Source organism: Serratia ureilytica, from assembly GCF_013375155.1.
In the GTDB taxonomy this organism is placed as follows: Bacteria; Pseudomonadota; Gammaproteobacteria; order Enterobacterales; family Enterobacteriaceae; genus Serratia; species Serratia ureilytica.
In genome coordinates, this window is record NZ_JABXOF010000004.1 from 57,672 (window position 1) to 172,041 (window position 114,370).

The window sequence follows — 114,370 nt, forward strand, 5'->3', positions numbered from 1 at the left end:
CAGCCAACTGCGTAAGGTGTGGCACGCGGCCTGCAGGCAGGCGGGGCTGGTCGCGTTGGCCTTCGGCCTGGCGTATGCCGTTACCGGCCAGCAGATCGTGGCGGCGTTGACCTCCCTACCGGAGCTGCGCGCGTTGGCCGCCCACTATTTACCGTGGCAGGTCATTTTGCCGCTGGTCGGGGTGTGGTGCTATTTGCTGGATGGCATGTTTATCGGCGCCACGCGCGGCGCTGAGATGCGTAACAGCATGGCGGTGGCCGCGGCAGGGTACGGTCTGACGCTGTTCAGTGTGCCGCTGCTTGGCAATCACGGGCTCTGGCTGGCGCTGGCGGTGTTTCTGACGTTGCGTGGCGTGGCATTGGGCTGGATTTGGCACCGTCACCAGGTGCGCGGCAGCTGGTTTACTGCACATTAAACCGGACGTTTTGTTGGGTTAATGGTTAGTTTTTCTTATGATTTTGGTCATGTTTGCTTACATGTTTTCAGCCTTGATCTGTTCGCGTTAGTTCGTTGTTTGTTAGCGTTTTTTGTTTTTATTTTGTTTGTTAATGGTTTTTTATTCTGTGTTTTGGCTTTTTTATTTCCATGTTTAACTAGAATGAATCATGTGGCTGGTAAATGAAGGGGAGCGGTGCTTCTTAAGGTGAAGGAAGCATCGGCCAGAAAAATTTCTGGTTAACCCCGACCGGCAACAGGGATCACTGATTCACCACAGGTTAACGGAGAGACTATGAATAAAGATCAAGCCGACGGTAACTGGAAGCAGCTGAAAGGCAAAGTGAAAGAGAAATGGGGCAAGCTGACCGATGACGATCTGACGGTCATCGAAGGGAAACGCGAACAGCTGGTCGGCAAAATTCAGGAGCGCTACGGTTACCAGAAAGAGGCGGCCGAAAAAGAGGTGAAGGCCTGGGAAGAGCACACCAAACACCGCTGGTAACACGCAGGGCCGCCACTGACGGCGGCCGGCAACAGCGCAGGCCGGCGTCGCTCCATCCTCTGGCGCCCCGGCCGCAGGTACAGGGAAGTACCTGACTTCGTCTTACTTCTTCTTGATGGCGATGCTGTGATCGTGTTCGGCGCAGTCATGCTTGCTGTCACAAGCTTCAACTTCAACGCAACCGGCGCACAGACCGTGCGCTTCCACCACGCTGTGCCGCAGTGCAAATCCGGCTTCCTGTGCCAGTTTCTGCAGCGTTTCCTCCACGCCTTCGGTGGTGCGTTCGGTCACCTGGCCGCAGCGGTCGCAGATAAACAGCGCGGACGTATGCATCGGCTGTTCGAAATGGTGGCACAGCACGTAGCTGTTGGCCGATTCCACTCTATGGATAAACCCTTGCTCCAGCAGAAAATCCAGCGCGCGGTATACCGTCGGCGGCTTGGCCTGCGGTTCGGCGACGCGCAGCAGATCGAGCAGGTCATATGCGCTGATTGCACCGGGTTGCTGAGTCATCAGACGCAGCACTTCCAGCCGTTGCGGCGTCAATCGCACATTGCGTTGCTGGCAGAGGCGTTCAGCCTGCGCCAGCAGCTTTTCCTGGGTGGTTGAGTTCATCGCAAATATCCCGGTACGTAAAAAAGCCGATTTTACCATGATTACGGCGAATCGCCGAGAGTTGCCCCCTTTTCCCCTGATGATAGCGCAGGGAAAGGCGCGTCGATCGCGCTAAAAGAGAGATGCGTCACAACTTTTCCCCGCCGTCGGGCGGCAAATCAACGTTGCCGGTTTTAGCGCTGGAGAGCGGGGGGCGAGCGCGGTATAACGCCTTTTACCCGCGTGATGAGCAGGAGCCCTGTGTGATGACGGAAAGAGAGAAGCTGTTAAGCGGCCTGGAGTACAACAGCCGCGATGAAGAACTGATCGGGATGTACCATCGGGCGAGGGCGTTGATCAAAAGCTTGGGGGCGCTGGACTCGCATCAGGCGGACGAGAAAAACCGCCTGCTCGGCGAGCTGTTCGGCGCCTGGGGGGAAGCGAGCTGGATTGAAACGCCATTCTGGTGTGACTACGGGCAGCATGTCCGCATCGGTAAAAACTGCTTTATCAACGTCAACGCGGTGTTCCTCGACTGCAATACCATCACCATCGGCGACAACACGCTGATCGGCCCCAACGTGCAAATCTATACGCCGAGCCACCCGCTGAAGGCCGCAGAGCGCTTCACCGGCGATCCGGATTTCCCTTTCCGCACCTCGGCGCAGCCGGTGTCCATCGGCAACAACGTCTGGATCGGCGGCAACGTAGTGATCCTGCCGGGAGTGACTATCGGCGACGGCACCACCATCGGCGCGGGCAGCATCGTCACCGGCGACATCCCGGCCAACGTGCTGGCGCTGGGGCAGCCATGCCGGGTTATCCGCTCGTTGGAATAGGGCGTTATCGACGATCAGGAGGCAAGGGGGCGGGATGACGCTCTTTGCGGTGCGGGCCGTCGTTTGCCAACGGGCGGTCATCGGCCAATGCCAGACGTGCGGCCGCCAAACGGCTCATGACGGTGCCGATCGGCACCGCCAGCACTTTTGCGGCCTCCCGGTAAGACAGCCCTTCGACATACACCAGAAACAGCGCGTTGCGCTGGGCCGTCGGCAGCCGGCTGACGCGCCGCATCACTTCATGGAGCCAGACCGGCTGTTCGCCGTTGTCCGCATCGCCCAGCTCTTCCGCCGCCATGCAGCCTTGCCCCTGGCGAAGATGTTGGGCGCGAATTTCATTGAGCCAAATAGAGTGCAAGATGGAAAACAGCCAGCGATCCAGGTGTGAACCGGGGGTGAATTGCGCGGCGTGCTCCAGCGCACGCAGGCAGGTGGCCTGCACCAGATCGTCGGCGACATCCCGCCGGTGCGAGAGCACCAGCGCATAGCGCCACAGGCGGGAGAGATAGTGGCCGAGTTCATCGCGTATCGCATCGCCGCTGATAGTCACCTCCGCAGGCGCGTCAGATCACGATTCCGGGTGGCGGTCGATGGCCGCCGCCAAATCGCGGTACTCCTCGCACCCGGTGCCGCACAGCGACTGGATCACCTGCAGCTGTTGGCGAGCCAGATCGGGTCGGCCTTTCAGCATATAGGCTTCCCCCAGGTACTCGCGCACTTTGGGGTATTTCGGATCGAGGGCTACTGATTTTAAATAATAGCCGATCCCTTCATCGGTGCGGCCAAGCTTGCGCGTGGCGTAGCCACGATAGTTCAGCGCAACGGCGGTGTTGGGATTTTTCAACGTATTGAGCATATCGAGCGCTTCCTGATAACGGCCGCTTTTCGCCAGTGCATAGGCGTAGTTAGTGCGGTCGGCGTCGTCGACCTTGCCGCTTTTATCTACCATGCAAGTCTGAGTTTTGCTGTCGTAGACCTGGCCTTTCGGACAGGTTGGCGGGGTTTGACCGCTGCCGTCGCCGCCCATCGCCAGCGCCGCGCCGGACAACAGCAGGCAGCCGGCAATGGCCGATGCCAGCAGGCGTTTAATGAAGCTGTTCATGGTTATGTCCTCAAGGCAGAGGCGCCGTGCGCGCCCGTAATGAGATAACACCTGAACGAGCGGGTTTATTCGCCTTGTCTCCGCTTATTTTTGCCGGCGGCAAGCGGGTTTTCCCAACGGCGCCGATTGTCGTTATAATAGCCGTTTGCGGCCGCGTGCCGTTCGTTGAACCCAGACAGACTCAGGTAGCCAGTAACTCAGCATGACGAAAGACAACCACGCCCCAACCTACGCCGCCAATCGTTTCTCCATCGCGCCGATGCTCGACTGGACCGATCGTCATTGCCGTTACTTCCACCGCCTGCTGACCAAGGAAACGCTGCTGTACACCGAGATGGTGACCACCGGCGCGATCATCCACGGCAAGGGCGACTATCTGGCCTACAGCGAAGAAGAGCATCCGGTGGCGCTGCAGCTGGGCGGTAGCGATCCGGCCGCGCTGGCGCATTGCGCCAAGCTGGCGGAGCAGCGCGGTTACGATGAGATTAACCTCAACGTCGGCTGCCCGTCCGATCGGGTGCAAAACGGCATGTTCGGCGCCTGTCTGATGGGCCAGGCGGCGCTGGTCGCCGATTGCATCAAGGCGATGCGCGACGTGGTGTCGATCCCGGTGACGGTGAAGACCCGCATCGGCATCGACGATCAGGACAGCTACGCCTTCCTGTGTGACTTTATCGAGACCGTCGCCGGGCGCGGCGAGTGCGACATGTTCACCATCCACGCGCGCAAGGCCTGGCTCTCCGGCCTCAGCCCGAAAGAAAACCGCGAAGTGCCGCCGCTGGACTATCCGCGCGTCTATCAGTTGAAGCGGGATTTCCCGGCGTTGACCATCGCCATTAACGGCGGGGTGAAAACGCTGGAAGAGGCGCGGCAGCACCTGCAGCACTTGGACGGCGTGATGATGGGGCGCGAGGCGTATCAGAATCCGGGTATCCTGGCGCGGGTCGACAGCGAACTGTTCGGCGCGCAGACTGCGGTGCCGGACAGCGTGGCGATCGTCGAAGCGCTGTATCCGTATATCGAGCGCGAGCTGTCTAACGGCACCTATCTTGGCCACATTACTCGCCATATTCTCGGTCTGTTCCAGGGCGTGCCGGGCGCGCGCCAGTGGCGTCGCCATCTGAGCGAGAACGCCCACAAGCCGGGCGCCGATGCGCGGGTGGTGGAGCAGGCGCTGGCGCTGGTGCGTCAGCCGCGCGTCGAAATGGCGTAATCCACAAAAAATTTGACCAACAGTTAGTGTTTTTCGCCAGGCGTTCGGTGCGTTACCGGATGCCTGTCCTCTATTTTCAATGGGTTAGCCCATCCGCCGTTCTGGCACGCTTCTTGTAATCCACTCTGCAGATACGTTGTATTGCAAAGGAGCAATCATGTTGGAAATCTTCTTTCTCATTGGTTTTGTGGTGATGCTGATGGTGACCGGCATCTCGCTGCTGGGGATCTTCGCTGCGCTGTTGGTGGCGGCGGCATTCATGCTGTTGGGCGGGCTGTTCGCGGTGGTCATTAAGCTGCTGCCGTGGCTGATTTTGGCGGTGGTTGGGGTATGGATTTACCGTTCAATGCAGAAACCCCAGATCCGGCGTTACTGATTTTTTGCTGAATAATCAGACAGTCACACTGAAACTTGCACAATTTCCCGCACCGCGAATGCGGCAGCGATCACAGCTTGGCAGTTTTCCCCGGCGATGTGGCACATAAAGCGTGTTTTTTGCCGGACGGGGCTGTTAGGATGTGGGTCGATGCAGTGATGCGACCGATTTCATCACCGTGAGAGACACCTAAAATTCGTGTTGCTAAAGCAACCCCTGTCTCTGGCGGACTCTGCTCTACCCCTACAAAACGCAGTAACAGAAAGGGCTCCGCAAGGAGCCCTTTTCTTTGGCCGCGATCAGGGGATCAGCAGGCTGGAACCGCTGGTGCTGCGGCTTTCCAGCACCTGGTGCGCACGCTGGGCGTCGGCCAGCGCGAATTTCTGCTCGTCTCTCACCTCCACCCGAATGGCGCCGCTGCCGATCAGCGAGAACAGCTCGTTGCTGGCGTACTGCAGCTCGGCGCGGTTGGTGATGTAGCCGTTGAGGGAAGGGCGGGTGACGTACAGCGAGCCCTTCTGATTCAGCAGCGCCAGATCGACGCCGGTCACCGGGCCGGACGCGTTGCCGAAGCTGACCATCAGGCCGCGCCGCTTCAGGCTGTTGAGCGAGGCCTGCCAGGTGCTTTGCCCCACCGAATCGTATACCACGCCGACCTTCTCGCCGTGCGTCAGCTCGGCCACCCGCTGGGCGATATCCTCTTTATGGTAGTTGATGGTGGCCCAGGCGCCGGCCTGCTTCGCCAGCGCCGCCTTCTCGTCGGAGCCGACGCTGCCGATCAGGCGCGCGCCCAGCGCTTTGGCCCACTGACAGGCGATCAGCCCGACGCCGCCGGCGGCTGCATGGAACAAAAATACTTCACCCGGCTGCACTTCGTGGGTCTGGCGCAGCAGATAGTGCACCGTCAGCCCTTTCAGAAAAGAAGCGGCGCCTTGCTCAAAGCTCAGGTTGTGCGGCAGCAGCGCCACTTTCTCTTCCGGCACGTTGTGGATCTCGCTGTAGGCGCCGAGCGACGACTGCGCATACACCACCCGGTCGCCCGGTTTGATCGCGCTGACCCCGGCGCCGACCTTGACCACCACGCCGGCCGCTTCGGTGCCGAGGCCGCTCGGCAGGCTGGCCGGCGCGTACAGCCCGCTGCGCACATAGGTGTCGATGTAGTTGATGCCGATCGCCTTGTTCTCGATCTGCACTTCACCGGCAGCCGGATCGAGCGGTGTAAAATCAACGTATTGCAAGACTTCCGGTCCGCCGACGGCGGAGAATTGAATGCGCTTGGCCATAGGGTTACCTCGTTGGAGTGTCTGATTTCACCCTATTCTTTTTATTATCGGAGATCCAGTTCGCCCGTGCGGGGGTCAATACCTTTTTTGCATCGGTTATGACGCAAAAATCACGTATACTCTCGCGTCAGGATCCTTCATTCGCAACCGGATAAAGACTACGTTTCATGGCAGGAAAAAAACCAACCAACAAAACAAACGCGGACGAAACCAGAGAGCGTTCCAGAGATCGTCAGATGGAAGGGCTGAAGATGCCGCCGCACTCGCTGGAGGCCGAGCAGTCGGTGTTGGGCGGTTTGATGCTGGATAACGAGCGTTGGGACAACGTGGCGGAACGCGTGGTCGCCAACGACTTCTTCAGCCGCCCGCATCGCCTGATCTTTACCGAGATGCAGCGTCTGCTGGAGATGAGCAAGCCTATCGACCTCATCACCCTGTCCGAATCGCTCGAACAGAAGGGCGAACTGGACTCGGTGGGGGGCTTCGCCTACCTGGCCGAGCTGTCGAAAAACACCCCGAGCGCCGCCAACATCGGTGCCTACGCCGACATCGTACGCGAGCGCGCGGTGGTGCGCGAAATGATCTCGGTGGCTAACGAAATCGCCGACGCCGGCTACGATCCGCAGGGGCGCAGCAGCGAAGACCTGCTCGATCTGGCGGAATCCCGCGTATTCCAAATCGCCGAGAACCGCGCCAGCAAAGACGAGGGCCCGAAGGGCATCGAACGCATCCTGGAAGACACCGTCTCGCGCATCGAACAGCTGTATCAGCAGCCGCATGACGGCGTGACCGGGGTCGATACCGGCTATCAGGACCTCAACAAGAAAACCGCGGGCATGCAAAAGTCCGATCTGATCATCGTCGCCGCCCGTCCATCGATGGGGAAAACCACCTTCGCCATGAACCTGTGCGAAAACGCCGCGATGACCCAGGAGAAACCGGTGCTGATCTTCAGCCTGGAGATGCCCGGCGAGCAGATCATGATGCGTATGCTGGCGTCACTGTCGCGCGTGGATCAGACGCGCATCCGTACCGGCCAGCTCGACGACGAGGACTGGGCGCGCATTTCCAGCACCATGGGCATCCTGCTGGAGAAGCGCAACATGTACATCGACGACTCCTCCGGCCTGACGCCGACCGAGGTGCGCTCGCGCGCGCGGCGCATTTTCCGTGAGCACGACGGGCTTAGCCTGATCATGATCGACTACCTGCAGCTGATGCGCGTGCCGGCCTTGTCCGACAACCGTACGCTGGAGATCGCCGAGATTTCGCGCTCGCTGAAGGCGCTGGCGAAAGAGTTGCAGGTGCCGGTGGTGGCGCTGTCGCAGCTGAACCGAAGCCTGGAGCAGCGCGCCGACAAACGCCCGGTCAACTCCGACCTGCGTGAATCCGGCTCCATCGAGCAGGACGCCGACCTGATTATGTTCATCTATCGTGATGAGGTGTATCACGAGAACAGCGATCTGAAAGGGATCGCGGAAATTATTATCGGTAAGCAGCGTAACGGCCCAATCGGCACCGTGCGCCTTACCTTTAACGGCCAGTGGTCGCGTTTCGATAACTACGCGGGGCCACAATACGATGACGAATAATCAGCTAAGGAACTGAAATGAAAGCGGCAACCGCTGTAATCGACCGCCGCGCTCTGCGACATAATCTGCAACAGGTGCGCCGCCAGGCGCCGCAAAGCCGCCTGATTGCCGTTGTGAAAGCAAACGCTTATGGACATGGCCTGCTGGAAACAGCACACACCCTGCAAGACGCCGACTGCTACGGCGTAGCGCGCATCGGCGAGGCGCTGATGCTGCGCTCCGGCGGCATCGTCAAGCCGATCCTGCTGCTGGAAGGCTTCTTCAGCGCCGAAGACCTGCCGGTGCTGGTGGCGAACAACATCGAAACCGCGGTGCACAGCATCGAACAGCTCGAGGCGCTGGAACAGGCCGAGCTGGCGCGCCCGGTGCCGGTGTGGATGAAGCTCGATACCGGCATGCATCGGCTGGGGGTGCGTCCCGAACAGGCGGAGGCGTTTTATCAGCGCCTGTGCGCTTGCCGCAACGTGGCGCAGCCGGTCAATATCATGAGCCACTTCAGCCGCGCCGACGAGCCGGAGTCCGACACCACGTTGAAACAGATCGCCTGCTTCGAGCAGTTCGCGCGCGGCAAACCGGGCCAGCGCTCGGTCGCCGCTTCCGGCGGCACGCTGCTGTGGCCGGACGCCCACAACGAGTGGGTGCGCCCCGGCATCATTCTGTACGGCGTGTCGCCGTTGGATAGCGGCAGCGGCGCCGAGCATGGTCTGCAGCCGGCGATGACGCTGAAATCCAGCCTGATCGCGGTGCGCGAGCACAAGGCTGGTGAAGCGGTGGGCTATGGTGGCACCTGGATCAGCCCGCGCGATACTCGCCTTGGCGTGGTGGCGATGGGGTACGGCGACGGCTACCCGCGCAGCGCGCCGACCGGCACGCCGATCCTGATCAACGGCCGCGAAGTGCCGATCGTCGGCCGGGTGTCGATGGACATGATTTCGGTCGATCTCGGGCCGGACGCCGCCGATAAGGTGGGGGATGAAGCGGTGCTGTGGGGGCCGGCGTTGCCGGTCGAGCGCATCGCCGCCTGTACCGGCATCAGCGCTTATGAACTGATCACCAAGCTCACGCAGCGCGTGGCGATGGAATACATTGGCGACTGATACGCCGCAGGGGCCGACGCGCGTCGGCCCCGTTTCTCAGCGGGTTACTTCTTTACCGCCAACCACTTGTCGATAACCTTCTGATACTCGCCGGTCGCCTTGGCCAGGTGCAGCCACTGATCCACATACAGTTTCCAGCTCAGATCGTCGCGCGGCAGCATGTAAGCCTTTTCGCCGTACTGCATCGGTTTGGTCGGATTCACCGCGCACAGCTTCGGATAGCGCTTCTGCTGGTACAGCGCCTCGGAGGCGTCGGTGATCATCACGTCCGCCTTGCGATCCACCAGCTGCTGGAAAATGCTCATGTTGTCGTGCGTCAGCGTCAGCTTGGCTTTTGGCAGATAGGCGTGCACGAAGGCTTCGTTGGTGCCGCCCGCCGGTTCCAGCAGACGCACCGACGGTTTGTTGATCTGTTCTATCGTGCGGTATTTCTTCACGTCGGTGCAGCGCACCAGCGGAATTTTGCCGTCGGTATCCAGCTTGTCGGCGAAGAACACCTGTTTTTGGCGCTCCAGCGTGACGGAGATGCCGCCCATGGCGATGTCGCACTTGCCGGAGGCGAAGTCCGGCGTCAGGGTTTTCCAGCTGGTTTTCACCCACTTCACCTTGGCGCCGAGGCTCTTCGCCAGCGATTCCGCCATGTCGATATCGATGCCTTCATAGCTGCCATCTTCCTTGAGGAAGGTGTAGGGCTTGTAGTCGCCGGTGGTGCAGACCTCCAGGGTCTTTTGCTGCAGCACTTTGTCCAGGTGGGATTGCGCGCCGGCGCTGCCGGCGGCGAGCAGCAGCGCGAGAGGGAGTAACTTTTTCATCTGGCGTCCTTTTTATACATTCGTGGTTTTATGCGTTACTTCGCCGTTAATTGTCGTTTGCCTGCATGAGTTAGCCGTTTTTTATGCCGCTTACCGGCGAAAACGCCGGGCGTTGCTGCTGTACGCGATTTAAGCGCCAGGGTGTGACGTCGGCAACGGTAAAAAAACTGGTAGGCTGTAACGTCAACATTTATTAACACAGTTTACAGGTGGCTATGTACAACATTGACGATTTTGATATGAAAATCCTGACGCTGTTACAGGCCAACGGCCGTTTGACCAATCAGGAGCTGAGCGAACTGGTGGGGCTTTCCGCTTCCCAGTGTTCACGGCGGCGCATCAGCCTGGAGCAGGCGCAGCTGATCCGCGGCTACCACGCGCGGCTGGCGCCGGAGGCGGTCGGCCTGGGGCTGGTGGGGCTGATTGAAGTCAGCCTGATCACGCACGCTCAGGAGCAGATCGACAGCTTTCATCAGATGCTGGAGGACGTGGACGCGATCCTGGACGCTTACAAGACCACCGGCGACGCCGATTACCTGCTGAAAGTGGCGGTGGCGGACCTGCCGGCGCTGAGCGAGTTCATCAGCCAGACGCTGTCGCCGCACAAAAGCGTGGCGCATATCAAAACGGCGGTGGTGCTCAATCGCATCAAGGAAAACGGTTTGTTGCCGGTGACGCGAGAAAGCTGAAACCGAATACGCTTTTCCGTCTATATTAGGAACGTAACGCTGTGCCCAAACCACAATAAATAAACCAGGAGAAAAAAACGTGTTCCAGAACGTTGACGCCTATGCCGGCGATCCCATTCTGTCGCTGATGGAAAAATTCAAACAAGACCCGCGCGCGCACAAGGTGAACCTGAGCATTGGCCTGTACTACGATGCGCAGGGCGTTATTCCGCAGATGCGCGCGGTCGCCGCGGCGCAAGCGCAGTTGAACAGCGTCGAGCACGGCGCCTCGGTATACCTGCCGATGGAAGGGCTGCAATCCTACCGCACCGCCATCCAGCATTTGCTGTTCGGCGAGCAGCACCCGATGCTGCAGCAGGGGCGCATCGCCACCATTCAGACCGTCGGCGGTTCCGGCGCGCTGAAAGTGGGCGCGGACTTCCTGAAAAGCTACTTCCCGAATTCGCAGGTGTGGGTCAGCGATCCCACCTGGGAAAACCACGTCGCCATCTTCAGCGGCGCCGGTTTCAAGGTGAATACCTATCCGTATTTTGACGGCGAAAGCCTGGGCGTGAAGTTCGACGCCATGCTGGCTGCGCTGAAACAGCTGCCGAAGCACAGCATCGCGCTGCTGCATCCGTGCTGTCACAACCCGACCGGCTCAGACCTGACCCCCGCCCAGTGGGACGAAGTGATCAAGGTGATCGCCGATCGTGAGATCATTCCGTTCCTCGACATCGCCTATCAGGGCTTCGGCGGCGGTATGGAGCAGGACGTCTACGCCATTCGCGCCATTGCGGCGGCCGGCTTGCCGTGCCTGGTGAGCAACTCGTTCTCGAAGATCTTCTCACTGTACGGCGAGCGCGTCGGCGGCCTGTCGGTGGTGTGCGAAAGCGAAGAAGCGGCCGGGCGCGTGCTAGGCCAGCTGAAGGCGACCGTGCGCCGCAACTACTCGAGCCCGCCGAACTTCGGCGCGCAGCTGGTAGCTAAAGTGCTGAACGACGCTGAGCTGAAAACTCAGTGGCTCAATGAAGTGGAAAGCATGCGCACCCGCATTCTCGAAATGCGCCACGCGTTGGTGGACACCCTGAAGAGCGCGCTGCCGCAGCGCAACTTCGATTACCTGCTGGCGCAGCGCGGCATGTTCAGCTACACCGGCTTCAGCGCGGCGCAGGTCGATCGCCTGCGCGAAGAGTTCGGCGTCTACCTGATCCACAGCGGCCGCATGTGCGTGGCCGGCCTGAACCACGACAACGTGCGTCAGGTAGCCGAGGCGTTTGCTGCGGTGCAGTAACGCCTGTTAGTCTGAACGGACGTTCATCGGGAGCGATAGCGATATCGCTCCTTTTTTATTGCCGGCGCGCCGCCGAAGTTGCCGCAAACCGGAGAGAGAATATACTGATTGAGGGGCGCTCACTCATGTGGCATCAGCAAACGCTAATCCTCAGCGCAAAAGCGCGTGGCTTTCATCTGGTTACCGACGAGATCACCAACCAGTTAACCCACTTACACCGCCTGCAAACCGGCCTGCTGCATCTGTTGCTGCAGCATACCTCGGCCTCGCTGACGCTCAACGAGAACTGCGATCCCACGGTGCGAGCCGATATGGAGCAGCATTTCCTGCGTCAGGTGCCGGAAAACGCCCCCTATCAACATGACTACGAAGGGCCGGACGACATGCCGGCGCACATCAAATCCTCGCTGCTGGGCGCTTCCTTGACGCTGCCCGTCAGGCACGGGCGGCTGATGTTGGGCACATGGCAGGGCATCTGGCTGGGGGAGCACCGCATCCACGGCGGAGCACGCCGTATTGTGGCCACATTACAGGGGGAATAACCCAATGAATAACAGCGCATTGCTGGAGTACTGCATGGCGAAGCCGGGCGCGGAGCAAAGCGACCAGAACCAGTGGCAGGCCAGCCAGATCAAGGTGGGCGACGTGATGTTCGCCATGGTGTGCGAAGTGGAAGGGCGGCCGGCGTTGGCGGTCAAGTCCAGCCCGGAGCTGGCGGAAAGCCTGCGCGAACACCACCCTGAGATCGTCGCCTGCAATGGCCTGAACAAGGCGCACTGGAATACGGTATTTCTCGACGGCAACCTGCCGAACTCGCAGTTTTATGCGTTGATCGACAGCTCCTATCAGCTGGTGGTGGAAGGCCTGCCCGAACACGTGCGCCAGGAACTGCGCGCCTGATTGCCGGGCGGCGGCGCCGCCCGTTTTCTCCTGCTTTCTCGCGTTAAACCGTGATCAGGGCTTTAAATTGGGAACGTTCCCTTTTTATTGCCGGGCTAAAGCGGCTACGCTTGGGCATTCAAGAAACGCGGATGAAGGAGGCCGACATGGCCATGAGCGAAGAAAAGCGCAAGATGATCGCCGGGGAACTGTACGACGCCGGCGATGAACTGCTGCGCAGCGAGCGTCGGCGCGCGCGCCAGATAACGCATCGCTACAACCACTCATCGCCGGAAGAGGGCGAGCTGCGCAAACAGTGGCTGGACGAGCTGCTGGGCGGCTATCAAGGCGGCGCCATCGAGCCGACGTTCCGCTGCGACTACGGCTATAACATCTATCTCGGCAAGAACTTCTACGCCAATTTCGACTGCGTGATCCTCGACGTGTGCGAGGTGCATATCGGCGACAACTGCCTGCTGGCGCCGGGCGTGCATATCTACACCGCCACCCATCCGCTGGACGCCGAGACCCGCGCCGGCGGCGCGGAGTTCGGCAAGCCGGTCAAGATTGGCAACAACGTGTGGATCGGCGGGCGCGCGGTGATCAATCCGGGCGTGACCATCGGCGATAATGCGGTTGTGGCCTCCGGCGCGGTGGTGACCAAAGACGTGCCGGCCAACTGCGTGGTGGGCGGCAACCCCGCGCGGGTGCTGAAAACGCTGTAGGCCCGGCGGGGCGGATTAAAACATGCTGCCGTGGCGCTCGAAGCCGTGCATCTCAATGTCTTTGAGCGCCTTGAAGCGTTTGACCATCACCGCATGATCCGACAGCAGGTTGCTGATGCGGACAAACAGCTCCTTGTTCTCTTCTTCGCACTGTTCCAGCCAGGCCTGCGGGTTCACGCCGTGCTGCATCCAGGGGCCGACGGCCAGCAGCCGCACCGTGTCGGCGTAATTCGGGCAGACGGCGAGCGCCACGCGGTCTGCGGAATACTCCTGTGCGCGAGTGGTCGCCAGGCCGGGCAGCACCAGCGACTGCGGCACAACGCCGATCGCCAGACGCCACAGCGACACGTGCCGCAGCTTGTGATGGGCCAATTCATGGGCCAGCACGAACTCCACGATCTCCGGCGCGGTGGGCATCAGCATGGCGATTTCAGCATGGATCACCACGTAGCGCTGGCGGCGGTTGCATTCCAGCGCGAAGGCGTTGACCACGCCGTTGCCGTTGGTCAGATAAAGCTTGGGCAGCGTCTTGAGTTCCAGCCGACGGCCGATATCCTGATACAGCGCGAACAGTTCCGGAAATTGCGCCGGCCCGATGCGCAAGGCGTTGGATTTCGCCTGTGCGGCGAGATAGAAACGGTAAATATAGAAAGCGATCGGGATCAGCGGTAATAACGCGAGCAGGCTGAGGGTATCCAATGTTTCCTTGGCGTCGTCTCCCAACCCAAGTGCAGTTCCATCCGTATTTACCACGACGGCGGCGATGCCAAATAAAAAACCGAACAAGGTAATTATCGCAGATAGCCAGATCATGGGCATTTCCCAGCGGTGGCGAAATGCGGTGAAATTACGACATTCCGTCGCATGATGTTGACACATAAAATATCCTTAATAAGGGAAAGCCACGCCTGACATTGTCAGGTAAATAATGAATGTTTAATTATCCATCCGTTTACCTGACACTCAGCTAAACTGTAGTTCGTTTTTTAATCATGGCGTTTATCCCTTCCTGCACAGACTTAGGCAAAAACGTCAAAAACTGTAGCTGGCGCTGGTGAAGGCCATGCCCGAGGTGGTTTTCTCAACGATGGGGCTGTCGGCCGCGTCGCCCAGCAGGCGCGTTACGCCGACCCCGGCCTGGAAGGCCACGTTCGGTCGCCATTGGTAGTTGAGCGCGGCGGTGAGCGTCGCGTCCTTGAAGCCGCTGCCCGGCCGATACGCGCTGAAGGCGCTGTGCTGCGCCTGCTGCGACGTTACGCCGAAATAGCCGCGCTGATAGCCGCTGTTGGCCCAGGTGGTGGAGAGATTGCCGATAAGCGTCAGCTGTTCGCTGAGCGGATATTGCCCGGTCAGTCCGCTTTCCACATAGGCGGTGTGGCCCAGTTCTTCCCCGCCGTAGCTGCGTTTGCGCGTCGCCTGCATCCCTTTGACATAGGCGCGGAAGGGGTCGAGTTGGTAGCTCAGCTCAGCGCCGGCTTCCAGCGCGCCGCCCAGTTTGCCCATGCCTTTGAGCCGGGTGTTGCGCCCGCGCAAGGTTTTGATTTCCTCGTCACGGCCGGCGTCATAGTTGAGCAATAACGCGATGCCGACGGGCCCGGCGATGGGGAATTGCCAGCGCGCCCCTTCGCTGCCCGCGCTGAATTCTCCCCAACTGGCGTTTTGATAGCCGGCATTCACCTGATACAGCGGTTCAATGCTGTAAAAAGACGAGCCTTCATAGGCGGGAGCGACGGCGAGGCCGCCGGCGAGCGTTAAAGACGCTTCGCCGTCCTGCGCCTGACCGGCGAGGGGAAAAAGAAAGAGCAGGGCGGCGGCAGAGGTACCCAGTTTATTATCCACGTTAAACACCTTTATATCATCCCATTGAATAAACGGCCCGCAGGCCCACGTTTAAATGACGGCTTATTGATAAACGCCATGTTTATATTGATTAATCGACAGGCGACGGCGCGCCATTGGCGTTATTTCACCGCAATAGTGAAACGCATGGGGAATAAACAAAAGCCAAACAAATGGCATGATGGGGCGAGTTTATTATTGGCTGGGTTCAAAGCGCCTGTTTTTAAAGGAATGATGCAGCGAAGGGTATTTAATGTTTCTCGCAGAGGGATAGGTTGATTGCTCAACGAGGCGGAATAGGGCGCCTCGTTGAGCGTATCATCCGCCGTTATTTTTCCAACAGCGGTTTCAGGAAGCGCGCGGTGTGCGATTTTTCACACTCGGCGACCGTTTCCGGCGTGCCGGCGACCAGGATCTCGCCGCCGCCGCTGCCGCCTTCCGGCCCCAGATCGACGATCCAGTCGGCGGTTTTGATCACGTCCAGGTTATGCTCGATGACCACGATGGTATTGCCCTGATCGCGCAGCTGATGCAGTACCGCCAACAGCTGTTGGATATCGGCGAAGTGCAGACCGGTGGTCGGCTCGTCGAGAATATACAGCGTCTGGCCGGTGCCGCGTTTCGACAGCTCGCGCGCCAGCTTGACGCGCTGCGCCTCACCGCCGGAGAGCGTGGTGGCCGACTGGCCGAGGCGGATGTAGGACAGGCCGACATCCATCAGGGTTTGCAGCTTGCGCGCCAGCGCCGGCACCGCGTCGAAGAAATCGCGCGCTTCTTCGATGGTCATCTCCAGCACTTCGTGGATGCTCTTGCCTTTGTACTTCACTTCCAGCGTTTCGCGGTTATAGCGTTTGCCTTTGCACTGGTCGCACGGGACGTAGATGTCCGGCAGGAAGTGCATCTCGACCTTGATCACCCCGTCGCCCTGGCAGGCTTCACAGCGCCCGCCCTTGACGTTGAAGCTGAAGCGGCCCGGCGTATAGCCGCGGCTGCGCGACTCCGGCACGCCGGCGAACAGCTCGCGCACCGGGGTGAAGATGCCGGTGTAAGTGGCCGGGTTGGAGCGCGGCGTGCGGCCGATCGGGCTCTGATCGATATCGATCACCTTGTCGAAATGTTCCAGGCCGGTCACTTCGCGGAACGGCGCAGGCTCGGCGATGGTAGCGCCGTTAAGCTGGCGCTGGGCGATCGGGAACAGCGTATCGTTGATCAGCGTCGACTTGCCGGAGCCGGACACGCCGGTGATGCAGGTAAACAGACCGACCGGCAGCGTTAGCGTCACGTCCTTCAGGTTGTTGCCGCGCGCGCCGCTCAGCTTCAGCACCTTGGTCGGATCGGCCTGCACGCGCTGCGCCGGGATGGCGATCTCGCGTTTGCCGCTGAGGAACTGGCCGGTCAGCGATTCCGGCTGCGCCATGATGTCATCGACGGTGCCTTCCGCCACCACCTGGCCGCCGTGCACGCCGGCGCCGGGGCCGATGTCGATCACGTGGTCGGCGGCGCGGATGGCGTCTTCGTCATGCTCCACCACGATCACCGTGTTGCCGAGGTTGCGCAGGTGGATCAGCGTTTCCAGCAGGCGCTCGTTGTCGCGCTGGTGCAGGCCGATCGACGGCTCATCCAGCACGTACATCACGCCCACCAAACCGGCGCCGATCTGGCTGGCCAAGCGGATACGCTGCGCTTCGCCGCCGGAGAGCGTTTCCGCCGAACGGGACAGCGACAGGTAGTTCAGGCCGACGTTCACCAGGAACTTCAGGCGATCGCCGATCTCTTTCAGCACTTTCTCGGCGATCTTGGCGCGCTGGCCGCTGAGCTTCATGTTCTGGAAGAACGTCATCGCATGGCCGATGCTCAGATCGGAGATCTCCGGCAGCGTGGTGTCTTCGACGAACACGTTGCGCGCCTCTTCACGCAGGCGGGTGCCGTGGCACGAGGCGCAAGGGCGGTTGCTGATGAACTTCGCCAGCTCTTCGCGCACCGCGCTGGATTCGGTCTCTTTATAGCGGCGCTCCATGTTGTGCAGCACGCCTTCGAACGGGTGGCGGCGCACGGTGGTGTCACCGCGATCGTTGATGTATTTGAATTCGATCGACTCTTTGCCGGAGCCGCTCAGCACCGCCTTCTGCACGTTGGCGCTCAGGGTGTTGAACGGGGCTTCGACGTCGAACTCATAGTGCTCCGCCAGCGAGCGCAGCATCTGGAAGTAATAGAAGTTGCGGCGATCCCAGCCGCGGATCGCGCCGCCGGCCAGCGACAGCTCGGGGTTTTGCACCACGCGATCCGGATCGAAGAACTGTTGCACGCCCAGGCCGTCGCAGGTCGGGCAGGCGCCGGCCGGGTTGTTGAAGGAAAACAGGCGCGGTTCCAGTTCGCGCATGCTGTAGCCGCAGATCGGGCAGGCGAAGTTGGCGGAGAACAGCAGCTCGTCCGCTTTTTCGTCGTCCATGTCCGCCACCACCGCGGTGCCGCCCGAGAGCTCCAGCGCGGTTTCGAACGATTCGGCCAGGCGCTGCGCCATGTCGTCGCGCACCTTGAAACGGTCGACCACCACTTCGATGGTGTGTTTTTTCTGCAGCTCCAGCTTCGGCGGATCGGACAGATCGCACACTTCACCGTCGATGCGCGCGCGGATATAGCCCTGAGCGGCCAGGTTTTCCAGCGTTTTGGTGTGTTCGCCCTTGCGATCTTTCACCACCGGCGCCAGCAGCATCAGGCGATTGCCTTCCGGCTGGCTCAGCACGTTGTCGACCATCTGGCTGACGGTTTGCGCCGCCAGCGGCACATGGTGATCCGGGCAGCGCGGCTCGCCGACGCGGGCGAACAGCAGGCGCAGGTAGTCGTGGATCTCGGTGATGGTGCCGACCGTGGATCGCGGGTTGTGCGAGGTGGATTTCTGCTCGATGGAGATCGCCGGCGACAGACCTTCAATATGGTCGACGTCCGGTTTTTCCATCAGCGACAGGAACTGGCGCGCATAGGCGGAGAGTGATTCGACATAGCGCCGCTGCCCTTCGGCATACAGCGTATCGAAAGCCAGCGAAGACTTGCCGGAACCGGACAGGCCGGTGACGACGATCAGTTTGTCACGCGGGATGATCAGGTTGATGTTTTTCAGATTATGGGTTCGAGCACCACGAACTTCGATATTGTCCATTTACACTTCCCGTCTTGATGATACACCGCGCCTGTCGCGATTTTTGCGGGGGATTTTGTGATGGATCTCGCAAAAAACCGGCACAGCCAGGTCGAAACGCATAATTATGACACAAAAAAACCTGAATGGATATCCAGTATGCGAATGCAATAAGGTCGATTGGAAAGACAATTCTGGAATGCAATTCGCACTTATCAACACGGGTGTGGTTTCGTACTCAGCGTGGTAAACTGACGCGTTTATACTGTGTAGAAATCAATCATCGGGAGAAGTGCTCATGGCCAGCAGAGGCGTAAACAAAGTAATTCTGGTCGGGAATCTGGGTCAGGATCCAGAAGTCCGTTACATGCCGAACGGCGGCGCAGTGGCCAACATTACCCTGGCGACCTCCGAAAGCTGGCGTGACAAAGCGACCGGCGAACAGAAAGAGAAGACCGAGTGGCACCGCGTTGTGCTGTTCGGCAAACTGGCTGAAGTGGCGGGCGAATACCTGCGCAAAGGCTCTCAGGTCTATATCGAAGGCTCCCTGCAGACCCGTAAATGGCAGGATCAGAGCGGCCAGGATCGCTACACCACCGAGATCGTGGTTAACGTCGGCGGCACCATGCAGATGTTGGGCGGCCGTCAGGGCGGCGGCGCACCGGCCGGTCAATCTGCCGGCGGCCAGGGCGGTTGGGGCCAGCCTCAACAGCCACAGGGCGGCAACCAGTTCAGCGGCGGCCAGCAGCAGTCTCGTCCGGCGCAGAACAGCGCTCCGGCGACCAGCAACGAACCGCCAATGGATTTCGACGACGATATTCCGTTCTAAGCCTGGCAACAGCGCTAAAAAAACCCCGCTCAGGCGGGGTTTTTTGTGGGCGCTCACTGCCGATTTTCTACGGCGGTGTCGCCAATCAGTAAATTGCTACCGGGTTGATGTTGACCTGGGTTGAGCCGACATACAGCGGTTGCCCCAGTACGAACAGGAATTCCCAGGTTTTCGTGCGCACCAGTGGGCGGCTGTCGATCAGTTCCAGGTTATAGACGCCGCGTTTGGCCAGCAGGTATTGGTTGACCGGGAACTCTTCGTCATTTTTCGGGTTAGGATATACTTCGGAAGCCCAGGTATCACCGCCAAAGGCCACGATGCCTTGGTCAGCCAACCACTTCGCCGCTTCCATGCCAATACCCGGCTCGACCTCCAGGAATTTTTTATTGTCCTTACCAATCAGCTCCAGCCAACCGGTATTAAATAAAACAACGTCGCCTTTCTTTAAGCTAATGCCCTGCTTCTTAAGCACCGCTTGAATATCCGCAACGGAAAATTCGGTGCCGCCCGGAATGATGTCTTTATGATAATAAGCCGTCATATCGAGTACGACGCCGCGTGTGACCATGGGCGGCACTTTTTCCACGCCCAATTTTTTCACGCCATCTACGGTGACGAAATCCGCCGCCTTATTGCCGTTATAATAAACATTGTCGATGCCGATATGGCCAATGCCATTCAACTGAGTGCCGACGCCGGTCCAGGCATTCACCAATTCATCATTAAAGGTGAATTTATTTGGGCCAAGCGTTTTACCGTCCTGCTGACCAGGCTGAATATTATATAAGCGGAAGCTGCGGTGGCGGAACGCCGGGAAATCTTTATCGACGGGCACCGCCAATGACAATGTCTTGCCTTGTTTTACCAACTGCACGGACTGTAATACCCCTTCTGGCGTGAGCAGGTTGGCCGCGCCGATTTCGTCTTTTGCACCGTAAACGGAAGGATACCAGTCTGACGGCTGAGCGGCGGACTCTGCGGCGTGTGCAGGCACTGTGGCAAGCAAAGGCAGCAAGAGGGAGAGGCGATACAATGATTTCATCAGTGACTCATCCTTATAACAACGTATTGCAGGGTGAATGAAAATGAGCCGTCCGGACATGGCGACATCAGGCCGCCGAATAATAACCGGTGGAGAAAGAAGCTCATTTTTGGGTGCGCGGGGTGTATTAGCGTAATGCCTTATAACAAGGCGAGGTGAATAACCACCCGACGATGACTTCCTTATGCGGAAATAAATAACGCCGGGCGAGCGGCGTCATTGATATTATTTTTTCAGCTCCGCACTCATGGTGACGAAATTACCCATATAGGCGCTGGTGATTTTGTAGCCGCTTGCGCCGGCCTCTTGCGCTTTTTTAGCGATGAGGGCTTCGGTGGAATCCAGCGTGCTGCCGGTTGCGGTAACGCTCTCTGCTGCAGCGTTAAACGACAGCGTGGAAAACAGAGCGAGTGAAATAACGGTGGTCATGGTTTTCATATCTTTATCCTGTGTTCGATGATTCGAAAAATAAGGGTGTCCGGTACGACACGATGGAGCGAAGGATAAAGGGGGCAGTGAGGTGAATAAATAACAGAATCGTCAATAAACTATTCCGTTTTTGTACATAAACTGATTCGATTGTTGTATTTCACGCGGGATTGGCGGCGTAAAGCGTGGGCAGGGGAAACAAGCGTGCATCGACGTCGTCAGGCTTGCATACTGCGGCAAGCCAATAAAAAGCCCCTCGCGGGGCTTGGATGTTACGCCGAGAAGCCGCCGTCGATGCTCAGGCTGGCGCCGGTGATATAACCCGCCTGCGGGCCGGCCAGGTAAGCGACAAAACCGGCGATCTCTTCATCTTTACCGTAGCGGCCGATCGCCATCAGCTGCTTGAGCTGATCGGCGAACTCGCCGGCGTCCGGGTTCATTTCGGTGTCCACCGGGCCGGGCTGCACGTTATTGACGGTGATGCCGCGCGGGCCGAGATCGCGCGCCATGCCTTTGGTCAGGCCGACCAGCGCCGATTTGCTCATCGCATACACCGCCGCGCCGCCGAACGGCACGCGTTCGGCGTTGGTGCTGCCGATGTGGATGATACGGCCGCCGTCATTCATGTGGCGCGCCGCCTCTTGGCTGGCGACGAATACGCTGCGCACGTTGACCGCCAGCATGCGATCCAGATCGTCCAGCGCCAGCGCTTCGGTGCTGCCCAATGTAAACACCCCGGCGTTGTTCACCAGAATATCCAGGTTGCCGAAGTGGCTCACCGCCTGGCGAACCGCCTGCTGCAGCGCCGCAGCATCGGCGCTGTCGGCCTTGATGGCGAGGGCTTTGCCGCCGGCGGCGGTCACGGCGCTCGCCACCGCTTCGGCGCGATCGGCCGAGGCGGCGTAGGTAAAGGCGACGGCGGCGCCTTCGTTCGCCAACCGTTTCACGATGGCGGCGCCGATGCCGCGGGAGCCGCCCTGAACGAATGCGACTTTGCCTTGCAGAGGTTGTGCTGTCGTCATGCTATTTCTCCAAAGTGGGTGAGGGGATTGCGCTGTCATTCAGTATGGGTGAAATGAATGGCGATCACTGTCCACAAAGAGCTCTGGCCGCCTGAAACGAGAAAAGCCCCTTGCGGGGCTTCTTTCTTCCGTCGATTGGCTGTCCGACGATCAGTTGAAGATTTCTGCGGTGCCGTACAGTTTGTTTTGGCCGCCGGCGGCGACGATGCGGTAGGAACTGGCGCCCGACGCGGCGGCTTTGCTGGCCAGTTCGCTTTCCAGCGCGCTCAGGTTGGCGGCGCCGCTCACGGTGACTACGCCGATTTTCTGCGCGTCTGCGGCTGGCTGGCTGGTTGGCAGCTCAGCGGCGAAGGTAGCGAAAGAAGCGGTAGCCAGCAGTGCAGCGGTAGCAAAAATTTTGACGTTTTTCATGATGTGTTCCTCAGAGTATTTATTAGGTGAGAGCGTGTTGTCTCTCGATGTGTTAAATACTAGTGCACCGGGTGTGAATAAAAAACCGGAGAGTTTTGAGTATCTCTGTCAAATAAATTGACGGTTTTTCAGCCGTTGGCGTGCGGCAAAAATTGCCACTACCCTTTACAGACGATCCTTAACCGGAGAAGCGTCATGACGGTAAACGCGTTTATCGGCAACTGGGCGTTGGTGTCGTCGGCGTTCAAAAACCAGAACGGTGAGCTGAATTACCCGTTGGGCGAGCAGGTGTTGGGGCGCATCCACTATGAGGCCAACGGCACGATGGCGGCGCAGCTATACAGCGCCGTGCGGCCGCGTTTCGTCGCCGACGATTTGGCGCAGGGATCCGAGCGGGAGATCCATGCCGCCTTCATCAATATGATTTGCTATTTCGGCCGTTATCAGGTGGAAGAAAGCGAGCAACGGGTGGTGCATCAGGTTGAAGGCTGTTCGTTCCCCAATTGGATAGGCAGCCGTCAGGTGCGCTTTTACGCCTTTAACGCCGATCGGCTGACGTTGCGCACGGTGCCGCTGCAGCTCGGCAACGGCGTGCAGATCGGCGAACTGGTGTGGCAGCGGACAGGAGCGTCATCATGATCATTGTTCATCATCTCAATCACTCGCGGTCGCAGCGCATTCTGTGGTTTTTGGAAGAGCTGGGCGTGCCCTATCAGGTGCAACGCTACGAGCGCGATCCGCACACTCTGCTGGCGCCGCCGGCGCTGAAAAAGATCCACCCGCTGGGCAAATCGCCGGTGATCGTCGATGGCGATCTGACGCTGGCGGAATCCGGCGCCATTATCGAATACTTGCAGGAAGCCTACGACGCACAGGGCATGTTTATGCCGACGGACTTCCACGCGCGCCAGCAATACCGCTACTGGTTGCACTACGCTGAGGGATCGCTGATGCCGCTGTTGGTGATGAAGCTGGTGTTCAGCCGTCTCGGCCAGCCGCCGATCCCCTGGCTGCTGCGGCCGGTGGCGGGCGCGATCGGCAAGGGCGTACAGCGCGAATACCTCGACAAACAGATCGCGCCGCACTGCGAGTATCTCGAACAGTACCTGAACAAGGGCAGCTGGTTCGTCGGCAACGATTTCAGCGCGGCGGACATACAGATGAGCTTCCCGCTCGAGGCGATGGCGGCGCGCGGCGCGTTGGACAATTGCCCGAAACTGCGCGGCTTCCTGCAGCGCATCCACGCCCGGCCCGCTTACCAGCGGGCACTGGAACAGGGCGGCCCTTACGACCTGCTGAGTTAAGCGGATGGGCTATACTCGATGGGGTCATTCTTCATCGGAGGTAGCCCATGGCTACGCAAATCTTCGTAAATCTGCCCGTACGCGATCTGCCCGCCTCAATGGCGTTTTTCACCCAGCTTGGCTTCAGCTTCAACCCGCAATTTACCGACGATACCGCCGCCTGCATGGTGGTCAGCGACACGATTTACGTGATGCTGCTGACCCACGACAAATTCAGGATGTTTACCCCCAACCCGATCGGCGACGCCAAACAGGCCACCGAAGTGTTGGTGTGCCTGTCGCAACCCAGCCGAGCGGCGGTGGACGAACTGGTGCGCAAGGCGATCGCCGGCGGCGGCAATACCTATCATCCGCCGCGGGACTATGGCGTGATGTACGGTCACGGATTTCAGGACCTGGACGGCCATATCTGGGAATTGATGTATATGGATCCCGCAGCGGTGCAGGCGCAATAAGATCGCCGTGAAACAGGCTGGCAGGGGCGCCGGATCGCCCCGTCATTTCGCGCAGAAGCCCTTCCCGCCGCTTTCTGCATAAATTGTCGCGATCTTTAGTTGATTAGACGCTATGGAAGGCAGGATAATCGTTTGCCTTGAATAAACCACCATAAATTACCCGTACCGCGCGCTGCGAGTTAAACGTTTGCCTTGGTGCGCATTGCCGTTGGCGATGCGACGGAAGGGCAAGGAAGCGGAACGTGACGTAAACGATTACGTGGCGATCGGGCGCGGGCGAGATGACAGGCCTGCTGTGACGGGCCGATTAATGAAACACAGGGGAAGTAACCTATGTCGAACTCTCAAGCGAACCACGCCGCAAAACCAACCGGCGGGCTTGATGGCTATTTTAAAATTTCCGCGCGCGGCAGCAGCGTGCGACAGGAAGTGGTGGCGGGGCTGACCACCTTCCTGGCGATGGTGTACTCGGTGATCGTGGTGCCGAGCATGCTGGGCAAAGCGGGTTTCCCGCCGGCGGCGGTGTTCGTCTCCACCTGCCTGGTGGCCGGGCTGGGCTCGCTGCTGATGGGGCTGTGGGCTAACCTGCCGATGGCCATCGGCTGTGCGATCTCGTTGACCGCCTTCACCGCTTTCAGCCTGGTGCTCGGCCAGCACATCAGCATTCCGGTGGCGCTGGGCGCGGTGTTCGTGATGGGCGTGCTGTTTACCGTCATCTCGGTCACCGGTATCCGTGCCTGGATCCTGCGCAATCTGCCGATGGGCGTGGCGCACGGCACCGGCATCGGCATCGGTCTGTTCCTGCTGCTGATCGCCGCCAACGGCGTCGGCCTGGTGGTGAAGAACCCGCTGGATGGCTTACCGGTGGCGCTCGGCGCCTTCACCTCTTTCCCGGTGGTGATGACGCTGGTCGGTCTGGCGGTGATCTTCGGCCTGGAGAAACTGCGCGTGCCCGGCGGCATTCTGCTGGTGATCATCGCCATTTCCATCATCGGCCTGCTCGTCGATCCGGCGGTGAAATACCAGGGGCTGTTCGCCATGCCTAGCCTGGCGGACGCTGACGGCAAATCGTTGATCTTCAGTCTGGATATCATGGGTGCGTTGCAGCCGGTGGTGTTGCCGAGCGTGCTGGCGCTGGTGATGACTGCGGTGTTCGACGCCACCGGCACCATCCGCGCGGTGGCCGGGCAGGCCAACCTGCTGGATAAAGACGGACAGATCATCAACGGCGGCAAGGCGCTGACCTCGGATTCCCTGAGCAGCATCTTCTCCGGGCTGGTGGGCGCCGCGCCCGCCGCGGTCTACATCGAGTCCGCCGCCGGCACCGCAGCGGGCGGCAAGACCGGCCTGACCGCCACCGTGGTCGGCGTTCTGTTCCTGCTGATCCTGTTCCTGTCGCCGCTGGCCTATCTGGTGCCGGTCTACGCCACCGCGCCGGCGCTGATGTACGTCGGCCTGTTGATGCTGAGCAACGTCACCAAGCTGGACTTCAACGACTTCGTCGACGCGATGGCCGGCCTGCTGTGCGCCGTGTTCATCGTGCTGACCTGCAACATCGTCACCGGCATCATGCTGGGCTTCAGCTCGCTGGTCATCGGCCGCATCTTCTCCGGCGAATGGCGCAAGCTGAACATCGGCACCGTGCTGATCGCCGTGGCGCTGGTGGCGTTCTACGCCGGCGGCTGGGCGATTTAAGCCTCTTGGGTTTCCCTCGCCCATCGGGCGGGGGAGCCTGTGACGGCAATTCCCTTCTTAAGATAAGTCTTCTTCTGCTCTGCACCGCGTTTTGAAAGGCACAACAAGCTTTAACGGCTGTAAAAAAAGTGATCTACTATCGGGACCAACGCAGGCCCTGAGCCGATGTCGTCTGAATCGTAGAGTCTAAGGAAAGCATGGAAATCTTTTTTACAATCCTCATTTTGATCCTGGTGGTCTCCCTGTCCGGGGTGGTGACGCGCATGTTGCCGTTCCAGGTGCCGCTGCCGCTGATGCAAATCGCCATCGGGGCCCTATTGGCCTGGCCGCATTTCGGGCTGCACGTCGATTTTGATCCCGAACTGTTCCTGGTGCTGTTCATCCCGCCGTTGCTGTTCGCCGACGGCTGGAAAACGCCGACGCGCGAGTTCCTGCATCACGGGCGTGAAATTCTCGGCCTGGCGCTGGTGCTGGTGCTGATCACCGTGGTCGGCGTCGGTTATCTGATCTACGCCATGGTGCCGGGCATTCCGCTGGTGGCGGCCTTCGCGCTGGCGGCGGTGCTGTCGCCGACTGATGCCGTGGCGCTGTCCGGCATCGTCGGCAAAGGGCGGATTCCCAAGCCGATCATGGGCGTGCTCGAGGGCGAGGCGCTGATGAATGACGCGTCTGGCCTGGTGTCGCTCAAGTTCGCCATCGCGGTGGCGATGGGCACGATGGTGTTCACCGTGGGCGGCGCGACCCTTGAATTCCTCAAAGTGGCGATCGGCGGCCTGTTGGCCGGCGTGGCGGTCACCTGGACTTACAGTAAATCGCTGCGGGTGATGAGCCGCTGGAGCGGCGACGATCCGGCGACCCAGATCGTGTTCCTGCTGCTGCTGCCGTTCGCGTCCTACCTGATCGCCGAACATATCGGCGTTTCCGGCATCCTGGCGGCGGTGGCGGCGGGGATGACCATCAGCCAATCCGGCGTGATCCGCAACGCGCCGCTGGCGATGCGCCTGCGCGCCAACAGCGTGTGGGCGATGCTGGAATTCGTGTTCAACGGCATGGTGTTCATCATGCTGGGCCTGCAGCTGCCGGGCATTCTTGAAACCTCCATCCTGCAGGCGGAGCTGGATCCGACCATCCAGACCTGGTATCTGTTCGCCGACGTGGCCACCATCTACGCCGCGCTGCTGGTGCTGCGTTTCACCTGGCTGTGGGTGATGAAGAAGGCCAGCAACCGCTTTATGAAAAAGCGTCCGCTGCAGTTCGGCGATTACAGCACGCGTGAGCTGTGGGTGGCGTCGTTCGCCGGGGTGCGCGGGGCGATTACCCTGGCCGGCGTGCTGTCGATACCGCTGTTGTTGAGCGACGGCACCGCCTTCCCGGCGCGTTATCAGCTGGTGTTTATCGCCGCCGGGGTGATCCTGCTGTCGTTGATTGTCGGCGTGCTGGCGTTACCGCTGCTGTTGCGCGGCGTGCAGGTGACCGACAAGAGCGCCAGCAAGCAGGAAGAGCGCATGGCGATCGCTATGGCAGCCGAGGTGGCGATCGAGAGCGTGAATAAAATGGAAGAGCGCCTGGTCGCCGATACCGAAGAGAATCTCGATCCGCAGGTGTTGAAAGAGGTCAGCTCGCGGGTGACGGGCATGCTGCGGCGGCGTATCGCGTCGAAAGACGATATCGAGAATGCGCTGGCGATGGAAAACCTCGAGCGGCGTTTCCGCCTGACGGCGCTGCGCGCCGAGCGCGGCGAGCTGTACCACCTGCGCGCCACGCAGAAAATCAGCAACGAGACGCTGCAAAAACTGCTGCACGATCTCGATTTGCTCGAAGCGCTGTTGATCGAGCGCGAGGGGTAAACGCAGAGGGAGGAATAAACGTTTTTCCTCGTTATCCCCATCCTGAAGGGCCGCCTGTGCGGCCCTTGTTTTTTGGCTACTTGAGCGGCGGCCAGTAGTCGCGGCAGCAGGCGATCCAGGCCTGTGCGCTGTGCGACAAATAGCTGCCCTGGCGCCAGATCAGGCCGATTTTCCATTCCATGCGCGGTTCCAGCGGCAGCCAGACCAGGTTTTCCTTATCCAGCCAGCGGCAAACCGGCTCCGGCAGCATGGCGATGCCCACGCCGGCCTGCACCATCGAGGCGAGGAAGTCCCATTGGCCGCTGCGCACCGCGATTTGCGGTTCAAAACCGGCCAGGCGAAACGCCTTCATCAGCATCTTGTACAGCGCAAAGTCTTCGTTATAAATCAGGATCGGGCTGTCGGCCAATTCGGCGATATTGATGCTGGTGCGGTTGAGCCACTGCGGCGTGCGCGGCGCCACCACGCACATCGGGTGGCCCAGCAGCGGCAGAAAGGTCAGCGGCTGCTCCGAGTCGAAGGGCAACACCGTCATCGCCAGATCCAGTTCGCCGGACATCACCGCCTGTTCGACCGACAGCCCGCCCAGCTCGGAAATCTTCAATTCGATGCCGGGGTAGGTCTGACGAAAGCGGCGGATCAGATCGGCGATCTGCCTGCCGACCATCGGCGGAATGCCCAGCCGCAACACGCCCTTTTTCACCGAGCTGATGTCTTCCAGCTCCGCCTCCAACTGGCGGAATTCGTCGAGGATCGTCAGGCCGCGCTGATACACCGCCTGGCCGCTGTCGGTCAGGCGCAGCTTGCGGCCTTCGCGGATCAGCAGCGTGCATTCCAGCTCCTCCTCCAGATGCCGCAGCATTTTGCTGATGGTGGGCTGGGTGACGAACAGTTTTTCCGCCGCGCGGGTGAAGCTTTGCTGGCGCACCACTTCAACGAAGTAGCGCAGGGTGCGGACATCCACGTTAGGGTTCTCCTTGGGGACGCTACCGGCGGGAAACTATTCCCGGACGGCATGATGTCGATAATTTTAATTCATTTCAGGCGTGGTTTCCCGGCTGCGTATACTGTAGGCCGTCAATTATTGTTTGAGGTCATCTTTCATGTCTCTGGCGTTACGCCGCGTTGCCCCCTCCCTGCTGACCCGTTTGCAGGTGCCGATTCAGGTGGCGTTGTATGCGGCGCTGTTCCTGATCGCCGATCGCCTGGTGCAACAATTCCACCTGCCGCTCCCCGCCAATATCGTCGGCATGCTGATGCTGCTGGCGCTGATCCTGCTGCGCATTCTGCCGCTCAGCTGGGTCAAGGCCGGCTCCCGCTGGCTGCTGGCGGAAATGCTGCTGTTTTTCGTGCCGGCGGTGGTGGCGGTGGTCAACTATGCCCAGCTGCTGATGGTCGAGGGCTGGAAGATCTTTCTGGTGATCGCAGTCAGCACCATGCTGACGCTGGGCGCCACCGGGCTGGTGGTGGACAGGGTATATCGGCTGGAGATTTGGCTGCAGCGGCGGAAGCAGCGCCATGAATGATTTTATCCTTAGCCTGGCCTGTTTTCTGGCGACGCTGGCGCTGTATTTCGCCAACAAGAAACTCTATCGCCGCCGCCGCACGTTGCTGCTGATGCCGCTGGTGCTGACGCCGATGATTCTGGTGTTGCTGCTGGTGGTCACCCATATCTCCTATCAGGACTACATCGGTGAAACCCACTGGCTGCTGTGGCTGCTGGGGCCGGCGACCATCGCCTTCGCGGTGCCGGTGTACGAGAATCTGCATATCATCCGTCGCCACTGGCTGTCGCTGACCGCCGGGGTAACGACCGCGGTGCTGGTGGCGGTGTACAGCTCGGTGTGGCTGGCGCGCCTGTTGACGCTGCCGGAAGAGGTGCAGCGCAGCCTGGCGGTGCGGTCGATCACCACGCCGTTCGCGCTGGAGGCCGCCAAACAGATGGGCGGGCAGCCGGATCTGGTGGCGCTGTTCGTGGTGATCACCGGGGTGTTCGGCATGGCGGTGGGGGATATTTTGTTTTTGCGGCTGGCGGTGCGCAGCCGTCTGGCGAAGGGCGCCGGATTTGGCGCCTCGTCGCACGGCGCCGGCACTGCCCGCGCCTATGAGCTGGGGCCGCAGGAGGGCGTGGTGTCGAGTTTGGTGATGATGCTGGCCGGCATCATCACGGTCGTGGCCGCGCCATTGATCGGCCGGCTGATGTGGTAAGACCTCTTGGGGCGGGCTCTGCCGCCCCATTGACATTGTCTGCGGTTGGGAACGGTGCCGTTGATTTGCGCACGAAAAAACGCAAAATTTTTTCAGCATAATTTTTCCCATTGTTATAACAAAAAGCGATAGAGCCGCTGCCGATAAAACCGGGCATAAATTTCGATGACAATGAATTAATTAAATTATTAATTATTGTTTTTCAAACAATAAAGTATAACTTATTGATATGGAGAGGCTCTTATCGTAAGAATTGCTGCATATTAACCTCGATGAATAATACAAAAAAATATTAATTATTCTCTAATCATCTCAGGTTAATACAAGTTCAATACCCTCGTCATCCCTGAGTAATATCGGGGAAATAAAATGGTCATTTATTCCCTTTCGCACGTTTCGCCAAAAAAAATATCCTCTCCTATACTTCACAGCTCAGCAAATTGAGGCGCAGGGGGGACCTCTGGATTAGCCATTCTATCCTTTCTTAGTTGGGGGAGACCCAGCTTTTCTACGGTTTTTTTATTCTGACTTGAACTGTCGGGCGGCCAGTCTTTGCCTAAATCCTGACGGTCTATTTCATTAACGTAATGAAAACGTGCTAGAGAATATTATGAACAAACAAACTGATGTGAAGAGTGGGGAATTCCGTGCAGGGTCTCAGGCCGCAACGGAGAAAGTTGAGCTGCATGAAATAACAACCGCCCAGCGTGAACTCTGGCTGGGGGAAAACATCTCCAAAGATTTGTCGTTCAATATCTGGGGCTACGGACAGGTCGACGGGCCGCTCAACGTTAAACTGCTGCGGCAAGCCATCGACGCCATCGTCGAAGAAACGCCGGCTCTGCAAGCGCATTTTGTGGAAAAAGACGGTGAGCTTTATCAATACCGCGCGCCACGTACACATGAGCCGCTGTTCACGCTCGATCTCAGCAAGGAGCCCGATCCTCTGCAGGCGGCCAGACGTTGGATGGTGGCGGATTCGGCGCTGCCGCGCCGCGCTACGGGAGAAGAACCTTTTAGTTTTTATGTCATTACGCTCGCACCACAGCGCTACATCCTCTATCGCCGTTTCCACCATATGATCACCGACGGCCGCAGCGCTGAGGAAGTGATGCGGCGCATCGCGGCTTACTATAACGCGCTGGCGTCCGGCGGCGTCATCCCTGAATTCGCCAACTGCAATTTCTCTCTGCTGTATGAAAACGACATCAAGTACCGCGACTCTTCGCGCTTTTCTTCCGATCAGGCGTTTTGGCGGGAATACACCGCCGCCGCGCCGCAGAGCTTGTCACGCAGGGCCGTATTGACGCCAGACGCTGCGATGCACCACAACACGCAGCTGCTGGAAAAAGACGCCCTGGATCGGCTGCAGCGGCAGGCCGACAATATCGGCGTACACCGTGCGCATATATTGGCCGCCGCCGTAGCATTATGTTTCTACAGCTTAACCGGCAGCGAATATCTTAATTTCAGCATGCCGGTGACCGGGACAAGGGAACGAAACAGTATTGGTATGACCTCTAACGTTGTCCCTTTGATTATTAAGGTTGAACCTCAACTAAGTCTGGCTGAATTTATCCAGAAAGTGGCGGCTGAAATAGCGAAAGTGGTTCGCCATCAATTATATCGCGGGGAGGATATTCGGCGTGATAATGGCGCGACGGATTCCGCCTGGTTTGGCCCTTCAATTAACATCGTTTCTTTCGACCACGGCGATCCTTTCTGGGGATGCCGCACCCGTTGGTATTACGGTGGCAATATTCCGTCCGGCGATCTACAGATTATGCTGTATGAAGACCAGCAGGCGAATGAACTGGACGTCACTTTTTCTGACGCCGCCTATGCAAATTCATTAGACGATCTGGATGTTTTGCAGCGTCGTTTCCAGTTCATTTTACGCGCGCTGAACGCTTCAACGACGGGAACGATCGAAGCGTTGGATCGGCAAGTGGCGACGTTGGCGGATGCCGAGGCCGGCGGCAGCTTTTACGCCAACCGGCGGCAACCGCCTGCCGGCGGCATCATCCGTTGGGATCGCCCGGCTCAGGCGCTGCAGCGCCTGGTGAGCTCGCTGAGCCATGGCGCGGGATGCGCGACGAAGATACTGTTGGCGGAGCGCGTGCTGGGCGTGACGACGCTGCTGGCGGTGAGCGATGAACGCCAGGCCGAACCCGGCACCCTGCTGCGCATCGAGACCGACGGCTGGGAGATCGCCGCGCATCCCGGCGTGGTGCGCGTCGGGCCGTTCTTGCGCGCCGACGACTCGATTCAGCCGGGTGATGCGCTGGCGCAGGCCTGCGGCCTGTTTGTCGGCTCGGTCTTGCCGACGCTTAGCGATGCTGAAGCTTCGCTGTTAGGCGCGGCGTATGGCGCCAGCGCTGACAGCGCCGCTTTCTGGCAACCGCGTCTGACACGCTTTTATCCGGCGCCGTTCCCGCCAGGGCCTGACCGCCGGGCGGACCTTCCCGCACGCTGGCAGGCCACGGCCTGGCAGCGCCTGGAAAAGATTGCCGGCGAGCAGGTGCTGGCGGCAGCAACCCTCTATCTGGCGCGCATGTGTAATGAAACCGATTTTCAGCTGGGTTGGATTACGTCGAACGATCGGGATTGGGGACGTTGGGCTCACCTGAGCGCGCGCGTGCTGCCGCTGCAGGTCTCAGTTGATCACTCCTACAATTTCCAGCAGGCATTGGCCGCGCTGGAACAAGAATACGGCCGGTTGCGCGCTCATGCTGATTATCATCCCGCGTTGCTGACGGGCGATGCGGATCTGCGGGCGCCCCAAGCTTGGCCGACGGCGGTATCGATCGTCAGCCGGCGTTCAGAGACAGGGTTGCAGCCTGAAGACGAGGGCGTGGCTGCCATCATGGCTTCCGGCTCGCGCGCGGTATTGCAAATCTGCAAGGCTGACGGCGCCTTCCGTTGGGTATACGACGCCGCCTCAGTGGCTGACGAACAGATGTTGCGTGCGACGCAACATCTGCTGATGCTGCTCAACGACGCGGTGAGAGCGGGCTCTCATCGTCGCACCATCGGCGAACTCAATCTGGTTTCCGAAGAAGAACGCACGCAGTTGCTGCAGAGCCTCAATCACACCGTTGCTTCGCACTCGCCGGCGGCGTGTCTGCATCGGCTGTTCGAAGCGCAGGTCAAACGCACGCCAGATGCGACGGCGATGACATACGGCGACGACAGCCTGACTTACGCTGAATTGAATACCTGGGCGAACCGATGGGCCCATCGGCTGGTAGAGCTTGGCGTACAACCGGACAGTCTGGTGGCGCTGTGCGCCGGACGCGGTCTGCCGATGCTGGCCGGGTTGCTGGGGATCCTCAAAGCCGGCGGCGCCTATGTGCCGTTGGATCCCGCCTATAGCGGAGAGCGGCTACAGTACATCCTGGCGGACTCCGCGCCGGTGCTGCTGTTGGCGGATGAACTTGGCAGGCAAGCGCTGGGCGGCTGCGAGGTGCCGGTATTGGCGCTGGAACAGCCGTTGACGGGGAAAAGCGACGATCTGCAGGACGTCGAGGTGCGGCCATCACACCTGGCGTATGTGATTTACACCTCCGGTTCGACCGGCAAACCGAAAGGGGTCATGGTGGAGCATCGCCAGGTCGCGCGCTTGTTCAGCGCCACCAACGCCTGGTTTAACTTCAGCGCCGCCGACAAGTGGTGCCTGTTCCACTCATTCGCCTTCGACTTTTCGGTTTGGGAGATCTGGGGCGCCTGGTTGTATGGCGGCCAGCTGTTCATCGTACCGCAGGAGATCGCCCGTTCGGCGCCGGACTTTTATCATTTCGTCTGCCGCAGCGGCATCACGGTACTGAATCAGACGCCGAGCGCCTTCAAAGCCTTTATCCAGGCTCAGGCACACAGCGAAGCGCGCCATCAGCTGCGCGAGATCGTGTTCGGTGGTGAAATGCTGAAGCCTTCCGATCTCGCGCCGTGGTTTGCTCGTCCAGAGAACCGGCAGACGCGATTGGTCAACATGTACGGCATCACCGAAACCACGGTGCACGTGACGTACCGGCCGCTGTCGGCGCAGGATACGGCGATCGTCGCCAGCCCGATCGGCTGCCGTATTCCGGATTTGCGGCTGTATCTGCTTGGCGGCGATGGCGAACCGGTGCCGATGGGGGCGATCGGCGAACTGTACGTCGGCGGTGAAGGGGTGGCGCGAGGGTACCTGAACCGGCCCGAATTGACGGCGGAACGTTTTCTCGAAGACCCTTTCAACCGGGCGCCGGGTGCGCGCATGTATCGCACCGGCGATCTGGCGCGCTATCTGCCGGGGGGGGATATCGAATACCTGGGGCGCAACGACCAGCAGGTGAAAATCCGCGGCTTCCGCATCGAGTGCGGTGAGGTGGAAGCGCAGCTGAGCGCCGATCCGCGCGTGCGCAGCGTAGCCGTGGACGCTATCGACGATGGCGACGGGAATAAGCGACTGGTGGCGTGGGTGGTTCCGGCGCCGGAGACGGAACGCGCTACGCTGGCGACCGAATTGCGCCGGCATCTGCAGGCGCGGTTGCCGGACTATATGGTGCCGGCGGCTTACGTTTGGCTGGAGGCGTTGCCGCTGACCGGCAACGGCAAATTGGACAAGCGCGCCCTGCCGGTGCCGCAGGTCGACGCCTGTGCGCGCGAGGCCTATGCGCCGCCGCAGGGCGAGGCAGAAAATCTGTTGGCGGCTATCTGGCATGAGCTGTTGGGCGTAGAACGGATTGGCCGTTACGACCACTTCTTCGAACTGGGCGGGCATTCGCTGATGGCGGTGCGCCTGGCGAACCGCGTGCAACAGGCCGGATGGCAGCTGCCGTTGCAGGCGCTGTTCGCCAGTCCGGTGTTGCACGTGTTGGCCCAGGCGCTGCAGGTTGCGCCGACGCAGGAATCGATCCCGATGCTGCCGGTGGCGCGCGATGGGGAATTGCCGCTGTCGTTTGCTCAGCAGCGTCTGTGGTTCCTGACCCAGTTGGAGGGGATGAGCGAAACCTACCATATCCCGCTGGCGTTGCGGCTGCGCGGTCGGTTGGACCGGCAGGCGTTGCAACAGGGGCTGGACGCGCTCTATGCGCGCCACGAATCGCTGCGCAGCCGGTTCATCACCCGGGAAGATCGGCCACAGGTACAGATTTTGCCGGCAAACGGGTTACCGCTTGCGTTCCACGATCTGCGACGTCACCCCGCGCAGGCTGAAACGCTGTGTCGTCAGGCGGCCACTCAATCGTTCGATTTGACGCAGGGGCCGCTGGTGCGCGCCGCGCTGCTCCGCCTGGCGGATGAGGAGCATCTGTTCCTGCTCACCTGCCATCACATCGTCTCCGACGGCTGGTCTACCGGCATACTGCTGCGCGAATTGGGCGCGCTGTACGGCGCTTTCCGTCGAGGCGAGGCCGATCCGCTGCCGCCGCTGACCTTGCAATACCCGGATTACGCCGCCTGGCAGCGTCGCTACCTGACGCCGGAACGGCTGGCGGCGCAGGCGCAATACTGGCGTGAAACGCTGAGCGATGCGCCGGCGCTGCTGACGTTGCCGACCGACCGGCCGCGTCCGACGGTACAGTCTTTCAGCGGCGCAGAAGTGCCGATCGCGATCGACGCCGAGTTGACGCAGGCGCTGCGTCAATTCAGCCGACAGCATGGCGGCACGCTGTTTATGACGGTGCTGGCGGCCTGGAGCCTGGTGCTGGCGCGCATGGCCGGACAGCAGGAGCTGGTGATCGGCACGCCGGAGGCCAACCGCGGCCGGCTGGAAACCGAATCGCTGGTCGGTTTCTTCGTCAGCACGCTGGCGCTGCGCATCGATCTTCGCGACGATCCGGATCTGCCGACGCTGCTCGAACGGGTCCGCCACACGGTGCTGGCGGCGCAGGAAAACCGCGATCTGCCGTTCGAGCAGGTGGTGGAGCTGGTCAACCCGCCGCGCCATCTGGGCTATACCCCGCTGTTCCAGGTGATGCTGGCCTGGCAGGACGGCTCGGTGCGCGATATTCCGCTGCCTGGGCTGCAGGCCGAATTGGCCGGGCTGGAATACAGCGCGGCGAAGTTCGATCTGACGCTCGATCTGGCCGATACCGGCGAAGGCATCAGCGGCACGCTGAATTTCGCCACGGCGTTGTTCGATCGCGCCACCGCCGAGCGTTACGGCGTTTACCTGGTACAGGCGCTGCGGGCGATGACGCTGAATAACCCGCGATCGGTATCCCATATCGATTTGCTGCCGCTCGCCGAACGGGAGCATCTGCTGCATGGCTGGAACCGCACCGAGCGTGATTACCCGCTGGATCAGACGCTGGCGGCGCTGTTCGAGCGGCAGGTGCGCCGCACGCCGGATGCCATCGCGCTGGTGAGCGGCGCGGAAAGCCTGAGCTACGCCCGGTTGAACGCCCGCGCCAACCGGCTGGCGCACGCGCTGATTGCGCGCGGCGTGGGCCCGGACAGCCGGGTGGCGGTGTGCGCCGAACGCGGCCTGAACATGGTGACGGCGCTGTTCGGCATCCTCAAGGCCGGCGGCGCCTATGTGCCGTTGGATCCGGCCTATCCGGGCGAGCGCCTGCAGTACATCCTGCAGGATGCCGACCCGGTGCTGCTGCTGGCGGACGCCGCCGGCCGGGCGGCGCTGGGCGAACCCGCGACGCCGCAGCTGGCGCTGGAGGCCGCGTTGCCGGAGACGCTGAGTGCCGAGAACCCGGCGCCGCGCGCGCAGGCGTCGCACCTGGCGTACGTGATTTACACCTCGGGTTCGACCGGTAAACCGAAGGGCGCGATGAACGAACACCGCGGGGTGGTCAACCGGCTGGTGTGGATGCAGGAGGCCTACGGCCTGACGGCGGCGGACACGGTGCTGCAAAAAACGCCGTTCGGCTTCGACGTCTCGGTGTGGGAGTTCTTCTGGCCGCTGATGGTCGGCGCGCGCCTGGTGATGGCGAAGCCGGAAGGGCACAAGGATCCGGACTACCTGAGCCGCGCTATCGAACAGTACGGCGTCACCACGCTGCACTTCGTGCCGTCGATGTTGCAAAGCTTCCTGGCAGATGAGCAGGCGGCGACGCGCTGTGGCAACGTGGTGCGGGTGATGTGCAGCGGGGAAGCGCTGCCGGCGGCGCTGGTGGCGGAGTTTTACCGCCGGCTGCCGCAGGCGGAGTTGCATAACCTGTATGGGCCGACGGAGGCGGCGGTGGACGTCACCGCCTGGCACTGTTCGCGGGAGGCGGACCGGGTGTCGGTGCCGATCGGTCGGCCGATCGCCAACACGCGCATCTATCTGCTGGACGAGCACGGGCAGCCGGTGCCGCTGGGGGCGGTGGGCGAGCTGTATATCGGCGGGGTGCAGGTGGCGCGGGGCTACCTGAATCGGCCCGACTTGACGGCGGAGCGTTTCCTGAGCGATCCGTTCGCGCCGGGCGGGCGCATGTACCGCACCGGCGACGTAGCGCGCTATCTGGCGAACGGTGACATCGAGTACCTGGGGCGCAATGACCAGCAGGTGAAAATCCGCGGCTTCCGCATCGAATGCGGCGAGATAGAAGCGACGCTGGCGACGCACCCGGCGGTGCGGGAAGCGGTGGTGGATGCGCGCGCGGTGGGCGACGACAAACGGCTGGTGGCGTGGGTGGTGCCGGCGGCGGACGTGGCGGAAGAGACGCTGGCGGGCGCGCTGCGGCAGCATGTGAGCGCGGCGCTGCCGGACTACATGGTGCCGTCGGCCTGGGTGGTGGTGGCGGCGTTGCCGCTGTCGCCGAACGGCAAGTTGGACCGGCGGGCGCTGCCGGAGCCGCAGGGGATGCAGAGCCAGGCGGCGTACGAAGCGCCGCAGGGTGAGCGCGAAACGCTGCTGGCGGAGATCTGGCGCGAGTTGCTGAACGTGGAGCAGGTTGGCCGCCACGACAACTTCTTCGAACTGGGCGGCCACTCGCTGCTGGCGGTGAAGTTGATGGCTCAACTGCGGCGTGCCGGTTTGGCGGCGAACGTGCAGACGCTGTTCTCAACGCCGACGCTGGCGGCGCTGGCGCAGGCGGTGAGCGCGCAAGGGGAAATCGACATACCGGAAAACCGCATCTTGCCGGGTTGCGCCGCCATTACGCCGGAGATGTTGCCGCTGGCGACGCTGAGCCAGCCGGAGATCGACGCGGTGGTGGCGCAGGTGCCGGGCGGCGTGGCTAACGTACAGGACATCTACGCTTTGTCGCCGCTGCAGGAGGGGATTTTGTTCCACCATCTGCTGGCGGAGCAGGGCGATCCGTACCAGCTGTCCGCGGTGTTGCGTTTCGACAGCCGCGCGCGCCTGGATGCCTGGCTGGCGGCGATGCAGCAGGTGATCGATCGCCATGACATTCTGCGCACCGCGTTCATCACGCAGGGCGTGTCTTCGCCGGTGCAGGTGGTGTGGCGCAAGGCCGAACTGGCACTGAGCGAGCGGCGTTTCGATCTGGCCGACGGCCCGGTTTGGCAACAGTTGGCGGCCGGTTTTGATCCGCTGCATCAGCGACAGGATCTGACCCGTGCGCCGCTGCTCAACTTTACCGTCGCGCAAGAGGAGGATGGCCGGTGGTGCGCCTTGCAGCAGTGGCATCATCTGATTGGCGATCACTCCACGCTGGCCTTTATGGAGCAAGAGGTCAGCGAAATCCTCGCCGGTCGCGGCGCACGGCTTGGCGCCGCCCAGCCGTTCCGCAATGCGGTGGCGCAGGCGCGCCTGACGCTCAGCGAAGCAGAGCATGAACGTTTCTTCCGCGACATGTTGGCGGATATCAGCGAGCCGGTCCTGCCGTTCGGCTTGAGTGATGTGCATGGCGAGGGACGGCAGATCGTCAGCCGCTACCAGGCGCTCTCTTCGGCGCTGAATCTGCGATTGCGACGTCAGGCGCGGCGGCTGGGCGTCAGCCTGGCCAGCCTGTGCCATCTGGCCTGGGCGCAGGTGCTGGCGCGCGTCAGCGGGCGAGACGCGGTCGTGTTCGGCACCGTATTGCTGGGTCGCCTGCAGGGCGGCGAAGGCGCGGAACGGGCATTGGGGTTGTTTATCAACACATTGCCACTGCGCCTGGACATCGATCGGCGAGGCGCGGAGGCGGCGGCAAGAGAGGCACACGTGCGGCTGAGCGGGCTGCTGGCGCATGAACATGCGCCGCTGGCATTGGCGCAGCGCTGCAGCGGCGTCAGCCCTGGGGCGCCGCTGTTCAGTGCCTTGCTCAACTATCGCCATAACAACGGCGAGGCAGTGTCGCTGCCCGAAGGCGTCAGCCTGCTGAGCGCCGAAGAGCGCACCAACTATCCGTTCGTCTTGTCGGTGGAGGACGGCGGCGATTCGCTGGGCATTACGGCGCAGGTAACCGAGGCGATCGATGCGCAGCGCGTATGTGACTATATGGTGCAGGCGCTGGACTCACTGGCGCAAGCACTGGAGCAGGCGCCGGATACGCCGGTGTGTTCACTGGCGGTGGTGCCGGAAGCGGAACGCGAGCTGCTGCTGCATGGCTGGAACCGCACCGAGCGTGACTACCCGCTGGATCAGACGCTGGCGGCGCTGTTCGAGCGGCAGGTGCGCCGCACACCGGATGCCATCGCGCTGGTGAGCGGGGCGGAAAGCCTGAGCTACGCCCGGTTGAACGCCCGCGCCAACCGGCTGGCGCACGCGCTGATAGCGCGCGGCGTCGGCCCGGACAGCCGGGTGGCGGTGTGCGCCGAACGCGGCCTGAACATGGTGACGGCGCTGTTCGGCATCCTCAAGGCCGGCGGCGCCTATGTGCCGTTGGATCCGGCCTATCCGGGCGAGCGCCTGCAGTACATCCTGCAGGACGCCGACCCGGTGCTGCTGCTGGCGGACGCCGCCGGCCGGGCGGCGCTGGGCGAACCCGCGACGCCGCAGCTGGCGCTGGAGGCCGCGTTGCCGGAGACGCTGAGTGCCGAGAACCCGGCGCCGCGCGCGCAGGCGTCGCACCTGGCGTACGTGATTTACACCTCGGGCTCGACCGGTAAACCGAAGGGCGCGATGAACGAACACTGCGGGGTGGTCAACCGGCTGGTGTGGATGCAGGAGGCCTACGGCCTGACGGCGGCGGACACGGTGCTGCAAAAAACGCCGTTCGGCTTCGACGTCTCGGTGTGGGAGTTCTTCTGGCCGCTGATGGTCGGCGCGCGCCTGGTGATGGCGAAGCCGGAAGGGCACAAGGATCCGGACTACCTGAGCCGCGCTATCGAAGAGTACGGCGTCACCACGCTGCACTTCGTGCCGTCGATGCTGCAAAGCTTCCTGGCAGATGAGCAGGCGGCGACGCGCTGCGGCAACGTGGTGCGGGTGATGTGCAGCGGGGAAGCGCTGCCGGCGGCGCTGGTGGCGGAGTTTTACCGCCGGCTGCCGCAGGCGGAGTTGCATAACCTGTATGGGCCGACGGAGGCGGCGGTGGACGTCACCGCCTGGCACTGTTCGCGGGAGGCGGACCGGGTGTCGGTGCCGATCGGTCGGCCGATCGCCAACACGCGCATCTATCTGCTGGACGAGCACGGGCAGCCGGTGCCGCTCGGGGCGGTGGGCGAGCTGTATATCGGCGGGGTGCAGGTGGCGCGGGGCTACCTGAATCGGCCCGACTTGACGGCGGAGCGTTTCCTGAGCGATCCGTTCGCGCCGGGCGGGCGCATGTACCGCACCGGCGACGTAGCGCGCTATCTGGCGAACGGCGACATCGAGTACCTGGGGCGCAATGACCAGCAGGTGAAAATCCGCGGCTTCCGCATCGAATGCGGCGAGATAGAAGCGACGCTGGCGACGCACCCGGCGGTGCGGGAAGCGGTGGTGGATGCGCGCGCGGTGGGCGACGACAAACGGCTGGTGGCGTGGGTGGTGCCGGCGGCGGACGTGGCGGAAGAGACGCTGGCGGGCGCGCTGCGGCAGCATGTGAGCGCGGTGCTGCCGGACTACATGGTGCCGTCGGCCTGGGTGGTGGTGGCGGCGTTGCCGCTGTCGCCGAACGGCAAGTTGGACCGGCGGGCGCTGCCGGAGCCGCAGGGGATACAGAGCCAGGCGGCGTACGAAGCGCCGCAGGGTGAGCGCGAAACGCTGCTGGCGGAGATCTGGCGCGAGTTGCTGAACGTGGAGCAGGTTGGCCGCCACGACAACTTCTTCGAACTGGGCGGCCACTCGCTGATGGCGGTACGTCTGACCAACCGTCTGCAACAGATGGAATGGCAGCTGCCGTTGCAGACCCTGTTCGCCAATCCGACGCTGCACGTAGTGGCGCAGCAACTGCAAAGGACGAGTGAAGCGCTGCCGCCGATCGAAGCTCTGCCGCGCGACGCCGCATTGCCGCTGTCGTTTGCTCAGCAGCGCTTGTGGTTCCTGACCCAGTTGGAGGGAATGAGTGAAACTTACCATATCCCGCTGGCGCTGAGCCTGCGCGGCGAGCTGGATCTGCCTGCCTGGCGGCAGAGTCTGGATGCGCTCTATGCCCGTCACGAAGCGTTGCGCAGCCGGTTTATCACCGTCGAGGGGCAGCCGCAGACGCACATTCTGCCGGCAGACGCGCTGCCGTTGACGGTTCACGATCTGCGTGGGCAGCAGGATACCCAAAGCCGAGCGCGGCAACTGGCGCAGCACCTGGCGGAGGCGCCTTTCGAGCTGAGTTCCGGTCCGCTGGTGCGCGCCGCGCTGCTCCGCCTGGCGGATGAGGAGCATCTGTTCCTGCTCACCTGCCATCACATCGTCTCCGACGGCTGGTCGACCGGCATACTGCTGCGCGAATTGGGCGTGCTGTACGGCGCTTTCCGTCGCGGCGAGGCCGATCCGCTGCCGCCGCCGACCTTGCAATACCCGGATTACGCCGCCTGGCAGCGTCGCTACCTGACGCCGGAACGGCTGGCGGCGCAGGCGCAATACTGGCGTGAAACGCTGAGCGATGCGCCGGCGCTGCTGACGTTGCCGACCGACCGGCCGCGCCCGACGGTGCAGTCTTTCAGCGGCGCAGAAGTGCCGATCGCGATCGACGCCGAGTTGACGCAGGCGCTGCGTCAATTCAGCCGACAGCATGGCGGCACGCTGTTTATGACGGTGCTGGCGGCCTGGAGTCTGGTGCTGGCGCGCATGGCCGGACAGCAGGAGCTGGTGATCGGCACGCCGGAGGCCAACCGCAGCCGGCTGGAAACCGAATCGCTGGTCGGTTTCTTCGTCAGCACGCTGGCGCTGCGCATCGATCTTCGCGACGATCCGGATCTGCCGACGCTGCTCGAACGGATCCGCCACACAGTGCTGGCGGCGCAGGAAAACCGCGATCTGCCGTTCGAGCAGGTGGTGGAGCTGGTTAACCCGCCGCGCCATCTGGGCTATACCCCCCTGTTCCAGGTGATGCTGGCCTGGCAGGACGGCTCGGTGCGCAATATTCCGCTGCCTGGACTGCAGGCCGAGAGCGCCGAGTTGGGCTACCGGATCGCCAAGTATGATTTGACGCTCGATCTGGCCGATAACGGCGAAGGCATCAGCGGCACGCTGAACTTCGCCACGGCGTTGTTCGATCGCGCCACCGCCGAGCGTTACGGCGCCTATCTGGTGCAGGTGCTGCGGGCGATGGCGACAAACGCTTCGCAGTCTGCTTCGCATATCGACCTGCTGCCGGCCGCTGAGCGCGAACTGCTGTTGTATGGCTGGAACCGAACCGCGGAAGCTTATCCGGCGCAGAACCCTGTTCACGTCCAGTTTGAACAGTGGGCGCGGCGTACGCCGGATGCCATCGCGTTGGTAAACGAGGCGGACAGCCTTAGCTACGCGCAATTGAACGCCCGCGCTAACCAACTGGCACACCAACTTATCGGACAGGGTGTACGCCCCGGCGACCGCGTGGCCACGTCGCTCGAACGCAGTTTCTCTCTGGTCATTGCCCAGTTGGCGATCCTCAAGGCGGGCGCCGCTTATGTGCCGCTCGATCCGCACCTGCCTGTTGCGCGGCAGGCGTGGATCATCGGCGACAGCGGAACGACGTTGATCCTGTGCGATCGCGATCTCGATCGCGAGATAGCCGGCGAGATCGAATGTCTGCGTATCGATCGTCTGCGGCAGGATCCGACCCACGATCCGGCGGTGGCTCGCGCCGGCGACGCACCGGCTTACATCATGTATACCTCGGGCTCGACCGGCACGCCTAAAGGCGTGATGGTGACGCATCAAGGCATCCTCCGACTGGCGATTAACAATCGGTTTGCGGCGTTCGAACGCGGCGATCGCTTTGCTTTCGCCGCTAATCCGGCATTCGACGCCAGCACGTTGGAAATGTGGGGCGCGTTGCTCAATGGCGCCAGTCTGGCGATCATTGCGCCGGAGGTGTTGACGGATGCCGATGCGTTGGCGGCAGCGCTGGTGCGGCAAGAGATTAACGTCTTGTTCCTGACCACGTCGTTGTTTAACCAATATGTCCATAGCATCGCCGCGACGTTGGCGCAGCTGAAATATCTGATCAGCGGCGGTGAAGCCGCGGATCCGCACGCCTTTGCTCGTATGCTGAAAGAGGCGGGGCCGGTGCGTCTGGTCAATGCTTATGGGCCGACGGAAGGCACCGTTATCGCCACTGCGGCGATAGTTGAACAAGTGGGGCCATGGCAACGCCTGCCGATCGGCCGGCCGATCGGCAATACGCACATCTATCTGCTGGATGAGCATTTGCAGCCGGTGCCGCTCGGGGCCACCGGTGAGCTCTATATCGGCGGTGCCGGCGTGGCATTGGGTTATCTCAATCGCGCCGAACTGACGGCAGAACGGTTCCTGGCGGATCCCTTCAATCCCGGAGACCGGATCTATCGTACCGGCGACCTGGCGCGCTACCTGCCGGACGGCAATATCGACTACCAAGGCCGTAACGATCGGCAGGTGAAAATTCGAGGCTTCCGCATCGAATGCGGTGAAATCGAGGCGCGAGTGGCTGGTCATCCGGCGGTGCGCGAAGCGGTGGTGGATGTCCTCGGCGAAGCGAACAATAAACGGCTGGTGGCGTGGGTGGTGCCGGAGGCTGAAGCGGACCGTCAGACGTTGGCGGTGACGCTGCGGCAGTATCTGGCGGGCATGTTGCCGGAGTTTATGCTGCCGACGGCCTGGGTTGCGCTGGATACGCTGCCGCTGACGCCGAACGGCAAGTTGGATCGGCGCGCGCTGCCTGAGCCGCAAGAGGACGCCTACGTGCGTGAGGTTTACGCCGAACCGGAAGGCGAGCTGGAAACGCTGCTGGCGGGGATCTGGCGCGAGTTGCTGGGCATTGAGCGTGTAGGACGTCACGATAACTTCTTCGAACTGGGTGGCCATTCGTTGCTGGCGGTCAAACTGATGGCGCAGCTGCGCCGTGTGGGGTTGAGCGCCGGGGTACAAACGCTGTTCACCGCGCCGACGCTGTCGACGTTGGCGCAGACATTGGTCACGCAGCAAGAGGTGAGCGTGCCGGCCAACGGTATCCAACCGGGTTGCGCTTCCATTACGCCGGAGATGTTGCCGCTGGCGGCGCTGAGCCAGCCGGAGATCGACGCGGTGGTGGCGCAGGTGCCGGGCGGTGTGGCCAACGTACAGGACATCTACGCTTTGTCGCCGCTGCAGGAGGGGATTTTGTTCCACCATCTGCTGGCGGAGCAGGGCGATCCGTACCAGCTGTCCGCGGTGCTGCGTTTCGACAGCCGTGCGCGTCTGGATGCCTGGCTGGCGGCGATGCAGCAGGTGATCGACCGCCATGACATTCTGCGCACCGCGTTCATCACCCAGGGCGTGTCTTCGCCGGTGCAGGTGGTGTGGCGCAAGGCCGAGTTGTCGCTGCAAGAACTGCGGCTCGATCCGGCGCAGGGCGATATCGGTTCGCGGCTGACGGCGTTGTTTGATCCGCGCCGCGTACGGCCAGACCTGACGCGCGCGCCGTTACTGAGCTTTGTCGCTGCACGGGAAGAGGAGGGCAGTTGGTGTGTGCTCCAGCAGTGGCATCACCTGATCGGCGACCACTCGACCCTGGCGGTGATGCAGGAGGAAATCAATCTGATCCTGGCCGGACGCGGAGACGAATTGGCCAAGGCGCCGCCGTTCCGCAACGCGGTGGCGCAGGCGCGGCTCGGCGTCAGCAACGCTGAACACGAGCAGTTCTTCCGCACTCTGCTGGCGGATATCGATGAACCGTCGCTGCCGTTCGGCCTGAGCGATGTGCATGGCGAAGGGCGAGATATCTCGACGGCGCACCTGGCATTGCCGCATGCGCTCAATCAGCAGCTGCGGCGGCAGGCGCGACGGATGGGCGTCAGCCTGGCCAGTCTGTGCCATCTGGCCTGGGCGCAGGTGCTGGCGCGCGCCACCGGCCGCGATGAGGTGGTGTTCGGCACCGTGTTGCTGGGCCGCATGCAGGCCGGAGACGGGGCGGAACGGGCGCTCGGACTGTTTATCAACACCTTGCCGCTGCGGCTAGATGTCAATGAGGTTGGCGCAGAATCGGCGGCGTTGCAGGCGCATATCCGGCTGAGCGGACTGCTGGCCCATGAGCATGCGCCGCTGGCCTTGGCGCAGCGCTGCAGCGGCGTCGCCGCGGGCACGCCGCTGTTCAGCGCCCTACTGAACTATCGGCATAACAGCGGCGAGGAGACTGCCTTGCCGGCCGGCGTGACGCTGTTGGATAGCCAGGAACGCACCAACTATCCGTTCGTGTTGTCGGTCGAGGACGGCGGCGATTCGTTGGGCCTGACGGCACAGGTCAGACAGCCGATTGAAGCGCAGCGCGTGTGCGGTTACATGGCGCAGGCGTTGAGCGCCTTGGCGCAGGCGCTGGAAGAGGCGCCGCAGACACCGATCTGCGAACTGGACGTGATGCCGGATGAGGAGTATGCGCTGCAGCTGTGCAGCTGGAATCATACGACGGAACCTTACCCGGCGGATACCTGCGTGCACGAACTGTTTGAACAACAGGCGCAGTTGACGCCACAGGCCGTCGCCGTGATCCAGGGGGCGCGGCAGCTCAGTTACGCGCAGTTGAATGCGCGCGCTAACCGGTTGGCGCACCGGCTGATTGAGCGCGGCGTACAACCGGGCGATCGGGTCGCGGTGCGGCTGACGCGCAGCATCGAACTGGTTTGCGCCCAACTGGCGATCGTCAAGGCCGGTGCGGCGTATGTGCCCCTCGATCCGCAACTGCCGACCGCGCGTCAGGCGTGGATCGTCAATGACAGCGGCGCGTGTCTGATGCTGGCAGAGACCGCCGGCAATGAGGGCATTCCGCAGCTGCCGGTCGAGGATTGCGAAGGCAATGACGGTAATCCGGCGTTGCGATTGTCGAGCGGCACGACGGCCTACATCATGTATACCTCCGGTTCGACCGGTACGCCGAAAGGGGTCATGACGCCGCACCAGGGCATTACTCGTTTGGTGCGCAACAATCGCTACGCCGCCTTTGACGCTGAAGACCGCGTTGCCTTTGCCGCCAACCCGGCGTTTGACGCCAGCACGATGGAGGTGTGGGCGGCCCTGCTGAACGGCGGTGCGCTGGTGGTGATAGCGCCGGAGGTCATGATGGAAGCCGAACGTCTGGCGGCCGAACTGCAGCGTCATCGCATCACCACGCTGTTCTTGACCACCGCGTTGTTCAATCAGTATGTGCACAGCATCAGCGGCGCGCTGGCGCAGCTGAAATATCTGATCAGCGGGGGGGAGAAAGAGGATCCGGGCGCTTATGCGCGGTTGCTGCAAGAACAAGGGCCGGTGCAACTGATCCATGCCTATGGGCCGACGGAGACCACGACCTTTGCGACCACGGCGCGTATCGAGCGGGCCGAAGGGGAGGCGCGTTTGCCGATTGGTAAACCGATCGGCAATACCCGCGCGTACTTGTTGGACGCCCGTGGGCGCCCGGTGCCGATGGGGGCGATAGGAGAACTGCACATCGGCGGCGTGGGGGTGGCGTTGGGATACCTGAACCGGCCGGAACTGACGGCGCAGCGTTTCCTGAGCGATCCGTTCAACCCGGTCGGCGGCGGCCGCATGTATCGTACCGGCGATCTGGCGCGTTATCTGCCGGACGGCTGTCTTGAATACCAAGGGCGGTGCGACCAGCAGGTCAAGTTGCGCGGGTTCCGCATCGAACCGGGCGAGATCGAGGTGCAGCTGGCAGCGAGCCCGTGGGTGCGGGAAGCGGTGGTGCAGGTTTGTTCGACGGAGCACCACCCGCGTCTGGTCGCCTGGATCGTACCGGCGGCCGAGGGGGAACGCAGCGCGCTGCAAGGGCAGTTGCGGGCCTATTTGAGCGAACGGTTGCCGGAGTACATGGTGCCGTCGGCTTATGTCTGGCTGGATGCGCTGCCGTTGACCGCCAACGGTAAGTTGGATCGGCGCGCCTTGCCGGAGCCGGAGTGTGCGGCAGTCGGCGCTCGGGAGTATGCGGCGCCTCAGGGTGAGACCGAAACGACGCTGGCGCGGGCATGGTGCGAGCTGCTCGAGATTGGCCAGATAGGACGCCACGACAATTTCTTCGAGCTCGGCGGCCATTCACTGCTGGCGGTGCGTCTCTCCAGCCAACTGCGTCAGCAAGGCATCACCTTGCCGGTACAGGCGATCTTCAACCATCCGATCTTGGCCGAATTGGCCGAACGGATCGATCGTCGCACCGCCGAGGCTCCGCTGTGCAAAGCGGTGCCGGCTCGCAGCAGCGGCAGCCGACCGCCGCTGTTCTTCGTCCCGACCGGCTTTGGCGATCACTCTTATGTATTTGAATTGGCCAAGGAGATCGATGAAAGCTTCCCGGTCTACGCTGTGCCGTGGCCGGCGGTGGAGGAGAAGCCGGCGACCATGAGCGACATGGCCGCCAGCGCCGTGGCGTTGATTCGCGAAGTGCAGCCGCAGGGGCCCTACCATCTGGCGGGGTACTCTTCCGGCGGGGTGTTGGCCTATGCCATCGCCGAGCAACTGCAATCGAGCGGGGAAGCGGTCGCTTTCCTGGGGCTGATTGACACGTTGCGGCCGGTGGAGGCGATGCACAGCCCGGTCCAGCTGTTGCTGAACTGGGTGGAATCCACGCAGGAGAGGCCGGATCCGCAGTTCTGTCAGCAGTTGGCCGAGCTGCCGCTACCGGAGGCGATAGCGGCCGTGCAACGCGCCGGGATCAAGACTCAGCGTGCGGAAGTGGCCGACGAGGCGGCCCTCTGGCAACAGCGACACCATTACGCCAAGCTGGTGGAGGCGACTCAGGTGCAGCCTGCATCGCTCAAGATCCATCTGTTCAAGGCGAAGCAGGAGCAGGTTTCCGCCAATTCGCAGAACGAGCAGTTCCAGGTGTACTGGCAGAAGATCAAGCAGGCGGGATATTGCCGCGAAGACGCTTCCGCGCTGGGATGGGATAGGCTGTTGCCGCCGGCGACCGTCCGCGTCAGCCAGGTCAACGGCGACCATGTGTCGATGATGGAGCATCCGGTTCACCGGCGTGAGCTGGGCCAGCACTTCAATCTGGCGTTGCGCGATCTCGGACAGGCGTAAGTCGGCGGGATAGACGATCAGAAAGCCCTCGCAAGAGGGCTTTTTTTATCCGGTGACAACGCCCCGATGGCGCCGATGAACCTTTGTTTACCCGTTGGCGGCTTTGACGAGTTCCACCACCAACGGTGAAAGCTCGCCGCGCAGCGCGGCGCGTTCCGACTGGAACAGCGTGGCGGCGTAAAAACGCCGGCCCGGCAGTTCGATGGCGCGTACGTCGCCTTCGGTGTCGTGGCCGCTGATGATCAGCGGGAAACGCTGCAGATCGGCGACGAAGTCCGGATTCACGCCGAAGTTGCAGTGGTAGCCTTCATGGGCGTTCAGGCTGCCGTAGGCCTGCGCGACGCGGGTGTCAGGCTGAAAAACGATGTCGCCGGTTTTTTCCACCAGCGAGCAGCTCAATGGGGCGATCACCAGCCGGCCACCGCTGTCGGTTTCCGCATGACCGGCGTCGTGCCAGCCCATCACATTGCGGGCGTATTCGACGATGGCGTATTGAAAACCGCCGCAGGAGCCGAGGAACGGCACGTCGTTTTCCCGCGCATGACGGATCGCCATAAAGGCGCCGTCGTCGTGACGATACGGGCTGCCCGGCACCACCCAGATGGCGTCGAAATCTTGCAGCGCGTCGGGGGAGGTCAGGGTTTCGGTCGGGAGCCACTGGGGCTGAACGTCGATGTCGAGGTGGGCGGCGGTGAGCTGGAGTGCCACGGGGATAGCTTGGTGGGCCACGGCTTGCGGGTTGTGATCACCGACCAGAGCAATGCGAACTTGAGCTTTCATCATTTCCGTTCCTGTGCGGGTAAAAAAGGAGATTACAGGAAAGTAGAGTGTCGAGCCGCCGCTTTTTAAACGTGACGCACAAAAAAGCCCGGCGTTGGCCGGGCTGAAAAAAAGAGGGTCAGTACAGCGAGGGCGCGCCGGCCGGTCGGGTTTTGAAGCGGCGGTGCAGCCACATGTATTGCTCCGGCGCCCGCATGATCTCTTTCTCGATCACTTTGTTCATGTAAGCCGCCGCCGCCTGTTCGTCGCTGAGCGGATAGTCTTCCAGGGCCGGCTGGATCAGCAGGTCATAGCCGCGGCCGCGCTCGCGGCGAATCAGTACCACCGGCACCAGCGCCGGGTTGGCCATGCGCGCCAGCATGAAGGTGCCGCTGGTGGTGGCGGCCTTATCGACGGCGAACAGCGGCGCGAATACGCTGCCGCGCGGGCCATAGTCCTGATCCGGCGCGAACCACACCGCCTCGCCGCGCTTGAGCGCATGCACCATGCCGCGCAAATCCTTGCGATCGATCATCGCCTTGTTGGAACGCATGCGGCCTTTGGTCTGCGCCCATTCCATCGCCTTGTTGTTATGCGGACGGTACATCGCCATCATCGGCTGACACAGGCCCATCGCCCGGCCGCCCAGCTCCAGCGACATAAAATGCACGCCGATCACCAGCACGCCGCGATCGTCGCGCTGCGCCATTTTGAGGTGGTTGATGCCGGAGACGTTGAACCAGCGCTTGACGCGTTTATCTGACCAGAACCAGGCCATGCCGGTTTCCAGCAGGCCCATGCCGAGGGATTCGAAATTGCCCACCACTTTGCGCTCGCGCTGCGCTTCGTCCATCTCGGGGAAGCACAGCTCGAGGTTGCGACGGGTGATGGTGACGCGGCGCTTGAGAAAACGCATCGAGGTGCGTCCCATCCACACCCCCAGACGGTAGAGCAGCGGATAGGGGAGCTGTACCAGCAGGAACAGCAGAGCGAGGCCGAACCAGGTTAGCCAGTAGCGCGGGTGCAGCAAGGCCAGTTGAAATGCTTTGGCTGATTTCATAGAAACTCGTTTTATACGTTAAAAGGGGCAGCAAGCTGTAACGCATAAAGGTTCCACTCGATAGCGATACGACTACTCAGACACCCGGGTACGGCCAGGGTTTAGTCGGAATTCCATAATTGACTAAACATTTACATTCGAAGGGCGGTTTGCGCTGCTATCAGGCTTCGGAGGGATAGCTGTTGGCCAGCGGAGGCGGCTCTAGGAATGCTTATGCTAACACAGGGTACGGGGTGTGGCGGAAGAGGGGCATGCGAATATTCTCATTCGCGTTGCCCCTGAGTTGAGGATTGGCGCGTTTTACAGGCTGGGAATGATAATCGCGGCGAAGATCGCGGCGATCACCAGCCATTTCAGCAGGTAGTAACCGCGGCGGTTGCGCGCTTTCAGGCGTTGGCCGGCATCGCGCACCGCGTTGACGTATTTGAAGATGCGGTTGATGCCGCCGGTGCGGTCCTGATCGTCGTTCGGCGAACTGGCCGCCGACATCAGCGTAGCGCCGACCCAGTGGTTGACTGCCTGCGCCCAGCGCCATTTCATCGGCCGCTCGACGTCGCAAAACAGAATGATGCGCGTCTGATCGGTGGCATTCTGCGCCCAGTGCACGTAGGTCTCATCGAAGATCACCGCCTCGCCGTCGCGCCAGCTGTGCTGCTCGCCGTCTACTTCGATGAAGCAGCGATCGTCGTTGGGCGTCATCAGCCCCAGGTGATAGCGCACCGAGCCGGCGTAAGGATCGCGGTGTTTACCCAGGTGGCTGCCGGGCGGCAGCTCGGCGAACATCGCCGCCTTGACCGACGGGATGCGGTTGAGCAGCTCGACGGTTTTTGGACACAGCGTCTGCGCCGAAGGGTGACTGTCGCTGTACCATTTCAGATAGAAACGTTTCCAGCCGCGTTTGAAGAAGGTGTTGAAACCGGCATCGTTGTGCGACTGCGCCTTTTTGATGTGATCCTGCAGGCGCACCGCTTCTTCGCGGATCGTCTGCCAGTTGTCGGTCAGCGTCTGCAGCTCCGGGAAGCCTTTTTCGTCGAAATAGGGCTGTTTGGCGGGCAAACGGGAGAAACCGGTCATAAACATGTTGATCGGCCCCATAAACGTGGAGTGATCGAACAGCTGACGGGTAAGCTTTTGTTTCTCTTTGCCGCGGGAGTGTGCGTAGAGGAAGCTGATGATAAAAATGCCGATAATGATCGCGGCAACCATAGAATCCATCCCTGTTAGTGCTTGTTAAAAATTCGTACAAATTATAGTTTTGTGACAGGAAAAATTTAACTTTTTCGTGCGCTTTCCCCGCTCATGCTGCTTAGTGGCATAAAAAATCAATAAAACTGTTTGTAATAAAATTTTATATCGATTTTTTTGGTTTTAGTCCTATTCTTAAATCGTTCAAGGGGCGTTTCATGCCATCTTGTTTCATGACGAATGGCACGTATCTGAGAAAAGAGGGACTTATGAAGAAATCAATCATTGCCTTGTCTGCACTGCTGCTCGCTTCCCCGGTGTTCGCTGCTGAAACCGCGACCGACACCGCCGCTCACGCCAGCAACGAGGTTGTCGCTGAGGCGCATAAAGGGGCGGATACCGCCAAAGAAAAGCTGCACCAGTCTCAGGACAAGGGTGAAGAGCTGAAGCTGAAAGCCAAGCACGCCGCCGAAGGCAAGAGCGATAGCGTTGGCAGTAAAGTGAGCGAAGGCTCGCAAAAAGCCTGGCACTCCACCAAACAGGGTACGGAGAAGGCTTGGGACAAGACCAAGCAAGGGGCGGAAAGCCTCAAAAACAAAGCGACCGAGTAAGGTCTCCGCTTTTTACCCCAAGGGCCGCGTTGCGGCCTTTTTTATTGCCTGCAAACCGAGCGTGCCCCAAAGAAAAAGGCGCTTATCAAATGAGATAAAGCGCCTTTTCAACACGTTAACTGACTAGTATCAGTTCATGCCGTATTTTTTCAGCTTCTTACGCAGCGTGCCGCGGTTGATGCCCATCATCAGGGCTGCGCGGGTTTGGTTGCCACGGGTGTATTGCATCACCATGTCCAACAGTGGCTGTTCAACTTCAGCCAGTACCAGCTCATACAGGTCATTTACGTCTTGACCGTTCAGTTGAGCAAAATAGTTCTTCAGTGCTTGTTTAACCGAGTCACGCAGAGGCTTTTGAGTCACCTGATCTTGTGAGTTAACGGTAGAAACGGTCAGTACGTCAGAATTTACGCGTTGTTCGAACATAGTTCTGTCAGCTCTTTTTTTACGCTAAGATTTTCGAAATATGCCTCCAACGCCTCCAGCTGTTCGCTGGCATCCTCTATGGCGTTGAATGTGCGCCGAAACTGGTCATTCGGAGCGTGTTCCTGGAGATACCAGGACACGTGCTTACGAGCAATCCGGAATCCCTTGCCTTGGCCATAGAAGCCGTGCAATTCCCGAATGTGCCCAATCAACAAGCGCTTCACCTCGCCAAGCGGCATCGGCGGCAGCAACTCCCCAGTGTCCAGATAATGCTGGATTTCCCGGAAGATCCAGGGTCTCCCCTGAGCAGCGCGGCCTATCATCAGGGCATCGGCCCCGGTGTAGTCGAGCACTGCTCTGGCTTTATGCGGGTCAGTAATATCCCCATTCGCGATAATCGGAATGGAAACACTCTGCTTAACTGCCCGAATGCTGTCGTATTCCGCGTTGCCGTTAAACAGACAGGCGCGGGTTCGGCCGTGAATCGTCAGGGCCTGAATACCACAGTCTTCGGCCAGTTGGGCAATCTCTACACAGTTACGGTGCTCTGGCGCCCAGCCGGTGCGAATCTTCAGCGTTACCGGCACATCCACCGCGTCGACCACCGCGTGGAGGATCCGTTTAACCAGATCCGGGTACTGCAACAAAGCGGACCCGGCAAGCTTCCGGTTCACTTTTTTGGCCGGGCATCCCATGTTGATGTCGATGATCTGCGCGCCGCTGGCCACGTTGATACGCGCGGCGGCGGCCATATCATCAGGATCGCATCCGGCAATTTGCACGGAGCGGATCCCAGGTTCATCGCTATGCACCATACGCAGACGCGACTTATCCGTCCGCCACACCTCCGGGTTGGAGGAGAGCATTTCGGATACAGCCATCCCAGCACCCATTGCATGACAGAGGGTTCTGAACGGGCGATCTGTAATACCGGCCATCGGGGCCGCAATCAGGCAATTAGTAAGCTGGTGGTGTCCAATGCGCATAGACAAAGAGTGACCATACTGTGTCCGCAAGGGCGCGTATATTACGCATTTTTGCGTCGAGATGAAAGGCCAAACTTTAACCAATTGGCCCGATATTAGGACGAAAAATACGCTACGCGGCGATTCATAAAAATATTATATATATTTTACAATAAGTTGACGAAAAGTGCTTATTTTGTGTGCGGCAAAATATTCGCCTTTGCGCAGGATATTATCTGCATTCGCCCGCTATTTTTGCCGGGATAGCCTGCCTGGAAGGCGCATTCTCAGGGCGATCCGTCGTTGAGCGGCGAAAAATTGCATAAAATTTTGTGCCGCCCGAGGGCCGATCGCCGGACAAAAAAAATCCACCGGCGCAGGGTCGGTGGACGAGAGGGGCACTATACCGTGACGCTTACTTGCGGCGGCCGGTAATGCGGCACCACTCTTCGCGCTCGGCGACCGGGTCGAGCGTGAACTTCTCTGCGTAGGCTTCCGCTACGCTGCTCGCCTGGCTGGCCAGCACGCCGGACAGCCCCAGATGGCCACCGGCCTTCGGCAGACAGCCGATCAGCGGCGCCAGCTCGCGCAGCGGGCCGGCGAGGATGTTGGCGACCACCACGTCCGCCAGCAGGTCGGCAGGCTGGTCTTTCGGCAGATACAGCTCCAGACGCTCTGAAACGCCGTTACGCTGCGCGTTGTCGCGGCTGGCCTGAATGGCCTGGGGATCGATGTCGATGCCGATAGCGCGCGCCGCACCCAGCTTCAGCGCGGCGATCGCCAGGATGCCGGAGCCGCAACCGAAGTCGATAACGGTTTTGCCGGCCAGATCGAGGCCGTCCAGCCACTGCAGGCACAGCGCGGTGGTCGGGTGGGTGCCGGTGCCGAACGCCAGGCCCGGATCGAGCATCACGTTGACCGCGTCGGGATCGGGCACGTCACGCCAGCTCGGGCAGATCCACAAGCGCTCGCCGAAGCGCATCGGGTGGAAGTTGTCCATCCACTCGCGCTCCCAGTCCTTGTCTTCCAGCTGTTCTATCTTGTGGCGGAAACCGGCGCCCAGCAGCGGGTGCTGTTCCAGCATCGCCACCACCTCGGCCATATCGGTTTCGGCGTCGTACAGGCCGATCACATCGGTATCGCCCCACAGCAGGGTTTCACCCGGCAAGGGTTCGAACACCGGATTGTCGTGGGTGTCCTGGAAGGTCACCGACACGGCGCCGCTTTCCACCAGCGCGTCGCTCAGGTCTTCCGCCTGGCTGCCGGTGGTGTTCAGTTTGAGTTGGATCCAAGGCATAGCAATTCTCTTCAAGAGGGTAATGATGACGCCGCCCGGCGCTTTTCGCCGACGACGTTACCGAGATAAAACGCCAACAGGCTGAGCAACAGCGAAGGCACGATAGGGTGCAGCCCCGCCGGTTGCAAGTTGAAGCTGGCCAATAGCGTATAGCATACCGCACCCGACACCATTGAGCTAAGCGCTCCCTGTGCATTGGCGCGTTCCCAATACAGGCCCAGCACCAGCGGCCACAGGAAGACCGCCTCCAGCCCGCCGAAAGCCAGCAGGTTGAGCCAGATGATCATCTCAGGCGGCCGCCAGGCCGCCAGCAGCACCAGCAGGCCGAGGATCAGCGTGGTCAGGCTGGAGAAGCGCTTGATCAATCGCTCGTTGTGGATCTGCTGCGGCCGCACGCCCAGGTAGAGATCCTTGATGATGGTGGCGGAGGATTGCAGCAGTTGGGCGTTGATGGTCGACATGATCGCCGCCATCGGCGCCGCCAAAAAGATCCCGGCGGCGTACGGCGGCAGCACGGTGATCATCAGCGTTGGGATCACCTGATCGGGGATCTTGAGATCGGGCAATACCGCGCGGCCGAGCGCGCCGGCCAGGTGCATGCCGAACATCAGCACCGCCACCACTACGGTGCCGAGCAGAATGCCGCGATGCACCGCCTTGCTGTCCTTGTAGGAGATGCAGCGCACGGCGGTGTGGGGCAGGCCGATCACCCCAAAGCACACCAGGATCCAGAATGACGCCATAAACGGCAGGCTGAGGATCTGATCGCCGCCCTGCGGCGACACCAGCGCCGGATCGATCTGCTGCAGTTTGCTTACTGCGCTGTCCAGTCCGCCGGCGGCATGGATCACCGCCACCAGCAACAGCACGGTGCCAAGCAGCATCACCAGCCCCTGCATGGCGTCGTTCAGCACGCTGGCGCGGAAGCCGCCGAAGGCGGTGTACAGCGCGATGCTGATGCCGAAGATCAGCAGGCCGGTGTCATAAGGAATGCCGGCAGCGGTCTCCAACAGGCGGGCGCCGCCGATGAACTGCACCGTCATGGCGCCGAGGAACGCCACCAGCAGGCTGAGGCTGGCCAGCCACACCAACAGGCGGCTTTGGTAGCGGCCATACAGCATGTCATTGAGGGTAATGGCGTTGTAGCGCCGCGCCAGGATAGCGAATTTCTTGCCCAGCACGCCGAGCGACAGCCACACCGCCGGCAGTTGGATCATCGCCAGCAGTACCCAGCCCAGGCCGTATTTGTAGGCGGCGCCGGGCCCGCCGATAAACGAACTGGCGCTGATGTAGGTGGCGGTCAGGGTCATCGCCAGCACAAAGCCGCCCATCGAGCGGTTGCCGAGGAAGTATTCGCTGAGGAAATTTCCGTTCTGACGGCGGCGATAGGCATACACCGACAGGCCGAACACTAGCAACAGGTAGGCGACCAGCGGCAGGATCACTTCAGTTTGCATCGCTGTCCTCCAGCGAAATGTCGCGGAACACCGTGCGCACCATCAGCCAGCACAGGCCGATGAACAGCAGCGGCACCAGCAGGCAGGCCATTTCGAACCAGTGCGGCAGACCGGTGACGCCGATGGCGCTGTCCGGCAGGTAGGCCGCCAGCCCCCAGGCCAGCAGGTAGAGCAGCGTCAGCCCCAGCGCCCAGCGCGCTTCGCGGTGCGCCTGAATAAAGCGTTTGTCCATCCGTGTCTCCCATAGGTTTACGGTGATGGATTCATCAAAGGTAGGGAATTTTACGGCATGACGGCGTTTTGCCAAGCCGTTACTGGCGTCAGCGCCAAAGAAAAAGGCCGGTGATTAACCGGCCTTTCGTCAGACGATGCTGCGTGCCTGCTTAGGTTTCCTGCAGACCCAGCTTCTTCTCCAGATAGTGGATGTTGGTGCCACCGTGCTGGAAGTTTTCGTCGTTCATGATCTTCTGCTGCAGCTCAACGTTGGTTTTGATGCCGTCGATGATCAGTTCAGCCAGGGCGTTTTTCATGCGGGCAATCGCCACGTCACGGTTTTCGCCGTAGGTGATCAGTTTGCCGATCATGGAGTCATAGTACGGCGGTACGGTATAACCGGCGTAGATATGAGATTCCCAACGCACGCCGAAACCGCCTGGCGCGTGGAAGCGGGTGATCTTGCCCGGGCTCGGCAGGAAGGTGTTCGGATCTTCGGCGTTGATACGGCATTCTACCGCATGGCCGTGGATCTTCACTTCTTCCTGTTTGATCGACAGCGGCTGACCGGCAGCGATGCGCAGCTGCTCTTTGATCAGATCCACGCCGGTGATCATTTCGGTAACCGGGTGCTCTACCTGAATACGGGTGTTCATTTCGATGAAATAGAACTCGCCGTTTTCATACAGGAACTCGAAGGTGCCCGCACCGCGATAGCCGATTTCCACACAGGCTTTCGAGCAGCGCTCGCCGATATAGCGGCGCATTTCGCTGGTGATGCCGGGCGCCGGCGCTTCTTCGACCACTTTCTGGTGGCGACGCTGCATGGAGCAGTCGCGCTCGGCCAGATAGATGGCGTTGCCCTGGCCGTCGGCCAATACCTGAATCTCGATGTGACGCGGATTCTCCAGGTATTTTTCCATGTACACCATGTCGTTGTTGAAAGCCGCTTTGGCTTCCGCTTTCGTCATGTTGATGGACTGCTCCAGGTCTTTGTCGCTGCGCACGACGCGCATGCCGCGGCCGCCGCCGCCGCCGGAGGCCTTGATGATCACCGGATAACCGATGCGCTTGGCGAAGGCACGGTTTTTATCCATGTCATCGGTCAGCGGGCCGTCGGAGCCCGGTACGCAGGGCACGCCGGCTTTTTTCATGGCGTTGATCGCGGAAACCTTGTCGCCCATCAGGCGGATGGTTTCGGCTTTCGGGCCGATAAAGATGAAACCGGAGCGTTCAACCTGCTCGGCGAAGTCGGCGTTCTCGGACAGGAAGCCGTAGCCCGGGTGGATCGCCACTGCGCCGGTGATTTCCGCCGCCGAGATGATGGCCGGGATGTTCAGATAGCTTTTTACCGATGGCGCAGGACCGATGCAGACGGTCTCGTCGGCCAGCAGAACGTGTTTCAGATCGCGGTCGGCCGCGGAGTGAACCGCAACGGTCTTGATGCCCAGTTCTTTACAGGCACGCAGGATGCGAAGCGCGATCTCGCCGCGGTTGGCGATAACAATTTTATCAAGCATGGGGGCGCCTCGTTATTCGATGACGACCAGCGGCTCGTCATATTCGACCGGCTGGCCGTTTTCCACCAGGATGGCTTTCACGACGCCGGACTTGTCCGCTTCGATCTGGTTCATCATTTTCATGGCTTCAACGATGCACAGGGTATCGCCGGCGTTCACTTTCTGGCCCACTTCCACGAAGGCTTTCGCGTCCGGGCTTGGGGTGCGGTAGAAGGTGCCTACCATTGGGGAACGAACGACGTGGCCACTCACGGCCGCCGGTGCTGCAGGGGTTTCTGCCGCAGGCGCGGTGGCAACGGCGTTAGCCAGGGCTGGCTGCTGCTGTGCCGGCATCGCGTAGGCCTGCTGCATGACGGGATAAGCCTGCGCCGGTGCGGCACGGCTGATGCGAACCGATTCTTCGCCTTCAGAGATTTCCAGTTCAGAAATGCCTGATTCTTCAACCAGTTCGATCAGTTTCTTGATTTTACGAATATCCATGAGTGTGATTCCGTACTCTTTTTGTGGAGCAATTAGTGGGTTATCGACAGACGGTTAACCGCTGCCTGTAAAGCGAAAGCGTAGCCATCCGCGCCGAGGCCGCAAATCACGCCTACCGCTACGTCTGAGAGATAAGAGTGATGGCGGAAAGGTTCGCGGGCGTGCACGTTGGACAGGTGGATCTCGATGAACGGGATCTGCACCGCCAGCAACGCATCGCGCAGCGCCACGCTGGTATGCGTGAACGCCGCCGGATTTATCAGAATGAAATCGGTATTGCCGCGCGCCTGATGGATGCGATCGATCAGCTGATGCTCGGCGTTGGACTGCAGATGGCTCAGGGTAATATCCAATGCGGATGCCTGGTTTTCCAATCCGTTAACAATCTCTGTCAGCGTCGTGCTGCCGTACTTCTCCGGCTCACGCGTCCCCAGCAGATTGAGATTGGGGCCGTTCAGAAGCAAAATGTGAAACTTATCCGCCATTGTGCTGGTATCTCCGGCAATAAAACCATCATCGTAGAAAATAACCCGATGTTACCGATTTGTCACCTGTTAAGGGGCAAATTCACCCTGAGAACAGAAACAAGGTCGGGCATTATAACGATATCGTAGCAATTCGCAGCTAAATACTGGTCTTATCAGCGAAGATATTCAACCCCAAATCGACGAACTCGGGGAGCCGTGACAGGAATATGAGCGCTGGAACACAAAAAAAGTTCCCGCCGGCGGCGCGCGTTTTTCAGCGGCAATCCCACGCGCCGCCGCGCGATTCAGCGCCACCAGGCGCGGAATTTCTTGTAACGCAGGCCTAACAGCGCCACCGCCAACAGCGCGTAAATGAACGGCTGGGGTGAAAACGTTTTGACCGACCACAGATAGTGGATGGGCGCGAGGATCGCCGCCAGATAGACGAAGTTGTGCAACGTTTGCCATTTGGCGCCCAGTTTGCGCATCGCCCACAGCGTCGAGGTGGCCGCCAGCGCCAGCAGGATCAACCAGGTGAGGATGCCGAGCGTCAGATACGGGCGGTTCACCAGCTCGCTGCCCAGCAGGCCGAGATTGCTCAGCCCCAGTTCCAGCGTAGAGTAGCTTATCAGGTGCAACGTGCCCCAGGCAAAGCACCACAGCCCGACCAGGCGGCGGCAGCGGATCAGCAGCGGTTGCCGGGCGTAGCGCGCCAGCGGGGCGATAGCCAGCGTGGCCAGCAGCAGTTTCAGCGTCATCCTGCCGGTAAAATGCTGAATGTCCTTGGACGGATCGGCGCTGAACCAGCCCTGATCCACCGCCAACACCAGCCAGAGAAAGGGCAAAAACGCCGCCAGATGCAGGGCGGCTTTCAGCCATTTGATATGAACAGGCGTCAGGCGCACTTAGAAATTCTCCCGCAGGTCCATGCCGCGATACAGCGACGCCACCTGATCGGCATAGCCGTTAAACAGCAGGGTCGGTTGGCGTTTGACGTCGAGTATGCCGCCGGCGCCGATAAAACGCTCGGTGGCCTGCGACCAGCGCGGATGATCGACGTGCGGATTCACGTTGGCGTAAAAACCGTACTCGTTCGGCGCAGATTGGTTCCAGGTGGTCGGCGGCTGATCGCGCACCAAACGGATATGCACGATCGACTTGATGCCTTTGAAGCCGTATTTCCACGGCGTAATCAACCGCAGCGGCGCGCCGTTTTGCGGCGGCAGGGTTTTGCCGTACACGCCGACGGTCAGCAGCGCCAGCGGATGCATCGCCTCGTCCAGCCGCAGCCCTTCGACGTAGGGATATTTCAGGCCGCCGCCGATAAAGCGATCTTTCTGGCCGGGCATCTGTTCCGGATCGTACAGCGTCTGGAAGGCCACGTAGCGCGCGCTGCCGTTCGGCTCGGCCAGCTTGAGAAGCTTGCCCAGTTCGAAACCGATCCATGGCACCACCATCGACCAGGCCTCGACGCAGCGCATGCGATAAATGCGCTGCTCCAGCGGGAAACGCTTCATCAGATCGTCGATATCCAGCGTTATCGGCTTCGCCACTTCGCCGTCGATGCGCACTTTCCAGCCTTCGGTCTTCAGCCCGCCGGCGTTGGCGGCCGGATCGGCCTTGTCGAGGCCGAACTCATAGAAGTTGTTGTAGCCGGTGACCTTGTCTTCCGGCGTCATCGCCAGCTGCGCCTGCCAGGCGGCCGGTTTGCTGAATTCCAGCGCTTTGCCCGGCGGCGCCTTGGGACGATCGTTGCCTTTGAACCACGACAGCAGGTCCGCCTGTGCGCCGGTAGGCAGCGCCAGCGTGGCGGCGGTGATGCCGAGCGCCTGCAGCACTTTGCGCCGCTGGTGGAATACGCTCTCCGGCGTGACGTCGGCCTCGGTCAATTTGGGGTGTTTGTTCATGCTATGTTCTCCGCGACTGATGCCCGCCGCCCGCGAGCGGTTAACGGGGCTCCATGAAATAAGCATGGCGCTAAAGCCGGCCGGAAGCGAGGGGTCGCGGGAAAATATGAAATTTCGCAGACGCCGGTGAGCCCCCCGTCGCCGGGGGGAGTCCGTCAGCGGATTTTCACCAGAGTGCGGCCGGTGATTTGGTTGTTCAGCAGCGCGGCGGCGGTGGCCGGCGCCTGTTCGAGGGTGATTTCGTGCGTGGCTTGCTGATAGAAACTGTCCGGCAGAATGCCGGCCAGCCGTTCCCAGGCGGTTTGGCGGCGATGCAGCGGCGTATGCACCGAGTCCACCCCTTGCAGGCGCACATTGCGCAGAATGAACGGCATCACGGTGGTCGGCAACTGATAGCCGCCGGCCAGGCCGCAGGCGGCGACGGTGCCGTTATAGTTCATCTGCGCCAGCACCCGGGCCAGCAGTTTGTCGCCGACGGTGTCCACCGCGCCGGCCCACAGCTGTTTCTCCAGCGGACGCGGCGTGTCGATATACCCATCGCGCGACATCACCTCTTTGGCGCCGAGCGCTTTCAGGTAGTCGGTATTGCTGTCGCGGCCGCTGATGGCGGTCACCCGGTACCCCAGCGCCGCCAGCAGGGCGATGGCGGTGCTGCCCACGCCGCCGCTGGCGCCGGTAACCAGGATATCGCCGTCGTCCGGGTGTACCCCGCCTTCTTCCAGCGCCATCACGCACAGCATGGCGGTAAAGCCGGCGGTGCCGATGATCATCGCCTTGCGCTCATCCAGGCCGTTCGGCAGCGGCACCAGCCACTCGCCGGAGACGCGAGCCTGCTCGGCCAGGCCACCCCAGTGGTGTTCACCCACGCCCCAACCGGTGAGCACCACGCTTTGCCCCTCTTTAAAGCGAGCGTCACCGCTGTGGCGCACGGTGCCGGCGAAGTCGATGCCCGGCACCATCGGGAAATGACGCACGATCTTGCCTTTCCCGGTGATCGCCAGCGCATCCTTGTAGTTCAGGCTGGACCAGTTGATGTCGACGGTAACATCGCCTTCCGGCAACCGATCGCTGCCGATATCTTTGATATGAGCCAGAGTTTGGTCGTCTTGTTGTTCCAATAACAGTGCACGCATGTCACTCTTCCTCTCGTTTACACTTTTCTATCAATGGCTGAATCACATTTATTTGACTATATGCATAATAAGCGGCCCAAGTCCTGATAAAGGACAAAAACGGCGCTTGCAGGTTTAATTCCTCAGCAAGGCTTGTTAGGGTTGGACGGCCCCTTTTAGCTAAAGGGTGAACACTCACTTAACCATAGCGGACAAGGCACAGGGATGCGATTTACCACCAAACTCTCTGCATTGATCACTCTGTTGGTCGCGCTGGCGATGTTTTTGATGCTGATGGGATGCTCATACAGCTTCTTTTACGTTACCCAGGATCGCCAGGAGCGTCGCTTTGATTCGCTGGTCACGTCTCTCGATCAAGCCATGTTGCGCGAGTCGCCGCGCGATCAGGAGAAATGGTTGCCGATTGTCATGCGCCCGCTCGGCATTGTGTCGATCCGCGTAGAGGCCGGCGCCAGCAAGCTCCTCGACTATAAATTGCCGACGGCGAAAAAAGAGCCCTGGGATGCGCTGAACGGCTATCGTCAGGTCTCGCGGCCGCTGTTGCAGCACCCGGGCAGTATGCTGCAAATCACCTACCTCGATCCCTTCGCCAGCGATGTGCGCACGTTGCAATCCACGGCCGCCGTCACGCTGTCGATCGTCGTTATGGTGGTGATTTTGCTGTTCAGCCTGCGCTGGCTGCGTGAACAGGCCGACGGCGAGGATCGTCTGGAGCGCCGCGCGCGGCGCATTCTGAACGGCGAGCGCGAAAACGTCATGCAGGGCGACGTGCGCGAATGGCCGGCCAACGTCAGCGGGGCGCTCGACCGCCTGCTGGCCGATCTGGCGGAAGCCCGGGAGGAGCGCAGCCGGGTCGATACGCTGATCCGCGCCTTCGCGGCGCAGGACGCCAAAACCGGGCTGAACAATCGCCTGTTCTTCGATAACCAATTGACCACTCAGCTGGAAGAGGAAGGCTCGCACGGCATCGTGATGATGGTGCGGCTGCCCGATTTCGAGACCCTGCGCGACACGCACGGCAGCGTAGCGGTGCAGGAGCTGATGTATTCGCTGGTCAATCTGCTGTCTACCTTCGTGATGCGCTATCCGTCGGCGCTGCTGGCGCGCTATTTTCACAGCGATTTTACCGTCTTGCTGCCGCATCGCACGCTGAAGGAGGCCGACGGCATCGCCTCACAGCTGGTCAACGCCATCGATGCCTTGCCTTCCACGGCGATGATCGACCGTGAGGCCTTCCTGCACATCGGCATCGTGGCGTACCGCAGCGGTCAGACCACGGAGCAGGTGATCGATTACGCGGAGCAGGCGACGCGGCACGCCACGCTGCAGGGCGAAAACGGTTGGTACGTGTACGACAGCCAGGTGCCGGAAAAGGGGCGCGGCAGCGTCAAGTGGCGCACGCTGCTGGAACAGGTGCTGGCGCGCGGCGGCCCGCGGCTGTATCAGAAACCGGCGGTGACCGTGGAAGGCGAGGTGCACCACCGTGAGATCATGAGCCGAATTTATGACGGCGCCCAGGAATTGCTGCCGGCGGAATATATGCCGCTGGTGGAGCAATTGGGGTTGGCGGAGAGTTACGATCGCCAACAGGTGAGCCGCATCATCCCGTTGCTGGCGCAGTGGCCTGAAGAAACGCTGGCGTTCCCGCTGTGCGTGGACTCGATTTTGCAGCGCTCTTTCCAACGCTGGCTGCGCGATACGCTGTTGCAGTGCGAAAAAAGTCAGCGTCGACGAATTCTGATTGAACTTGCGGAGGCAGATGTGTGTCAACATATCGACCGTTTGCGTCCGGTGCTGAGGTTGCTGTCAGGGCTGGGTTGCCGCCTGGCGGTGTCCAAAGCGGGGTTAACCGTGGTCAGTACGTCCTATATCAAGTCGTTGCAGGTGGAGATCGTCAAGCTCCACCCGGGGTTGGTGCGGAGTATCGATAAGCGGGACGAAAATCAGCTGTTCGTGCAGAGCCTGACCGGCGCCTGCGCGGGCACGCGCGCTCAGGTGTTCGCTGCCAGCGTACGTACGCGCAATGAATGGCAGACGCTGAAAGAGCGTGGGATCCATGGCGGGCAGGGCGACTTTTTCGCGTCGCCGGAACCGATCGACGTGGGGCGTAAAAAATATTCACGTCGTTATCGTGTTTAAGCTGATTGACGGACAAAAATTGACGTAGAATGAGGACCGGATCCATCTGGGCCTCGTTACCGTCTTTTTGGAGTTTTTTCCAAACTGCCTGCGACAACAACGCCTATTTGAGATAGGCTCTTGTCTGCCTTTATCTGGTTGACGTTGGTAGGTGCTTACCACCGGCGGCAATCAGGGAATATGTTAGATTTTATGAGCTGTGTTACGCCGTTTCGTGCGTTGACAGGGTGGTAAACTGAGCCTTTGTTCAGGGAATTCAGACCTCATCCAATTTCCGTGCATTCGAGCAGAAACAATACAGACTATTTTTCACCGAAGTAGAACGTTTTTGCGCCTTGTCGCTGCTTCGTGTGGTTGGTAAAGTAGGCGGATTTTATTTTCCGCCCCCAGCTTGCAGGATTATCCTTTCGTTATGTTTAAGAAATTTCGTGGCATGTTTTCCAACGACTTGTCCATCGACTTGGGTACCGCCAATACCCTGATTTATGTTAAAGGGCAAGGCATCGTACTGAATGAACCTTCGGTGGTTGCCATTCGCCAGGATCGTGCCGGCTCCCCAAAGAGCGTAGCGGCCGTCGGTCATGACGCCAAACAGATGCTGGGCCGCACCCCCGGCAACATCGCGGCTATTCGCCCGATGAAAGACGGCGTGATCGCCGACTTCTTCGTGACCGAAAAAATGCTGCAGCACTTTATCAAACAGGTTCACAGCAACAGCTTTATGCGCCCAAGCCCGCGCGTGCTGGTCTGTGTGCCGGTCGGCGCAACCCAGGTTGAACGCCGCGCTATCCGCGAGTCCGCCCAAGGGGCCGGCGCGCGTGAAGTGTTCCTGATTGAAGAGCCGATGGCGGCGGCGATCGGTGCAGGTTTGCCGGTTTCCGAAGCGACCGGCTCCATGGTGGTGGATATCGGTGGCGGTACCACTGAAGTGGCGGTGATCTCGCTGAACGGCGTGGTGTACTCCTCTTCCGTGCGCATCGGCGGTGACCGTTTCGATGAAGCCATCATCAATTATGTGCGCCGCAACTATGGCTCGCTGATCGGCGAAGCCACCGCAGAGCGCATCAAGCACGAAATCGGTTCTGCCTATCCGGGCGACGAAGTGCGCGAAATCGAAGTGCGCGGCCGTAACCTGGCTGAAGGCGTACCGCGCGGCTTTACCCTGAACTCCAATGAAATCCTCGAAGCCCTGCAAGAGCCGCTGACCGGCATCGTCAGCGCGGTGATGGTTGCGCTGGAGCAGTGCCCGCCAGAATTGGCCTCCGACATTTCCGAACGCGGCATGGTCTTGACCGGCGGCGGCGCGTTGCTGCGCAACCTCGATCGCCTGCTGATGGAAGAAACCGGCATCCCGGTCGTGGTGGCGGAAGATCCGCTGACCTGCGTGGCGCGCGGCGGCGGCAAGGCGTTGGAAATGATCGACATGCACGGCGGCGATTTGTTCAGCGAAGAATAGTCAGCCCCTGGAAGGAGGAATCGTATCGGATGAATGCGCACAGCGAAAATCGGGTACGGTTCCTCTTTCTGTTGTCGAGGAACTCGCATAATTTATGAAGCCGATTTTTAGCAGGGGGCCTTCCCTGCAACTGCGACTTTTTTTGGCGGTGATCGCGGCCATTGGCCTGATTGTTGCCGACAGCCGGCTCGGCACGTTCGTGAAGATACGTAACTACATGGACACCGCAGTCAGCCCTTTCTATTTTCTGGCCAACGGGCCGCGTAAAGTTTTGGACAGCGTGTCGGAAACGCTGGCCACCCGCCAACAGCTGGAGCTGGAAAACCGAGCTCTGCGGCAGGAACTGCTGCTGAAAAACAGCGATATTCTTCTTCTTGGCCAATTCAAGCAGGAAAACGCCCGCTTGCGCGAGCTGCTGGGTTCCCCGCTGCGCCAGGACGAACACAAGATGGTCACCCAGGTGATCTCCACCGGTTCCGATCCGTATAGCGACCAGGTCGTTATCGACAAAGGGTCGGATAACGGCGTCTATGAAGGCCAGCCGGTGATCAGTGACAAGGGCGTAGTTGGCCAGGTCGTGGCGGTGGCGAAGGTGACCAGCCGCGTGCTGCTGATCTGCGATGCCTCGCACGCGTTGCCGATTCAGGTGCTGCGCAACGATATTCGGGTGATCGCCGCAGGCAGCGGCTGCGCCGACGATCTGCAGCTGGAACACCTGCCGAACAATACCGATATCCGCGTTGGCGACGTGCTGGTGACCTCCGGCCTCGGCGGCCGTTTCCCGGAAGGGTATCCGGTGGCGGTAGTCTCTTCGGTCAAGGTCGACAATCAACGCGCTTACACTGTGATTCAGGCACGGCCGACCGCCGGTCTGCAGCGCTTGCGCTACCTGCTGCTGCTGTGGGGCGCCGATCGCAACGGCGACATGCCGTTGCCGCCGGACGAAGTTCACCGCGTGGCCAATGAGCGCCTGATGCAGATGATGCCGCAGGTGTTGCCGCCTGCCGGTTCGGTCGGGCCGCAGCTGCCGGCGCCGGCCACCGGCGTGGCGCCGCAAACCGTCGCTCCGGCGTCTGCCCAGCCTCCAGCCCAGCCTGCCGCGGCGGGAGTGGTGCAATGAACAGTTACCGCAGCCACGGGCGCTGGATCATCTGGCTGTCGTTCCTGGTGGCGTTGGTGCTGCAAATCATGCCGTGGCCGGAACAGATCTACATGTTCCGGCCTTCGTGGCTGGTGCTGATCCTCATTTACTGGGTGATGGCCTTGCCGCACCGCGTCAACGTCGGCACCGGTTTCGTGCTGGGGTTGATCATGGATCTGATCCTCGGCTCCACGCTGGGCGTGCGCGCGCTGGCGCTGGGCATCATCGCCTACCTGGTGGCGTTCAAATTCCAACTGTTCCGCAATATGGCGCTGTGGCAACAGGCGCTGATCGTCGTGCTGCTGTCGCTGTCGATGGACGTGGTGGTGTTCTGGGCTGAGTTTTTAGTGATCAACGTCTCTTTCCGCCCAGAGGTGTTCTGGAGTAGTGTGGTAAACGGCATTTTGTGGCCGTGGTTATTCCTGTTGATGCGCAAAATCCGCCGTCAGTTCGCCGTACAGTAAGGGTATCTCAATGACTTCGCTTTATCTGGCCTCCGGCTCCCCACGTCGACGTGAACTGCTGACCCTGCTGGGCGTATCGTTCGACATCCTGTTGACGCATACCGAAGAGCAGCGCCGGGAAGGCGAAGCCGCAGAAGCCTATGTGCGCCGCCTGGCGCAGGACAAGGCCAAAGCGGGCGTGGCGCTGGCGCAGGAAGATCGGCCGGTGCTGGGCGCCGACACCATCGTGGTGCTCAACGGCCGGGTGCTGGAGAAGCCGCGCGACGAAGCCCATGCGGCACAGATGCTGGCGGCCCTGTCGGGCAAACAGCATCAGGTGATGACGGCGGTGGCGATCGCCGATCGCCAAGACGTGCGTTGCCAGCTGGTGGTGACCGACGTGACGTTCCGCAGCCTGTCGCAACAGGATATCCGCGACTATATTGCTACGGGCGAACCGATGGATAAAGCGGGCGCCTACGGCATTCAAGGAAAGGGTGGTTGTTTCGTCAGAACGATAACCGGGAGTTATCACGCGGTGGTCGGTCTGCCACTGGTCGAAACACATGAGCTGCTCAGTAATTTTGTCGCATTACGTGATGTAAGAACCGGTTGATGGGCGCTGCCATTATCGACCGGCTCTGAGGAGAAGGCATGACAGCTGAGCTACTGGTTAATATCACACCGTCTGAAACGCGGGTCGCCTATATCGATGGCGGCATTCTGCAAGAGATTCATATCGAACGCGAATCCAAACGCGGCATCGTCGGCAATATCTATAAAGGGCGCGTCAGCCGCGTCCTGCCGGGGATGCAGGCGGCGTTCGTCGACATCGGCCTGGACAAGGCCGCCTTCCTGCACGCCTCCGACATCATGCCGCATACCGAATGCGTCGCCGGCGACGAGCGGAAAAACTTCCACGTGCGCGACATCGCCGAGCTGGTGCGCCAGGGGCAAGACCTGATGGTGCAGGTGGTGAAAGATCCGCTCGGCACCAAGGGCGCGCGTCTGACTACCGACATTACGCTGCCTTCGCGCTATCTGGTCTTCATGCCGGGCGCGGCGCACGTCGGCGTGTCGCAGCGCATTGAAAGCGAAGCCGAGCGTGAACGCCTGAAGTCCATCGTTGCGCCGCATTGCGACGAGCTGGGCGGTTTTATCATCCGCACCGCAGCGGAGGGCATCGGCGAGGAGGAGCTGGCGCAGGACGCGGCGTTCCTCAAACGCCTGTGGACCAAGGTGATGGAGCGCAAGAAGCGCAACCAGACCAAATACAAGCTGTACGGCGAGCTGGCGCTGGCGCAGCGCATCCTGCGCGACTTCGCCGGCGCGGCGCTGGATCGCATTCGCGTCGATTCGCGGTTGACGCACGATCTGCTGGTGGAGTTTACCGGCGAGTATATCCCGGACATCACCCGCAAGCTGGAGCTGTACACCGGCAGCCAACCGATTTTCGATCTGTACGATGTGGAAAACGAGATCCAGCGCGCGCTGGAGCGCAAGGTGGAGCTGAAGTCCGGCGGTTATCTGATCATCGATCAGACCGAGGCGATGACCACCGTCGACATCAACACCGGCGCCTTCGTCGGCCACCGCAACCTCGATGAAACCATCTTCAATACCAACATCGAGGCGACGCAGGCCATTGCCCGCCAGCTGCGGCTGCGCAACCTGGGCGGCATCATCATTATCGACTTCATCGATATGAACAACGAAGAGCATCGCCGCCGGGTGCTGCACTCGCTGGAGCAGGCGTTGAGTAAAGATCGGGTAAAAACCACGATCAACGGCTTCTCTCAGCTAGGCTTAGTTGAAATGACGCGTAAACGAACGCGTGAAAGCATTGAACATGTGCTCTGTCACGATTGTCCTACTTGCAATGGGCGCGGCACCGTGAAAACGGTGGAAACCGTGTGCTACGAGATCCTGCGCGAAATTGTGCGCGTGCATCACGCCTACGATTCCGATCGCTTCCTGGTGTACGCCTCCGCGGCGGTCGGCGAAGCGCTGAAGAGCGAAGAGTCGCACGCGCTGGCCGAAGTGGAGATTTTCGTCGGCAAACAGGTGAAGGTGCAGATCGAACCGTTGTACAGCCAGGAGCAGTTCGACGTCGTCATGATGTAGCCCGCCCGACATCGGTAGGGGCCCGGCACGCCGGGCCCGTCAGTGCATAGATATTCCCGTTGCCAGGCAGCGGAGCAAGGAGAACTGCGTGAGGCGACTGCCTGGGATTCTGTTAGCAACAGGCGCCACCCTAATTGTGATTGTGGCGCTGCTGATCAGCGGGCTGCGCCTGATGCTGCCGAAGCTGAACGACTACCGCCCCCAACTGCTGGCGCAGGTGGAGAAGCTGTCCGGCGTGCCCGTGCGGATGGATTTCGTGCAGGGCAGCTGGGAAACGTTCGGCCCGCAGCTTGAAATGCGCAACCTGAGCGCTACGCTGCCCAAAAGCGATGTGCATATCGAGCGCGTGACGCTGGCGTTGGACGTGTGGCAGTCGCTGCTGCACTGGCGCTGGCAGTTCCGCGATCTGACCTTCTACCAATTCCGCCTCGACTTGAACGCCACGCTGGGCGGCGACCAGCAGGGCGAAGGCCTTGAGCCGGGCAAGATCAGCGATCTGATGCTGCGCCAGCTCGATCACTTCGATTTGCGCGACAGCCGTATCTCGTTCCTGACGCCCGCCGGCGCGCGCGCCGAATTTGACATTCCCCAACTGACCTGGCTCAACGGCCGCGATCGTCACCGCGCCGAGGGGCAGATCAGCCTGTCGACGCTGAACGGCCAACACGGCGTGGTGCAGCTGCGCATGGACCTGCGCGATAATCAGGGCCTGCTGGATACCGGCACGGTCTACCTGCAGGCCGATAACATCGACATGAAACCCTGGTTTACCCGCTGGCTGCGCGCCAACACCGGGCTGGAAAGCGCAGACTTCAGCCTGGCGGCCTGGCTGCAGGTGCAGAACGGCCAGATCGCCGGCGGCAATGCGTTGCTCAAGCAGGGGGCGGCCAACTGGGACACCGGCGCCGCGCAGCACCGGCTGGACGTGGATAATCTGGCGCTGTCGCTGCGCCGCCAGGGCACCGGTTGGCAGCTCGACGTGCCGCAACTGCGGTTGAGCACCGACGGCCAGGCCTGGCCGCAGGGCGGGCTTTCCGCGCTGTGGCTGCCGGAAAACACCGAATTCATGGGGCCGGCGCAGAATGAAGAACTGCGTGTGCGCGCGACTGATATTCAGCTGGAGCGTCTTTCGGCGCTGTTGCCGACCTTCTCCTTCCTCAGCCCGGACGTGCTCGACCGCTGGAACGATCTGCAGCCGCAGGGGCAATTGGAAGCGCTGGCGCTGGACATTCCGCTCAAGCAGCCGGAAAAGAGCCGTTTCCAGGCGCTGTGGCGCGATGTCAGCTGGCAGCGTTGGGAACTGCTGCCGGGCGTTAACCACTTCTCCGGGGCGTTGAGCGGCGGGGTGGAGAACGGCCGCCTGACGCTGGGGCTCACCGACAGCACTCTGCCTTACGGCGACATGTTCCGCGCGCCGCTTGAAATCAGCAGCGCGCGTGGCGCGCTGACCTGGCGTTACAACGATCAGGGCTGGGAACTGGCGAGCCAGGGGCTGGACGTCAAGGCGAAGTCGCTGTGGGTCAACGGCGATTTCCGTTATCAGCAGCCGGCCAAGGGCGATCCGTGGCTGAACATCCTGGCGGGCATCCGCCTGTATGACGGCGCCGACGCCTGGCGCTATTTCCCGGAACCGTTGATGGGCAAGCATTTGGTGGACTACCTGAGCGGCGCCATTCAGGGCGGCCAGGTGGATAACGCCACGCTGATTTATTCCGGCGATCCGCAGCACTTCCCGTATCGCAAAAACGAAGGACAGTTCGAAGTCTTCGTACCGCTGCGCCATGCCACCTTCCAGTTCCAACCGGGCTGGCCGGCGCTGACCGATTTGGCGATCGATCTCGATTTCGCCAACGAGGGGCTGTGGATGCATGCGCCGCAAACCCGGTTGGGCAAGGTGGCGGGTAAAAATATCAGCGCGGTGATCCCGGATTACCTGAAAGAGCGATTGCTGATCGACGCCGAAGTCGCAGGTGCGGGCAGCGATGTGCATGACTACTTTATGCAGACGCCGTTGCACGATTCGCTGGGGGCGGCGCTGGAGCAGCTGCAGATCGGCGGCGATGTCAGTGGGCGCTTACATCTAGATATCCCGCTGGACGGCGAGCAGGTCAAAGCCACCGGTGAAGTGGCGCTGAACAATAATTCGTTGCTGATAAAACCGCTGGAAAGCGAGCTGCAGAAGCTCAGCGGCAAATTCCGTTTCAACAACGGCAATCTGGAGAGCGACACCCTGTCGGCCAACTGGTTCGGGCAACCGGTGGCGGTCAACTTCACTACGCAGGAAGGCGAGCGTGACTACAAGGTCAACGTTGGTCTGAAAGGAGACTGGCAGCCGGGCAAGTTCCCCGGCCTGCCGAAAGAGGCCGCCGATGCGCTCAGCGGCAGCGCGCCCTGGCAGAGCCAGGTGGCCATCACGCTGCCGCACCAAGGTTCGGCCAGCTACGATATCGGTCTCGACGCGGATTTGAAGAAAGTGAGCAGTCACTTACCTTCGCCGCTGAACAAGGCGCCGGGAGAGGCGCTGCCGGTGAACGTCAAGGTCAAAGGCGGTTTGAACGGCTTCATGTTGACCGGCAGCGCGGGCAAACAGAACCGTTTCAACAGCGAATGGAACTTCGATAAAAAACAGGTGAATCTGGCGCGCGCCGCCTGGCAAACCAACGGGGGCGGCACGCCGCCGCTGCCGGCCGGTAAGTCGATGACGCTGAATCTGCCGGCGCTGGACGGTGAGCAGTGGCTGGCGCTGCTCGCGCCGGCGCTGAAACAGGGCGGCGGCAGCGGCCAGGTGGGCGGTTTCAGCTTCCCCACCACCGTGGCGCTGACCACGCCGCAGCTGCTGTTGGGCGGCCAGGCCTGGCATAAGCTGACGCTGTCGGCCGAGAAACAGCTTGGCGCTACCCTCGTGAGCGCCAAGAGCGACGAAGTGGACGGCAGCCTGCGGGTGGCCGATCGCGGGCCGTGGCGCGCCGATATCAATTATCTGTATTACAACCCGCAGTTCGCAGAGACGAAAAACACGGCGGGCACGCCACCGCCGTCGACCGAAAAAGTTTCCTTCCGCGACTGGCCTTCGTTGATGTTGCGCTGCAAGTCGTGCTGGGTACTGGGGCAGAACCTCGGCAAGGTCGAGGCGGATCTGACTAATCGGGGCGATACTCTGACGCTGGATCACGGCCTGGTCGATACCGGCCAAGGACGCATGACCGCCACCGGCCTGTGGAAACAAAACGCGCAGGAAGAGCGCAGCTCGCTGAAAGGCAAGCTGCTCGGCGGCAAGATTGATGAAACCGCCGCCTTCTTCGGCATCACCATTCCGCTCAAGGGAGCGCCTTACGACGTGGATTTCGATCTGTACTGGCATGGCACGCCGTGGCAGCCGCGGGTCGATACGCTGAGCGGCGCGTTGCAGGTCAAAATGGGCAAGGGCGAGATCGACAGCATGGGCGGCGGCCGCGCCGGTCAGCTGCTGCGGCTGGTCAGCTTCGACGCTTTGCTGCGCAAGCTGCAGTTCGACTTCAGCGATACCTTCGGCAAAGGCTTCTACTTTGATTCCATCCGCAGTACCGCCTGGCTGAAAGATGGCATAATGCATACTGATAATCTATTGATCGATGGCTTGGCGGCGGATATTGCTATGAGCGGCCAGATCGATTTGGCGCGCCGCCGCATCGATATGGAAGCGGTGGTGGCGCCGGCGATTTCAGCGACCGTCGGCGTGGCCACGGCGTTTGTCGTTAACCCGATCGTCGGCGCGGCGGTGTTCGCCGCCTCGCAGGTGCTGGGGCCGCTGTGGAGCAAGATTTCGCTGATTCGCTACCATATCGGCGGCGATCTCGACCAGCCGAAGATCAATGAGGTACAGCGTAAGTCAAAGGAGGATAAGGCGTCATGAGGAATGCTAACGTTGCGTTGTTGCAGTTGTGCAGTGGCGATCAGGTGCGCGATAACCTGGCCCAGATTGAACAGCAGATTAAGCAGCTCAATGCCGGGGTAAAACTGGTCATGACGCCGGAGAACGCGCTGCTGTTCGCCAACTCCGCAGCCTACCGCCAACAGGCGGAAAAACAGGGCGATGGCCCGCTGCAGAATGCGGTGCGCGAACTGGCGCGCCGCTATGGCGTGTGGTTGCTGGTGGGCTCGATGCCGCTCGTCAGCCGTGAGAACCCGGAGCTTATCACCACCAGCAGCCTGTTGTTCGACGAGCAGGGCGAGATCCGCGCCCGCTACGACAAGCTGCACATGTTCGATGTGGACATCAACGACGCGCACGGTCATTACCGCGAGTCGGATACCTACCAGCATGGGCAGCACCTGACGGTGGTGGATACGCCGGTCGGGCGTTTGGGCATGACCATATGCTACGATCTGCGCTTCCCCGCGCTGTTCCAGGCGCTGCGGGCGCAGGGCGCCGAACTGATTTCGGTGCCGGCGGCCTTTACGCGGGTAACCGGCGAGGCGCATTGGGAAATCCTGCTGCGTGCCCGAGCGATCGAGAACCAGTGCATGATCCTGGCGCCGGCGCAGGTGGGGCGCCACGGGCCGACCCGTCGCACCTGGGGCCACACGCTGGCCGTCGACGGCTGGGGCAAGGTACTGGCCGAGAACCCGGACGCCGTGGCGGCACTGAAGGTGCGCGTGGACGCCGCAAGCCTGAAAAATATTCGTGCGCAGATGCCGGTGCTGCAGCACAACCGATTCCAGACGTCGCTGACGGCGCCGTCTGACAAGTTATCCTCCAATCAAGAGTGAAACCATTATGAGTCTGACGTTTGTCAGTGAGCAGTTACTCGCTACCAACAAGCTGAGTCATCAAGACCTGTACTCGGTACTGGGTCAACTGGCAGAACGCCGTATCGACTACGCCGATCTCTATTTTCAGTCCAGCTATCACGAAGCCTGGGTGATCGAGGACGGTATCATCAAGGATGGCTCTTACAATATCGATCAGGGCGTCGGCGTGCGCGCCGTCAGCGGTGAGAAGACCGGGTTCGCCTATGCCGATCAGATCACTCTGAATGCGCTGCAGCAGAGCGCCCAGGCGGCGCGCAGCATCGTGCGCGAGCAGGGCGACGGGCGGGCGCATACCCTGGGCGAAATCGGTTATCGAGCGCTGTACCCGCTGCTCGATCCGCTGCAAAGCCTGCCGCGCGAAGAGAAAATCGCCCTGTTGCACCGCGTCGACAAGGTGGCGCGCGCCGCCGATGCGCGGGTGCAGGAAGTGAACGCCAGCATCACCGGCGTTTACGAGCAGGTGTTGGTGGCCGCCACCGACGGCACGCTGGCGGCGGACGTTCGCCCGCTGGTGCGCCTTTCCGTCAGCGTGCTGGTGGAGCAGGACGGCAAGCGTGAGCGCGGCTCCAGCGGCGGCGGCGGCCGTTTCGGCTATGACTACTTCCTGGAAACCGTCGACGGCGACGTGCGCGCCGACGCTTACGCTAAAGAAGCGGTGCGCATGGCGCTGGTCAACCTCGGCGCGGTAGCGGCGCCGGCCGGCAATATGCCGGTGGTGTTGGGCGCCGGCTGGCCGGGCGTGCTGCTGCACGAAGCGGTGGGCCATGGCCTGGAAGGCGACTTCAACCGGCGCGGCACCTCGGTGTTCAGCGGCCATATGGGCGAGCGGGTGGCGTCTGAGCTGTGTACCGTGGTGGACGACGGCACCCTGCAAGGGCGCCGCGGTTCGCTGGCGATCGACGACGAAGGCGTGCCGGGCCAGTACAACGTGCTGATCGAAAACGGCGTGCTGAAAGGCTACATGCAGGACAAGCTCAACGCGCGCCTGATGGGCGTCGCGCCGACCGGCAACGGCCGCCGCGAGTCCTACGCGCATCTGCCGATGCCGCGCATGACCAACACCTACATGCTGGCGGGTAAATCGACGCCGGAAGAGATCATCGCCAGCGTTGAGTACGGCCTGTACGCGCCGAACTTTGGCGGCGGCCAGGTGGATATCACCTCCGGCAAGTTCGTGTTCTCCACCACCGAAGCCTATCTGATCGAGAAGGGCCGCATCACTAAACCGGTGAAGGGGGCGACGCTGATCGGCTCCGGCATCGAGGCGATGCAGCAGATCTCGATGGTCGGCAACGATCTGGCGCTCGATAAAGGCGTGGGCGTGTGCGGCAAAGAAGGCCAGAGCGTGCCGGTGGGCGTCGGCCAACCGACGCTGAAACTGGACACGCTGACCGTCGGCGGCACGGCGTAATTTTTCCTCCAGGGGCCACGCGTTGGCCCCTCAATCATGCTCCATTTTGCGGCCTTTCTCGCATTCGTAACGCTAAGCGCGGCAGGACGCCGTAGCCTGCACGATATAATGGAATAAAATTGACGTGGCGAAAAAACAGAGCAATACGATGATGACGCGTCTGGCTATACCCGCCCGGCGTTGGCTGCTGGCGCTGGGCGTCCTGTCCCTGACGGGCTGCGCCCGCTCCGATGCGCTGTGGGGCGTAGTCGATAAGCTTTGCATGGCCAATTATCAGCAAAAGCGCGATCCGGCGCCCTGTGAGCAGATTTATATGCCGCAGGGGAAGGCGCAGGGCTTTAGCGTGCTGCAAAACCCGCGTTACCCCTATCATTTTATTCTGGTTCCGACGGCGCCGCTCTCCGGCATTGAAAGCCCACAGATGCTGGCCGGGGAACGGACGGACTATTTTGGCTATGCCTGGCTGATGCGTTATCGGCTGGCCGCCGAATATGGCGGGCCGGTGCCGGATGATATGTTGGGCATGGCGATCAACTCCGCATATGGCCGCAGCCAAAACCAATTGCACATTCACCTGACCTGTCTGCGTGAGGACGTGCGGCGTCAATTGCAGGCGGAACGCCCCTACATACAGGAACAATGGCGGCCCTTGCCGGATAAGCTGTTGCGCCACACCTACTACGCGCGCCGCGTGATGCAGCCAACCGCGATGGGCGTTTACCCGATTAAGGATCTGGCGGATTATTTCCATCTGTCGCCGCCGCAGATGGCGGAATATGGCGTGGCGTTAGTGCCCACTACGTTTGGCGGCCAACGGGGGTTTATTTTGCTGGCCTCGAAGCGCGGCTGGGACGTCGGCAATCGCGCTTCGGTAGAGTCGCTGCTGGATAAAGAGTGCGCGATTTTGCCGCGTTAATTTTGCTACATAAAATGACGCAGGTGAGAGCGGCGAGGCATCGCTCTCACCTCGTTGTCCCTACCTGAACCGCGCATCCCGCGCAAACAGAAAAGCGGCTTCCCGCTGGCGAGCATCGGCTTGTGCCTGATCCCCCTGATAGCGCAAGATCATGATCAGCGTGGCGTAGACGTTGGCGTCGATGCGGTGCTGCAGATAGGCATTGGCCCACTGCCGATAGCCGGTCAACAGGGCATCATCGCGCGTTTGGTTATAGACCAGCAGCGCGTGAGATTGCTCGTCGAAGGTTTTGCGCTCCCGGTAGATCCAGGCGGCCGGCGGCGGCATCTGCTCGATGCTGTCGATGTTGGCCAGCATAGTGCGCTCCGACTGAGTGAGCGTCATGCGCCCTTGCCAGGCGAAGGCCGCCATCACCAGCACGCCGAGCGCCGCAAGCGCCACCGGCAGGCTCAGGGCTTTGGCGAACGGCAGCGGGCGGGGCTCGCCGGTTTGGCCGTCCAGCAGCGCCAGCAGCAGCAGAAACGCCAGCCAGTGCGGCGCAGACAGATAGAAAGGGTATTCCAGCTGAGTGTGTATCAGCATCGGCAGCAGCACCAGGAACAGGCCGACGCGCGCACCGTTCGGCTGTTCTCGATCCCGTTGCCAGGCGCTTTTCAGCAGCCGTACGCCGGCGGCAAGGACGATAGCGATACCTGCCAGCGCCGTCAGGCCGCCCTCGACCCACCACAGCAGGATTTCATTGTGCGGATGCCCGGCGACTTCCAGCACTTCTCTCCAGGGCATTTCCTGCAGGCGAAAGTGCGCGAAGCTGTATTCAAAGCCGCCGTAGCCCCAGCCCAGCAGCGGCTTGGCCAGGATCATGGCGCCGACGTCGTGCAGCATGGTCAGGCGCGCGCTGTTGGAAAGCTCCCGTCCGATCAGGCCAGCGCGGCCATCCAGACCGAAACCGGTGAACAGCACCGTCAGACCGATCGCGGCGCCCAGCAGCAGCGCGCCGCCGGCCCAGCGGCTTGCGGCCGGGCGTTGGTGGGCAAAGCGCCACAGCAGCAGCGCCGCCGCCAATGCGGCCCCCAACCAGGCGGCGCGCGACTGGATCAGCACCAGCAGGGCGGAGAAAGCGGCCAGCAGCGCGAGCAGCGGGATTTGCCGCCGCGTCGGCGCAGAGTAGGGAGCCAGCAGCAGCCAGAGCGCCAAAGCCAGCCCGGTGGCGATAAAGCTGCCCAGCACGTTCGGCTGCTGAAAGACGCCGTAGACCCGGCCGCCGTTAGGGGATACCCAGGCCAGCGAGGGGGCGAACAGCTGTAAAGCCGCCAACAACGCCTGAATGCCGACGGCAAACAACAGGCCGAACAGCAGCAGCTCGCGCTGCCGGGCGGTGACGCGCAGCTGCAGGCAGGCGACATAGAACAACCAACCGCCGAGCAGGCCGGCGCAGCGCCACAGGGCGTCTTCGCGCCATTCGGGGCGGGTATACAGCAACGGCAGCGCCAGCAAGGCGATGCCGAGCAGCAACAGGCGTGCGGTGGGCGTGAGCGAAAGGCGGATGCGACCCAGGCAAACGGTAAACGTCACGATCAGCGTAGTAAGCGCCATGACGCCCCAGGCCAGAATGTTTTGCGGCAGCGCCAGACCGTCGCCGCCCATGTTAGGGTAATAAATCGGCAGGACCGCCGCCATCCAGATCAGCAGCAGGGGCAGCACGGCGATGGTCGCTGCGTTAGCGGGAGATTTATCGGCCATGGTTAACCTGCCAAGGCCTGATAGCGTTTATTAAATGCATGCTTTGATTATTCCCTATCCTTTATCCTGGTGTTGAAATGCGTGTAATGTTGAAATCGAAAATGTCTCACGGGAAATTTAAACCGTCTTTATGGTAAAGCGATAAATAATGTTTGCCCTGAGAATGCGCGAGGCTGTTTGCCCAAAGAAAGGTTAAGCCGTATTTTTCACTCGCAAAAGGCATTTTTGTTGTTTGCAAAAACAGACGCGCTATTTTCTCAAATCTATTGTGATTCAGTCAATTTTTAATCTTAATATTATTTTTATTAATTAAAATCAATGCTTTGTCTGTGGTTATCGCGTGTGTGGATATCGAGGGGTATCCCGGCAATGGTCTATATTGGCAGGCAGTGTTAAGAATAAAAGAGGTATCTGCTTGTTTAATTGATGCCGTCAGTGGCGGCGTGAGGGCGGAGATTTACTTCATCGTTTCCCATTGCTGGTTTTTAAATTCAATGTGATTTTCATGGTTTTAATTTTATTAAGATTCTTCCTGTCTTTATCTATTTTTTTTAAATTTTCATGAAATAATTTATTATTAGGATTGTTCTGCTGCATTGGAAATAAAAGCGGTTATGACTTGAGCCTCCCGTTGCCGCGGCAGAATACGGACTAACGCGCCTGCCCAAGCGCGTTAATCTCGTCTCTTGTGCGCTTACTCCACGTCGCCGATCCGCTCCAGCGCATCCACCACCAGATCCCAGAATTTATCCTGATCCAGTTTGACCGCGACCTGGGTGTGGCAGTCCGGCGGCGGCGGCGCGCGGAAGTCCGCGACCGTCATGCCCAACGTCAGGGTGCCGGTCAGCTCTATATCCACCGGCACTTTGCGCACCGACATAACGCTCGGATCGATCACATAGGCCACTGCGCAAGGATCGTGCACCGGCGGGGCGCTGAAGCCCTGCGCCTGTTGGTACATACGGCCAAAGAATGCCAGCAGTTCGCCGACGAAGGTGGCCGGCCGGGTGCCGAGGGCGGCGATGCGTTCGCAGACTGCCGGCGTGGCCAGCGCCTGGTGGGTGAGATCCAGCCCGACCATGGTCAGCGGCCATTTTTCATTGAACACGATGTGCGCCGCCTCGGGATCGATTTTGATATTGAACTCCGCCACCGCGCTCCAGTTGCCCACATGATAGCCGCCGCCCATCAGCACCACTTCCTTGACCCGCTCGGCAATGCGCGGCTCTTTACGCACCGCCATGGCGATATTGGTCAGGCCGCCGGTCGGCACCAGCGTCACGCTGCCGGGCGGGTGGGCCATCACGGTATCGATGATCAGATCCACCGCGTGGCGCGAGTCCAGCTGCAGGTGAGGCTCCGGCAGCACCGGGCCATCGAGGCCGGAGTCGCCGTGAATGTCGGGTGCCACTTCGATATTGCGCACCAGCGGGCGCGGGCAGCCGGCGGCGAAGGGCACGCCGGTGATATTGGCGATGCGCGCCACCGCGAGGGCGTTGCGCGTCACTTTGTCCAGCGTTTGGTTACCCACCACGGTGGTGACCGCCAGCAGGTCGATCTGCGGATTGCCCCAGGCCAGCAGCAGGGCGATGGCGTCGTCATGCCCCGGGTCACAGTCCAGTATGATTTTTTTCATGGTTATTCCTGATGCAGGGAGAGGTGCCCGCAGCATAACGCAGCGCAGCGGCGTGGGATAATGCCGATGATGCTTTTGTTAACGGCATCAAAGCCTTGCCATTATTACGATGTAATGAAACGTAAATCCTCATCGCCGGGCTTTACCCTGGAGTTTACTCCAGGGTTTACAGTGAGCTTCAGCGTGAATGCACAGAGGAGAGGCGGGATGAGCTTACTGAAAAGGTTGTTGGGGCAAGGCGGTATTAACGGCGGTCATCGGCGCGCGGGCCACGGCGGTGGCCACCATGGCAACCGCTATAGCCAGCATGGCGAACAGGGGCCGCAGTGCCCGGAATGCCGGGCCGTGAATAAGCCGGGCGCGCGTTATTGTCACCGCTGCGGCCAGCCGTTTGCTGCGGTGAGCGCCACCTGCGGACAGTGCGCCGCGCCGTTGCCGCCGGGCAGCCGCTTTTGTCCGCAGTGCGGCGGCGGTGTGCCGTGAATCGGGGCGGCTGGACGGTCGCGCTGCTGCTCGGCGCCATGGCGCTGTGGACGTTGCTGGCCTGGGGCGTATCCGGCCTGCTGACCTGGCTGCCGACGTTGGCGGAGGCGGCCGGAAACGCAACGTTGCCGGTGAACGGTGCGCTGAGCCTGGTGCCGCAGACGGTGTTGGACACTTGGCTGCCGTGGCTGAAACAGCTGGGCAGCGGGCTGGCGAGCTATTTTCCTCTGCTGCTGGCCTGGGCGGGCTACGCCGTCTGGCTGCTGTGGGGCATCGGCATGTTGGCGCTGATGCTGCTGGCCGCGCTGGCGCGCCGCTATTTAAGCGCTGCTCAGCGATAACCCTGATAGACCGCCGCTACGCGTTCGAAATAGTCGGTTAAATAGTTGATGCACACCTGTACCTTCAGCGGCAGTTTGTCCTTCTCGGTATAGAGCGCGTAGATCGGCCGCGGATCCGAATGGTAGCTTTTGAACAGGATCTCGATCTCGCCGCGTTTGATCTCTTCGATCACCCACATCAGCGGGGCGTAGGCGATGCCGGCGCCGTTTTTCAGCCAACGGATCATGGTGGAGGAGTCGTTGGTGACGAAGCGCCCCTGCGGGGAAATGCGCGTGGTGATGCCTTCCGGCGACATCAGTTCGAATTCGCTGTCGGGCCGCACGCTGTACTCCAGCCAGGAAAAGTTGACCATGTCGCTCGGCTTCTGCGGCGTGCCGTGCTGGCTCAGGTAGCTTTTGGCGGCGCACACCACCATCGGCATCTGCCCCAGGCGGCGCGAGAACAGACTCGAGTCTTGCAGCGCGCCGGTGCGGATCACCAGATCCAGACCGTCGGTGATCAGATCCGGCGCCGGTATACCGGTCACCAGGTTGACCGTCAGACCCGGGTACTCTTTCATCATCTCGGCGGTCATGTTCGCCAGCACGTTTTGCGCCATGGTGGACGAGCTGCCGATGCGCAGCGTGCCGGCGGGCGTATTGTTAAACGCGTACAGCTGCTCATGCACTTCGCTGACTTCCTGCAGCATGCGTCGGCAGCCCTGATAGTAAATCTTGCCGGCCTCGGTCAGGCCGATGCTGCGCGTGCTGCGGTTCAACAGCTTGACCTGCAGCTCATTTTCCAGTTTCGAGACGGTTTGGCTGATCGATGAAACGCTCATGTCGAGTTGGCGCGCGGCCGCGGTAAACGACCCGAACTCAACCACTTTGGCGAATACCGACATGCGTTTTAATCTTTCCATTATTCACTCTGGCTTAAAAGTGATTTAGATCACAGATTGTTGATGCCTTGATAGTAAGCAGGCTAATATAACGTGGTCGGGTGAATAGACCTCACCAACGTGCGAGAGCGAGCGGCGACGTCATCCTGCCGCTCCTCCGGCACCCTCGCAATCCCTGTCGTGGATGTCTGCCCCAAAGTTTAACCTTTTTTCGGGTTCGTGACCTGGACAAGCTGCCTGGTCAAGATTTGTGGCGCGCGCACGCTAAAATGTAAAGAGAATGTGAATGGCGAGACCTGTCTTTCCCCGGCGCAGTGAACAATAAGGAAAAAGTGATGAGTTTGCTTCCGGTTATGGTCATCTTCGGACTGTCGTTTCCGCCGGTGTTTTTCGAGCTGCTGGTGTCGCTGGCGCTGTTTTTTCTCTTGCGCCGCCTGCTGCAGCCGACCGGGATTTACGATTTTGTCTGGCATCCGGCGCTGTTTAATACCGCGCTGTATTGCTGCTTGTTTTATCTGATTTCGTGTCTTTTTGTTTGAGGTCGCTGTGAAAAATTTTTCGATAAAAATAACCCGAATCGCGATCACTTTGATTCTTGTGCTGCTGGGCATTGCCGCGGTATTCAAGGCCTGGGTGTTCTACACCGAGTCGCCGTGGACGCGTGACGCCAAGTTTACCGCCGACGTGGTGGCGATCGCGCCGGACGTCAGCGGCCTGCTGACCGACGTGCCGGTGGTGGACAACCAACTGGTCAAGAAAGGCCAGGTGCTGTTCGTGGTCGATCGGCCGCGTTATGAGCAGGCCTTGGCGGAAGCCGGCGCCGACGTCGCCTACTATCAGACGCTGGCGGCGGAAAAACGGCGTGAGGCCGGCCGCCGCGTGAAGTTGGGCGTGCAGGCGATGTCGCAGGAAGAGATTGACCAGTCGAACAACTCGCTGCAGACCGTGCAGCACCAGCTGGCGAAGGCCATTGCGGCTCGCGAGCTGGCGCAGTTGGATCTGGAGCGCACCACGGTGCGCGCCCCGGCCGATGGCTGGATCACCAACCTCAACGTACACGCCGGTGAATACATCACCCGCGGGTCGGTCGCGGTGGCGCTGGTGAAGAAAGATTCCTTCTACATCCTGGCGTACCTGGAAGAGACCAAGCTGAACGGCCTGAATAAGGGCGATCGCGCGGAGATTACCCCGCTCGGCAGCAACCGCATCATGCACGGCACCGTCGATAGCGTGGCGGCGGCGGTGAACAACAGCAGCAGCACGGTGAACAACAAAGGGTTGGCCTCGATCGACAGCAACCTGGAGTGGGTGCGCCTGGCGCAGCGCGTGCCGGTGAAGATCCTGCTGGACGCCAAGGACCAACAGCATCCGTACCCGGCCGGCACCACCGCCACCGTGGTGATCGTCGGTAAGAACGATCGCAATGCCGACAGCGGCTCGCCTTTTGTGCGCCTGATGCACCGGCTGCGTGAGTTCGGCTAATGAGCAGCCCAACCTTTATCCGGCTGAGATTTGCCTTCAAACTCAGCTTCGCGATTGTGTTTGCGCTGTTCGTCGGCTTCCATCTCAATCTGGAAACCCCGCGCTGGTCGGCGATGACCGCCGCCATCGTCGCCGCCGGCCCGGCCTTTGCCGCCGGCGGTGAACCCTTCTCCGGCGCCATTCGCCATCGCGGCTGGCTGCGCATCATCGGCACCTTTATCGGCTGCTTCGTCGGCCTGCTCATCATCATCACCACCGCCCGCGCGCCGGTAGTGATGCTGATGCTGTGCTGCATGTGGGCCGGTTTCTGCACCTGGCTCTCTTCGCTTATCAAGGTGGAGAACTCCTACGCTTGGGGGCTGGCCGGCTATACCGCGCTGATCATCATCGTGACGGTCGCCACCAGCGAGGCCCACCTGCTGGAAGCGCCGCAGTTCGCCATCGAGCGTTGCAGCGAGATCGTGCTGGGGATCGTCAGCGCCGTGTTGGCCGATCTGCTGTTTTCGCCGCGTTCGATCAAGCAGGACATCGATCGGGCGGTGGATAAGCTGCTGGTGGATCAATACCGCCTGATGCAGATGTGCATCAGCCATGCCGATAAAGAGGACATCGACCGCGCCTGGAGCAATCTGGTGAAGAGCACCACGGCGCTGGACGGCATGCGCAACAACCTGATGATGGAATCCTCGCGCTGGCAGAAGGTCAACCGACGGGTGAAAGCGCTGCATACCCTGTCGCTGACGCTGATCACCCAGGCCTGTGAAACCTATCTGATCTTGTTGAATCACCCGCAGGCGCTGAAAGAAAGTTTGCGGGAACAGCTGATGGTTCCGGCGGAGACCCCGCAGGAGATCCACAAGCGCATGAAGCTGTTGCGTCAGGTGCTGACCACGCATCGCTCCGAGGAAACGCTGCCGACCATCACCGGCTGGGTCGGCGCGGCGACGCGCTACCTGCTGCTGTCGAAAGGCGTGCACACCAACTGCAGCATCAGCGCGGTGGAAGAGGGCGTCTTGAGCAACGAAACCGTGGTCAAGCCGACCTCGGCGGAAGGGCATCACGCGATGATCAACGGCCTGCGCACCTTTGTGGCGACGGCCTTCGGCTGCCTGCTGTGGCTGTGGACCGGCTGGACGTCCGGCAGCGGTTTTATGGTGATCATTGCGGTGATCACCTCGCTGGCGATGCGCACCCCGGCGCCGCGCATGGTGGCGATGGATTTCGTGCTGGGCATGCTGGCGGCAATCCCGGTCGGTTCTCTGTTCTTCATGGTGATCCTGCCGGCGACCCAGCAGAGCATTTTGCTGCTGTGTCTCAGCCTTGGCCTGCTGGCGTTTTTCATCGGCATCGAGGTGCAGAAGCGGCGGCTCGGTTCGCTGGGGCTGTTGGCGGGGACCATCAACATTCTGGTGCTGAGCAACCCGATGGAGTTCAACGTGACCCAGTTTCTCGACGGGGCGCTGGGCCAGTTCCTCGGCAGCTGCGTCGGGCTGATGGTGCTGCTGCTGATCCGCGATAATTCGCGCGAACGCACCGGCCGCACGTTGCTCAACCAGTTTGTCAGCAGCGCGGTGTCGGCGCTGACCACCAAGGCGGCGCGCCGTCGGCAAAACCACCTGCCCGCGCTGTATCAGCAGCTTAATCAGCTGCTGATGATGTTCCCGAACGACATCGCCAAGTATCGTCTGGCGCTGAACCTGATCATCGCCCACCAGCGCATGCAGCGAGCGGAAATTCCGGCCAGCGAAGAGCTGTCGGCCTTCCACCGCCAGATCCGCAGCACCGCCGATCGGGTGGTCTCCGCCAAGAACGACGTCAAGCGCGCCTATTACTACGATCGCTTGCTGGGCGAAATGAACGAGTACCAACAGAAGCTGGTCGACAATCAGGCGCCGCTCAGCGTCACTGGGCCGGTGAAACGCCTGGCCGACATGCTGCACCGCTACCGCCACGCCTTGATCGATTGATGCGTTCCCTCCTGTTGCGCCGCGCTGTGCGGCGCCTTCCCTGACTATACTGTAAGCAGTCGTTGTTCGGCGGGCCGTCTCAGAGCAGGCGGCTCGTTTTCAGAGAGACTCCGAGTGCCAGAACGGCTGGAAAGTGGCATCATTGACATGAATGGATGAAACCCTCACCGCCGCGAAAACGCAACGTGTCGGTCATCTTAGTTTCATCCAGGTCGACTATATACCTAACTAGCCTGGGGGAGCTGCGGCGCCTCCGGCGGCATAATTTCAGGGAATGTCATGAACAAGCGGATTCTGTTGGCGATTGTCATCGCCGTGGTCATCGCCGTCTTCAGCGCGTTGCGCGGCAACGAGCACCGTGCGATTGGCGGCAATGCGGCGGTGGTGCAAGCGCCGGCGGGGCAGCAACAGAGCATCGATCGGCTCACGCAGCAGCAAACGGTGGTGAGTTACCTGCAGCAGCATCAGCGGCTGCCGGATTATTACATCACCAAGAAGCAGGCGCGCGAGCAGGGCTGGGACCCGCGCTCAGGCAACCTCTGTTCGGTATTGCCGGGCAAGGCGATTGGCGGCGATCGATTTTCTAACCGTGAAGGGCAACTGCCGAGCGCCGGCGGCCGGGTCTGGCGTGAAGCGGACATCAATTACCAGTGTGGCCGGCGCGGCGCCGATCGCCTGCTGTATTCGAGCGACGGTCTGATCTTCGTCTCGCGTGACCATTACAAAAACTTCATTCGTGTGGAGTGAGTTTGATGGCGAAAGTAGAGTTTGATTTTGAGCAGATCCAGGATGTGCCGGCCTTCTACCGCGATTTCGCGCATAAGTTTGCGCTGGACGAGGGGTTTGGCGCCAACCTCGACGCGCTGTGGGACGTGGTGACCGGCGATATCGGTCTGCCGGTGGAAATCGAGTTCACCCACCTCAATGCCCGCAGCAAGCGTCGTTTTGGCGCGATCATTCTGCTGTTTGAAGAAGCGGAAGAAGAGCTGGAAGGCAGCCTGCGTTTCAATATCCGCGAAAGCAGCGGTGAACCGGCGCATCACCGGGGATGAAACGGGTTCATCCCGGGATAGCGGCGGCGCTTAGTCAGCCGCTTCGGCCAGCTCGCGCAGGTATTGGAAGATCTGGCGGTAAGCCTTAGGCGGCTTGTTGGCGGCCTTCTCTTTCTGCGCATTGCGCACCAGTGACCGCAGCTGTTGACGGTCGGCGGCCGGATACAGATCCAGGATCGACGGAATGACGTCATCGCCTTCTTCCACCAGGCGGTCGCGCAGCGCTTCCAGCTTATGGAACAGCGAAACCTGCTGGTTGTGGCGGTTTTTCAGCTTGTCGAGTGCAGTCTGGATCGGCTCGATATCGCGGGCGCGCAGCATCTTGCCGATCAGCTGCAGCTGACGGCGACGGCCTTCTTTCTTGATCTTCTGCGCCAGCTCGATGGCGGCGCGCAAATCTTCGTCCAACGGAATGCGATCCAGCGCGTTTTTGCCCAGATCGACCATTTCGGCCCCCAGGTCTTTCAGCGCTTCGGCATCACGTTTAATTTCACTTTTACTGACCCAGATAATCTCGTCATCGTCCTCGTTTTCATTCTCCGGGACATCGTCGAGCCAGTCTTCAGGCTGTTTGTTCATGGTAGGCTCCGTTAAAAAGAGGCTAATCCTAACAGGTTGCCGGCTTTATGCGAAATTCAACGCGGTTCCTGTTAGACTCAACGGCAGAGATCTCAGGATTTTTGCGCGCCGCCCCGCGTGCACAACTACGCCGCTCCGGCACTTTTCTCAACGATTTTCTGATTAATTATGGCAGATTGATGAAAGTAGTCACTCAAGTTGCAGAACAGCGCAAGGCGCTGGAACAGGCCGTTTCTCAGGCTCTGGAGCTGGCACGCGCCGGTTCCGACGCGGCGGAAGTCGCGGTCACCAAATCGACCGGCATCAGCGTCAGCACCCGCTTCGGCGAGGTGGAAAACGTCGAGTTCAACAGCGATGGCGCGCTGGGCATCACCGTGTATCACCGTCAGCGTAAAGGCAGCGCCTCTTCCACCGATCTCAGCCCGGATGCCATCGCCCGCACCGTACAGGCGGCGCTGGACATCGCGCGTTACACCTCTGAAGATCCCTGCGCCGGCCCGGCGGAGAAAGATTTGTTGGCGTTTGAGGCGCCGGATCTCGATCTGTTCCACCCGACCGAGCTGGACGCCGAGCGCGGCATCGAGCTGGCGGCGCGCGCCGAGCAGGCTTCGCTGGCGGCGGACAAACGCATTACCAACACCGAAGGCGGCAGCTTCAACAGCCACTACGGCATCAAGGTGTTCGGCAACAGCCACGGCATGCTGCAAAGCTACTGTTCCAGCCGTCATTCGCTGTCCAGCTGCGTCATTGCGGAGCAGGACGGCGACATGGAGCGGGATTACGCTTACACCATCGGCCGTGCGATGGGCGATCTGCACAGCCCCGAGTGGGTGGGGCAGGAGTGCGCCCGCCGCACGCTGGCGCGTCTCGCGCCGCGTAAACTGTCGACCATGAAGGCGCCGGTGCTGTTCGCCTCCGAAGTGGCCACCGGGCTGTTCGGCCATCTGGTGGGGGCCATCAGCGGCAGCAGCGTCTACCGCAAATCCACTTTCCTGCTGGACGCGCTCGGCAAGCAGATCCTGCCGTCGTGGCTGACCGTCGAGGAACACCCGCATCTGCTGAAAGGGCTGGCGTCAACGCCGTTCGACAGCGAGGGCGTGCGCACCCAACGGCGCGATATCGTCAAGGATGGCGTGCTGCAAACCTGGCTGATGACCAGCTACTCGGCGCGCAAGCTGGGCCTGCACAGCACCGGCCATGCCGGCGGCATCCATAACTGGCGCATTGCCGGGCAGGGCGCAGACTTCGCCGGCATGCTGAAACAGCTTGGCACCGGCCTGGTGGTCACCGAATTGATGGGCCAGGGCGTCAGCGGCGTCACCGGCGATTATTCTCGCGGCGCCGCCGGTTTTTGGGTGGAAAATGGCGAGATCCAGTATCCGGTCAGCGAGATCACCATCGCCGGCAACCTGAAAGACATGCTGCGCAACATCGTCAGCGTCGGCAGCGATATCGAAACCCGCAGCAATATCCAGTGCGGTTCGGTGCTGCTGCCGGAAATGAAGATCGCCGGCCAGTGATCCTCTGTGCGGTCGGCGCCCGCCGGCCGCGCGTTATCCCGCCTCAACCTTGCTTACAAATCTCCGGTTTCGATTTTGCCCGGCCTTGCCTATGGTAGCGGTGGGTTAACTAAAACAATAACTGGAAGGTGAGCAAACATGCAGAATACCCTGAAAGCGCTGGCGGCGTTGACGCTGCTGGCGGCCAGTTCGCTGGCGGCCGCCGCCGATCTGGGCGACGATATGGACACCCTGGCGGAAAACTACAAAACGGTGCTGAATACCGACTCCGCCGCCACCCTCAAACAGAGCCTGCAGAACATGCGCGCCGCCGCGCAGGATGCCAAGCAGGGTACTCCGCCGAAACTGGAGAGCAAAGCCGCCGACAGCCCGGAGATGAAAGATTTCCGCAGCGGGTTGGATACCCTGATCGGCCAGATCGATCAGGCGCTGGCGCTGGCCAATCAGGGCAAAGTCGCCGAAGCCAAGCAGCTGGCGCAGGGCTTCAAGCAGACCCGCGACGCCAACCACAAGAAATTCCGCTAACCCGTCAACCGTCGCGCCCGTCTTCCGTCAGATAGGAGGAGGGCGCCTGCCCCAGCACGCGGCGAAACATGGTTGAAAACGCCGCGCTGCTGTCATATCCCATCTCCATGGCCACCTGCGTCACGCTGCGCCCTTCGGCCAGCAGCGCCAACGCCAGCACCACGCAGGCGCGCTGACGCCATTGCGAAAAAGGCAGGCCGGTCTGCGCGCGAAAGAAGCGGCTGAAGGTGCGAATGCTCATGTACAGACGAGGGGCCCATTGCTGCGCGGAGTCGTGGGCGTCGGGGTGCTGCAAAAAGGCGCGGCACAGCTCGCCCAGCCGAGGATCGGCGGGCAGCGGGATGTGCAACGGCAAGGGTTGCAGCCGGGCCAGCTCGTGCAGCAGCAACGTCGCCAGCGCCCCGTCGCGTCCCTCCCGCTCATACTCCAGCGGCATGTCCACCGCCGCCATCAACAGTTGGCGCATCAGCGGGGTGACGCTAACCACCTGGCAAACCTGAGGCTGTTCGGCGGGCAACGCGCCCGGTTCGAGGTACAGACTGCGGGTAGTGACGCCGACCATTCTCACCGCGTGCGGCATCTGCGGCGGCAGCCACACCGCGTGCTGCGGCGGGACGATCCAATTGCCTTGCTGCGTGAAAACGTGCATGACGCCGGTGGCGCCGTACAGCAACTGCGCGCGCCGGTGGCTGTGCATCGGCAGCAAATGCCCCGGCGGATAATCGGTGCCGATGGCGATTACCGCGCGCGCTACGTGGTCGATGTCATCAATGCGGACGTTGCGCATGTGTCCTCTTTGGCGGCAGGTTGGCCGAAACGCAATGATAGTTGGCCTTTCATATAAAGCAAGCCAGCGGCGGTCGCCCTACTATCGGGGCAGAAAAATAACGCTTGTCCGGGGCGCCGTTATTTTATCGGCCATAAAGCCCGCGCAAGTTTTCACACCGGGGTGAGAAGAAGGTTTTCGTTCTCGCAATACAAGAAGTTAATAAGGAATAAATCGTCATTTTATTCCAACACCTGAAGCAATAGTTCTTAGCGTAGTTCAATGACTATAAGGTGATATTTCATGTATAAGTTCGGTGTGATTGGCGGCGGAGCCGCCGGCATCTCTTTTGCGTATAACTTTATAAAAAATAAGTCGGTTAATCATTGCAAAAGGCCGCTTTCCCTGACGGTGTTCGACAAGCAGGGCTTCAAGGGCGGTATGGCATACAGCAGCGATTTTGACAGCCATATATTAAATATGACGCCAGAAAATATGTCGGCGGATATTTTCGACGACGCGCACTTCGTTGATTGGATCGCCATGCATTTCCCGCAGTTTTGCCAGGATCGTTATCCGCCGCGTTGGCTGTATCGGGAATATCTCGATTTTATTCGCGACATGACGATGTATATGGCGGCGGACAGCAACGTGGCGCTGAATTTCGTGACCGCCGAAGTGAATGCCATTGCGCCGCACGAGGCAGGCTATCGGCTGACCACCGCCTGCGGCTCCGCCGAACAGATGAACGCGCTGGTGTTGTGTTCGGGGCATAACCCGCCGGAATGTCTCTATCCGGTGGACGGGGTGATCGCTTATCAGGCCCACCGGGATCTGCCGCCGATCAACCCTTACTCAACCATCGGCGTGATCGGCTGCAGCCTGACGGCGATCGACGCCATCGTTGAACTGATGGAGCGCCTGGGGGCCACCGATATCTGCGCCCTGTCGCGTTCGGGCCTGTTCCCCAGCGTGCAACCGGCGTTGATGCGTCCGCCGCCGGAGGCGTTTGTTGAGGGGCTGCGGCGCTTTGTCGCCGGTAACGATTTTATTGATGCGCATCAGCTGGTGCATGCGGTCAACGCCGCGCTGGCGCGTCACTATCCGGGGCCGGAACGATTGACGGTGCTCTCGGCGCTGGGGGAAAGGCGCGATTGCTACCGCGATCTGGCGGACAGCCTCGACCGGGCGCGCTTTGCCCGTGAGCACATCTGCAGCTACCTGGCGGCGATCCATCCGACGGTGTGCGCCGCCTGGGTCAAAATGGATGCCAACAACCGGCAGATCTTCATGCGCTTTTACAACTCCTCCTGGATGCGCAATCGGCACGCCATGCCGATCAAGAACGCCTACAAGATCGTGGCGGCGTTGGAGAGCCAACGCCTGCGCGCCTGCGGTGGCCTGGCGGATATCAGCAAGGGGGCGGACGGATTTATCCTTCGTTGCCATGAGACGCGGGTGCATGCGCAGTATCTGTTCAACTGCACCACGCCTTCTTATCAACTGCCGCCCAACCGCCTGAGCCATCAACTGCTGCAAGACGGGGTGGTGCAGGAGAACCTGTTCGGCGGCGTGAAGTGCAACCCGCACACGCTGAAAATCGCCGATCGCCGCGGCCGCGAGCAGCATCTCTACTCGCTCGGCGCGCCCGCCAAGGGCGACCTTTTTTACACCTCGGCGATGGAATCCATCACGCGAGATATCAGCAAAATCGTGTTTAACAACCCTATTTTCAACGCAAAGAAGGCTGAAGCATGAAAAACGTAGCGCTCTTTGTCGGCAACGACATTTTCTCCTGGCTGGTATGTCAGGATCTGATCGCCGCCCTGAAAGGCGAGTGTGCTTTTACGGTGTATTTCCCCCTGGCGAAAAGCGGCGGCCGCGCCCAGGAGCCGGCGGTTCGCCGCCTGGGGCTGTATGAGCGCGAGGTGCTGAACGATTTCGTGTTCCCGTTCGTTGGCCGCAACGCCGCCGCCTGTGAGGGCGCCTATCAGCCGCCGGCACTGTTCCTGGCCGCCGCCGGGGTCAAAGCGCATCGCGTTCTCGACATCAATGACGCCGCGTTTATCAGCAGCCTGGGTCATATGGACGGGGTGATTTCTTTGCGCTGTTATCAGAAATTTTCCGCCGACTATGTGCGCGCCTTCAGCCGGCGCGGCAAGCTGCTGTGGAACCTGCATCCGGGTGACTTGCCGCGCTATCGCGGGGTGATGACGCTGTTCCGCGCGATGATGAACGGTGACAAGGACTGTGCGGTGACGCTGCATGAAATGGACGAACATTGGGATGCCGGCCCGGTGCTCGCCCGCCTGCCCGCCGAGCTGCGCCACGACCTGTCGTTCCTGGAAAACATGATGTTGCTGGGCGTGCAGAGCGGCACCTTCCTGGCGCGCCAGCTGATGCGGGCGGAACGGAGCGAAGCGATAGCGGCGGAAAAGCAGGGCGATTCGCGCTATTGGGGCTTCCCGGATGCGCAGACGCTGGCGCAGGCGGAACAGGCGGGCATTGAGCTGGTGGATCACGACGCCGTGCGCGAGCAGTATCTGGGGCTGTTTGTCGGCGATCGTTTCCACCCGCTGGCGGGGCAGTTCTGCGCCGGGTTCGACGACTTCGTGCGGGCGCACGGCCATGATTGAAATGTTAATCGTTCTGGGTGCCGGTTTTCTGACCGGCATCACCACCATTCTGTTCGGCTTCGGCGGCGGCTTTGTGGTGGTGCCTTTCGTTTACCATTTGATCTCCGCCTCAGGCGAGCAGCCCGGCCAGGCGATGCATATTGCGGTGGCGACCTCGACGGCGGTGATGATCCTCAACGCAGGGTACGCCACCCTGACCAACTGGCGCAGCGGCAACCTGCTGCGGGAAACCATCGTGCCGCTGATCTTTTTCATCGGCATCGGCGCGGCGCTGGGCGCGTTTGCCTCCTCGCTGCTGGCGGACGGCGTGATCCGCGTGTTGTTCGTGGCCTATATGGCGGTGACCATCGCCGACTGTCTGTTCCGCCGGGGGTTCCTGACCAAACCGGCGCGCGCTGAACTTTCCCCTGCCACGCTGTGGGGCGGCGGGCCGCTGATCGGCGGCATCGCCACACTGCTGGGGGTGGGCGGCAGCGTGATGACCGTGCCGCTGCTGCGCCGCCATGGCTATGACATGAAGTATTGCGTCAGCGCCGCCAACCCGCTGTCGATCCCGGTGGCGGTGATCGGGGCGCTGATGTATATCGTGTTGGGGTGGCGCGAGATGAGCGGGCCGCAGTATCTGGGCTACGTCAATCTGAACATTCTGGGGCTGCTGGTGGTGGCGGGGATTGCGGGGATCGTGTTTGCCAGGCGCTGTTTGCCGAAGGTGAGCGATGCGCTGCATGCCAAAATCTATGTGCTGCTGCTGATCGCCGTGCTGATCGCTATCTGCCTCTGAAACAGAAAGGGCGGCCGGATGCCGCCCTGAGAACCGCTTAACGGTGGTATTCGCCCGCCGCTTCCGGCTGGTACAGCAATTCCAGCACTTCAATCCGCGCTTCTTCACCGTTCGGCAATTGCCAGGAGATCTGCTTGCCGACGTGCATGCCGAGCAGCGCTGCGCCCAGCGGCGCCATCACCGACAGCTGATCGTGGCTGTCTTTCAGCGAGGCCGGGTAAACCAGCGTGCGCACGTGCTCTTCATCGGTGTGCAGATCGCGAAAACGCACGCGGCTGTTCATGGTCACCACGTTGGCCGGCATTTTCTCCGGCGGCAGGATTTCCGCGCGATCCAACTCGTCGTTCAGCGCGGCGGCGACGTCGGTGTTGGCAAAGGCCGGTTGTTCCAATAGCGCATCCAGGCGTTCCGCATCCAGCTCATTAATAGTAATGATGGGTTTGGTCATTCCACTCTCCAGTCAAATCAAAGGGCGCCAGTCTGTGCACCCATAAATTCGGAAAAACAACACAAAGCAACACCCCCGCGCCAGAGGAGCGGGGGTGTGGGTAATGTCGATTTGTCCCATTGATAGTAGGCGGTTGGGGCGAGAAAAGAAAGAGATCCCGATCACGAAGGCTTTTATCGTCAATCGAGGCAAAAAAAACCGTTAGCCGGGTTATGTAATTGTTATCTCATTTACTTTTTCGCCTTAACGCCGTTTTGCGAAATGGATCTCCGCGCGTCATTCGATTTCCACTTCGAACTGGAAAAAACCGGTCTCCACAGAAAATCTTACCGGGGGTAGGGTAAAGACATCACAGAAAGCGGGTTATTCAGGTGATGCGCTTTACGGCTTACTGATTAATGTGGGATCTAGGGGTACTGAAAAGTGAATGATGGATCTGCTTCGATAAAAGAAATTGAACAATCCGATATCAGCGAAGCCGGTGAGATCACCGCTCGGGTGCTGGCGGATATTACCGCGATGCTGAATGCTGAGAATATTTATACCAATGCGGTGCAGCAACAGATGCTGGAATCGCATATTCGCGCCATGGTGCTGCGCTCAATAACCGGTGAGCCGTTGCCGGAGGTGGATAAATCACTGTTCGACGAAATTTCCGCCGAGTCCATGCAAATGGCGGAGCGCGTGGTGGATCAGTTTGGCACATTGCCTATCGAAGAAGCCTATTTATTGTCCGTGCACTTCGAAGTGGCGAAAGATAATAACGCATAGCGGTTAACGCATCGATTTCAATCAGGAGAATATACCATGGGTCAAATTACCGTAGTGATCGGCGATCGTTTGGGAAAAGGGCAGAAAGTCGGCCAGGGCGTTGAAAACGCAGGCGGAAAAGCGGTGGTTATCCCCGGCGTGGCGGCGGATATGAAGCTGGGCGACGTCATGAAAGCGGAAAACGCGCAGCTGGGCATCTCTTTTTGCGGCAGCGGCGGTGCCGGCGCGATTACCGCGCAAACCAAATACGGCTACAAAGCCAAATACGGCATGCGTTCGGTGGAAGAGGGCGTGACGGCAATTAACGAAGGCTGCAACGTGCTGGGGTTCGGCTTTATGGATAAAGAAGAGCTGGGCCAGAAACTGGTGGAAGCCTACGTCAAAAAACATGGCAACCCATAATGAAAGAGCAATATACCACATCGGTAAAGGTGGAGGGTAAAGGCGACAGCAAAGCGAAAGCTTTTGCTTCCGCCTTGGCTAATGTGCAGGGCGCGGTATTAAAGTCCACCAACAATATTCTGCTGCGCATCGAGCCGCAGGACGTCAGCGTGGTGAAAGCGGAAGAGAAAATAACAAAAGAGAAATTTCTTTTCTTCTTTTTGCCGCGTGAAAGAAAGAGCTATGCCGTTTCTCTGGAAATAACCGTGAACGTAACCATTATCAATACCGAGAAGGTTGTCTTCGTCACGAAATAAAAACGTTAGCATAAATGAAAGGGTATACTGATGTTTTTAATCATCTTATTTAAATCGATTATTATCGGTGGGCTGGTGGGGGTTGGCGTAGGGGCCGGCGCCGCACGCATGTTCCACGCGCCGACAACACAGGGCATGGGGGCGTTTCGCACCCTGGGCGAGCTGAACTCCTGCGAGGGCGATCCGGCTTCCCACTTCTCATTCGGTCTGGGCTTCTTCTTCAACGCCTGGGCGTCTTCCGTGGCGGCGGGCTCCTTCACGCAGGACGTCGATCACCGCATCATCCCGCACTGGGGCGCGGCGGCCCTGATGGTCAAGAACCGCAATCTGGCGCAAACGCTGCACGATCCGAAAAAAATGGCCATCGCCTGCGGCATCATCGGCATGCTGGTGGTGGCCTTCCTCAATACCACCGCTTCCGCCGTGCCTGCCGCGCTGCAGGTCACCGCGATCAAGGTGCTGGTGCCGGCGGCCAACCTGCTGGTGAACACCGTGATGCCGGTGATCTTCTGGCTGGCGGCGATCGACGCCGGGCGCCGTTCTGGCTTCTGGGGCACCATTTTCGGCGGCCTGGCGCAGCTGATCATGGGCAACGCCGTACCGGGCCTGGTGCTGGGCATTCTGATCGGCAAAGGCGTGGAAGAGAGCGGCTGGAACAAAATCACCAAGATCATGATGGCGGTGATCGTGCTGCTGTTCGTGCTGAGCGGCTTCTTCCGCGGCTTCGACATGAAAGTTCTCGAGTCCTTCAGCCTCGGCGTGCCGGGCTGGCTGGACGCCATTCACAACACCCTGAGCGGTAAATAAGGAGCGGGATGATGGAAGAGCAAACCCAAAAAGGCTTCTGGTACGCCGACTGGTCATTCCCGATTTTTGTTGGCCTGCTGTCCTCCGGCGTGTTCGCCGGGACGCACATGTACTACCTGTACGGCATCGGCGCCTTTAACGAAGTGGCCTTCGTCTCCATGCTGCGGGCGGGGATGGATACCGGCGTGTACGGCGCGGTGGCGGCGTTCGGCGCCAGCTTCCTGTTCGCGCGTATCATCGAAGGTTCGCTGGTAGGCATCCTCGACATCGGCGGCGCGATCCAGACCGGCGTCGGGCTGGGCGTACCGGCGCTGCTTTTGGGGGCCGGCATCGTGTTCCCGGTCGCCAACTTCGCCGCTTCGCTGGCCACCGGCCTGATCATCGGCCTGGCGATCGGTTATGTGATCATTCTGGCGCGCAAATTCACCATCAATCAGAGCAACTCCACCTACGGGGCTGACGTGATGATGGGCGCGGGCAACTCCTCGGGCCGCTTCCTCGGGCCGTTGATCATCCTGTCGGCGATGACCGCCTCGATCCCGATCGGCATCGGTTCGCTGCTCGGCGCGCTGCTGTTCTATATCTGGGGCAAACCGATCACCGGCGGAGCGATCCTCGGCGCGATGATCCTGGGGGCGATCTTCCCGGTAGCCATTTCTTAAGAGGCCTGCGCCAGGCGCCGCCCGAAACTGCGGCGGCGCCCGGGCTAACAGGAGCAATGCGGTATGTATGACTTAGTAATCAGAGGCGCCAGACTGGCGGACGATACGCTGATCGATCTGGCGGTGAAAGACGGCAAAATAGCCTCGGTGGGGCGGTTGGCGGCGGATGTCAGTGCCGTTCGCCAGCTGGATCTGGCGGGCAACTGCCGCCTGAGCGCCGGTTGGATCGATGCGCACGTGCACTGCTATCCCGAATCGCCGATCTACCATGACGAGCCGGATCGGGTCGGCGTCGCCAGCGGCGTCACCAGCGTGGTCGATGCCGGCAGCGCCGGTGCCGACGATATCGATGCCTTTTATCAGCTGACGCGCAGCGCCAAAACCAACGTTTTCGCCTTCCTCAATATTTCGCGCATTGGCCTGCTGCGGCAGAACGAGCTGGCGGAGTTGACGGACATCGACAAGCGCGAGGCCGGCCAGGCCATCGCCAACCATCCCGGTTTCATCATCGGCATCAAGGCGCGCATGAGCAGCAGCGTGGTGGGCAAGAACGGCACCCGGCCGCTGGTGTTGGCCAAAGAGATCCAGCAGGAAAACCGTCGGCTGCCGCTGATGGTGCATATCGGCAACAACCCGCCGGATCTGGACGATATCGCCGATCTGCTGACCCGTGGCGACATTATCACCCACTGCTACAACGGCAAACCGAACCGCATTCTGACGCCGGCGGGCACACTGCGCGAGTCTATCCAGCGCGCGCTGCGGCGCGGCGTATTGCTCGACGTAGGGCACGGCACCGCCAGCTTCAGCTTCGAGGTGGCGCGCCAGGCGATCAAACTGGGCATTTTGCCGCACACCATCAGCTCCGATATTTACTGCCGCAACCGCATGAACGGGCCGGTGCACAGCCTGGCGACGGTGATGTCCAAATTCTTCAGCGTCGGCCTGACGCTGCCGCAGGTGATCGCCTGCGTGACGGAGAACGCCGCGTCGGCGCTGCAGCTGAGCGGCAAAGGGCGGCTGGAGCCGGGCTATGACGCCGATTTCACGCTGTTTGAGCTGCGCCGCGAACCGCAGGTGTTCGCCGACGCCGAAGGGCAAACCGCCGAGGGCGAACGGCTGCTGGTGCCGCTGGCCGCGGTGGTGGCCGGGGAAATCCTATTAACCGAACAAGGGGAGGCAAGCCATGTCTTCGATTTATGAAAAATACGGTTTGAAGCAGGTGATCAACACCTCCGGCCGTATGACCATTCTCGGCGTTTCCACGCCGCGCCAGGACGTGATCGACGCCGTTGATTACGGCCTGAACCACTATTTCGAAATCAAGGATCTGGTCAACAAGACCGGCGCCTACATCGCCGATCTGCTCAACGTGGAAGATGCGGTGATCGTCTCCTGCGCCTCGGCGGGCATCGCCCAGTCGGTGGCGGCGGTGATCGTTAAAGATAACGCCAATCTGCTGGTGAACCTGCATTCGGCGCCGATCGCCGTGCCGCGCGAGATCGTGCTGCCGCGCGGTCACAACGTCAACTTCGGCGCGCCGGTGGACACCATGGTGGCGCTGGGCGGCGGCAAGGTGGTGGAGGCGGGGTACGCCAACGAATGTTCGCCGGAGCAGATTGAAGCCTGCATCACGCCGCAGACTGCGGCGATCCTGTACGTCAAATCGCACCACTGCGTGCAGAAAAGCATTCTGTCCGTCGAACAGGCGGCGGTGGTGGCGCGCAAGCATAACCTGCCGCTGATCGTCGACGCCGCGGCGGAAGAAGATCTGATGTGTTACTACCAGATGGGGGCCGATCTGGTGATCTACAGCGGCGCCAAAGCCATCGAGGGGCCGACCAGCGGTCTCGTGATCGGCAAGAAACAGTACGTCGAGTGGGTGAAGTTGCAATCCGGCGGCATCGGCCGGGCGATGAAGGTCGGCAAAGAGGGCATCCTCGGCCTGACCCAGGCGATTGAAAGCTATCTGACGCTTGAGAAAACCACCGGGCAACAGATGGTGGAGCGGATGACGCCGTTCCTCGACAGCCTCAACACCCTGACCGGCGTCAGCGCCAAGACCGTCTGGGACAGCGCCGGCCGCGATATCGCTCGCGCCGAGATCACCTTTGATGAGGCGGTGCTGGGGCGGTCGACTTATGACATCGTCCAGGCGTTGAAAACCGGCGATATCGCCATCTACTTCCGCGGCTACAAGGCCAACGAAGGCAAGATTGAGGTCGACGTGCGCAGCGTCGACGAGCGGCAACTGATGACCGTCTTTACCTGTATCAAAAATCTGTTTACGGAGAAACAAGCATGAAGCTGCAGCCTAACTACTATCGCGACCGCGTCTGCCTGAACGTGCTGGCCGGCTCCAAAGCCAACGCGCAGGACATCTACGCTGCGGCGGAAGGCCATGTGCTGGTGGGCGTGCTCTCCAAGAACTACCCGGACGTCGACAGCGCGGTGACCGACATGCTGCGCTATGCGCGCCTGATTGAAAACGCGCTCTCGGTCGGCCTGGGCGCCGGCGATCCTAAGCAGTCGGCGATGGTCAGCCTGATCGCTCAGCAGGTGCAGCCGCAGCACGTTAACCAGGTGTTCACCGGCGTCGGCGCCAGCCGCGCGCTGCTGGGCCAGAACGACAGCGTGGTCAACGGCCTGGTGTCGCCGACCGGCCGCGTCGGTTGGGTGAAGATCTCTACCGGCCCATTAAGCGCCGCGGCGCCGGACGGCATCGTGCCGGTGGAAACCGCCATCGCCCTGCTGAAAGACATGGGCGGCAGCTCCATCAAGTATTTCCCGATGGGCGGCCTGAAGTGCAAGGACGAGTACCAGTACGTAGCCAAGGCCTGCGCCGAGCATGACTTCATGCTGGAGCCGACCGGCGGTATCGATCTGGAGAACTTTGAGCCGATCGTCGAGATCGCGCTGGCGGCCGGCGTGAAACGCGTGATCCCGCATATCTACAGCTCGATCATCGACGCCACCAGCGGCGATACGCGTCCGCAGGACGTGAAAGCCCTGCTGGCGATGACCAAAAAGCTGGTGGGTTGAACGCGTAATGGGATGAGGTAAACGCTGGGAGGCGAAGGTTTTCCCGTGGCGCGGCATGCCGCGCCGTTACCTATATTGAGGACTACTATGCGAAACTGGCAGGCTCCAACCCGACGCGCCGCGTTGTTCCTGGCGCTGCTGGCCGTGACCGGCCCGGCGCTGCATGCTGAGGATGCAATGAACTCCACGTCATCTCATTTTGCCTATATCGGCACCTACAATCCCAACGGCGAAGGCGTTTACCGAGTGCGGGTCGATCCGGCCAGCGGCGCGTTGAGCCAGGTTACGCTGGTCAGCAACGTGCCGAATCCGGCGCAGCTGACGTTGAGCACTGACGGCAAGACGCTGTATGTCGCCAGCGAAGTGGCCGATTTCAACGGCGGCAAGCACGGCGGCATCACCGCCTACTGGGTCAATCCGGCCGATGGCGCACTGACGCAGCTCAACCAGGTGGATTCGCAGGGGGCAGGGCCGGTGTATCTCACCTCGACGCCGGACGGGAGGCATCTGCTGGTAGCGAACTACGTCAGCGGCAGCGTGGCGGTCTTCCCGATTGAAGCGGACGGCAGCCTGGGCGCCGCCAGCTCGGTGCAGCAGCAACAGGGCCCGGCGGGCGCGGCCAAACCGGCGGCAGCGGTGAACGGCAGCTTCGCCATCAGCGATCACAACGGCCCGCATGCCCATATGATCGCCAGCGATCCGAGCGGCAAGTTCGTGTTCTCCACCGATCTGGGATTGGATCGCATCTACCAATGGCGCTTTGACGCCGCGAGCGGCCGGCTGACGCCGAACGATCCGCCGTGGATCGCCGCCTCTTCCGCCGGCGCGGGGCCGCGTCACTTTGTGTTCCATCCGGACGGCGAAACCGTGCTGCTGGTGAACGAAGAGGCCTCGACGTTGACCAGCTACCGTTTTGATCGCCAAAAAGGTACTCTGAAACAACTGCATGCGGTTTCCGCGCTGCCCGCCGACTATCAGGGCACCAGCTTCGCTTCGGGGCTGGCGCTCAGCAAGAACGGCGACACGCTGTACGTCGCCAACCGGCTGCATAACAGCATTGCCCAGTTCAGCGTGGGCGCCGGCGGTGAGTTGAAACCGGTGGCGGAAACCTGGACGCGTGGCGATTATCCGCGTTCGCTGGCGCTGAGCCCGGATGGCCGCTATCTGTATGCGTTGAACCAGCGCAGCGATAACGTCACCCGCTTCAGCGTCAACCCGACGGACGGCAAACTCAGCTTTGTGGGCGGCTATCTGCCGATCGGCAGCCCCTCGCAAATGGCGTTCCTGCCGCCGCCGAAGTAACCTGTGGCCCGCCCGGTTCACCGGGCGGGCCGCCTGATTGACGGACACAGAATGGTGCGATTTCCTTACCCGCGTTTGGCTTACTTGTTCGATGCTTTGCAAACCGAGACTTTGCCGCAGGATGAGCTGGCGAAGCGTTTCGCCGTGTCCACCCGCACGGTGCGGGCGGATATCACCGCGCTGAACGAGATCCTGGACAAATATGGCGCGCGCTTCGTGCATAGCCGCGGGGCCGGCTATCGTTTGCAGGTCGATAATGCCGCGCTGTTCAGCGCCCTGCAGCATCAGGAGCGCCGCAAACACGCCACCCCGCGCAGCGCGCAGGAGCGAGTGCATTATCTGCTGGTGCGTTTTTTGACCTCAGCCTTCTCCCTTAAACTGGAAGATTTGGCTGACGAGTGGTTCGTCAGCCGCGGCACGCTGCAAAACGACATGGCTGAGGTGAGAGAGCGTCTGGCGCACTATCAATTGACGATCGAAACCAAGCCGCGCTACGGCATGAAGCTGTTCGGTGCGGAGATGGCGATCCGCGCCTGCCTGACCGACCTGCTGTTCCAGCTGCAGTTGGCCGACGCCGAGAACCCGCTGCTCAACAACGAGATCCTGCTGCAGCCGCAGGTGGCGGCGTTCGCCGGATTGCTGCACCCGCTGCTGTCGCAATATGCCATTCGTCTGACCGACGAGGGCGAGCAGTACCTGATTTTCTACTGTGCGGTGGCGCTGCGGCGCATCAACGATGGCTATCCGCTGTCGGACTTCGAGGTGGAGGACGGCGACGAGGCGGTGCGCCAGGTGTCGACCCGCCTGGCGGCGGAGCTGCGTGCGGCCTCCGGCAAAGAGATCTCGATGGCCGAAGAGGCCTATCTGCGGGTCAACATCGCCGCGCGCCGCGTGCAGGACGTGCAGCCGACCGAAATCAACGCCGACGATGAAGAAGCGCTGGTGGACTACATTCTTTCCTACATCAACGCACACTATAACTACAACCTGCAGGGCGACGAGCAGCTGCGGGCCGATCTGCTTACCCATATCAAGACCATGATTACGCGGGTGAAATACCAGATCAACATCCCCAATCCGCTGTTGGCCAACATCAAGCAGCACTATCCGATGGCTTACGACGTGACGCTGGCGGCGGTCTCCAGCTGGGGCAAGTACACGCCTTATACGCTGAGCGAGAACGAAATCGGTTATCTGGTGCTGCACATCGGCGTGGGGCTGGAGCGGCATTACAACATCGGTTATGAACGCCACCCGCAGGTGATGCTGGTGTGCGACACCGGCAACTCGACGGTGCGCATGATCCAGGCGCAGATTGCGCGCAAGTACCCGCAGCTGGTGATGACGCGCATCGTCTCGCTGCGCGATTATGAGATGCTCGCGCACATCGACGAAGACTTCGTGATTTCCAACGCCCGCATCGGCGAAAAGAACAAGCCGGTAGTGGTGATGTCGCCGTTCCCGACCGATTATCAGCTGGAGCAACTGGGCAAACTGGTGCTGGTGGATCGCACCCGACCGTACATGCTGGAGAAGTTCTTCGACGCCGAGCATTTCATGGTGCTCAACGAGCCGCTGACGCAGGCGGAACTGTTCAGCCGGGTGTGCGGCCAGCTGGAGCGGGAAGGGTACGTCGGCGCGGACTTTTATCCGTCGGTGGTCGAACGCGAGGCGATCGTCTCCACGCTGCTGGGCGAAGGCATCGCGCTGCCGCACTCGCTGGGGCTGCTGGCGAAAAAGACCGTGGTGGTGACGCTACTGGCGCCGCAGGGCGTCGCCTGGGGCGAGGGCGAGGTCGCGCACGTGATTTTCCTGCTGGCGATCAGCAAGAGCGACTATGAAGAGGCGATGGCGATCTATGAGCTGTTCGTCACCTTCGTGCGTGAACGCTCAATGAGCCGCCTGCTGGGCAGCGACAGCTTCGACAGTTTTAAGGCGGTGGCGCTGGACTGCCTGAGCCGGAGTTGAGGGGCTAATCTGCTTCCGGCAGGAACAGGGCTGGGGGCAGATTGAAGCGTTTGGCCAGCGCCATAATGTGCGGAATGGTCAGCGATCTTTTGCCGTTCAGGATTTGGTTGACCAACGACTTTTTGCCGATCTCATGTTCAAAATCACTTTGGCTGAGTTGGTGCTGTTCCATCAATACGCGAAGCGCGGCCACCCCCTGCGGGAGTTGGGCGATACGCTGGTTGAATGCGGTAAATTCGGCGCTGTTGTCTTCATATTCGGCGATTTTTTTTGCCAACATGTCAATCAGCGGATGGCGTTCATCGTTTTCCAGCAGATATTCCACCAATTCGAGCGCTTCTCGGTAGTCTTGCTGAGCGTGGCTGCCCTGCAATAAGGGTACGGCGCGCAGTAGCGCATCGGCCGCCTTAATGGCATCTGTAATCATGACGAACTCCTTCGATAGTGCTGCATCAGCTTGTCGTATTCGGCGTGGCTAACGATATGCTTTATGAAGACTTTCTGTGTCTCGAAGCTGGCAAAGAACAAGATCCGCAGGTGGTTGCCGCCAACGTCAATGACCCACCATTTCTCTTTGTACTTCATACGATCGAGCGAAGGAAAAAGCGCTTTTAACTCGTCCGGCGTGCGGAACTCACCCCGTCGCAACGCTTTATAAATGGCCTCGAGAGCAGTGGCTTCATTGGGATATTGCTTCGTTGCGTTATTGAACGGTTCCCTGGAAATGATATGCATCGTTCCTTCGATTCCTACCCGGTGAACATTATAGCGACTGCCGGTGAAGTTCACAAATTGTAAACTTTCTGTTGTCCCGCTAGCAAAGCGTGGGGAAACATCCGCCTGTTGTCTGTTTTTGCGTTACACACTATTGCGATTACCGTGGTGGGGGTAAATCCATGACGTGAATTTACAGGCGGTTACGGCTGATTCTGGAAGCGGATTCGCAAAATGAGAAACGGGAGGGCTACGTTATGGGAGGGGCGGAGGCAACACATGCGCCGAGGCGACGCATGGGAAGAGTCTCAGCGACTAATCTTCATCAAACCCGGAGTTGAACAGCTCGACCACCGCCGCCAGCGCGTTGACTTCATCGGGGCCAGTCGCTTCGACTTCGATGTGCCGACCCTGGGCGGAGTCCAGCATCAGCAGCGCGATGACGCTGCTGGCTTCGGCTTCGGTGCCGCTTTCGTTGCGCAGCATCACTTCGGCGTCGAAGCTTTGCACCAGTTCGAACAGTTTCATCGCCGGGCGCGCGTGCATGCCCAGCTTGTTTTTGATTTCAACCGTCTGTTTGACCGTCATTGCTTGCGCTTTTCCAGCGTGCGGTGGCGCGATTGTACGTTCTTGCCGCGCGAGCGGAAGTAATCGGCCAGCTGTTCCGCCACGTACACCGAACGGTGTTTGCCGCCGGTACAGCCGATGGCGACCGTCAGGTAGCTGCGATTGTTGGTTTCCAGCATCGGCAGCCACTGTTCCAGATAGCTGCGGGTCTGATAAATGAAGTTATGCACTTCGGTATGGCGATCGAGGAACGACGCTACCGGCTTGTCCAGACCGGTCATCGGCCGCAGCTTCGGATCCCAGTGCGGGTTAGGCAGGAAGCGCACGTCGAACACGTAGTCGGCGTCGATCGGAATGCCGTGCTTGAAGCCGAAGGATTCGAACACCATCGTCAGTTCGCGCTCGCGCTTGCCGAGCAGGCGGGTGCGCAGCATTTCGGCCAGTTCGTGCACCGACATTTCCGAGGTGTCGATAATCAGGTCAGCCCGCGAGCGCAGCGGTTCGAGCAGATCGCTCTCTTCGTCGATCGCGCTTTCCAGCGACAGGTTTTTGCTGGAGAGCGGGTGCAGGCGGCGGGTGTCGCTGTAACGGCGGATCAGCGTGTTGCGATCGGCGTCGAGGAACAGCAGCTGCGGCGAGAAGCTGTCCGGCAGCTGAGTCATCGCGTATTCGAACACTTCCGGCGATTCCGGCATGTTGCGCACGTCGATGCTGACCGCCGCGGAGATATTGCGTTCCGCCAGCGTATTGGCGAGCTGCGGCAGCAGAACCACCGGCAGGTTGTCAACGCAGTAAAAACCCATGTCTTCCAGCGCCCGCAAGGCGACGGATTTTCCGGAACCGGAACGGCCGCTGACAATCATCAGCACCATGTGGCAACTCCCCTGGCATCGCGGCGGCGTTCATCGCCACCGTTAAACTTTGTTATTCCGGCCGCAGCCGGATCCATCATCGTAAAACAGTATCGTTATCCGGGCTGGAAGTCACGCCGGCCGGGCATCACTCGGTGATGATTTGGTAAAGTTCTTCGTCGCTCTGCGCGGCGCGCAGGCGGCGGCATACGGTTTTGTCTGCCAGGCGTTTGGCGACCAGCGACAGCGTATGCAAATGGGTTTTGCACTGATCGGCAGGCACCAGCAGCGCAAACAGCAGATCGACCGGCTGATTGTCGATAGCGTCGAAAGCGATGGGTTGGTCGAGACGGATAAACACGCCAACGGCCCGCAGTGTGTCCTCTTCCAGTTTGCCGTGGGGAATGGCGATACCGTTGCCGATACCGGTGCTGCCCATGCGCTCCCGGGTGAGAACCGCGTCAAACACCACCTGCGAAGGCAGATTGAGCTGTTTGGCGGCCAGTTCGCTGATAATTTCCAAAGCCCGCTTCTTGCTGGTGCAGTGTACCGAGCTTTTGGTGCACTCGATGTTTAACACCGAGCTTAATTGCATATATTCGTTGTTCATCTCATCTTCACTTAAAACCGCGCCGCCGGGCGAACCCGGCAAGGCGGTTTTTCGTCGGTTTTGACCCTGATTACCGTTCGGCGCGTCACCCATGCGGGTCACGCGCCGAAGGGAGAGGCGGCGACGGATGCCGCCTCACGGAATGGGTCAGGGTGTCAGTGTTGCTTCAATTTGTCTTTATGTTTGTTCAATTGACGTGCCAATTTGTCGATCAGCGTATCAATTGCGGCATACATATTCTCGTCTTCCGAGGTGGCGTGCAACTCGCCTCCATTCACGTGCACCGTTGCTTCCGCAATTTGCTGCACTTTTTCCACACTTAATACAACATACACCTGATTGATGCGATCAAAATACTGTTCGAGTTTGGCGAACTTGTTGTTCACGAACTCGCGCAACGGATCGGTGATTTCGATGTGGTGTCCGGTAATGTTGAGCTGCATAGTGTCTTCCTTCTCAATAGAGGTCAAACCAACTGTTTGCGCTGGTTCGACGGCGGGATGGACAAAGACTCTCGGTACTTGGCGACGGTGCGCCGGGCCACGATGATCCCCTGATCGGCGAGCAGGGTGGCCAGCTTGCTGTCGCTGAGTGGTTTGGCGGGGTTTTCCGCCGCAATCAATTTCTTCACCAACGCGCGGATCGCCGTCGAGGAGGCTTCGCCGCCGCTGTCGGTATTCACGTGGCTGGAGAAGAAATATTTCAATTCGAAAATGCCGCGCGGGCTGTGCAGAAACTTCTGCGTGGTGACGCGCGAGATCGTCGATTCATGCATCTCCACGGCCTGGGCGATATCCGCCAGCACCATGGGTTTCATAAACTCTTCGCCTTGCTCGAAGAACGCCTGCTGCTGATCGACGATGCAGCGGGTGACCTTCAGCAACGTCTCGTTGCGGCTCTCCAGGCTTTTAATCAGCCACTTGGCTTCCTGCAGGTTGCTGCGGATGAACTGGCCGTCGGCTTCGCTGCGGGCGCTGTTGCCCAGCGCGGCGTACTGCTGATTGATCTTCAAACGCGGCACGCTGTCGCCGTTGAGCTCGACCGTCCATTTGTTCTGCGTTTTGCGCACCAGCACGTCCGGAATGACGTATTCCGATTCGCCGGTATTGATCGACTGCCCTGGGCGCGGATCGAGCGACTGAATCAGCAGCATCGCTTCTTTCAGTGTATCTTCTTTTAGCCGGGTTGATCGCATCAGGCTGCGAAAGTCGTGGTTGGCCAACAGATCCAGATGCTCGCTGATGATCAGCCGCGCTTCGGCCAGATAAGGCGTATCTTTGGCGTATTGGGAGAGCTGCACCAGCAGGCAATCGCGCAGATCGCGCGCGGCGACGCCGATCGGATCAAAACGCTGCACGCGCTTCAGCACCGCCTCGACTTCCTCGAGGGTCACGTTCTCGTCGCCCAGGCTTTCCAGAATGTCTTCCAGCGGGACGGTGAGATAGCCGGTGTCATCCACCGCGTCGACGATGGAAGTGGCGATGGCGGCGTCGGTATCGGAAAACGGCGTCAGATCCACCTGCCACATCAGATAATCCTGCAGCGTTTGGGTGGTCTCGCCCTGATAGACCGGCAGCTCGTCGTCGCTGTAGTCGGTGCCGGTGCCGGACGGCGTGCCCGCGGTATAGATTTCATCCCAGGTGGCGTCCAGAGGCAGCTCTTCCGGCATGTCTTTCTGCTCCAAGGCCTCGCGGGTATCGAGCCCCTCGGTCTCCTGGGTTTCTTTGGCGTCGATTTCGTCGTGCAGATCGGTCTGTTCAAGCAGCGGATTGCTCTCCAGCGCCAGCTGGATCTCTTGCTGAAGCTCAAGCGTGGACAACTGCAGCAGGCGGATCGCCTGCTGGAGCTGAGGTGTCATGGCCAGCTGTTGGCTGAGCCTGAGTTGCAAACCTTGCTTCATAGTTTTCTGTCTACTTCCGTTAACGGTGTCGTCCCGCAGGACGCGCCGGCGCTTAGAGGCGGAACTCTTCGCCCAGATAAACGCGTTTAACCTGCTCGTCGGCCAGAATAGCATCCGGCGTGCCGTGGGCAATCAGTTTGCCCTGGCTGACGATGTAGGCGCGTTCACACACGTCCAGCGTCTCGCGCACGTTGTGGTCGGTGATCAGCACGCCCAGGCCGCTGTCACGCAGGTGCTCGATGATTTTCTTGATATCGATAACGGAAATCGGATCCACCCCGGCGAAGGGTTCGTCCAGTAGAATGAATTTCGGGTTGGCCGCCAGCGCGCGGGCAATTTCGACGCGGCGGCGTTCACCGCCGGACAGCGCCTGGCCGAGGCTGTCGCGCAGATGGGAGATATGGAACTCTTCCATCAGCTCTTTGGCGCGGTCTTCGCGCTGTTCGCTGGTGAGATCGGGACGGATCTCCAACACCGCCATCAGGTTGTCGTACACGCTCAGGCGGCGGAAGATCGACGCTTCCTGCGGCAGGTAACCGATGCCGCGGCGCGCACGGGCGTGCAGCGGCAACAGGCTGATGTCTTCCTCGTCGATCACGATGCGCCCGGCGTCGCGCGGCACGATGCCGACCACCATGTAGAAAGTGGTGGTTTTACCGGCGCCGTTCGGGCCGAGCAGGCCGACGATCTCGCCGGATTTCACTTTCAGGCTGACGTCTTCGACAACTTTACGGCCCTTGTAGGCTTTCGCCAGATTTTCTGCGATGAGTGTTGCCATAAGTGATTAGTTACTCTTTTTTTGCCCGTTTTTGTCTTGCAACTGCGACGGTACCAGAACCGTTGTCACGCGTTTGCCTTTGTCGCTAAACGCCTGCATTTGCTGCTGTTGCACCAGATAGGTGATGCGATCGCCTTTCACGTTGCTGTCGAGCTGCTCCAGATAGGCGTTGCCCGTCAGGGTCACCAGCTGGGTCGCCACGTCGTAACGCACTTTCTGCGCGTGGCCTTTGACCGGCTTGCCGCTGTCCTGCATCTGGTAGAAGGTTACCGGGTTGCCGAACGCTTCAATATAGGTCTTATTCTGATCTCCGCCCGGACGGGTGACCACCACCTTGTCAGCGCGGATATCGATGGTGCCCTGTTTGATCACCACGTTGTCAGTAAAGGTGCTGACGTTGCTTTGCATATCCAACGACTGCTTGAGCGAGTCGATGCTGACCGGCTGGCTGGAGTCGGATTTCAGCGCCAGAGCAGGGGCGCTGGCGGCCAAAACTAAGCTGCCGATCAACAGATTACGGAGTTGGTTTTTGGTTCTGGATTTCATAGTTGGTCTTAACCTTATCAATCAGCTCAGCGGTTTTGGTCCGCAGGTTCCCACGCATTTTCATGCCGTTAGAGGTAAAATTGGTCCCGTAAAGCGTGACTTCGTCATCGGAGGTGACGTCCTGGGTGACCAGGTTTACCTGAGCGTTGTCCGTCTTAATTTTTTCCAGCTGCGAGGTGGTGGTCAGGCTGTTTACCTCGACGTGGCCATACAGATACAGCATCCGGTCTTTCGTCAGTTTGGCGCGATCGGCGCGAACTGACCAGGTGGCCACCGCATTCTCGTCGAACAGCGTCATCACCGGCTGGGTGAACCAGCTCAGCTCGCCGGCGGTGTAATACTTCGCGTCTTCCGCCACCAGCTTATAATTCAGTTTACCGGCCGGATTGTACACCACGGTGACCGTGTGCTGGCTCTGGTAGGTCGGATCCTGATCGTTAGCCGGGCCAGGAGCCGTATCGTCGCTGAAGTCCGTCATGTTCCAGCCGATCAGCGCCAGAACGATCACCGTCAACAGGATGGTGATCCAAAGTTTGGTTTTACTCATATCGACAGCCCTTTGGCGTCCTCCAGCTTATTTTGAGCCAAAAGAATGATGTCGCACAGTTCGCGCACCGCGCCGCGGCCGCCGGCAATGCGGGTGACGTAGTGGGCTCGCGGCGTCAGCAGCGGATGAGCGTCTGCGACCGCGACCGCCAGGCCCACCTGCGCCATCACCGGCCAGTCGATCAGGTCATCGCCGATATAGGCGACCTGATCCGCCGTTAACGACAGTTTATCCAACAGTTCGCGGAAGGCCAAAAGCTTATCGGATTGCCCCTGATACAGATGGGTGATGCCGAGCGTTTGCGCGCGGTCTTCCAGCAGCCTGGCGGAGCGACCGGTAATGATCGCCACCTCGATGTCGGAGGTTTTCAGACAGCGGATGCCGTAACCGTCGCGCACGTTGAACGCCTTCAATTCTTCACCGTTGTTGCCCATGAAGATCAGGCCGTCCGACAGTACGCCGTCAACATCGCAAATCAACAGGCGGATGTTCCCGGCACGCGCCATAACCTCTTGTTCTACCGGCCCGTAGCAGGTTTCTACCATACCCATTCCGTTCTATTCCTTAATTAAACGACGCCGGCGCGCAGCATGTCATGCATATGTACCACACCCAGCAACTGGTCGCCATCGGCAACCAGCAACGCGGTGATGTGGCGTTGCTGCATCAGATTCAGCGCATCGACCGCCAGGAGGTTGGGACGCACCCGCACGCCGCCCGGCGTCATGACATCGGCGATCTTGGCTTCGTGCAGGTTGATGCCCATATCGAACACCCGGCGCAGGTCGCCATCGGTAAAGATGCCGGCGATTTTCATCAGATCGTCGCAGATCACCGTCAGACCCAGATTTTTGCGGGTGATTTCCAGCAGCGCGTCGCGCAATGAGGCGTCGGCGCTGACGTGGGGCATTTCGTCGCCGCTGTGCATGATATCGCTAACCCGCAGCAGCAGCTTGCGGCCGAGTGCGCCGCCCGGATGCGACAGCGCGAAATCTTCCGGCGTGAAACCGCGCGCCTTCAGCAGCGCGACGGCCAACGCATCGCCCATCACCAGCGTGGCGGTGGTGCTGGTGGTCGGCGCCAGCCCCAGCGGGCAGGCCTCCTGCGGCACCTTGATGCACAGGTGGATGTCCGCCGCCTTGCCCATCGAACTTTCCGGATTGTTGGTCATGCAGATGAGGGTGATCCGCTGCCGTTTCAACACCGGGATCAGCGCCAGGATCTCGCTGGACTCACCGGAGTTGGAGATGGCGAGCACGATATCCTGCGGAGTGACCATGCCCAAATCGCCATGGCTGGCTTCCGCCGGGTGAACGAAGAATGAGGGGGTGCCGGTGCTGGCGAAGGTCGCGGCGATCTTGCAGCCGATATGGCCGGATTTGCCCATGCCCATCACCACCACTTTGCCGCCGCAGGCGGCGATCGTTTCGCAGGCGCGGGTGAAGTCTGCGTTGATGTAGCTGTCGAGCTGAGCCAGCCCGTCACGCTCTATCTGAAGCACTTCTTTGCCGGCCTGTTGAAAATCGAAGCCCGGTTGCAACTCAATGTTCGACATACTCATTCCCGTCGGTTTAGCCGAAAGTACTGAAAGGGTTAAAGAACAGCACCGCAAGATACGCAATAAAGCCGCATAATAACAGCGCGCCGGCCAGGTGGCCGATGCGGTGTTTGCGGCCGATGCACAGCACGCTCAGCAGCACGCTGGCCGCCAGCATCACCCAGTAATCGCGCTGGAAGGCGGCGGCGTCCACGCTGCCTGGCGACAGCAGGGCGGGGACGCCCAGCACGATCACCGTGTTGAAAATATTGGAGCCGATGATATTGCCAATCGCCATATCATCTTCGCCCTTTAATGCTCCGGCGATGGACGTGGCCAGCTCGGGCAGGCTGGTGCCGATGGCGATAATGGTCAAGCCGACCACCAGTTCGCTCAGGCCGAAATAGTGCGCGATCACCGTCGCGTTATCGACCACCATTCTGGAAGAGAGCGGCAGAATGATAAACGCCAGCACCAGCCACAGCACCGCTACGGTATTGCTGCTGTCCTGCGGCAGTTCGGCGATCTGCTCCATGGTCAGGCTGTCGCTGCCCTCGCGCTGCGCCAGCCGGGCGATTTTCAGCATCAGCAGGATGAAACCGGCGGCGGCGGTCAGCAGCAGCACGCCGTCCAGCCTGCTCAGGGTGCCGTCCATCAACACGAAACCGCACAATACTGTGACCGCTAACATCAGCGGCAGTTCGCGCCGCAGTATTTCCGATCGTGCAGCCAGCGGGTGAATCAGCGCTGCGACGCCCAGGATCAATAAAATGTTGGTGATGTTGGAACCTAATACGTTGCCAACGGCCATATCTATCTGCCCGTTCAGCGCGGCGGTGGTGGACACGATCAGCTCCGGCAGTGAAGTGCCGATGCCGACGATGGTCATGCCGATGATCAACGGCGGCACGCCAAGCGAACGGGAAATCACGGCAGCACCATAAACTAAGCGGTCTGCACCATACACCAGTAGAAATAAACCAACGATTAATAATGCTATTGCGAGAAACATGCAGGGTCCTTTGTCGGGTATTATCCCGGTTCGTTGGTTAAAGCCGTCAATGCGGCGGTATTGCTTGCCCTCCGGTGCGTGCGCTTGAGCGCAGCAACGGTTTTTCCCGGCTAATTGTTGAACACTTTCGTTTTTTTTCGTTATGGCGCCAATTTTGACCGGGTGGCGCGGAAAAGTAAAACCAATGGCATCATTGGTTGCGAAATGGCAGTAAGTTTTTGTAAAGATGAGACGGATTGCGCCCATTGCTTTAACATCACGGGTAGATTCAGCAAAAGATGAGTCGTAAAGGGTCCATTAACATGCTCCAAAAGGCAGATAATTTGGTCGAAGTGCGCGACATGAGCTTCTCGCGCGGCGACCGGCGGATATTTGAAGACATCAACCTGACGGTGCCTCGCGGTAAGATCACGGCGATCATGGGGCCGTCGGGCATCGGCAAAACCACGCTGCTGCGTCTGATCGGCGGTCAGCTGACGCCGGACCGCGGGGAGATTTGGTTTGACGGCGACAACATTCCCGCGTTGTCCCGCCGTCAGTTGTACGACGCGCGTAAAAAGATGAGCATGCTGTTCCAGTCGGGCGCGCTGTTCACCGATTTGACCGTATTCGAAAACGTGGCCTACCCGTTGCGTGAGCACAGCAACCTGCCTGAGCCCCTGCTGCGCAGCACGGTGCTGATGAAGCTGGAAGCGGTCGGGCTGCGCGGTGCGGCGCAGCTGATGCCCAATGAACTCTCCGGCGGCATGGCGCGCCGGGCGGCGTTGGCGCGCGCGATCGCGCTGGACCCGGAAATGATCATGTTCGACGAACCTTTCGTCGGCCAGGATCCGATCACCATGGGGGTGCTGGTCAAGCTGATCGACGAGTTGAACCATGCGCTGGGCATTACCTGCATCGTGGTGTCGCACGACGTGCCGGAGGTGCTGAGCATCGCCGACTACGCCTATATCGTGGCCGATCACCGGGTGATTGCCGAAGGCACCACGCAGCAATTGCAGAACAATCCTGATGCGCGCGTGCGCCAGTTCCTGGATGGTATAGCGGATGGACCGGTGCCGTTCCGCTATCCGGCCGGGGATTATCAGACTGAACTGCTAGGCTTAGGGAGTAAATAAGCTCATGTTATTAAGAGCGTTAGCGTCTCTGGGGCGCAGTGGCATCAACACCAGCGCCAGCTTCGGCCGCGCCGGGTTGATGCTGTTCAACGCATTGATTGGCCGGCCGGAACCCGGCAAGCAGTGGCCGCTGTTGTTGAAACAGCTTTACAGCGTCGGCGTGCAGTCGCTGCTGATCATCATGGTTTCCGGGCTGTTTATCGGCATGGTGCTGGGCCTGCAGGGGTATATCGTGCTTACCACTTACAGCGCTGAAGCCAGCCTCGGCATGATGGTGGCGCTGTCGCTGCTGCGCGAGCTGGGGCCGGTGGTGACGGCGCTGCTGTTCGCCGGCCGCGCCGGTTCCGCGCTCACGGCGGAAATCGGCCTGATGAAGGCGACGGAACAGATCTCCAGCCTGGAAATGATGGCGGTCGATCCGCTGCGGCGCATCGTGGCGCCGCGTTTCTGGGCGGGGATGATCAGCATGCCGCTGCTGACCATCATCTTCGTGGCGATCGGCATTTGGGGCGGCTCGGTGGTCGGCGTGGATTGGAAGGGCATCGACAGCGGCTTCTTCTGGTCGGCGATGCAAGGCGCCGTAGAGTGGAAAAAAGATCTGCTCAACTGCCTGATCAAGAGCGTGGTGTTCGCCATTACCGTAACCTGGATTGCCATTTTCAACGGGTATGACGCCGTGCCTACCTCTGAAGGGATTAGCCGGGCGACGACGCGTACCGTGGTGCATTCGTCACTGGCGGTGTTGGGATTGGATTTCGTGCTGACCGCACTGATGTTTGGGAATTGATTCGATGCAAACGAAGAAGAGTGAAATCTGGGTTGGGGCATTCATGCTGATCGCGCTGTGCGCCATCGTGTTTATCTGCCTGCAGGTGGCGAACCTTAAATCGATCGGCAGCGAGCCGACCTACCGCGTTTACGCGACGTTCGACAATATCGGCGGCCTGAAACCGCGTTCGCCGGTGAAGATCGGCGGCGTGGTGATCGGCCGCGTGGCGGACATCGAACTCGATCCGAAAACCTACACGCCGCGCGTGGCGCTCGATATCCAGAAAAAGTACGACGAAATCCCGGATACCAGCTCGCTGGCGATCCGCACCTCCGGCCTGCTGGGCGAGCAATATCTGGCGCTTAACGTGGGCTTCGAAGATCCTGATATGGGCACCACCATTCTGAAAGACGGCGGCACCATTCAGGACACTAAATCAGCCATGGTTCTGGAAGATCTGATCGGCCAGTTCTTGTATAAAAGCGGCGGTCAGGACAGCGCCAAACCGGGAGACGCGGCCGCTGAGCCGGATGCCGGCGCTGCACCGCAACCCGCTGTTCCAAATCATTAAGAGAGGATACCTGCATGTTTAAACGTTTACTGATGGTGGCTCTGCTGGTGGTTGCGCCGCTGGCGAGCGCAGCCGACCAAACCAATCCTTACAGCATGATGCAAGACGCGGCGCAGAAGACCTTCAGCCGTTTGAAGAACGAACAGCCGAAGATCAAGCAGGACCCGAACTACCTGCGCTCCATCGTGCATCAGGAACTGATGCCGTTCGTGCAGGTTAAATACGCCGGCGCGCTGGTGCTGGGCCGTTACTACAAAGATGCGACGCCTGCGCAGCGCGAAGCTTACTTCACCGCTTTCCAGGCTTACCTGGAGCAGGCTTACGGCCAGGCGCTGGCGATGTACCACGGCCAGACTTACCAGATCGCGCCTGAACAGCCGCTGGGCAACGCCGACATCGTGGCCATTCGCGTCACCATCATCGACAACGGCGGCCGCCCGCCGGTGCGTCTGGATTTCCAATGGCGCAAGAACAGCAAAACCGGCTACTGGCAGGCGTATGACATGATCGCCGAAGGCGTCAGCATGATCACCACCAAGCAAAACGAGTGGGCGTCTACGCTGCGTACTCAGGGCATCGACGGCCTGACCAAACAGCTGCAGGCCGCTGCCGCGCAGCCCATCTCGCTGGACAAGAAAAACTGATGTCGGCAGCGCTCAGCTTCGAATCAGAGCAGCAGACGCTGATCCTGCGCGGTGAACTGGACCGTGAAACGCTGCTGCCGTTGTGGCGGCAGCGCGACGCGCTGATGGCGGATAAAACCGCGATCGACGT

Annotated in this window: 105 protein-coding genes (2 of these 105 only partly in view); 59 read left to right on the plus strand and 46 right to left on the minus strand. The window is 60.7% G+C overall.

The features are described 5' to 3' along the window. A protein-coding gene (gene dinF / locus HWW83_RS09105; RefSeq protein ID WP_033644406.1) for an MATE family efflux transporter DinF crosses the window boundary here: on the plus strand, positions 1-415 show its 3' portion. The gene continues 923 nt to the left of window position 1, outside the view; the window shows 415 of its 1,338 coding nt (coding positions 924-1,338); its start codon lies off the left edge, out of view; it ends in the stop codon at positions 413-415. Between the two features lie 315 nt (positions 416-730). Next, positions 731-940 (plus strand): CsbD family protein, encoded by a 210-nt coding sequence (locus HWW83_RS09110; RefSeq protein WP_033636203.1) that lies wholly within the window; start codon positions 731-733, stop codon positions 938-940. A gap of 102 nt (positions 941-1,042) precedes the next feature. Here the strand turns inward: HWW83_RS09110 and zur are convergent, their stop codons facing one another. Beyond that, a complete protein-coding gene (zur, locus tag HWW83_RS09115) occupies positions 1,043-1,555 on the minus strand; it encodes a zinc uptake transcriptional repressor Zur (protein ID WP_015379223.1) in 513 nt (170 codons plus the stop codon). 245 nt (positions 1,556-1,800) lie between these two features. On the opposite strand from zur, the gene HWW83_RS09120 reads away from it, so the two are divergent. Beyond that, a complete protein-coding gene (locus HWW83_RS09120; RefSeq protein ID WP_042785466.1) occupies positions 1,801-2,373 on the plus strand; it encodes a sugar O-acetyltransferase in 573 nt (190 codons plus the stop codon). A gap of 4 nt (positions 2,374-2,377) precedes the next feature. On the opposite strand, the gene HWW83_RS09125 is transcribed toward HWW83_RS09120, so the two are convergent. Together HWW83_RS09125 and HWW83_RS09130 are read right to left on the minus strand one after the other, a co-directional pair. Next, a complete protein-coding gene (locus HWW83_RS09125; protein ID WP_083223809.1) occupies positions 2,378-2,923 on the minus strand; it encodes an RNA polymerase sigma factor in 546 nt (181 codons plus the stop codon). Between the two features lie 18 nt (positions 2,924-2,941). Continuing rightward, a complete protein-coding gene (locus HWW83_RS09130; protein ID WP_042785465.1) occupies positions 2,942-3,475 on the minus strand; it encodes a tetratricopeptide repeat protein in 534 nt (177 codons plus the stop codon). A 202-nt stretch (positions 3,476-3,677) separates the two neighbouring features. On the opposite strand from HWW83_RS09130, the gene dusA reads away from it, so the two are divergent. Together dusA and pspG are read left to right on the plus strand one after the other, a co-directional pair. Next, the gene (gene dusA / locus HWW83_RS09135; RefSeq protein WP_033644410.1) at positions 3,678-4,688 is read left to right on the plus strand and encodes a tRNA dihydrouridine(20/20a) synthase DusA; all 1,011 of its coding nucleotides are present in this window, start codon (positions 3,678-3,680) and stop codon (positions 4,686-4,688) included. Positions 4,689-4,845: 157 nt separating this feature from the next. Continuing rightward, positions 4,846-5,064 carry an envelope stress response protein PspG gene (gene pspG, locus HWW83_RS09140; protein ID WP_033644411.1) on the plus strand — a complete coding sequence of 73 codons (219 nt, stop codon included), beginning with the start codon at positions 4,846-4,848 and terminating at the stop codon, positions 5,062-5,064. Positions 5,065-5,363: 299 nt separating this feature from the next. Here the strand turns inward: pspG and HWW83_RS09145 are convergent, their stop codons facing one another. Continuing rightward, positions 5,364-6,347, minus strand: coding sequence for a quinone oxidoreductase (locus tag HWW83_RS09145; RefSeq protein WP_033644412.1), 984 nt, complete (start codon positions 6,345-6,347; stop codon positions 5,364-5,366). A gap of 167 nt (positions 6,348-6,514) precedes the next feature. Between HWW83_RS09145 and dnaB the strand changes: the two genes are divergently transcribed. Together dnaB and alr are read left to right on the plus strand one after the other, a co-directional pair. After that, a complete protein-coding gene (gene dnaB / locus HWW83_RS09150; RefSeq protein WP_025160134.1) occupies positions 6,515-7,939 on the plus strand; it encodes a replicative DNA helicase in 1,425 nt (474 codons plus the stop codon). Positions 7,940-7,956: 17 nt separating this feature from the next. Then, positions 7,957-9,036, plus strand: a complete 1,080-nt coding sequence (gene alr, locus HWW83_RS09155; RefSeq protein ID WP_176589228.1) for an alanine racemase — start codon at positions 7,957-7,959, stop codon at positions 9,034-9,036. A 44-nt stretch (positions 9,037-9,080) separates the two neighbouring features. Here the strand turns inward: alr and HWW83_RS09160 are convergent, their stop codons facing one another. Continuing rightward, on the minus strand, positions 9,081-9,848 hold the full coding sequence (locus HWW83_RS09160; RefSeq protein ID WP_033651220.1) for a transporter substrate-binding domain-containing protein: 768 nt from the start codon (positions 9,846-9,848) through the stop codon (positions 9,081-9,083). A 215-nt stretch (positions 9,849-10,063) separates the two neighbouring features. Here HWW83_RS09160 and HWW83_RS09165 point away from each other — a divergent pair, with 215 nt between their 5' ends. From HWW83_RS09165 to maa, 5 genes are all read left to right on the plus strand, one after another. After that, a complete protein-coding gene (locus tag HWW83_RS09165) occupies positions 10,064-10,537 on the plus strand; it encodes an Lrp/AsnC family transcriptional regulator (RefSeq protein WP_025304444.1) in 474 nt (157 codons plus the stop codon). 79 nt (positions 10,538-10,616) lie between these two features. After that, complete coding sequence (locus HWW83_RS09170) at positions 10,617-11,810, plus strand: amino acid aminotransferase (RefSeq protein ID WP_033644416.1); 1,194 nt, start codon at positions 10,617-10,619, stop codon at positions 11,808-11,810. A gap of 125 nt (positions 11,811-11,935) precedes the next feature. Continuing rightward, positions 11,936-12,352 (plus strand): secondary thiamine-phosphate synthase enzyme YjbQ, encoded by a 417-nt coding sequence (locus tag HWW83_RS09175; RefSeq protein WP_016930264.1) that lies wholly within the window; start codon positions 11,936-11,938, stop codon positions 12,350-12,352. A gap of 4 nt (positions 12,353-12,356) precedes the next feature. Then, positions 12,357-12,710 (plus strand): MmcQ/YjbR family DNA-binding protein, encoded by a 354-nt coding sequence (locus HWW83_RS09180; RefSeq protein WP_116287012.1) that lies wholly within the window; start codon positions 12,357-12,359, stop codon positions 12,708-12,710. A 146-nt stretch (positions 12,711-12,856) separates the two neighbouring features. Then, a complete protein-coding gene (gene maa, locus HWW83_RS09185) occupies positions 12,857-13,414 on the plus strand; it encodes a maltose O-acetyltransferase (protein ID WP_047026577.1) in 558 nt (185 codons plus the stop codon). Positions 13,415-13,429: 15 nt separating this feature from the next. Here maa and HWW83_RS09190 read toward each other — a convergent pair whose 3' ends face one another. The 3 genes from HWW83_RS09190 to uvrA all read right to left on the minus strand — a co-directional run bounded on the left by HWW83_RS09190 (position 13,430) and on the right by uvrA (position 18,410). Further along, the gene (locus tag HWW83_RS09190) at positions 13,430-14,227 is read right to left on the minus strand and encodes a M48 family metallopeptidase (RefSeq protein WP_176589229.1); all 798 of its coding nucleotides are present in this window, start codon (positions 14,225-14,227) and stop codon (positions 13,430-13,432) included. Positions 14,228-14,446: 219 nt separating this feature from the next. After that, positions 14,447-15,253 carry a MipA/OmpV family protein gene (locus HWW83_RS09195; RefSeq protein ID WP_033651345.1) on the minus strand — a complete coding sequence of 269 codons (807 nt, stop codon included), beginning with the start codon at positions 15,251-15,253 and terminating at the stop codon, positions 14,447-14,449. Positions 15,254-15,581: 328 nt separating this feature from the next. Continuing rightward, complete coding sequence (gene uvrA / locus HWW83_RS09200) at positions 15,582-18,410, minus strand: excinuclease ABC subunit UvrA (protein WP_176589230.1); 2,829 nt, start codon at positions 18,408-18,410, stop codon at positions 15,582-15,584. A 277-nt stretch (positions 18,411-18,687) separates the two neighbouring features. Here uvrA and ssb1 point away from each other — a divergent pair, with 277 nt between their 5' ends. Continuing rightward, a complete protein-coding gene (gene ssb1 / locus HWW83_RS09205; RefSeq protein WP_004936793.1) occupies positions 18,688-19,218 on the plus strand; it encodes a single-stranded DNA-binding protein SSB1 in 531 nt (176 codons plus the stop codon). 85 nt (positions 19,219-19,303) lie between these two features. On the opposite strand, the gene HWW83_RS09210 is transcribed toward ssb1, so the two are convergent. From HWW83_RS09210 to bhsA, 4 genes are all read right to left on the minus strand, one after another. Beyond that, complete coding sequence (locus HWW83_RS09210) at positions 19,304-20,260, minus strand: cyclase family protein (protein ID WP_176589231.1); 957 nt, start codon at positions 20,258-20,260, stop codon at positions 19,304-19,306. Positions 20,261-20,485: 225 nt separating this feature from the next. Further along, positions 20,486-20,689: a YdgH/BhsA/McbA family protein gene (locus tag HWW83_RS09215; protein ID WP_459076041.1), complete on the minus strand. Its 204-nt coding sequence runs from the start codon at positions 20,687-20,689 to the stop codon at positions 20,486-20,488. Between the two features lie 272 nt (positions 20,690-20,961). Continuing rightward, positions 20,962-21,711 carry a 3-oxoacyl-ACP reductase family protein gene (locus HWW83_RS09220; RefSeq protein WP_033644429.1) on the minus strand — a complete coding sequence of 250 codons (750 nt, stop codon included), beginning with the start codon at positions 21,709-21,711 and terminating at the stop codon, positions 20,962-20,964. A gap of 150 nt (positions 21,712-21,861) precedes the next feature. Further along, complete coding sequence (gene bhsA / locus HWW83_RS09225) at positions 21,862-22,122, minus strand: multiple stress resistance protein BhsA (RefSeq protein ID WP_047573541.1); 261 nt, start codon at positions 22,120-22,122, stop codon at positions 21,862-21,864. A 195-nt stretch (positions 22,123-22,317) separates the two neighbouring features. On the opposite strand from bhsA, the gene HWW83_RS09230 reads away from it, so the two are divergent. From HWW83_RS09230 to HWW83_RS09250, 5 genes are all read left to right on the plus strand, one after another. After that, positions 22,318-22,761: a lipocalin-like domain-containing protein gene (locus HWW83_RS09230; RefSeq protein WP_176589232.1), complete on the plus strand. Its 444-nt coding sequence runs from the start codon at positions 22,318-22,320 to the stop codon at positions 22,759-22,761. After that, positions 22,758-23,426 (plus strand): glutathione S-transferase family protein, encoded by a 669-nt coding sequence (locus tag HWW83_RS09235; RefSeq protein ID WP_176589233.1) that lies wholly within the window; start codon positions 22,758-22,760, stop codon positions 23,424-23,426. The genes HWW83_RS09230 and HWW83_RS09235 overlap by 4 nt, the downstream gene beginning before the upstream one ends. 47 nt (positions 23,427-23,473) lie before the next feature. Continuing rightward, entirely contained in the window at positions 23,474-23,881 is a 408-nt protein-coding gene (locus tag HWW83_RS09240; RefSeq protein ID WP_015379207.1) for a VOC family protein, read from the plus strand. Positions 23,882-24,214: 333 nt separating this feature from the next. Beyond that, positions 24,215-25,576, plus strand: a complete 1,362-nt coding sequence (locus HWW83_RS09245) for an NCS2 family permease (RefSeq protein ID WP_176589234.1) — start codon at positions 24,215-24,217, stop codon at positions 25,574-25,576. 197 nt (positions 25,577-25,773) lie between these two features. After that, positions 25,774-27,423: a Na+/H+ antiporter gene (locus tag HWW83_RS09250; protein ID WP_004936822.1), complete on the plus strand. Its 1,650-nt coding sequence runs from the start codon at positions 25,774-25,776 to the stop codon at positions 27,421-27,423. A gap of 76 nt (positions 27,424-27,499) precedes the next feature. Here HWW83_RS09250 and HWW83_RS09255 read toward each other — a convergent pair whose 3' ends face one another. Next, entirely contained in the window at positions 27,500-28,387 is an 888-nt protein-coding gene (locus HWW83_RS09255) for a LysR family transcriptional regulator (protein WP_033644435.1), read from the minus strand. 139 nt (positions 28,388-28,526) lie between these two features. On the opposite strand from HWW83_RS09255, the gene HWW83_RS09260 reads away from it, so the two are divergent. The 3 genes from HWW83_RS09260 (at position 28,527) to HWW83_RS25775 (ending at position 48,088) form a co-directional block, all read left to right on the plus strand. Beyond that, the gene (locus HWW83_RS09260) at positions 28,527-28,949 is read left to right on the plus strand and encodes a CidA/LrgA family protein (RefSeq protein ID WP_004936830.1); all 423 of its coding nucleotides are present in this window, start codon (positions 28,527-28,529) and stop codon (positions 28,947-28,949) included. Beyond that, positions 28,942-29,631, plus strand: a complete 690-nt coding sequence (locus HWW83_RS09265; RefSeq protein WP_004936833.1) for an LrgB family protein — start codon at positions 28,942-28,944, stop codon at positions 29,629-29,631. Before HWW83_RS09260 ends, HWW83_RS09265 begins: the two co-directional genes overlap by 8 nt. A gap of 610 nt (positions 29,632-30,241) precedes the next feature. Further along, positions 30,242-48,088 (plus strand): non-ribosomal peptide synthetase, encoded by a 17,847-nt coding sequence (locus HWW83_RS25775; protein ID WP_176589235.1) that lies wholly within the window; start codon positions 30,242-30,244, stop codon positions 48,086-48,088. An 87-nt stretch (positions 48,089-48,175) separates the two neighbouring features. Here HWW83_RS25775 and HWW83_RS09275 read toward each other — a convergent pair whose 3' ends face one another. The 3 genes from HWW83_RS09275 to lpxO form a co-directional block, all read right to left on the minus strand. Continuing rightward, positions 48,176-48,871, minus strand: coding sequence for a CTP synthase C-terminal region-related (seleno)protein (locus HWW83_RS09275; protein WP_422663716.1), 696 nt, complete (start codon positions 48,869-48,871; stop codon positions 48,176-48,178). Between the two features lie 115 nt (positions 48,872-48,986). Further along, on the minus strand, positions 48,987-49,907 hold the full coding sequence (gene lpxP, locus HWW83_RS09280) for a kdo(2)-lipid IV(A) palmitoleoyltransferase (protein ID WP_069100232.1): 921 nt from the start codon (positions 49,905-49,907) through the stop codon (positions 48,987-48,989). A gap of 300 nt (positions 49,908-50,207) precedes the next feature. Next, positions 50,208-51,113 carry a lipid A hydroxylase LpxO gene (lpxO, locus tag HWW83_RS09285; protein ID WP_033651231.1) on the minus strand — a complete coding sequence of 302 codons (906 nt, stop codon included), beginning with the start codon at positions 51,111-51,113 and terminating at the stop codon, positions 50,208-50,210. A 248-nt stretch (positions 51,114-51,361) separates the two neighbouring features. Here lpxO and HWW83_RS09290 point away from each other — a divergent pair, with 248 nt between their 5' ends. Continuing rightward, complete coding sequence (locus tag HWW83_RS09290; RefSeq protein ID WP_016930249.1) at positions 51,362-51,703, plus strand: KPN_00521 family repetitive protein; 342 nt, start codon at positions 51,362-51,364, stop codon at positions 51,701-51,703. Between the two features lie 129 nt (positions 51,704-51,832). On the opposite strand, the gene fis is transcribed toward HWW83_RS09290, so the two are convergent. The 11 genes from fis to acuI form a co-directional block, all read right to left on the minus strand. Further along, positions 51,833-52,129: a DNA-binding transcriptional regulator Fis gene (gene fis, locus HWW83_RS09295; RefSeq protein WP_000462905.1), complete on the minus strand. Its 297-nt coding sequence runs from the start codon at positions 52,127-52,129 to the stop codon at positions 51,833-51,835. Then, on the minus strand, positions 52,111-53,115 hold the full coding sequence (dusB, locus tag HWW83_RS09300) for a tRNA dihydrouridine synthase DusB (protein ID WP_033644443.1): 1,005 nt from the start codon (positions 53,113-53,115) through the stop codon (positions 52,111-52,113). Before dusB ends, fis begins: the two co-directional genes overlap by 19 nt. A gap of 394 nt (positions 53,116-53,509) precedes the next feature. Beyond that, on the minus strand, positions 53,510-54,391 hold the full coding sequence (prmA, locus tag HWW83_RS09305; protein ID WP_033644444.1) for a 50S ribosomal protein L11 methyltransferase: 882 nt from the start codon (positions 54,389-54,391) through the stop codon (positions 53,510-53,512). A gap of 11 nt (positions 54,392-54,402) precedes the next feature. After that, positions 54,403-55,848: a sodium/pantothenate symporter gene (panF, locus tag HWW83_RS09310; protein WP_004936863.1), complete on the minus strand. Its 1,446-nt coding sequence runs from the start codon at positions 55,846-55,848 to the stop codon at positions 54,403-54,405. Then, positions 55,838-56,080, minus strand: a complete 243-nt coding sequence (locus HWW83_RS09315) for a YhdT family protein (RefSeq protein ID WP_033644445.1) — start codon at positions 56,078-56,080, stop codon at positions 55,838-55,840. The genes panF and HWW83_RS09315 overlap by 11 nt, the downstream gene beginning before the upstream one ends. A 151-nt stretch (positions 56,081-56,231) precedes the next feature. Next, positions 56,232-57,581: an acetyl-CoA carboxylase biotin carboxylase subunit gene (gene accC / locus HWW83_RS09320; RefSeq protein ID WP_033651233.1), complete on the minus strand. Its 1,350-nt coding sequence runs from the start codon at positions 57,579-57,581 to the stop codon at positions 56,232-56,234. 12 nt (positions 57,582-57,593) lie between these two features. Further along, positions 57,594-58,061 carry an acetyl-CoA carboxylase biotin carboxyl carrier protein gene (accB, locus tag HWW83_RS09325; protein WP_033636178.1) on the minus strand — a complete coding sequence of 156 codons (468 nt, stop codon included), beginning with the start codon at positions 58,059-58,061 and terminating at the stop codon, positions 57,594-57,596. 32 nt (positions 58,062-58,093) lie between these two features. Further along, positions 58,094-58,546, minus strand: coding sequence for a type II 3-dehydroquinate dehydratase (gene aroQ, locus HWW83_RS09330; RefSeq protein WP_176589236.1), 453 nt, complete (start codon positions 58,544-58,546; stop codon positions 58,094-58,096). A gap of 287 nt (positions 58,547-58,833) precedes the next feature. Next, positions 58,834-59,433: a protein-methionine-sulfoxide reductase heme-binding subunit MsrQ gene (msrQ, locus tag HWW83_RS09335; protein ID WP_016930241.1), complete on the minus strand. Its 600-nt coding sequence runs from the start codon at positions 59,431-59,433 to the stop codon at positions 58,834-58,836. Next, entirely contained in the window at positions 59,434-60,435 is a 1,002-nt protein-coding gene (gene msrP, locus HWW83_RS09340; RefSeq protein ID WP_060660201.1) for a protein-methionine-sulfoxide reductase catalytic subunit MsrP, read from the minus strand. Positions 60,436-60,590: 155 nt separating this feature from the next. After that, on the minus strand, positions 60,591-61,568 hold the full coding sequence (gene acuI, locus HWW83_RS09345) for an acrylyl-CoA reductase (NADPH) (RefSeq protein WP_033644448.1): 978 nt from the start codon (positions 61,566-61,568) through the stop codon (positions 60,591-60,593). 204 nt (positions 61,569-61,772) lie between these two features. Here acuI and csrD point away from each other — a divergent pair, with 204 nt between their 5' ends. The 10 genes from csrD (at position 61,773) to HWW83_RS09395 (ending at position 75,989) form a co-directional block, all read left to right on the plus strand. After that, a complete protein-coding gene (gene csrD, locus HWW83_RS09350) occupies positions 61,773-63,707 on the plus strand; it encodes an RNase E specificity factor CsrD (protein ID WP_047573543.1) in 1,935 nt (644 codons plus the stop codon). Between the two features lie 412 nt (positions 63,708-64,119). Beyond that, on the plus strand, positions 64,120-65,163 hold the full coding sequence (gene mreB, locus HWW83_RS09355) for a rod shape-determining protein MreB (protein WP_003855260.1): 1,044 nt from the start codon (positions 64,120-64,122) through the stop codon (positions 65,161-65,163). Between the two features lie 94 nt (positions 65,164-65,257). Next, a complete protein-coding gene (gene mreC, locus HWW83_RS09360) occupies positions 65,258-66,283 on the plus strand; it encodes a rod shape-determining protein MreC (RefSeq protein WP_033644451.1) in 1,026 nt (341 codons plus the stop codon). Next, positions 66,280-66,768 carry a rod shape-determining protein MreD gene (mreD, locus tag HWW83_RS09365; protein ID WP_004936918.1) on the plus strand — a complete coding sequence of 163 codons (489 nt, stop codon included), beginning with the start codon at positions 66,280-66,282 and terminating at the stop codon, positions 66,766-66,768. Before mreC ends, mreD begins: the two co-directional genes overlap by 4 nt. A gap of 10 nt (positions 66,769-66,778) precedes the next feature. Continuing rightward, entirely contained in the window at positions 66,779-67,363 is a 585-nt protein-coding gene (locus HWW83_RS09370) for a Maf family protein (RefSeq protein WP_033644452.1), read from the plus strand. 38 nt (positions 67,364-67,401) lie between these two features. Further along, complete coding sequence (gene rng / locus HWW83_RS09375; protein WP_019453170.1) at positions 67,402-68,871, plus strand: ribonuclease G; 1,470 nt, start codon at positions 67,402-67,404, stop codon at positions 68,869-68,871. Between the two features lie 88 nt (positions 68,872-68,959). Beyond that, positions 68,960-72,763 carry an AsmA2 domain-containing protein YhdP gene (gene yhdP, locus HWW83_RS09380; protein WP_096242627.1) on the plus strand — a complete coding sequence of 1,268 codons (3,804 nt, stop codon included), beginning with the start codon at positions 68,960-68,962 and terminating at the stop codon, positions 72,761-72,763. Beyond that, positions 72,760-73,620: a deaminated glutathione amidase gene (gene nit1, locus HWW83_RS09385; protein WP_033644455.1), complete on the plus strand. Its 861-nt coding sequence runs from the start codon at positions 72,760-72,762 to the stop codon at positions 73,618-73,620. The genes yhdP and nit1 overlap by 4 nt, the downstream gene beginning before the upstream one ends. Before the next feature lie 7 nt (positions 73,621-73,627). Next, positions 73,628-75,073, plus strand: a complete 1,446-nt coding sequence (gene tldD, locus HWW83_RS09390) for a metalloprotease TldD (protein ID WP_033651236.1) — start codon at positions 73,628-73,630, stop codon at positions 75,071-75,073. Positions 75,074-75,224: 151 nt separating this feature from the next. Beyond that, on the plus strand, positions 75,225-75,989 hold the full coding sequence (locus HWW83_RS09395) for a CDP-diacylglycerol pyrophosphatase (RefSeq protein ID WP_069100234.1): 765 nt from the start codon (positions 75,225-75,227) through the stop codon (positions 75,987-75,989). Between the two features lie 60 nt (positions 75,990-76,049). Here the strand turns inward: HWW83_RS09395 and HWW83_RS09400 are convergent, their stop codons facing one another. Both HWW83_RS09400 and uriH read right to left on the minus strand, forming a co-directional pair. Continuing rightward, on the minus strand, positions 76,050-77,729 hold the full coding sequence (locus tag HWW83_RS09400) for a PglL family O-oligosaccharyltransferase (RefSeq protein ID WP_176589237.1): 1,680 nt from the start codon (positions 77,727-77,729) through the stop codon (positions 76,050-76,052). A 694-nt stretch (positions 77,730-78,423) separates the two neighbouring features. Next, complete coding sequence (gene uriH, locus HWW83_RS09405) at positions 78,424-79,365, minus strand: uridine-preferring nucleoside hydrolase UriH (protein ID WP_176589238.1); 942 nt, start codon at positions 79,363-79,365, stop codon at positions 78,424-78,426. Positions 79,366-79,572: 207 nt separating this feature from the next. On the opposite strand from uriH, the gene HWW83_RS09410 reads away from it, so the two are divergent. Together HWW83_RS09410 and HWW83_RS09415 are read left to right on the plus strand one after the other, a co-directional pair. Continuing rightward, positions 79,573-79,848, plus strand: a complete 276-nt coding sequence (locus HWW83_RS09410) for a zinc ribbon domain-containing protein (RefSeq protein WP_033644459.1) — start codon at positions 79,573-79,575, stop codon at positions 79,846-79,848. Next, a complete protein-coding gene (locus HWW83_RS09415) occupies positions 79,845-80,189 on the plus strand; it encodes a hypothetical protein (protein WP_033644460.1) in 345 nt (114 codons plus the stop codon). The genes HWW83_RS09410 and HWW83_RS09415 overlap by 4 nt, the downstream gene beginning before the upstream one ends. Here HWW83_RS09415 and aaeR read toward each other — a convergent pair. After that, positions 80,180-81,091, minus strand: a complete 912-nt coding sequence (gene aaeR / locus HWW83_RS09420; protein ID WP_004936950.1) for an HTH-type transcriptional activator AaeR — start codon at positions 81,089-81,091, stop codon at positions 80,180-80,182. The two genes, HWW83_RS09415 and aaeR, sit on opposite strands and share 10 nt — an antisense overlap. Positions 81,092-81,405: 314 nt before the next feature. Between aaeR and aaeX the strand changes: the two genes are divergently transcribed. The 5 genes from aaeX (at position 81,406) to HWW83_RS09445 (ending at position 85,571) form a co-directional block, all read left to right on the plus strand. Beyond that, positions 81,406-81,609 (plus strand): p-hydroxybenzoic acid efflux pump operon protein AaeX, encoded by a 204-nt coding sequence (aaeX, locus tag HWW83_RS09425; RefSeq protein WP_004936952.1) that lies wholly within the window; start codon positions 81,406-81,408, stop codon positions 81,607-81,609. A 7-nt stretch (positions 81,610-81,616) separates the two neighbouring features. Beyond that, positions 81,617-82,552, plus strand: a complete 936-nt coding sequence (aaeA, locus tag HWW83_RS09430; RefSeq protein ID WP_033644462.1) for a p-hydroxybenzoic acid efflux pump subunit AaeA — start codon at positions 81,617-81,619, stop codon at positions 82,550-82,552. Continuing rightward, positions 82,552-84,519, plus strand: coding sequence for a p-hydroxybenzoic acid efflux pump subunit AaeB (gene aaeB / locus HWW83_RS09435; RefSeq protein ID WP_033644464.1), 1,968 nt, complete (start codon positions 82,552-82,554; stop codon positions 84,517-84,519). Before aaeA ends, aaeB begins: the two co-directional genes overlap by 1 nt. 279 nt (positions 84,520-84,798) lie before the next feature. Next, positions 84,799-85,266: a ribonuclease gene (locus HWW83_RS09440; protein WP_033644465.1), complete on the plus strand. Its 468-nt coding sequence runs from the start codon at positions 84,799-84,801 to the stop codon at positions 85,264-85,266. 5 nt (positions 85,267-85,271) lie between these two features. After that, positions 85,272-85,571 carry a barstar family protein gene (locus HWW83_RS09445; RefSeq protein ID WP_033644909.1) on the plus strand — a complete coding sequence of 100 codons (300 nt, stop codon included), beginning with the start codon at positions 85,272-85,274 and terminating at the stop codon, positions 85,569-85,571. 30 nt (positions 85,572-85,601) lie between these two features. On the opposite strand, the gene yjgA is transcribed toward HWW83_RS09445, so the two are convergent. Next, positions 85,602-86,150 carry a ribosome biogenesis factor YjgA gene (yjgA, locus tag HWW83_RS09450; RefSeq protein ID WP_004936968.1) on the minus strand — a complete coding sequence of 183 codons (549 nt, stop codon included), beginning with the start codon at positions 86,148-86,150 and terminating at the stop codon, positions 85,602-85,604. Positions 86,151-86,329: 179 nt separating this feature from the next. On the opposite strand from yjgA, the gene pmbA reads away from it, so the two are divergent. Next, the gene (gene pmbA, locus HWW83_RS09455; RefSeq protein ID WP_042785444.1) at positions 86,330-87,670 is read left to right on the plus strand and encodes a metalloprotease PmbA; all 1,341 of its coding nucleotides are present in this window, start codon (positions 86,330-86,332) and stop codon (positions 87,668-87,670) included. 138 nt (positions 87,671-87,808) lie between these two features. Then, the gene (gene cybC / locus HWW83_RS09460; protein WP_033644470.1) at positions 87,809-88,195 is read left to right on the plus strand and encodes a cytochrome b562; all 387 of its coding nucleotides are present in this window, start codon (positions 87,809-87,811) and stop codon (positions 88,193-88,195) included. Between the two features lie 4 nt (positions 88,196-88,199). Here the strand turns inward: cybC and HWW83_RS09465 are convergent, their stop codons facing one another. Then, entirely contained in the window at positions 88,200-88,982 is a 783-nt protein-coding gene (locus HWW83_RS09465; protein ID WP_033644472.1) for an AraC family transcriptional regulator, read from the minus strand. Between the two features lie 282 nt (positions 88,983-89,264). Here HWW83_RS09465 and HWW83_RS09470 point away from each other — a divergent pair, with 282 nt between their 5' ends. From HWW83_RS09470 to HWW83_RS09480, 3 genes are read left to right on the plus strand one after another with little or no spacing between them, the layout of a single operon-like run. Next, the gene (locus HWW83_RS09470; RefSeq protein ID WP_160204649.1) at positions 89,265-90,719 is read left to right on the plus strand and encodes an FAD/NAD(P)-binding protein; all 1,455 of its coding nucleotides are present in this window, start codon (positions 89,265-89,267) and stop codon (positions 90,717-90,719) included. After that, a complete protein-coding gene (locus HWW83_RS09475; RefSeq protein ID WP_033644476.1) occupies positions 90,716-91,597 on the plus strand; it encodes a formyltransferase family protein in 882 nt (293 codons plus the stop codon). The genes HWW83_RS09470 and HWW83_RS09475 overlap by 4 nt, the downstream gene beginning before the upstream one ends. Then, positions 91,590-92,378, plus strand: a complete 789-nt coding sequence (locus HWW83_RS09480; RefSeq protein ID WP_033644477.1) for a sulfite exporter TauE/SafE family protein — start codon at positions 91,590-91,592, stop codon at positions 92,376-92,378. Before HWW83_RS09475 ends, HWW83_RS09480 begins: the two co-directional genes overlap by 8 nt. 37 nt (positions 92,379-92,415) lie before the next feature. Here HWW83_RS09480 and rnk read toward each other — a convergent pair whose 3' ends face one another. Next, complete coding sequence (gene rnk / locus HWW83_RS09485) at positions 92,416-92,826, minus strand: nucleoside diphosphate kinase regulator (RefSeq protein WP_004936993.1); 411 nt, start codon at positions 92,824-92,826, stop codon at positions 92,416-92,418. A 444-nt stretch (positions 92,827-93,270) separates the two neighbouring features. Between rnk and HWW83_RS09490 the strand changes: the two genes are divergently transcribed. The 10 genes from HWW83_RS09490 (at position 93,271) to HWW83_RS09535 (ending at position 102,076) form a co-directional block, all read left to right on the plus strand. After that, a complete protein-coding gene (locus tag HWW83_RS09490) occupies positions 93,271-93,597 on the plus strand; it encodes a glycine dehydrogenase (RefSeq protein WP_089192640.1) in 327 nt (108 codons plus the stop codon). Positions 93,598-93,633: 36 nt separating this feature from the next. Beyond that, positions 93,634-93,999, plus strand: a complete 366-nt coding sequence (locus tag HWW83_RS09495) for a glycine-rich SFCGS family protein (protein WP_004937000.1) — start codon at positions 93,634-93,636, stop codon at positions 93,997-93,999. Further along, positions 93,999-94,295, plus strand: coding sequence for a DUF4312 family protein (locus tag HWW83_RS09500; protein WP_004937003.1), 297 nt, complete (start codon positions 93,999-94,001; stop codon positions 94,293-94,295). Before HWW83_RS09495 ends, HWW83_RS09500 begins: the two co-directional genes overlap by 1 nt. Positions 94,296-94,325: 30 nt before the next feature. Continuing rightward, entirely contained in the window at positions 94,326-95,102 is a 777-nt protein-coding gene (locus tag HWW83_RS09505; protein WP_004937006.1) for a DUF4311 domain-containing protein, read from the plus strand. 11 nt (positions 95,103-95,113) lie between these two features. Continuing rightward, positions 95,114-95,764, plus strand: coding sequence for a DUF4310 family protein (locus HWW83_RS09510; protein WP_004937013.1), 651 nt, complete (start codon positions 95,114-95,116; stop codon positions 95,762-95,764). A 63-nt stretch (positions 95,765-95,827) separates the two neighbouring features. Beyond that, positions 95,828-96,967, plus strand: coding sequence for an amidohydrolase/deacetylase family metallohydrolase (locus tag HWW83_RS09515; protein ID WP_033644479.1), 1,140 nt, complete (start codon positions 95,828-95,830; stop codon positions 96,965-96,967). Beyond that, a complete protein-coding gene (locus tag HWW83_RS09520) occupies positions 96,951-98,069 on the plus strand; it encodes a DgaE family pyridoxal phosphate-dependent ammonia lyase (protein ID WP_033644482.1) in 1,119 nt (372 codons plus the stop codon). The genes HWW83_RS09515 and HWW83_RS09520 overlap by 17 nt, the downstream gene beginning before the upstream one ends. After that, positions 98,066-98,806: a 2-dehydro-3-deoxy-phosphogluconate aldolase gene (gene dagF / locus HWW83_RS09525; protein WP_033651249.1), complete on the plus strand. Its 741-nt coding sequence runs from the start codon at positions 98,066-98,068 to the stop codon at positions 98,804-98,806. The genes HWW83_RS09520 and dagF overlap by 4 nt, the downstream gene beginning before the upstream one ends. Before the next feature lie 87 nt (positions 98,807-98,893). Further along, positions 98,894-100,108: a lactonase family protein gene (locus HWW83_RS09530; protein ID WP_176589239.1), complete on the plus strand. Its 1,215-nt coding sequence runs from the start codon at positions 98,894-98,896 to the stop codon at positions 100,106-100,108. Positions 100,109-100,159: 51 nt separating this feature from the next. Continuing rightward, positions 100,160-102,076 (plus strand): BglG family transcription antiterminator, encoded by a 1,917-nt coding sequence (locus HWW83_RS09535; protein ID WP_033644486.1) that lies wholly within the window; start codon positions 100,160-100,162, stop codon positions 102,074-102,076. A 4-nt stretch (positions 102,077-102,080) separates the two neighbouring features. On the opposite strand, the gene HWW83_RS09540 is transcribed toward HWW83_RS09535, so the two are convergent. From HWW83_RS09540 to HWW83_RS09600, 13 genes are all read right to left on the minus strand, one after another. Next, a complete protein-coding gene (locus tag HWW83_RS09540) occupies positions 102,081-102,503 on the minus strand; it encodes a helix-turn-helix domain-containing protein (protein WP_033644489.1) in 423 nt (140 codons plus the stop codon). Continuing rightward, positions 102,500-102,811 (minus strand): type II toxin-antitoxin system HigB family toxin, encoded by a 312-nt coding sequence (locus tag HWW83_RS09545; protein ID WP_004937033.1) that lies wholly within the window; start codon positions 102,809-102,811, stop codon positions 102,500-102,502. The genes HWW83_RS09540 and HWW83_RS09545 overlap by 4 nt, the downstream gene beginning before the upstream one ends. 294 nt (positions 102,812-103,105) lie before the next feature. Next, on the minus strand, positions 103,106-103,378 hold the full coding sequence (gene npr, locus HWW83_RS09550) for a PTS phosphocarrier protein NPr (RefSeq protein WP_004937034.1): 273 nt from the start codon (positions 103,376-103,378) through the stop codon (positions 103,106-103,108). Further along, entirely contained in the window at positions 103,375-104,229 is an 855-nt protein-coding gene (gene rapZ, locus HWW83_RS09555) for an RNase adapter RapZ (protein WP_015379177.1), read from the minus strand. Before rapZ ends, npr begins: the two co-directional genes overlap by 4 nt. A gap of 127 nt (positions 104,230-104,356) precedes the next feature. Further along, positions 104,357-104,818 (minus strand): PTS IIA-like nitrogen regulatory protein PtsN, encoded by a 462-nt coding sequence (ptsN, locus tag HWW83_RS09560; RefSeq protein ID WP_016930212.1) that lies wholly within the window; start codon positions 104,816-104,818, stop codon positions 104,357-104,359. A 155-nt stretch (positions 104,819-104,973) separates the two neighbouring features. Beyond that, positions 104,974-105,261 (minus strand): ribosome hibernation promoting factor, encoded by a 288-nt coding sequence (gene hpf, locus HWW83_RS09565; protein ID WP_004937038.1) that lies wholly within the window; start codon positions 105,259-105,261, stop codon positions 104,974-104,976. 23 nt (positions 105,262-105,284) lie between these two features. Continuing rightward, a complete protein-coding gene (gene rpoN / locus HWW83_RS09570) occupies positions 105,285-106,718 on the minus strand; it encodes an RNA polymerase factor sigma-54 (protein WP_004937039.1) in 1,434 nt (477 codons plus the stop codon). A gap of 52 nt (positions 106,719-106,770) precedes the next feature. Next, complete coding sequence (gene lptB / locus HWW83_RS09575) at positions 106,771-107,496, minus strand: LPS export ABC transporter ATP-binding protein (protein ID WP_004937040.1); 726 nt, start codon at positions 107,494-107,496, stop codon at positions 106,771-106,773. A gap of 6 nt (positions 107,497-107,502) precedes the next feature. Continuing rightward, complete coding sequence (gene lptA / locus HWW83_RS09580) at positions 107,503-108,042, minus strand: lipopolysaccharide ABC transporter substrate-binding protein LptA (RefSeq protein WP_025160121.1); 540 nt, start codon at positions 108,040-108,042, stop codon at positions 107,503-107,505. After that, positions 108,011-108,589 (minus strand): LPS export ABC transporter periplasmic protein LptC, encoded by a 579-nt coding sequence (lptC, locus tag HWW83_RS09585; protein ID WP_033644491.1) that lies wholly within the window; start codon positions 108,587-108,589, stop codon positions 108,011-108,013. The genes lptA and lptC overlap by 32 nt, the downstream gene beginning before the upstream one ends. Next, on the minus strand, positions 108,586-109,140 hold the full coding sequence (gene kdsC, locus HWW83_RS09590; RefSeq protein ID WP_004937049.1) for a 3-deoxy-manno-octulosonate-8-phosphatase KdsC: 555 nt from the start codon (positions 109,138-109,140) through the stop codon (positions 108,586-108,588). The genes lptC and kdsC overlap by 4 nt, the downstream gene beginning before the upstream one ends. A gap of 17 nt (positions 109,141-109,157) precedes the next feature. Then, positions 109,158-110,144, minus strand: coding sequence for an arabinose-5-phosphate isomerase KdsD (gene kdsD / locus HWW83_RS09595; protein WP_033644492.1), 987 nt, complete (start codon positions 110,142-110,144; stop codon positions 109,158-109,160). Positions 110,145-110,160: 16 nt separating this feature from the next. Next, positions 110,161-111,138 (minus strand): calcium/sodium antiporter, encoded by a 978-nt coding sequence (locus tag HWW83_RS09600; protein WP_033644493.1) that lies wholly within the window; start codon positions 111,136-111,138, stop codon positions 110,161-110,163. A 302-nt stretch (positions 111,139-111,440) separates the two neighbouring features. Between HWW83_RS09600 and mlaF the strand changes: the two genes are divergently transcribed. The 5 genes in view from mlaF to mlaB are tightly spaced (at most 14 nt apart) and all read left to right on the plus strand, a layout consistent with a single transcriptional unit that may run on beyond the window. Then, complete coding sequence (mlaF, locus tag HWW83_RS09605; protein WP_033644494.1) at positions 111,441-112,256, plus strand: phospholipid ABC transporter ATP-binding protein MlaF; 816 nt, start codon at positions 111,441-111,443, stop codon at positions 112,254-112,256. 4 nt (positions 112,257-112,260) lie between these two features. Next, positions 112,261-113,043, plus strand: coding sequence for a lipid asymmetry maintenance ABC transporter permease subunit MlaE (gene mlaE, locus HWW83_RS09610; RefSeq protein WP_033644495.1), 783 nt, complete (start codon positions 112,261-112,263; stop codon positions 113,041-113,043). A gap of 4 nt (positions 113,044-113,047) precedes the next feature. Then, positions 113,048-113,596: an outer membrane lipid asymmetry maintenance protein MlaD gene (gene mlaD, locus HWW83_RS09615; RefSeq protein WP_176589240.1), complete on the plus strand. Its 549-nt coding sequence runs from the start codon at positions 113,048-113,050 to the stop codon at positions 113,594-113,596. 14 nt (positions 113,597-113,610) lie between these two features. Further along, complete coding sequence (gene mlaC / locus HWW83_RS09620; protein ID WP_033644498.1) at positions 113,611-114,240, plus strand: phospholipid-binding protein MlaC; 630 nt, start codon at positions 113,611-113,613, stop codon at positions 114,238-114,240. Further along, positions 114,240-114,370 carry the beginning of a lipid asymmetry maintenance protein MlaB gene (gene mlaB, locus HWW83_RS09625; RefSeq protein ID WP_033644499.1) on the plus strand. The gene runs 172 nt beyond the window's last position, so only the first 131 of its 303 coding nucleotides appear in the window; it begins with the start codon at positions 114,240-114,242; its stop codon lies beyond the right edge, outside the window. Before mlaC ends, mlaB begins: the two co-directional genes overlap by 1 nt.

Bases quoted from the DNA above. Each gene is read 5' to 3' on its own strand.
- HWW83_RS25775 (WP_176589235.1), top strand. From the start codon at position 30,242: ATGAACAAACAAACTGATGTGAAGAGTGGGGAATTCCGTGCAGGGTCT.
- ptsN (WP_016930212.1), bottom strand. From the start codon at position 104,818: ATGAACAACGAATATATGCAATTAAGCTCGGTGTTAAACATCGAGTGC.
- msrP (WP_060660201.1), bottom strand. From the start codon at position 60,435: ATGAACAAACACCCCAAATTGACCGAGGCCGACGTCACGCCGGAGAGC.
- npr (WP_004937034.1), bottom strand. From the start codon at position 103,378: ATGACGGTCAAACAGACGGTTGAAATCAAAAACAAGCTGGGCATGCAC.
- zur (WP_015379223.1), bottom strand. From the start codon at position 1,555: ATGAACTCAACCACCCAGGAAAAGCTGCTGGCGCAGGCTGAACGCCTC.
- aaeR (WP_004936950.1), bottom strand. From the start codon at position 81,091: ATGGAAAGATTAAAACGCATGTCGGTATTCGCCAAAGTGGTTGAGTTC.
- lpxP (WP_069100232.1), bottom strand. From the start codon at position 49,907: ATGAAATCAGCCAAAGCATTTCAACTGGCCTTGCTGCACCCGCGCTAC.
- HWW83_RS09480 (WP_033644477.1), top strand. From the start codon at position 91,590: ATGATTGAAATGTTAATCGTTCTGGGTGCCGGTTTTCTGACCGGCATC.
- pspG (WP_033644411.1), top strand. From the start codon at position 4,846: ATGTTGGAAATCTTCTTTCTCATTGGTTTTGTGGTGATGCTGATGGTG.
- HWW83_RS09175 (WP_016930264.1), top strand. From the start codon at position 11,936: ATGTGGCATCAGCAAACGCTAATCCTCAGCGCAAAAGCGCGTGGCTTT.
- HWW83_RS09440 (WP_033644465.1), top strand. From the start codon at position 84,799: ATGAACAAGCGGATTCTGTTGGCGATTGTCATCGCCGTGGTCATCGCC.
- HWW83_RS09505 (WP_004937006.1), top strand. From the start codon at position 94,326: ATGTTTTTAATCATCTTATTTAAATCGATTATTATCGGTGGGCTGGTG.
- HWW83_RS09410 (WP_033644459.1), top strand. From the start codon at position 79,573: ATGAGCTTACTGAAAAGGTTGTTGGGGCAAGGCGGTATTAACGGCGGT.
- HWW83_RS09220 (WP_033644429.1), bottom strand. From the start codon at position 21,711: ATGACGACAGCACAACCTCTGCAAGGCAAAGTCGCATTCGTTCAGGGC.
- prmA (WP_033644444.1), bottom strand. From the start codon at position 54,391: ATGCCTTGGATCCAACTCAAACTGAACACCACCGGCAGCCAGGCGGAA.
- HWW83_RS09190 (WP_176589229.1), bottom strand. From the start codon at position 14,227: ATGATCTGGCTATCTGCGATAATTACCTTGTTCGGTTTTTTATTTGGC.
- acuI (WP_033644448.1), bottom strand. From the start codon at position 61,568: ATGCGTGCACTGTTATTGGAACAACAAGACGACCAAACTCTGGCTCAT.
- yjgA (WP_004936968.1), bottom strand. From the start codon at position 86,150: ATGAACAAACAGCCTGAAGACTGGCTCGACGATGTCCCGGAGAATGAA.
- HWW83_RS09245 (WP_176589234.1), top strand. From the start codon at position 24,215: ATGTCGAACTCTCAAGCGAACCACGCCGCAAAACCAACCGGCGGGCTT.
- HWW83_RS09250 (WP_004936822.1), top strand. From the start codon at position 25,774: ATGGAAATCTTTTTTACAATCCTCATTTTGATCCTGGTGGTCTCCCTG.
- nit1 (WP_033644455.1), top strand. From the start codon at position 72,760: ATGAGGAATGCTAACGTTGCGTTGTTGCAGTTGTGCAGTGGCGATCAG.
- HWW83_RS09545 (WP_004937033.1), bottom strand. From the start codon at position 102,811: ATGCATATCATTTCCAGGGAACCGTTCAATAACGCAACGAAGCAATAT.
- HWW83_RS09110 (WP_033636203.1), top strand. From the start codon at position 731: ATGAATAAAGATCAAGCCGACGGTAACTGGAAGCAGCTGAAAGGCAAA.
- uriH (WP_176589238.1), bottom strand. From the start codon at position 79,365: ATGAAAAAAATCATACTGGACTGTGACCCGGGGCATGACGACGCCATC.
- cybC (WP_033644470.1), top strand. From the start codon at position 87,809: ATGCAGAATACCCTGAAAGCGCTGGCGGCGTTGACGCTGCTGGCGGCC.
- HWW83_RS09160 (WP_033651220.1), bottom strand. From the start codon at position 9,848: ATGAAAAAGTTACTCCCTCTCGCGCTGCTGCTCGCCGCCGGCAGCGCC.
- fis (WP_000462905.1), bottom strand. From the start codon at position 52,129: ATGTTCGAACAACGCGTAAATTCTGACGTACTGACCGTTTCTACCGTT.
- kdsC (WP_004937049.1), bottom strand. From the start codon at position 109,140: ATGGGTATGGTAGAAACCTGCTACGGGCCGGTAGAACAAGAGGTTATG.
- HWW83_RS09290 (WP_016930249.1), top strand. From the start codon at position 51,362: ATGAAGAAATCAATCATTGCCTTGTCTGCACTGCTGCTCGCTTCCCCG.
- HWW83_RS09445 (WP_033644909.1), top strand. From the start codon at position 85,272: ATGGCGAAAGTAGAGTTTGATTTTGAGCAGATCCAGGATGTGCCGGCC.
- mlaF (WP_033644494.1), top strand. From the start codon at position 111,441: ATGCTCCAAAAGGCAGATAATTTGGTCGAAGTGCGCGACATGAGCTTC.
- rapZ (WP_015379177.1), bottom strand. From the start codon at position 104,229: ATGGTGCTGATGATTGTCAGCGGCCGTTCCGGTTCCGGAAAATCCGTC.
- mreB (WP_003855260.1), top strand. From the start codon at position 64,120: ATGTTTAAGAAATTTCGTGGCATGTTTTCCAACGACTTGTCCATCGAC.
- HWW83_RS09370 (WP_033644452.1), top strand. From the start codon at position 66,779: ATGACTTCGCTTTATCTGGCCTCCGGCTCCCCACGTCGACGTGAACTG.
- HWW83_RS09235 (WP_176589233.1), top strand. From the start codon at position 22,758: ATGATCATTGTTCATCATCTCAATCACTCGCGGTCGCAGCGCATTCTG.
- hpf (WP_004937038.1), bottom strand. From the start codon at position 105,261: ATGCAGCTCAACATTACCGGACACCACATCGAAATCACCGATCCGTTG.
- aroQ (WP_176589236.1), bottom strand. From the start codon at position 58,546: ATGGCGGATAAGTTTCACATTTTGCTTCTGAACGGCCCCAATCTCAAT.
- mreC (WP_033644451.1), top strand. From the start codon at position 65,258: ATGAAGCCGATTTTTAGCAGGGGGCCTTCCCTGCAACTGCGACTTTTT.
- HWW83_RS09500 (WP_004937003.1), top strand. From the start codon at position 93,999: ATGAAAGAGCAATATACCACATCGGTAAAGGTGGAGGGTAAAGGCGAC.
- ssb1 (WP_004936793.1), top strand. From the start codon at position 18,688: ATGGCCAGCAGAGGCGTAAACAAAGTAATTCTGGTCGGGAATCTGGGT.
- lptA (WP_025160121.1), bottom strand. From the start codon at position 108,042: ATGAAATCCAGAACCAAAAACCAACTCCGTAATCTGTTGATCGGCAGC.
- HWW83_RS09145 (WP_033644412.1), bottom strand. From the start codon at position 6,347: ATGGCCAAGCGCATTCAATTCTCCGCCGTCGGCGGACCGGAAGTCTTG.
- HWW83_RS09315 (WP_033644445.1), bottom strand. From the start codon at position 56,080: ATGGACAAACGCTTTATTCAGGCGCACCGCGAAGCGCGCTGGGCGCTG.
- HWW83_RS09230 (WP_176589232.1), top strand. From the start codon at position 22,318: ATGACGGTAAACGCGTTTATCGGCAACTGGGCGTTGGTGTCGTCGGCG.
- HWW83_RS09600 (WP_033644493.1), bottom strand. From the start codon at position 111,138: ATGTTTCTCGCAATAGCATTATTAATCGTTGGTTTATTTCTACTGGTG.
- lpxO (WP_033651231.1), bottom strand. From the start codon at position 51,113: ATGGTTGCCGCGATCATTATCGGCATTTTTATCATCAGCTTCCTCTAC.
- mlaD (WP_176589240.1), top strand. From the start codon at position 113,048: ATGCAAACGAAGAAGAGTGAAATCTGGGTTGGGGCATTCATGCTGATC.
- mlaC (WP_033644498.1), top strand. From the start codon at position 113,611: ATGTTTAAACGTTTACTGATGGTGGCTCTGCTGGTGGTTGCGCCGCTG.
- HWW83_RS09510 (WP_004937013.1), top strand. From the start codon at position 95,114: ATGGAAGAGCAAACCCAAAAAGGCTTCTGGTACGCCGACTGGTCATTC.
- aaeB (WP_033644464.1), top strand. From the start codon at position 82,552: ATGAGCAGCCCAACCTTTATCCGGCTGAGATTTGCCTTCAAACTCAGC.
- tldD (WP_033651236.1), top strand. From the start codon at position 73,628: ATGAGTCTGACGTTTGTCAGTGAGCAGTTACTCGCTACCAACAAGCTG.
- HWW83_RS09540 (WP_033644489.1), bottom strand. From the start codon at position 102,503: ATGATTACAGATGCCATTAAGGCGGCCGATGCGCTACTGCGCGCCGTA.
- aaeX (WP_004936952.1), top strand. From the start codon at position 81,406: ATGAGTTTGCTTCCGGTTATGGTCATCTTCGGACTGTCGTTTCCGCCG.
- dusA (WP_033644410.1), top strand. From the start codon at position 3,678: ATGACGAAAGACAACCACGCCCCAACCTACGCCGCCAATCGTTTCTCC.
- maa (WP_047026577.1), top strand. From the start codon at position 12,857: ATGGCCATGAGCGAAGAAAAGCGCAAGATGATCGCCGGGGAACTGTAC.
- HWW83_RS09530 (WP_176589239.1), top strand. From the start codon at position 98,894: ATGCGAAACTGGCAGGCTCCAACCCGACGCGCCGCGTTGTTCCTGGCG.
- HWW83_RS09210 (WP_176589231.1), bottom strand. From the start codon at position 20,260: ATGAAATCATTGTATCGCCTCTCCCTCTTGCTGCCTTTGCTTGCCACA.
- rpoN (WP_004937039.1), bottom strand. From the start codon at position 106,718: ATGAAGCAAGGTTTGCAACTCAGGCTCAGCCAACAGCTGGCCATGACA.
- mlaE (WP_033644495.1), top strand. From the start codon at position 112,261: ATGTTATTAAGAGCGTTAGCGTCTCTGGGGCGCAGTGGCATCAACACC.
- HWW83_RS09395 (WP_069100234.1), top strand. From the start codon at position 75,225: ATGACGCGTCTGGCTATACCCGCCCGGCGTTGGCTGCTGGCGCTGGGC.
- alr (WP_176589228.1), top strand. From the start codon at position 7,957: ATGAAAGCGGCAACCGCTGTAATCGACCGCCGCGCTCTGCGACATAAT.
- lptC (WP_033644491.1), bottom strand. From the start codon at position 108,589: ATGAGTAAAACCAAACTTTGGATCACCATCCTGTTGACGGTGATCGTT.
- HWW83_RS09520 (WP_033644482.1), top strand. From the start codon at position 96,951: ATGTCTTCGATTTATGAAAAATACGGTTTGAAGCAGGTGATCAACACC.
- rng (WP_019453170.1), top strand. From the start codon at position 67,402: ATGACAGCTGAGCTACTGGTTAATATCACACCGTCTGAAACGCGGGTC.
- panF (WP_004936863.1), bottom strand. From the start codon at position 55,848: ATGCAAACTGAAGTGATCCTGCCGCTGGTCGCCTACCTGTTGCTAGTG.
- HWW83_RS09465 (WP_033644472.1), bottom strand. From the start codon at position 88,982: ATGCGCAACGTCCGCATTGATGACATCGACCACGTAGCGCGCGCGGTA.
- accC (WP_033651233.1), bottom strand. From the start codon at position 57,581: ATGCTTGATAAAATTGTTATCGCCAACCGCGGCGAGATCGCGCTTCGC.
- dagF (WP_033651249.1), top strand. From the start codon at position 98,066: ATGAAGCTGCAGCCTAACTACTATCGCGACCGCGTCTGCCTGAACGTG.
- HWW83_RS09180 (WP_116287012.1), top strand. From the start codon at position 12,357: ATGAATAACAGCGCATTGCTGGAGTACTGCATGGCGAAGCCGGGCGCG.
- HWW83_RS09260 (WP_004936830.1), top strand. From the start codon at position 28,527: ATGTCTCTGGCGTTACGCCGCGTTGCCCCCTCCCTGCTGACCCGTTTG.
- bhsA (WP_047573541.1), bottom strand. From the start codon at position 22,122: ATGAAAAACGTCAAAATTTTTGCTACCGCTGCACTGCTGGCTACCGCT.
- lptB (WP_004937040.1), bottom strand. From the start codon at position 107,496: ATGGCAACACTCATCGCAGAAAATCTGGCGAAAGCCTACAAGGGCCGT.
- accB (WP_033636178.1), bottom strand. From the start codon at position 58,061: ATGGATATTCGTAAAATCAAGAAACTGATCGAACTGGTTGAAGAATCA.
- HWW83_RS09475 (WP_033644476.1), top strand. From the start codon at position 90,716: ATGAAAAACGTAGCGCTCTTTGTCGGCAACGACATTTTCTCCTGGCTG.
- dusB (WP_033644443.1), bottom strand. From the start codon at position 53,115: ATGCGCATTGGACACCACCAGCTTACTAATTGCCTGATTGCGGCCCCG.
- pmbA (WP_042785444.1), top strand. From the start codon at position 86,330: ATGAAAGTAGTCACTCAAGTTGCAGAACAGCGCAAGGCGCTGGAACAG.
- HWW83_RS09470 (WP_160204649.1), top strand. From the start codon at position 89,265: ATGTATAAGTTCGGTGTGATTGGCGGCGGAGCCGCCGGCATCTCTTTT.
- dnaB (WP_025160134.1), top strand. From the start codon at position 6,515: ATGGCAGGAAAAAAACCAACCAACAAAACAAACGCGGACGAAACCAGA.
- HWW83_RS09165 (WP_025304444.1), top strand. From the start codon at position 10,064: ATGTACAACATTGACGATTTTGATATGAAAATCCTGACGCTGTTACAG.
- HWW83_RS09215 (WP_459076041.1), bottom strand. From the start codon at position 20,689: ATGACCACCGTTATTTCACTCGCTCTGTTTTCCACGCTGTCGTTTAAC.
- HWW83_RS09400 (WP_176589237.1), bottom strand. From the start codon at position 77,729: ATGGCCGATAAATCTCCCGCTAACGCAGCGACCATCGCCGTGCTGCCC.
- kdsD (WP_033644492.1), bottom strand. From the start codon at position 110,144: ATGTCGAACATTGAGTTGCAACCGGGCTTCGATTTTCAACAGGCCGGC.
- HWW83_RS09535 (WP_033644486.1), top strand. From the start codon at position 100,160: ATGGTGCGATTTCCTTACCCGCGTTTGGCTTACTTGTTCGATGCTTTG.
- HWW83_RS09265 (WP_004936833.1), top strand. From the start codon at position 28,942: ATGAATGATTTTATCCTTAGCCTGGCCTGTTTTCTGGCGACGCTGGCG.
- HWW83_RS09130 (WP_042785465.1), bottom strand. From the start codon at position 3,475: ATGAACAGCTTCATTAAACGCCTGCTGGCATCGGCCATTGCCGGCTGC.
- HWW83_RS09240 (WP_015379207.1), top strand. From the start codon at position 23,474: ATGGCTACGCAAATCTTCGTAAATCTGCCCGTACGCGATCTGCCCGCC.
- uvrA (WP_176589230.1), bottom strand. From the start codon at position 18,410: ATGGACAATATCGAAGTTCGTGGTGCTCGAACCCATAATCTGAAAAAC.
- rnk (WP_004936993.1), bottom strand. From the start codon at position 92,826: ATGACCAAACCCATCATTACTATTAATGAGCTGGATGCGGAACGCCTG.
- csrD (WP_047573543.1), top strand. From the start codon at position 61,773: ATGCGATTTACCACCAAACTCTCTGCATTGATCACTCTGTTGGTCGCG.
- HWW83_RS09515 (WP_033644479.1), top strand. From the start codon at position 95,828: ATGTATGACTTAGTAATCAGAGGCGCCAGACTGGCGGACGATACGCTG.
- HWW83_RS09120 (WP_042785466.1), top strand. From the start codon at position 1,801: ATGACGGAAAGAGAGAAGCTGTTAAGCGGCCTGGAGTACAACAGCCGC.
- HWW83_RS09275 (WP_422663716.1), bottom strand. From the start codon at position 48,871: ATGATGAAAGCTCAAGTTCGCATTGCTCTGGTCGGTGATCACAACCCG.
- HWW83_RS09495 (WP_004937000.1), top strand. From the start codon at position 93,634: ATGGGTCAAATTACCGTAGTGATCGGCGATCGTTTGGGAAAAGGGCAG.
- mreD (WP_004936918.1), top strand. From the start codon at position 66,280: ATGAACAGTTACCGCAGCCACGGGCGCTGGATCATCTGGCTGTCGTTC.